Raw genomic sequence first — 83,012 nt, forward strand, 5'->3', positions numbered from 1 at the left:
CGGCTCAGAAGGTTACAGGTTTGAATCCTGTCGAGGTCACTAAAGGGGATTTTCTACAAATCGAGTGGAAATTCCCCTTTTCCATTTCCTTCAAATTCCCTGAAAATGAGGAGATTGCGCCAAAAATTTCATTGACCCGAAAAGTTTGAACTAGCTTCTTTTTGAAGTCGTACTCAATCCCGTCAGGGAATACCATATATTGTATGGCCCTTTTAGTTTCCAGATCACCTAACTCCCACAATTTAGGCAAGTTACAGGCATAATCAAGTGCCAGTTTTACGGATTTTTTGAGGTTTGAACTATTGATTCCCCCATTTTCAAGTTTTACCTCCAGCTCCCTTTGTTTTGCTTTAAGTTCCGGCATAAAAAGTTCGTACTGCGACTTTGAAATTTCGTTCAATACAACGAATCTTCTTTCCAATGTATTGATCCGTTCTTCGAGCTGACCGAGTTCTTTTGTCAATCGCTTTTGGTCGCCAAGTGCCTCTTGATTCTTATCGATCAAGGTATCGTGAATTATCTCGGTCAATGGTTCGATATACTTTTTATCGGCTATTTTAAACCTCCCCAAAAAATTTAAAAATTCTACATGGAGCTTTTTGGCACTTCTGTTTTCTTTGCTGCCTTTACGTCTATTTTTGTAATAGTAAAGGCCCTTTTTCTTTACAATAAATCCAGTATAAGGTGTTCCGCAAACCGAGGATTTGACAAACTTTTTTAAGGGTAGGTTTTCATCGTCAAAAGAATATTTCTTGGGTGTGTCACCTGAGTGAAGTAAATTATGTATTTTCAGGAAAACTTTTTTCGAAATAAGGGCCTCGTGTTTTCCCTGGATTACCTCTCCCGGAATTAAACTATTGACAATAAGTCCACAATAAAAAGGATTTCTAAAAAGGTCGGTCAGTTTTTTTGCCTTAATGCTCAGGCCTTTTTCTTCAAGACGTTTTGCGATTTCAACATGGGACATATTGGCGTTCGCCTTCCATAAAAAGGCTTGCTTGAGCAATCTCCCTTCTTCTGTGATTACGAAATTCGGAATCTTCCCTTTTCCCGGGTTTGTATTGGTATATCCAAATGGGTAGGCCCCCGTCCAGTATCCCCTTCGTAACTTTTCCTGCATGCCGGTGATGGACTTATCCCTGCGGATCTGGTTGTCGAAGTGGGAAAACATATGAAAAAGATTTTCCTGGAACGTACCGGCACTTGTGGTCACATCGATTTCCTGAGTAGCAGAAACAACGGCTATTCCCTGTTTTTTTAGCTGCCCGCTGATATAGGCTCCGTTCGCACCCGTTCTTGAAAACCTATCGTAGGAATAGACGATGATGTAGCCAATGTTCTTTCTTCTTTTGACATAGTTCAGCATCTTTTGGAATTCCCTCCGTTCATCGCTCTTAGCCGATTCGTAGGTTCCCCCGAAATACTCTATTACCTCCAGCTCTTTTCTGATCGCATATTCTTGGCAATATTTGAGTTGGGTAGTCAGACTGGCATTGTTATCGAATTGCTCTTTGCTGGAAACACGGGTGTAAATGACGGCCGTATTACTTTTGCCTATGATTCTTCCCTTTTCCTTTTTGGCAAACTGCTCGAATACCTCTAAGTCCATACTACTATCTTTTTGGACCTGTTAAGCCCTTTTTTCTTTTATTCCCGTCCTCAATACCCAAGTTGAAATTCTTCGAAAGGTTTTTTTTTTGACCTATTTCCTTTTGCATCCTTTTGATCGACGTATCATAAAAAAAGTTGACTATCGCCAACATATTGTTGTGCTTCTCGGAAGCTTTGAGCGCATCGATGTATTCTTGCCTATCTTCCTTCAAAATGATTATATGGGGATGTTTGAACTTCTCCAGAATAAAATTGGACAGCAACCGGCCTAACCTTCCATTACCATCCGGGAAGGGATGGCTGTAAATGAACATTTGGTGGAATATGGCACTCAATTCCAAAGGATGCGTTTTTTTATTTTTGATGGCATCGTCAAAACTGGCCAGAAGCCTAGGCATGTTCGCTATGGCCTTTTTGGTGTCACGGAATACGGTATCACCGGCCGCCATTTGGGTCTTGGCATATTCCCCGGGTCTATGGCCTTTATAGGGCAAGGTATTTTTGGTCAATATTCTATGTACCGTTCTAACGAAGGGTTCATTGAAGTCGGAACCCTGGTTTTTCAAAATATGATCGTACGCATTGAAATGATCCATTATTTCGAACGCTTCCAAAAGCGTCTTGTTGACAAGATTAACGGCATATCCCTTTTCCTTAAGTTCCCTGGTGTCGTCCACGCTGAAGCTATTGCCCTCGATACCACAACTATGGGCCGAAAACAGGATTTCATTGTATTTCCTGAAATCACCGGCATCAAAGGCCGATACGATTATTTCATCGTATTTTTCCTTTAGGGAGTCGTATTTTTTCCTAATGGCGACGAACGGATCTTTTCCTTCCATGGGTTATTTGATATTTAAGTCGATTGCTACTTTCTTTTGGGCCTGTCTTTCGGCTTTCCAGAACATTCTTTTGGTCCTGTTCCCATTGTCCGACCCTATTTTACTTTAGGACTTTGTCCTCGTTCTTTACCAGAAAATTAAAGGCCTTGTTGACAAGTTCGTTCAATTTCATTTTTTTTCTTTCGGCCATTATAGAAAGCTCCCTGTGGATTTCACTGGATGTGCGGATATTGAACACTCCCCTGTAGAACCTGTCCGGTTCTTTGCCAAGCTCCTTGCAGGTGTCAAGATAATCGTCGACGGACTCTTCAAAGGCCTCCTTCAGCTCTTTCACGGACCCGCCCTCATAGGTCACCAGATCGCTTATTCCGGTCACCTTTCCGTGCAGCAGGCCGTCCCTTGAACTATACTCCACGGAACCGAAATAACCATTATGTTCCAAATTGTCCGACATCGATTCGATTTTTCCTGATCCTCTTTATTACCTACTGTTTCGGTCGTTCGAGAACTTGACAAAAAGCTTTGTCATTATATCCATTACCAAAGATACTAAAATGCAACTATTATTTAGTTGCTTTATATTTTTATATGGTATGTTCATCTCCACTCCCTTTTTGGACATGGTCACAGACTATGTTGGCGAGTGCTAGAAGTTGTTCTACTATCTTTTCCGCATCTTCTTTCGAACAATCCTCAAAACCTTTATAAGTCTTAAGCCATGTACTATTGAATGTTCTGTTCTTCTGCTTTAGTTCAATGATTGCGTTGGACATTTCCTTTCAATGGCAATAGCTCCTGTGTCCTGAAGGTCACTACCGTATTTGTAAAAGCAGGCTTTAATTTACCTTTTTTATTTTATGAAATCCTTTGCGGAACCTGTATTTTATTCCATACTTATGAATACCAGTTAACAACTCTTGGTATTCTTGGCTGGACGGATTTTTTTCCTGAATATCCTGTTCACACATACGATCTTACCATTGCTTTGCTTAATTTCCAGATTTTGAAAATCATGCTGTTTCAACATATCGATGATACGTTCGCCCGTATGTATCCTTTCCAGTCCTTCGATGACATCGACCTCGCCATTTTTGATGATCAACTTAATGGATAGGAAACTTTTGTTCCGTATCATCTCCAATACTTGGATTTCGGAGAGCGACAATCCTGAAGGTTCTTGTTCGTTACTGTTTTTCATACGTTTTAATTTTAAAGATTCGATCCTTTCCTTTTTTTCTTCTTTCTTTTTGACTTTTTCCTGATATCGTCATCTATGAGTTCCAGCCTGAAAGGAGTCCATTCCGATTCTTCAATTAAAGGCCCGATTACTCCATCTCCTTCAATTTTTCCCAGATGACCTTTTGATTGCCCAGAAGGATTTTCAGGGCCTTTCGCACTTCTGTCAATTCTTGGTTCAGGCCCGATTGACGTTCCATGGTTTCTTTCATCAGTATGATGAGTTCCTCGTTCTTTTTCATTAGCCGATAGTATAACTGGACGGTCTCTTGTTTGCTCATAATCGATGTGTTTTGCTATACTGTTCCATGAAAATTTTTTACCGAGCGTACTGCCCTTATATACAACTCCCTGATATTTGAACGATATGCCCGAGACTCTTCCCGTGGTTTTGCTAATGTTGAATCTTGGCGATATATGTTGCCCCTCCAGTAACGTGATAAATTCCGTTGTATCGGTCGATTCTGAAATCGCCGAACCGATTTTGTCCTGAAGAACAAGTCTGATCGGAACATTGCCCGTTCTCAGGGTCTTCTCTATTTCTTTTTGTGTAAGCGATTTTTTGGTACTCGTGATACCTACGATTTGGGTCAGTCCGTATTTCTTTTCCAAACCGTTGAGTATTTCCCGACTTCTTCTTTTAATATTGCTGTCGTTTACCGTTCTGCCGGAATACCTGACCCTATTGGCTATAATATGGATATGCTCATGTTCGGTATCAGTATGCCGGTACATAATGAACTGGTTGTTATCGAATCCCAAGCCCATTAGGTAGTCACACCCGAACGATGCGAATTCCTTATCATCTAAATAGTCCGAGTGCGGCAGGTTCAGGGAAACATGGAGTACCGCTTTACCAAGGCTTGGACGAAGCTCCCTGATAAGATTGAATTCTCGGGTCATTTCAACGGAGCTGGAAAGCTCGATATTGGAATCTATCACGTACCCGACGCCTTCACGTACCTTTTTTTGATTGTAGGCCAGCACTCCATAAAAATCTTTTCCTATGACTATCTTACCTATCATTGTTTGTGATATTTGATTTGAGATATTGCAAAACCGTTTTTACTTCTTCTATTTGTTTATAGATGCTCAACGGGTCACGGATACCTGAGTTTACAACTTTGGCGATTTGGTTCAGGTTGTTTCCCACTCGGCTCAATTCAACAAAAAGTTTGCGGTCGGACGGACTTACCCTTTTCTTCGGCAGGGACTTTTCCGTAATTCTTCTTCGGATATATTCGGCAATGGACAGTCCGATGGTTACCGCATCGGCAGATACTTTCATATAATCGTTTACGGTCATCCTGACATTGACCTGTATTATTTTCAACGACGATAGTTCCTTTTTTGGCCTTCCCATTTCAATGTATTTGTGAGCATCACAAGGCAACCTACAAACGAAGTGCGTAAGGGTTTTTGTTAGCAAAAACACAACTTGCTTCGCGTCCTCCGATTAACATAGTCCAAACATAGCGGTATTTAGAAAATAGAAATGGGTTTGGCGTACATGGATTGATGTACACCGAATACCGTCAATTTTGAAATAATTTCGTATTGGTATTTTTCAAGGAAACAGCTATTGCCTCAATTTGAAAATATATTTCGAAATAGTATTGTAGATGTGATAGTCCCGAAAGCCAATTTCCTTTTCGATGTCCAGCTGATTTTTCGATACGCCTACCTCAAGAAACGGAGGAATCGGCATTGGTCAAAATATCTAGGTAAATCCTGGCCCTTGGGTCTTCTGAAATGGTCTCAGATTCATTTAGAGCATTATAGGTGAATAGTAATTCACGGTTGGCCAATTCCAAGGCTAGGTTATCATCATATCCATATCCGATAAACTCCTGCTGCCAATTGGAATGTATAATGTAGGCGTTGATGGCAAAATCGATTCGATACTCAATGGAACGTAAATAAGTGTTGAGATACAAATAATCGTCCAACAGGGTCAGACAAAAATGAAGGTCGGGACGGGAATTCCCACAACCTATTTGCCTTTCCCATTGAGCGATTAGCCCAGTATAGGAATTTCGGAATTCGATAACCGTTCTGGTCAATAAAAGGGATTCGTTCACTTTTTGACTCAAAGTTAAGGGGATTTCACTTTCTCGCAAGCAAAAATCAAGGTCGGTTATCAACCGTTTTTTCTTTCCCTTACCACAGAAGCCCAAAGCACCGCTTTGGGCTTTCTTTGATGCATTTGTCAACCAAAAATGTGGTCAAGGAGAAAAACACAGTTCGGGCTTTACAGGACTGGTAAAGTAATCCGAGGGTATTCAATCGTTGCGCGCTTTTCGAATTACTAAAAGCCCTATAGCTTCATATATAGATAGCCATAATCAATGTTATACCGCTACATAACTATCATCATTTCTTCATATAATCATAGCATCATATGACTATATGGGTTGCTAAACAAGGAATAGAAGGTCAAGGGCTTGCCCGTGGCAAGCTCTTGAACATCGACCGAGGAGGTCCGTGATTGCTACCAACCTTGGGAGGGAAAATTTACTTACTTCCGCAGAGGTATAGGCAAAGCATGTTCCAAAAATCAACAGTAAAGTACGAGATTCATATTGATGTTTCATTTGTAAATAATCCTCAATATTTAGGATTTATTCTCTAATGAAATATCATAGAGGTCACTAGGAGGCAACTCCATTTTAAACCAAAACCTTGCAAAATCTATGATTTGCAGGGTTTTGTCGTTTTTGGCCCATCATTTTAATTGATTTGATTTGGTTTCATTCGTCAACAAATCGGTCAACAAAATTTTAATCGTCAACAGTTGTTGACGATTGACCAAAAATTCAAACCATAGTTGATTTGGACTTACTATATTTAACTGGACGGTAAGATAAGAATCTAAAACTTTCATATTAAAAAAAGTGGTGTTGGCGGAAAAAAGGAATATTAGTATTTTTATTCGCTGTAAAAAATCCAATTAACTACTTGCTCCAAATCTTCCTCTTACCAAGAATAGTTTAATTCACATTTATAAATGGAACAAATTAATATATATTGAGCACGCCATTAATTGTAATTATTGGTCATCTACTTCATTACAACTAACTAATTTATAACATAAAGCTAGTGGCATTTGCACGTAGAAACTGGAGCGCTTTTGACATTTGGTTTTCAACGGTTTTTATTGATATCCCCATGTCAATGGCGATTTCTTTGTATTTCTTTTTTTCGAGCTTGTTTTGAATAAATATTTCCTTGCATCGAGGAGGTAACTGGTCGATTAAATGATGTAGTTTTTCCATTCTAAAATCAAATAGATTATCTTCTAAGGTTGCCTCAGAAATGACATCCCATCTGATTTTATCCAAGGTGTCAAATTCAACTTTTTGACTTCTGACATGTTGTAAAAATTGATTGTGACAAGTCTTGAAAAGATAATTCCTAAGGGAAGCACTAATCACTAGACCTTCTCTTTTATTCCATAGGTTTACGAGTGCATCTTGCACGATATCTTCCGATAGGGAGCGGTCTTGACAGAGTTTGAAAACATAATTACAAAGCCAATCATAGTATTCTGTAAATAGATATCGATAGGCATCGGCTTTGCCTTGGCGTAACCACTTGATTAGTCTTTTTTCGTCCATAATGCAAATTATTAAGGGTTAAATCTATGAAAAATAAAAAATAAATAGGGGTTTTTTATAAATAGTGCATCTATAGTGTAAAAGAAGTGGCAAATGTCTAAACACGATTTGTTGATTGAAAAGTTTATTGGCGGTACCCTATCGTCTGATGAAAGGGAGGTTTTGAAAGAATGGCTATTGGCTGATGAGTCCAATATGTCCCATTTTAAAAATCGATTAAAAGAGACAAGTCGAGAAATATCGGTAGATTTTGATGCTGAACAAGCGTATGAAAGGTTTATTTCAAGGATCAAGCCATCAACAAATCGACCTAAAACTTACTTCACCATATTAAAGTATGCTGCAATAATCACTGTCTTAATTTCAATTGGTTTTTTAACTAAGCAGCGTTTTGATGAAGTTCAAATTAATTCATTCAATAAAACTGTAGAAAAGCAAAATCAATCTTCTATCGAAAACGAGATTGTAATCAAATTTTCTGATGGATCAACCCGAAAACTATCAGAAAATGATCAAAACATTACTGCTGATGATGGTGTCGTAGTAGCTAGTAAAAAAGGAAATACTTTATCATTTGAGGTAAGCGCAGAAGAAAGGGATGCCAAAACCAAATTTCATGAGGTTTTCATTCCTAATGGGCAAACTTTTAAATTGAAACTATCAGATGGAACCCTTGTTTGGTTAAATGCCGGTTCAAAACTCCGGTTTCCTAGCCATTTTTCAAAGCGGGAAAAAGAACGGATGGTTTATTTGGAAGGGGAGGCTTTTTTCGAAGTGAGCGAAAATAAAAACCATCCTTTTATAGTAAATACCCAAGAGGTTGATATTAAAGTGCTTGGCACTAAATTTAATGTTTCGTCTTATGACACAGATGAAAACATAGCTACCACCTTGGTAGAAGGCGCTGTTAGTGTGTACGAAACCAGAACCCCTGACAATGAGATTCTGTTATCGCCCAATTTTCAAGCCAACTATCACAAATTCGGAAATAGTTTTGATAAGACCAAAGTGAATACCGATAACTATACCGCATGGATTCAAGGGCGTTTAATTATTGATAACCTCAAGTTTTCAGAAATTTTACAAAGACTAGAAAGAAGATACGCAGTTAAATTTGTGAACAATGTCATCGGTCTAGAAAATGAAATATATAAAGGTGAATTTACAGATGAAAAAATCGAATCTGTTCTCAAGACCATTTCACTGAGTACACCCTTTAAATTTGAAATAAACGAAAATATAATTACAATTTCAGAATAAAAAGAAAAGGAAGTGGCTTCAACACCTCCCTTTCTACTAAATGACCATTAGAACAATTACTAACAATCAAAGACACCCAAAATTATGAAAAAAAATGATGAGGATGACTTCCTCAAAAAGAAGCGTGTAAAAAAACTAAGGCGCAAAATGAAGTACAGTTTAGTTATTGCAACCCTTGTATTGTTTCAGTTGTCTGCCAATACGGCAATGTCACAGAAAAAAATTGTGCTTCATTACAACGACACTCCTTTAAAGCAAATACTAAGTGAAATTCGTTCTCAAACGGGTTACCGTTTTTTTTATAATGTTAAAGAAGTTGATGACAATCAAAGAATATCCATAAATGCTGAAGGGGAGAACATTCGAGAAGTGTTAAAAAGGTTGACCATTATGGTTAATCTAGACTTTAAGATGAATGAGAATCAGGTAGTTTTGACCCCTAAAAAGCAAACTTCCAACACGCCTATATTACAAATGGAAATTACGGGATTGGTAGTCGACACGAACGGAGCACCATTGCCGGGAGCCAACGTAGTAGAAAAAGGTACGACCAACGGCACCCAAACCGATTTTGATGGTAACTTTTCCATTGCGGTTGCCGATGAAAATGCTGTTCTCGAAGTGAGTTATATCGGTTTTGCATCGAAAGAAATACCGTTAAACAATCAATCCAATTTGACTATTACCTTAGAGGAAAGTGCTGCCGGTCTTGATGAGGTTGTTGTTATTGGTTATGGCACATCCTTAAAAAGTGACCTTACAGGAGCGGTAAGTTCGGTAAATATGGACGATATAGAAAAATTGCCGACGGCCTCCATAACGCAAAATCTATCGGGTAGGTCTGCAGGTGTGAATGTGAGTTCCAATTCTGGTGCTCCTGGTGCCGGTGTTACTATTAGAATTAGAGGAACCAATTCTTTACAAGGAAATAACGACCCTCTTTTTGTTGTTGATGGGGTGCCAATTGAGTCTTCCCCGGAACAAAATGGGAATTTTTCATCAGACGCTTTATCAGGAATCAATCCCGAGGATATTGAGTCAATGGAAATATTGAAAGATGCATCTGCGGTGGCCATCTACGGGTCTCGTGGAGCCAATGGTGTTGTGCTCATAACTACAAAATCAGGTAAAGCGGGAAAAGCAAGAATAACCATAAACAATTATTATGGCATACAACGTGAGATGAGGCAATATGACGTTTTAAGTGCAGGAGATTTCGCTAGGTTCAGAAATATTGCCATTACAAATGCAAATGACAGTGAAGATGGATTTGAACTTTATACTCCGGAAGAAATAGGCGCATTTGATGCCGGTACAGCGGGTACGATATGGAGGGACGAGTTGCTTAGAGAGGCTGCAATAAGGGATACGCAGCTTAGTGTCTCTGGAGGAAATGAAAATCTAACTTATTTTTTCTCGTTGGGCAATTTTAAGCAAGAAGGTGTAATAAAGGGGTCTGGTTTTGAACGTTATTCAGCTAAAATTTCGCTTAATGGAGACCTTAAGGATAAATTGCGTTTTGGGACCGATTTAACATTTAGCCAATCTGATTATGAAGGAGACTTTGGTGATAGTAGTTCAAACAGCTATGCCGGAGGTTACATCGACGCATACTCACCTCCCCCAACATTTCCTGTTCGTGACGAAGACGGCAACTATATTGTCGAAAACCCATTCTCGGCCTTTCCATTCCCAAATCCGGTTGAAAATGCTTTAGAGATTACGAGAGATCAGAGAAATTTGAATTTTTTAGGCAATGTTTTCGTAGAGTACGATATTACGGAGTCATTAAAGATCAAGCAGTTATTCGGCGTTAATTATACGTCACGAAATGTAAGGCAGTACGAACCTACCTTTACCCAAAGAAGTAATTTTATCGGCCGAGCTAGGCAAGTTCATGCACTAAATACAAACTTATTAAGTACAACTACCTTAAATTTTGACAAAAAGCTCGGGCAACATAAAATTAATGGTGTTCTAGGATACGAGGTTCAAGACAGGGAAAATCAAAGTTTCAATGGTGATGCAAGGGATTTTGCGAATGATGATACAGGTTACTATAGTTTGGGCTCGGGCACGGAACTTTTTTCTTTAGGGTCCAATTATTCGAATCAGGGCTTGCAGTCCTTTCTAGGAAGATTTAACTATATTTTTGATGGTCGATATTATGTGACCGTAACGGGCAGGTACGATGGCTCATCAAAATTTCAGGGTGACAACCAATACAGTTTTTTCCCATCTGCTGCATTGGCCTGGAGAGTTTCCAATGAAAAATTTCTTAAAGACTCAGGTTTCATAAGCAATTTAAAACTTCGGGCCAGTTATGGTCAAACTGGTAGTCAGGCTATTGATCCTTATCGTACTCTGGCTCTTATACAGGCATCGACCTTCGGTACAGTGAACGGGGTAAATACCACATTATCTTATAGCCCAAGCCGAATACCAAGTTCAAATTTAAAGTGGGAAACTACGGAGCAATATGATGGAGGGTTGGATATTGCGTTTCTGTCAAATAAAATCTCCTTGACGGTAGATTATTTTCATAAAACCACATCTGATTTGTTGTTGGATTTTCCGTTACCTATTACATCTGGTTATACAAGTGTATTGACCAATGCTGGTTCAATTAGGAATAAAGGATTCGAGTTTAGCCTTAATACGGTAAACTTTGATAGCGAAAAATTTTCTTGGGATACCAATTTTAACATTAGCTTCATTGATAATGAAATTCTTGATTTAGGAGGAAGGCCATTTGTCATAAGGGCACCTGAAATAGCAAGGCCATTTGGCACCAATTCATTCAATACGGGTATAACCAGTGTTGGCCGTCCTCTAGGAGATTTTTATGTGCTGGAAAGCGATGGGATAATTCAAAACCAAGAGGAGTTGGATGCTGCTGCGCAATATGGGACTATTGGTATCGGAACAAAAAGGTTCGTCGATCAGGATGACAATGGGGTAATTGATGCAGATGACCGCATCGTCGGTGGAAATGCACAACCAGATTTTAGTGGTGGCCTACTCAACAATTTAAAAATCAAGGATTTTGACTTAAGCTTTTTTTGGGAGTTCTCTTACGGGGGAGAGGTATTGAACGTAACGCGGTATTATCTAGAAAGACCTACCGCAGGAACGAACGTGACCCAGTCATATTACGATAATTTTTTTGGGAGTGATAATCCAAACGCTTCAGGTACCTACTTAATTCCAAATACCGGTGGGGGTCAATTATCTATAGATGATAGCTATGTAGAGGATGGATCGTATGCAAGGTTAAAAAACTTGACCTTGGGATACTCATTTCCAAGGGATTTGGTTCAAAAACTCAATCTGTCAAGATTTAGAATCTATGCCAATGCCAACAATCTATGGACAATTACGGATTATACTGGATTGGATCCCAATATTAACGTTTTTTCAGGAAACGAATATGGAGTGGGAATAGATTACAGTGCGTATCCTACTGCCACAACATTTACTCTGGGGGTTAATTTAGAATTTTAAAAAAAAAGTCATGAGAAATAATAAATATTCGTTTAAGAAAAGGCATTTAATACTACCGTTAATTCTCTTGTTGTCGCTTTCATGTGAGGATATTTTGGAAGAAGACCCAAAAGGATTACTAAGTTCAAGTAATTTTTGGAATGGGGAGGTCAATGCCATTGGCGCTGTTAATTCTGTGTATACCAGAACTATGGAAATGCCCCCTGCGGTGTTTGGGTGGAATTTCTGGTTCGAAAGTTCAGGTCACGACTTTGGGTGTAACAACAATCACGTGTCCGGTATGGCAAATGGTACCTGGTCTTCTGGCGAGGTGAGGGTTTACAACATGTGGAGAGCATGTTACGAACCTATAAGCTTGGCAAATTTTGTTCTATCGAATATAAACTCGGCAACCAACATAGATCCTGACCTGCAATCAAGAATTGAGGGGGAAGCTAGTTTTTTGCGTGCCATGCACTATTTTAATTTGGTCAGAATTTTTGGTGATGTTCCACTAATTTTAAAAGAAACCGAAGGAGATGATAATTTTTTGGTCAGCAGGACGCCGATTTCCGAAGTTTATGATGCCATAATTACCGATCTTAACGTTGCGATAAATCAGCTGCCTTTAAAAAGTGAATATGCTGCGGACGATGCGGGTAGGGCCTCAAAAGGGGCGGCCCAAGCACTACTTGCAAAAGTATATCTGACATTGGGAGACTTTGAAAAAACAGTCAACTTGACCACTGCGGTTATGGAATCAAATGAATATTATCTTGAGCCCAATTTCAAGGATATATTCAAAGCTGAGAATGACAACGGCCCTGAATGGTTATTTTCTTATGCCGTAAACGGTGAGGCTAATCAAAGCACGCATCAAGTTGCACAATTTGGATTCCCCAACAACCTAGGTAAATTTGGTTTTAGAAGGGCTTTTGGAAATATATGGTTAAAAGATCCTCTTTTGGCCCTGTACGACCAAGAGAACGATACGCGATTTATTGATATGGTGTGGAACGAGTACACAGACCCGGGCACAGGAGAAACTGTAGAATTTACCAAAGGTACCGGATATTATAGTAGAAAATACGATGATGTAGAATTTTCGAAGGATATGGCTTTCACAAGAATTAATTATCCTGTATTAAGGTATTCGGACGTGCTTTTAATGTATGCAGAAGCTTTAAATGAGGTTTCGCCTTTAAATAATGACGCTCTGGTAAAGTTAAATATGGTTAGAAATAGGGCTAATCTTGGAGATATCACACTGGCAATGGTCGCTTCGCCAGAAGACCTTACGAACATGATCTTAGATGAGAGAAGATTGGAGTTTGTAAACGAAAACCACCGTATTTTCGATTTGAAGAGAAGAGGACTATTTCTGGAAGTTGCCCAACAACAAGCATACGCTAATTTTACAGAAGAAGACATTCTTTACCCAATACCTCAGGCAGAAATAGATGCAAACCCCAATCTTGTTCAAAATCCTGGATACTGATTAATAATAGAAATGAGAGTTCCATATTGCGAATAAGATTTAGCAAAAGAAAGTTAGTTGAGTTAGTTGAGTTAGTTGAGTATCGAAACAAACATTGCAGATTCTAGATTTTTTAGGATTTGCGATGTTTCGTTACTCACAACACACTATTCCCTTTTTGAATCTTAATAGATGAATGCCCTTAAATTATAGGAATATCTTTCACTTTATATAATGTTTAAATGCATCGGCAATCCTTAATTAAATTAGCTATTATACCCTTTTTACTTTTGTTATTTAACAAAGTAAGGGCTTTAAATCAAAATCTTCCCGTGATTGATATTCGACTGGAAGATGCCCGTGTACTAACGAACGGTAATAAGCTGGTGGTATCCACAGCATATTTCAAAAGGGTTTGGCAATATACGGATCATGGTTTCATGACAGTTGCCATTACCAATCCGGAGAACAAAAAGGAGTGGATCACTCAAGACCACCCGTTTAAGACAGATTGGAGCCTTCCGGGCTTGATTGATAGCACTGTCGGCTGTAAATTAAATGGGCTTACCGCTGAAATTGGCAACGATGACGAGTACACTTCGGAACATATAGAAGTTGTGGCCGAAATGGCATATGATACCGGTGTTCTGTTGAGGTACATTATTTGGGTCTACCCGAATGCTCCCGGTATCCGTACGCAGATCCAGGTCAAGGCCATACAAGGATTGAATTTGGATCGGGCCATCGACAAAGAACCCAGATCGGATTTTTTGCCTGTAGATTGGAACGGCATCAACCGAGAAATTGCCGGGTATTATAACCAGACCCAAGAACGGAATACCGCCAATCTTAAAATTATAAAAGAAGAAACGTACACCGCTACGGTTTTGAGTACCGAGGATTATGATTGGGCCAGTGTACTTACGGTCAAGGATGATAAAGGTGGTTTAGTACTCATAAAAGAATCACATAAATGCGTTAACCAACCAGGTATCGATACCGGTAGCTTCATCGTTGACAGCGACGGTGTGAGTATTACGGGATGGGGATTAAAGGCAACGGATCTAAAGAACGAGTGGCGTTCCGCTTGGGCCAATTGGTGTATCCTTTATAGCGGCGATGACCTAAATCGTGATACGAACATCAAAATATTCGACCGATTGCGTTACCCCGTTGATAAAAATCTCGATGTTTACATATTGGCGAATACATGGGGCAGTAACAATCGCATGGCAGCGGCATCTGAAACCAATGTTTTAAAGGAAATCGAATCTCAGGCAGAACTTGGATTGGATGTGCAGCAAATCGATGATGGTTGGCAAAACCCCGATGGCATACCCGCAATGTCGACCATAAGCTGGCGGCCAGATGCATCGAAATATCCCGAGGGATGGATCAATGTCAAAGCCGCGGCCAAAGAACACAATATAAAACTGGGGCTTTGGTTTTCGTTGGGAAGCCTCAATCCGGTTTTCGCTAGGAAATATGGACAAAACTGGGCCGCTGATCTAGAAGATCTAAAGACGGCGTTCGACAATGGAGGGTTTTCTTATTACAAGTTCGATATGGTTAATCTGCACAACTATGATGAACTAGAGGCATTGATGAAGCTTACTCGCGAATTTGTGAACTATACCGATAGAATGGTCAGGGTCAATTGGGATGTAACGGAGAATGAGCCTAGGATAGGTTACTTTTTTGGTCGTGAATATGGCAATATCTTTTTGGCCAACCGCACGGTTAAGTCCAACACTACGGGCTATATACCCTATCTGATGTTGCGCGATGCCTGGCAGGTCTCAAAATATCTGAATCTTAACAAGTTTCAGATCTCGATACAGAATATCGATATGACCGATAAACAAAAAGGCAACGCCCATCTTTATAACCACAAGTATGCCGTGGCCATCGCTTTAATGGGTAGTCCGCTGTTTTTTCAGGAAACACAGTATATCTCCCAGCAAGCAAGATCCGATATCAAACAACTACTATCCATCTATAAAAAGAATAGGGAAAGAATGTATGAAGGGATCGTTTACCCTATCGGTGACGAACCCAATGATAGGAGTTGGACAGGCTTTCAAAACCATCATCAATCGGATACGGGATATTTGACGGTCTTTAGAGAATTGAACAACAAGGAGAATATGAAAAAACTTGCGTTGAATTTTTGCGCAAATAAAAAAATAAAATTTAAAAATCTAATGACCGGGGCCATGTGGACCGAAACGTGCGACAGCAAAGGACAGGTAGCGTTGAACATCGAAAATTCCGCCGATTTTTTATTCCTTTCCTATTCCCTTGTTAAGTAGCACTTCGAGTATGGGAAAAACTAGCCAAGAATAAAATTATGAAAGTAAGAACTCTATACCTTTTTGCAGTCATCTGTTTGCAATCGAGCCTTACCAACCTTGCCTTGGCGCAAGAAAGGCCCAATGTTGTTCTCATATTTTTGGATGATTCGGGATGGGCCGATTTTGAGCCTAACAACAAGAGCGTTCACTATACGCCAAATATGGGCGAGCTTGCGAAAGAAGGCGGTACATATCATAACTTTTATGTACCACAGGCCGTTTGTTCGGCTTCTAGGGCCGCCTTGCTGACTGGGTCATATCCTGGAAGGACCAAAATTTTTGGAGCCTTAAAACCAAAGGACAAGGGACTGGAAAGAACCTTTGCCACCATGGGTGAGATCTATAGGGAAAATGGATATAGAACAGCACTATTTGGGAAATGGCACTTAGGCGATTCGGATGGTACAAGACCATGGGATCGGGGTTTTGACGAGACAGCAGGTATTTTGTATTCCCATGACATGTGGAAACATCACCCTGATGACCCGGAAACATGGGGTAAATATCCATTGCAATTTTGGGAGAACGGCAAGGTGATCATCGAGGATATGGAGGAAGTGGATCAACAAAACCTTACAAACCGATTTACGGAGTATGCGCTACAGTTCATTGAAAAGAACAAGAACGATCCGTTTTTGTTGTACCTGCCCTTTAACATGCCGCATGTGCCTCTTTTTATCGGTAAGGAATTTGAAGGTAAGTCAGGCGTTGGGAAATACGGTGATGTAATCATGGAATTGGATCATTCCATAGGTCGGATCAATAAGGCATTAAAGGGTTTTGGGATCGACAATAATACGATTTTTATAGTCACTTCCGACAATGGCCCATGGCTGTCTTATGGCAACCATGCAGGAAAAACACCTTTTAGGGAGGGGAAAACCACATCGTTCGATGGCGGCATCAAATCGAGTCTGATAGTGAAGTATCCGCCACTTATCCAACCTGATTCTTTTTCGAACGATACCTTTTTCTCCATCGATCTTTTGCCGACCCTTTGTGAGCTGTCGGGAATAACTTTAAACGATAAAGATTTGGATGGCAAGAGTATGGTAAACCTGTTAAAAGGGGAAACCGATTTTAAGAATCCCCATGAATACTATGCCATCAGTAATTTGAACAATCTCGAGGCTATTATTGATGGAGACGGCCGATGGAAACTTCATATTACCCATCCGTATAAAAGTGTATTGCAACAAGGTAATGATGGTGGATCGGGTAAGTACAAGCAACAAACTTTGGAAATGTCGCTATTTGATCTGCAAAATGATCCTTTTGAACGTCACAATGTACGGGAAATGTATCCCGAGATAACCAAGAAATTATGGTCGTATTACAAGGCCCACTTTGAAAAATATTATGCGGACTGAAATATTACGATGCATCGTTTTTTTGGTCCGGTACCGGTCGAACAAAAATGTAGTTACAATAAAATACCAGTGTATTAATAATGTATTTGATTAATAGCTATAACGTATAAACTATAGATGAATGATGAAAAGGTTATCCGACAGTATGCAAAAAAACACCGTTCGATTTCTTTTTGAGGTCGAATGTTCAACCTCGTTATATGGATCAACAACCAATTCATAACTAATTCAAAGAGGAAAATGCAGGCTAACGTAATAAAAATTAAAAATAAACTTAAACACCCATTCAAATGAACATTAAAAAACAAGTATACATTTATTCAATTCTTTCCCTCATTGTAATCGCGGGTTGTAAGAACGATACGACCCCAAAGGTCGAAACCAAGGAAAATTCATTGATAAAGATCGAAGACAAATTAAATTTCGCCGAACTTGAAAATGTGGATCTGAAGGGTTGTGTGGGGCAGGAAATCAACAAAATCATAGATAAGCGGATTGCTTCGGACTTTGCCGCCAACGAAATTGCGACAGAGGCAACCAAAGCCTTTGAAATACGCATGGATGATAAATTCCATGAAGGTAGAGGGCTTTGGCAAGGAGAATTTTGGGGCAAGTGGACCTTGTCCGCCATTGCGGCATATCGCTACACGGGCGATCAAAACATCAAAAACACCATCGAAAGAGAAACCAAACGTTTGATTGCCTCACAGGATGTAAATGGATATATAGGGAGTTATGAAAACTCGGCCTTTGTAGAGGGCGATGTATGGAATGTATGGAACCGGAAATATGCCCTTTGGGGTCTTGTGGAAAGTTACGAGTTGTTAAAAAATCCCGAGATATTAAAGGCGGCAAAGGGTATGATGGACCAACTGATGGGAGAGGTCGGCCCAAATTCGGTCCCGATGGTGGACACCGGAAATTTCTATGGCCTGCCAAGTAGTTCTATCCTTACACCTTTGGTGAAATTGTATTTGGACACGGGGGAAAAAAGATATCTGGATTATGCCGAATACATTGTACAAAATTGGCATTCCGTACCGGACACCCCGCCGTCAATCGTAGAAAAAGGACTTACGGGCATACCGGTCCACGAGTGGTTTCCGGAGAAAGGAAAATGGACCAAGGCCTATGAGTTCATATCCTGTGTAGAAGGTCTTTTGGATCTGTATCAAGTCGTCGGCAACCCCGATTATCTCACCGCGGCAAAGAATATTTATACTGCCATTCAAGAGAACGAACGGGTAATTACCGGAGGCATAGGTTATCACGACAAATTGGTCGGGGCATCGCACAAACCTTCAGGGCTGAATGAACCTTGCGATGTGGTCTATTGGGAGCGTCTGTCGGCCAAATTGCTGGCCTTGACAGGCGATCAATCCTATGCTGATGAAATAGAAAGACTTACGTACAATGTATTGCTTGCATCGGCCAATATGACCGGTGATTGGGGCGTTCGTAGGCTGGGCCTCAATGAGCCCCATCTCATCTCGCCGCTCCATGCTTTTACCAATTATCACCAATGCTGTGTGGCAAATGTGCCAAGGGGGCTCTTGCAACTGGGGCAAGTGGCGGTTATGTCCGACAAAACAAATGATGACATTTATATCAATCTCTACGACGAAGGAACCTATAAAATAAAGCTATCCGATGGCAAGATGGTGACCTTGAAAATGGAGACCGATTATCCTAAAAATGGAGAGGTATCCATTAAGTTGATAACCGATGAGCCTTTTGAGGGAGGCTTGGTGTTTCGCCAACCGGAATGGTGCCAGAAATTTCAAATGGGGATCAATGGTGAGGATGAGCTAGCTGTCGACATTAATGGCAACAGCCAAATTGTTGATCGACTTTGGAAAAATGGCGATGAGATAAAGGTCGCCATGGAGGTATTTGGCAGGATAATCGAAATTCCTGATGAGAACAATTTCAAAGCGATCATGTGGGGGCCCGTAGTGCTCGCCCGTAGCAGTATTTTAGAAGGTTTTGAATCTTTGGATAACCCTATGGCCATCAATAATGATATAAAACTTTCCCAATTGCCAGATGATAAAAAAAATAGTAAGGTATGGCTAGAGTTTAAGTTGGATGCTGACGATGGAAAATCTTATCTGCTTTGTGATTATGCCTCTACTGGAAAGGAATACGAGAAACCAACAGATCCGACCGCTTGGCAAGAAATGATCAAGAATAGGGTAAATACCGATCAACGGGTTTGGCTAAAAACTGTTGAATAGTGACCTAAATGATAAGAAATATAATTGAGACAACGTAAAACAAAACTTTAGCAATTCAATCAAGGGTTCCTTGTCTCCCATTAGATTTGGCGTTGCTAATCTTACTTATTTGTATGTATAAAATGAAAAAACGTGTATGCCTTGTTTTTTTGGTACTTTCAGTAGCGCTAAGGCCCATAATTGCCCAATCATATCTTGATTCCAACATATCGACAGAACAACGTGTGAACGATTTATTGGGTAGAATGACACTGAAAGAAAAGGTTGGGCAAATGACACAATACGTGGGGTTGAAGCACATGCAGGGTCTAAGCGGGGTAAATCAACTCGACGATATTGAAAATCATCATCCTGATCGTGATTTTTATCCGGGCCTTGACATATCCTCCATAAAAACAAAAATTAGAAATGGGGAAATTGGCTCCCTTCTTCTGGTAAAAGGTCTTGACGAAGCCAATTATGTACAGCAATTGGCAACCGAATCCCGATTAAAGATACCGTTATTGATCGGTGAAGACGCCATTCATGGTCATGCCATGTATGTAGGTGCGACCGTTTTTCCGACTCCTTTGGCCATGGCGAGCAGCTTTGATACGGCCTTGGTGAAAAAAGTGGCACGAGCGACCGCTAAGGAAATGAGGCTCACGGGGTATCATTGGACATTTTCACCCAATGTAGATGTGGCCAGGGATGCCCGCTGGGGAAGAACGGGAGAAACTTTTGGCGAGGATCCTTTTTTAGTTGGAGAGATGGGTATGGCAATGGTAGCGGGCTACCAACAGAATCTTAAGGAAAATGGTGTGCTCTCCTGTCTTAAACACTTCGTGGCAGGTAGTCAACCTTTAAACGGCCTTAATTTTGCACCGATGGATGTGTCGCGCAGGACTTTAGAGGAAGTTTGGTTCCCACCATTCGAAAAATCCATTAAGGCCGGGGCAAAAACCGTAATGGCGGCCCATCAAGATCTTAACGGCGTTCCCTGTCATTTAAATGACTATTTGCTAACTGATATTCTTCGTGATCGCTGGGGCTTCGATGGTTTTGTGGTCAGTGATTGGAACGACGTTTTTAGGCTGCAGACCTTGCACAGGGTTGCAGAGGACAAGGAGGCTGCCGCAGCATTATCGGTCAATGCCGGACTGGATATGAACATGCACGGACCCGGTTTTTTTGAATCGGTCATCAAGAATGTAAAAAATGGGACTATAGAATTAAATCGGATCGATAAAGCGGTAAAGGAAATCCTGAGGATGAAATTTGAATTGGGACTGTTCGAAAAGGTTTTGGTCGATGACGACAATGAAAAAAAATTATTGGATTCTTCTTCCAAGGAGCTTGCCCTGGAGGCAGCCCTAAAATCAATGGTCCTTCTAGAGAACAAAAACAACGTGTTGCCCCTTGATACCAAAAAATACAAGAATATTTTTATAAGCGGCCCGAACGCCAACGATCAAACGTTGTTGGGCGATTGGGCCGTGAATCAACCCGATATTAATGTTGTTACCATTTTAGAAGGCGTTCAAAATGCCTTCGATGAATCGAACATTACCTACTATGAATGTGGCAATCATAAAAATATTTCAGATCAAGATCTGCAGGTGGTAAAACAAAAAGCATTGGAAGCGGATTTATCGATTATTGCGGTTGGTGATAATTCACTTAGAAGTGATATGAATAATAGGACCAATGGTGAAAACTCGGATAGAGCCGACATAAGGTTGTTTGGCCGACAGCTCGAACTCATCAAGGCCGCCCATGCTTCAGGAAAACCGGTCATTGTTGTATTGGTTATTGGCAAACCGACGGCGATACCCTGGATCAAGAATAACATAGATGGGGTATTGGTGGCATGGGAGCCTGGCCAATATGGTGGCACGGCCGTTGCTGACATTCTTTTGGGAAACTATAACCCATCAGGAAAACTTCCCGTTTCTTTTCCTCAAAGTTCAGGACAATTGCCCACCTATTATAACCATCGTCCTTCCGCCAATTTTAGAAGGTACAACGATGAGTCTACCGGGGCTCTGTACGATTTTGGCTATGGCTTGAATTATTCCAAAGTGGTCTTTGAAAATTTATCTGTCGAAGATAAAATAATGAAAGATCAACCGATACGAATAAATGTAAATGTGCGCAATGGGGGTCCGCTGCCAGTTGAACAGAGTGTACTCCTGTTTTTCAGGGATAATTATTCGTCTGTGACCACTCCCGTAAAATCACTTTTGGCGTTCCAAAAAATTATGCTCGATGTCGGTGAGACCAAAGAAGTTTCTTTTGAGATTCCCTTTGGGTCTTTGGCTTTATTGAATAAAGATATGGTAAGGACTGTTGAAAAAGGTGAATTTACATTTATGATCGAAGACCTTAAAACCAGTGCAAAATACTAACTATTTAACAGATCAAGAATGTTGGTAATGGCATAAGAATAAAGTTGTTGGTATGGATGATCAATCAACTATTTTTAAAGGGAGGATAGTCTAAAATAGATGGCACAAATTAAAAAGTATAGACTTTAAAATGTATTAAATTGAAAACAAGCATAATATACAGGGGGACCTTTTTACTCCTGCTAGGGGTTAGTTTTATGGCACAAGGCCAGAACGGCACAAAAGAACAGAACAGAACAAAAAAGCCCAACATCGTTTTTTTGCTGGCCGACGATATGGGATACGGGGAATTGGGCTCCTATGGGCAAACGACGATAAGAACCCCATTTTTGGATAGTCTGGCATCAAAGGGCATGCGATTTACCGATTTCTATTCGGGCACTTCGGTATGCTCACCGTCCCGGGCCTCTCTAATGACCGGTTTGCACACAGGGCATTTAAGCATCAGGGGCAATAAGGGTCGTATCGATGGGAAATGGGATAGGGTTCCTTTACGAAAAACAGAAAAAACCATAGGTGAAATGCTCCAATCTGTAGGATACCGTACCGCCATGATCGGTAAATGGCATTTAGGAGTGCCGGAAGACCAGTCCACTTGGGCCAAGAGCCGTGGTTTTGATTATGCAGTACAAGAGCAATGGGGACAAGATGTCAACGGACGGGAATTCGATACACGAGTGCATTGGGTAAACAATGACCAAGACTCCATTTTCTACAATTATTATAAGCATGAATGCCTGGATGAATTTCGGACGAACTTTGCGCTGGACTATCTGAATAAGGTGGAAAGGGACAAGCCATTTTTCTTATATATGTCCTATAGAACCCCACACGCCCAAGAGTTTTTTCTGCGCAAAACTGATCTATATCTTGAATATATGCAGGAGTGGCCCGAAATAGAGAGGCGCCATGCGGCCAGAATCACCATGTTGGACACTCAAATAAAACGGCTGTTCCATAAATTAAAGGACATGGGCGAACTGGAGAACACCTTGATCATTTTCACCAGTGACAACGGTCCTACCAATGAAAACAACCATAGTTACACTTTTTTTGACAGCTCCGGTGGACTGAGAGGGTTTAAACGGGATGTTTATGAAGGGGGTGTTAGGGTACCGATGATAGTGTACTGGAAGGGAAAAATAAGGGCAGGATCGGAAAGTGATCATCCGGCAACCTTTTATGACGTTCTTCCAACCTTGGCCGAAGTAAGCGATGCCGAAATTCCCAATGCAATAGATGGTATTTCCTTTTTGCCAGAGCTATTTGAAAAAAAACAGGCAAAACATGATTTTCTATATTGGGAAATTCAGCAGGGCGAGAGTGTAAAAGGTTTTAGACAGGCTATTAGAATGGATAATTGGAAAGCCGTAAGGTATGGCAACAATTATCACACGGAATTGTACGACCTATCCAAAGATATTCAAGAGAAAAACGATGTATGGAGTGAATACCCAGAACTTGTGGAAAAAGCAAATAGTATCTTGAAAAAAGAAAGTACCAAAAACGAACACTACCAATACTCTGGAGGGGTTTTTAAAAATTAAACTTAAAATGGCAAAAAATGACTAAACGACTGATATTCTCATTTATTACTTGTATTTCAACGCTTTCCTGTAGTAGTCAGAACAAAGTGAAAACTATGCAAGATAACAGTGACACTTTAACACGGCCCAATATTATTTGGCTAATGGCCGAAGATATAAGTACAGATTTAGAATGTTATGGCATGGCGAACGTTAAAACACCTTTTTTGAATAAAATGGCCGAAGAAGGGATAAAATTCAGCAACGCCTTTGTTACAAACCCCATTTGTTCCCCCAGTCGCTCTGCCATGATGCTCGGCACGCATCAACTTAAGACCAACACCCAGCACCATCGAAGCAATAGGAATATTCCCTTGTCAACGGCATACGTCCCTTTCACCGAACTGTTGCGCAATGCAGGTTATACAACGATACTTGGCCATCATTCAGTGTTACAGAAAGGGAGAAAGATCGATGTTAATTTTAAACATGAACCTATAGGACCATGGGATGGCAAAGAGCAATTTGGACTTTTTGATAAGTACGACAATTTTGAAAAGGAAGACCAGCCTTTCTTTGCCCAAATCCAGTTAAAGGTGACACACCGTGGAGATTGGTGGGATGAAATACGGAATCAATCACCGCACCCTGTCGACCCAGATAAAGTAGAATTGCCACCGTACATGGCCGACCATCCTGTTGTTCGATTGGACTGGGCCAAATACTTGGACCAAATTGAACATATGGACAGTAATGTAGGAATGATTTTCAAAGAATTGGAGGAAAAGGGTATGGCCGATAATACCATTGTCATTTTTATTGGCGATAATGGGCGTTGTAATATTAAGGGCAAAGGATATCTGTATGATCCCGGCCTACGTATTCCGTTGATTATCTATTATCCAAAAAAATTTAAAGGTGGTCAAACAAGGGACGACATCGTCATGGCGACCGATATTACGGCATCGATATTGGAATTTGCCGACATAGAAATTCCTGAATTCATGACCGGACGATCTATGTTTTCAGAAAACTTTCATCGCGATTATGTGTACGGCGCAAGGGATCTGTGGGACGAGATCAAAGAAAAATCCAGAGCAGTAGTAACAGAAGAATGGTCATACATAAGAAATGACATGCCCGAGGTTCCGTACGATGCCCATCAGGCCTATCTGGAATTTTTTAGGCCCAGTGTACATGTTATGCGAACGCTATACCAAGAATCAAATTTGAACGATTACCAAAAAGCCTTTTTCGAGCCTAGAAAACCGAAAGAAGAACTGTATAACCTAAAGCAAGATCCTTATCAATTATTTAACCTTGCGGATGATCCAAAGTATACGAAGGTGATTGAAAAGCTTAGAAAACAAACGCAAAGCTTCGATCGTATGATGTACTCGGGTCAAGACTATTACGAGCCTGTGAATTATAACGGACCCGAGATCATAAAATGGTTGAAGCAAGAAAGACCAGCGGACTATGCAAGGATGAAGGCAGGGGAAGAAATAGGGTATAAAAAATTTGTCAACTTATATAACCAGTCCTTAAAAGATAAAAATTAAGTGTTTCAAATGTATGGTATACTGCGTATGAAAAATCAAAAATCATTAAGGGTCGCTTTTATACTATTACTTGGCTTTATGCATTCGGTAAGGGGCCAGAACGCATTGAATGAGCAAGGGCAAAGACCCAATATTATTTTTATTCTGACCGACGACCAACGCTTCGATGCCTTGGGCTATGCGGGTAACACGCTCATTTCAACCCCTGAAATGGATAAATTGGCCCAAGAAGGTACCTATTTTAAAAATGCCATGGTCACCACACCGATCTGTACGGCAAGCCGGGCCAGTATATTAACAGGGCTTTACGAGCGTAAACATCGATTTAATTTTCAAACGGGCAACATTCGGGGTTCGTATATGGATGAATCGTATCCCACTATCTTAAAAAACAATGGATATACCACGGCCTTCTTTGGAAAATATGGTGTGCGATACGACCATTTGGACAAACAATTCGACGAATACGAGTCTTACGATCGTAACAATGCGTTTAAGGACAGACGGGGCTATTACTACAAGACCATTGGAAAAGATACGGTACACCTTACTCGATACACCGGCCAAAAAGCCATAGATTTTATTGCCCGGGCAAAAAGCCTCGAACCTTTTTGCCTATCGCTTAGCTTTAGTGCGCCCCATGCCCACGATTCATCGAAAGAACAATATTTCTGGCAAGCAAGCTCCAACGCCCTATTGCAGAACGATCAGATCCCAGGACCCGAATTGGCCGAGGACAAATACTTCAAGGACCAGCCCAAATTTGTTCGCAATGGGTTCAATAGATTAAGATGGACATGGCGATTCGATACCCCCGAAAAATATCAGCATAGCGTTAAAGGGTACTATCGGATGGTCTCCGGAATAGATTTTGAGATTGCAAAAATCCGTGCGGAACTAAAGAAAAAAGGACTCGATAAAAACACGGTGATCATTTTCATGGGCGATAACGGCTATTTTTTGGGTGAGCGCCAATTGGCGGGCAAATGGTTATTGTACGACAACTCCGTACGAGTACCCCTTATCATTTACGACCCACGCCAGAAGGGCCACATTGATAGCGATGCACTTGCATTGAACGTCGATGTACCCGCCACCATTATCGATATTGCCGGGATCGAAAGACCAAAAAGCTGGCATGGGAAAAGTTTAATGCCCATTGTGGCCGAAAAAACAGACAATATGGATAGGGACACGGTACTGCTCGAACATCTTTGGGAGTTTGACCGTATTCCACCCAGTGAGGGTGTCCGCACAAAAAATTGGAAATATTTGAGATATGTCAATGATAAATCCGTAGAGGAGCTTTATAACTTGGAAGCCGATCCAATAGAAACGCAAAATCTGGCCAAAGACCTAAAATATGCAACGAAGCTCAACGCGTTTAGAAAAAAAACGGATCGCCGGGCACATGAGTTGTCCGACCAATTTTCAGTAGGCCCCTATGCACTGCATGTTGATGGTATTAGAAAAAAAGAAGGGACAACTATCCGTGGCGAAAGGCCAGAATATGGTTGGATCGTTCCCGATCTTGCCATATGGCAATCGGCCTACCAGCTATTGGTGGCATCTTCCGAAGAAAACTTGGCGAACAATATCGGTGATATTTGGGATAGCGGTCAAAAAAGGGGCAATGCTTCTTTTAATGTAGCCCATGGCGGAGCGCCATTACATGCCGGGCCTACCTATTTCTGGAAAGTACGTATTTGGGATGAAGACAACCGGGTTACGGATTATTCAGAAAGACAATCCTTCCATATTGAAAACCCTACCAACGGCAATGATGCCGCTATACCGATTGATTCCTTCGACTATAGGGCAAGCGGTTTTTCCAGTTCCGATAAAGGTTTGGTGAAAATCTGGGATCTTGGCAAAAACGCCTTTAACAAGGTTGGTCCAACCAAAGATCGTAAGCAACTTGCTACCGAGCTGGATGCCTATGCCATTCAGTTGAACAGCTATGCTTTTGAACGTGCGTATGTAACGCCAAGACAGACTATTGCCTATTTCATGGAACACCCTTCACAGTATACCGAGGGACAACTTTATATGGCACTTATGATCTATGCGGATTATAGGTACACCGGTAACAGCAGGCTGATCAAAAAATATTATGAGGCCTTAAAAGCCAAAACACTGTACGAGCTTGCCGATCAGAACGGTCTCATAAGCACCTCAAAGATCACCCCTGGATTTATGCACAAACTTGGCCTTGAAGATGGGAACAAAAAAAACCTTATCGATATGGCGGAAGCGTCCGGTGATCGTTCAAAAAATCCTAAACACGGCACAGTAAAGAATGCATACTATACCTCGATCAATGCGCTCTATTATCAGAACATGAAAATCATGGCAGAGTTTGCCGAAATCATGGGAAAAACCGAGGAAGCTTGGGATTTTAATATCCGTGCTATAAAAGCGAAACAAATGCTGAACAAAAAAATGTTCGATGGGGCAAAAGGAGTATATGTCGATGGTATGGGTATGGAACAAGCGTCATTGGTTGCAAATACGTTGCCACTCCTTTTTAGGATTGTGCCCCAACAACATATTTCAGGCGTCGTAAGGCATATAAAAGGTTTTAATCTCCCAACAAGCATAGGGGCATATAACAATTTATTTGACGCCTTGTTCATGAGCGGAGAGGTCGACTTTGCGTTGTCGTTGTTGACCGATAAAGAGAATAATGCCTGGTACGATACATTTAGTTCAGAGGCTAACGATTCCTATGCAAGCAAAAAGGTCCCGGCTTATGTGCTATCACAGGATCTTTGGGGCATTCGACCAAAAACGCCCGGATTCGGTATAGTTACCATTAAACCGCAAATGGGCGACCTGAGGGAAAGCGATATTAAAGTGCCGACCATTAACGGCACGATCAAAGGAACCTACAATATCGAAACTAAAAGGACCAAAGTGTTCCATTTTGAAATTCCTGCCAATATGGTGGCCGAATTCAAAATCGCTCTTGAGCCTGGAATGGAATTAGTACATAATGGGGAAAAGATGAATCTGGCTTTTGGTTCCGTGCGGTTGGAACCAGGGAAACATCAGATTAAGCTTACGGCCTCAAATTCCTTTTAAAAAAAAAAATTGATGATGATTCTCAATAATCTTGAAAACACCCACATCAACTTAAAATCGGTTCCATGTATGTTTTTAAGTAAAGACTCCATGAAACGGACGGCCACGAATTTTTTCTGGCTACTGATAGTTATGGTAACGGTCATGTCGTGCAAGGATAAATCTGATGAACCCAAGATTGAAAAGTCCATCCCAAAAAATGACAAATATACCGTTGCGGCCTACGTATGGCCCTCGACACATCACGATGAACGTTTTGGCGATATGCTCTGGCCGGAAAAAACAGGGGAATGGGAGATTATAAAAAAGGGGAGTGCCAGATTCGAAGGACACTATCAACCCAAGATGCCCTTATGGGGCTATGAAATGGACGATGACCCTAAGGTAATGGAGAAATGGATTGAGGCAGCGTCGGACCATGGGGTGAACACATTTATTTTTGATTGGTATTGGTTTGACGAGGGCCCTTTTCTTGAAAGCAGTTTAAACAACGGGTTTCTTAAAGCCAAAAACAGGGACAAGATGAATTTTTATCTTATGTGGGCCAACCATGATGTAAAACAAAACTATTGGAACGTTCACAAGTATAAAGAAATAGATACCCTTTTATGGAACGGTGCAGTGGATGATAAAAACTTTAAAATAATTGTCGATAGGGTCATCAAGAATTATTTTGTTCAGCCAAATTATTATAAGATTGACGATAAACCAGTGTTCTCGGTATTCAGCTTAAAAAAGATGATCGAGGGACTTGGAGGCTTGGAACAGACCGAAGATGCCTTGGATTATTTTAGGGAGAAAGTAAAAACTGCCGGTTTTCCAGACCTTCATGTACAGGTGATCCAGAGCGGTATTCCAAAAGAAAATGCCATGAAGGTTATCGAGCGGTTACAGGTCAACAGCGTAACCCAATATAATTGGCCGGGAAAAAAGGAGCAGGACTATATTAAATGGGGAAGCAAGGCCATCGCTTTTAGAAATCAATGGGATGGTGAACTTTCCATACCCTTTTTTCCGAATGTTTCCATTGGATGGGACGATACCCCAAGGTTTCCGAATAAAGGGGAAAAAGATGTGATCCGATATAACAAATCCCCGGAAAGTTTTGCCACATTTCTTGAAGAAGCAAAAAATTACTGTGACCAGCATACGAAACAGCAAAAGCTTATCACGATTTTCTCTTGGAACGAATGGATAGAGGGAGGCTATTTGTTGCCCGATCGTAAATATGGGTTTCAGTATCTCGAAAAGGTACAAGAGGTAATGACGGGTTCCTACGATCCGTATCAATAAGAAATAAATGGTTGTATGCTTTTCTATTTTTCGCTACAAGTAGTTCGTGTTGTATGTCAAGGAGAATAGGGTTGATTAAACCTTCAAATATTTTTAAAATGAACAAAAAACAAAATAGAAAACACTTGGGACCATCAGGGTTAATGGTTATTATTTTATGTACGCTAATGCCTAGTCTTGGACTTGCCCAGCAAAAGAATCCCCAAAAGCCCAATATCCTGTTTATATATACCGATGATCTGGGCTATGGCGACATTGGTGTTTTTTTTCAGAACCAAAGAAAAGAAGAAGGCGATAAAGCCAAACCCTGGATGTCCACCCCAAACTTGGATAAATTGGCCAAATCAGGGGCAATGTTAACGCAACACTATGCGGCCGCGCCTGTGTGCGCGCCGTCAAGGGCATCTTTGTTGAGTGGCTTGAGCCAAGGCCATGCCAATGTACGTAACAACCAGTTCGATAAGGCATTGGCCAATAACCATACTTTGGGCAATGTACTGCAAAGAGCAGGGTATGCCACTTCGGTTTTTGGCAAATGGGGGCTTCAGGGCGATCGCCGCTGGTCGTACAACAACGGCGAATGGACCGCAAGACCTACCGATAGGGGGTTTGATTATTTTTATGGTTATATGCAGCATAGGGATGGTCATGAACACTACCCCAATGAAGGGCTTTACCGAGGGAAAAAATCGGTTTGGGAAAATAATACGGAAATCAAAGACGGTCTGGATAAATGCTATACCGGTGATTTGTGGACAGCAGCGGCGAAGCGATGGATCACCTCTAAAGCGGAGAACGGGTCACAGCCCTTTTTTATGTTCCTTTCGTATGATACCCCCCATGCCGTCCTTGAACTCCCAACGCAGGCATATCCCGAAGGAGGCGGTCTAAAGGGCGGGGTACAATGGGTAGGCAAACATGGACAAATGATCAATACGGCCAACGGAGAACCCGACAGTTATTTCCATCCGGACTATGAGCATGCAACATATGATCATGATAACGATCATAAAACAGCCGAGATACCCTGGCCCGAAACTTTTAAAAGGTATGCCACTAGTGTCCGCAGGATAGACGATGCCATTGGCGATATCATGAAGCTTCTCAAAGACCTGAAAATAGAGGATACTACTTTAGTGGTTTTCAGCTCGGATAACGGGCCTTCAAAAGAATCCTATCTGCCGGAGGGCTTTGTCGAGAACACGCCCGATTTCTTTGATAGTTTCGGACCGTTCGACGGAATAAAAAGAGATGTGCTGGAAGGTGGCATAAGGGTGCCTACCATTGCCCGTTGGCCTGGAAGCATACCGGAAAACAAAGTGGTAACGACCCCGAACATATCCTATGATTGGCTACCGACTTTTACCGATGCCGCAGGGCTTCCTTCTCCGGCCAATTCAGACGGGGTTTCACTACTGCCGTCGTTGACAGGGGTTGGTGATCAGGATCAAGGCCTTGTGTACATAGAATACTTCCAAAGGGAAAAGACCCCTGATTATGAAGAATTTTCCCTGCAAAACAGGAATAGGAGACGCAATGAAATGCAGCTCATTCTAATGGAGGATCTAATCGGACTTCGATACGATATAAAATCCGCCAATGACGATTTTGAAATTTATGACGTAAGCAAGGATACCCGTCAAGGCAAGAATCTGGCATCGCAAGATTCCCTAAATCACCTTCAACAAATGATGAAAAAAAGGGTGTTACAGATTCGAATGCCGGATACTTCGGCAGTTAGGCCGTATGATGGTGAAGCGATACCGGCCTTAAGACCGCAGCCCAGATCAAAAGGGCTTCGCTGGAAAAGTTATGGCGGCAATTTTCCCTGGCTGCCAAAAATGGACGATTTGGTAAATAACGGGAGCGGTACGGTAAAGAATCCATCAAAAATCCGCTATAACAAGATAAACAGCGACTATTTTTTGTTGGAAGGCTATATCGAAATTAAAACAAAAGGCAACTATGAGCTACGTTTCTCTTCGGTGGACAAGGCCATTGTACGTGTACACGACATAACTGTTTTTGATGCCGATTATGGATACAATCCATCGGCCGAAATGATGGAGAACATGTACTTTGAAGAGGGATTTCATCCTATCAGGATCTATTTGAAAAACTCAAAAAAAGAAAGAAATCCATTTATCCTATCCTTGAAATTGGAAGGTAGTTCCAGTACTGCCCCGGTTGAATTTTTCGTTAGAGATACGTAGATATGCTGGTCTGCTTTGAAGAGGTATTAATCGTCTCCTGCTTATTTGACAGTGAAAAATCTAGCGAAATAAATGGAACTGTTTTTAGATAATTAAACTTTACAATGGGAATATAGGCCATCAGATAAATGTTCAGTTTATATCAATTTATTAGGGCCAATAATCTGAAAGATATACAAAACCGAGTTCAATCTAATATTAAAAGAGTTTAACGTGAGAAGAATAGCGTCATTATTAAATCTACTCTACCTACCATATTGCCTACTGTTATGTCTTTCCGTCAATGCTCAATTAGGCCTTGAAAAATGTTCTTTAAAAACTTATGAAGAACTTCGTGACATGGGCTATGAGCCGGTAAGAGCGCATAATGCCGTTGGAGATGGTATTACTGATGATACCGCTGCCATCCAAGAAGCCATAAATACAGCAAATGCCAGTAGAAAAGCGGTCTATTTTCATCCAGGCACCTATTTGGTATCCAAAACGCTGATTGTTGAGCAGGATCTGTTCGTGAGTGGTTTTGGATTTACTAATGAGAACAATAATATGACCCGATACGGAAATAAGCTGGTGGGTTCGTATTGCGGAAATGAGAAACCGGTCATTAAACTTCAGGATAATCTGCAAGCAGCAAGTTCAATCAACGTGGATGATCCTTTTTCCGTTATTAAATTGTTCAGGAGAAATGCTTCAGATCCCACCAATCCGAACAGTAGGGATGACAGTAGATCATGGAATACCTCGATCCATAACTTAACGATAGATTTAGGAACAAATAACCCAGGAGCAGTTGGCATAAACCAACAAGGCGCAGAAGGTTGCTCATCCCAAGAAGTAACAATATTGGCAAATGATAGTTTTGCGGGTTTTTATAACTTAAACAGCTCAGGTGGCTATACTTACAATGTTGAAGTTATCGGAGGAAATCATGGAATTTATTTGAATAGTAGTAGAGGCGGCTCAGTACTTGTAGTAGGTCTAAAATTAAGCGGTCAAAAAGCCTCCCCTATTGCGGTAACCAATTATGTTCCTTTTGGTCTTGTTGGTTTTGACATCACATGTAATCAAGGAGGTGTTATATCCCATATAAATGGAGGAAAACTTACTTATTCAAACTCCAGTCATGATGCCGCAACTCAAATATATTTGATTGATGGAAAAATAAATATTTCTGAAGAAGGTACTGATGCCATTATCGATAACAATGACCGCTCAATTTACTTAAAAAATATCTATACGAAAGGAAGAACAAACATTCATACATATGCAACTCATATTGATAATCCGGCCCCATTGGGCAAATTAACCGCATCAAATGCATCAAATTGGTCTTTAATCAATGAATATTCTTTTACTCCTGGATTATATAAGGAAAAAGGACATCTTTTACAAGGGCTAAACACCAACAACTCTTTTTATTCAAGCGATCTTTACGATCCATCCATCGATATAAGTAACTATTTATTTTCACCCTCTGAGAATATTATAGTTTCAACTGAGGCAGACCCTCCTTCAGATTTAATTTCAATACACACCCACGATATCGGATTATTAAATCCTGAAGGAAATAATATCGTCTCGGTTATTGACTATGGGGCTAACCCAAATGATAATGTAGATGATGCCCAAAGCATACAAGAGGCAATAGACGCTGCAGGAGATAATGGAATTGTTTTTTTACCTGCGGGCGAGCTTTATGATGATAATGGAACAGAGCGCTTAGGCTACTACAAAATCAATCAAACTATTAAACTGAAAAGAAACACTATTTTATTTGGCGTATCAAGATACAATTCTGTTCTAGCTGCGAACGATTGGTCAAATCCGTCAGAAAACTCGCCTGTCATATCCTCTATAAACGATGCCAATGCGGCCCCAGTTATTGCCGATTTTAAAATTATTATACCACCTGTTGCCGCAACCGGTAATTACAATGGTATAATCCCTGAATTTGAAAACCATATTTACAGCATTTTATGGCAATCGGGTGAACATTCAATTTATAAAGATGTTTTTACCCAAAATATGTACGGCCCTCTTGGAGATAGAAAAGTACATATTATATCTGGAAATGGTGGTGGAAAATGGTACGGTATTACTCAAGCTGGATCATATCCTCCATGTGCCGTAAACCCGGGGAACTGTAATAACTCAACTGCAAACAATTCGTTTTTAGACAGCAATGGCAATTATGTGTCACATCCTGATAGCAGAAAAATGCTTGTTGAAGGCACATCGCAAAAACTAAGCTTTTATCCTTATCACTGCCAGCATGACACTCCTGTTAATGGCGCCCTATGGGAAATTAAAGATGCCTCTAATGTAAACGTATATGGAATTAAATCTGAAATGGGAAGTATTCCTGAACGTATGATGGCTATTATCAGGGACAATCCTTCCAATCTGGTTCCTGTTTGGTTATTTATAAAAAACTCAAGTAATATATCCCTTGTCGGTCATGAAGGTCTTAGTCAAACTGCCCAAGACCGAGGCTTAATTGAAATTACCGAAGATTCATATAATATAACCATAGCATCAATGGGAAGAAGAGGTGCGGGCCTGCTTCCAAACAATACAGAATTAAATCAAGATTCATGGTATTTTGTAAAAGAGACAACCCAAGAAAACTTCATAAGCAAAGTTACGGCCCAAGGTTTTCTATCTCTTTTTAAAAGCGGAAAGATAGAACCTTCGTCCAATAATGAAGATACAACGGATTCAGGCACCATTACAATAGTGCCAAACCCGGCCAAGGATTCTTTGAACATTAGTTCTGGGATCGTTGAAATTGACAGTATATCTATTTTTAATCTATCAGGTCAACAAGTGTTGACCAAAAAAGTCAACTCTTTAGAAACAACGTTAAGTTTGGCGGGAATTAGTTCTGGTATGTATGTGGTAAAAGTCTATACCAAAGATGGTTCAAAAGGATTTAAAGTTGTTAAAAAATAAATAGGGAACTTCACTAATTTAAGCTTATTCGTACTGGACACAATTTAACCTGACAGTTGTTTTAGAGAAAGTTACAAAAAGGGGAAAGCCACAAAATAATTCAAAAAAATGCGACTTTTAATTTGAAGTAACTTCAATTTTTTGAAATTATCCTAAAAATAAATTTAAAAATTCTTAGCTTTCTTAACTCGTCGTTCCTTACGAATCCTCTAAGTACTTGGTATACAGAGTTATATTTGATAGAAAACCATGTTTTCGGTGGTCTAAGATTGTTCGGGGGTGAGAACGACTTTCCACTCTTCTTCAGTTTTTTCCTCCCTTCCGTCCGGGGTAGGATTTCCGAGGTTTGTAAAACGGATGACATCCGCCCACGTCAATATGCTGTTATTGTCGCTTCTTTCCATAAAAATGTTTCGCTCAGTTTCAGGGCACAGCACCCGTAATGCATCCAGTTTACGATTAAATGTTTTCCCGATGGTTGGTCGTACGGCGGTATTTTTCAACATTACAAACATTTGGGCAAAAAGCCCCAGGCTTTTCCGTCGGCCTTAATTGATTATTTTTCCTGTTTCTTCGACCCTTTTATTGAAGGGAGAACCGACCTCTTTGTGTTCTATTTTTCATCAGGCTCAAGCCGACTTTCCCATTTGTTATCTATATAATTCCACGAGATGTTGCCATTCTTCACGTGTATCACCATAAACCCTTCCTCATCATAATGGATACCGTCGTTCCTATTGTTCTTCCTTCTCCAACTAGGTCTTCCGGCAACTGACCCCCCCGTAATAAAACGGGTCTTATTTTGAAGGTTGATGTCCTCGATCCAATGCATATGACCTTGCAGTACCAATTTCAAATCAAGATCATTGAAAAGTTTTAAGATTTCGTCACGGTTATAGATCCAAAGTTCATTGGGCACTTCTTTGACTTTGTTTTTGGGATACCGCTGGTTATAGGTTGAAATAAAGGGAATATGCGTAGACAATACTATTGGAGTTTCAGTATCCAATTGGGCCAGGTCATCTTTCAGCCATTGTTTTTGTTCATCGTCAATAAGCCCGATATAGCGCTGGTCCTTTTCTTCGATGGAACACAGTGAGATAAAATGCCATCCTTTATGATCAAAAGAATAATATCTTTTGCCCAAATAGCGCTCGTACATCCCATATTTATAGTCCGGATGATTCGTTTTGATGTCACTTTCCCTGTAAATCCCGAATAGTTCGTGGTTTCCTATGGTATTATAGACCGGTACATCAAACTTTTTGATGCTGGTGCTATAGGTGCGGAACAACGAGTCCGACCGATTAAAATTGCCTCTAAGGGCATCGTATACCAGATCACCTCCGGTAAGCACAAAATCAACATGGAGTTTGTTGACCGTATCGATCACTTTTTGAAACGCTTCCTGGGCCCCGCGTTCTGGTTGTAGGTGGATATCGGTCATAAAGACAAAGGAAAAACCTTCTTGATCTGCATAGGTAGAACCAACCAAATCTTCGCTTTGGGCCTTAATGCCCAAGCAAACGAACAACAACGCAATCCACAATACTGTTCTCATCCTTTTTTACTGTTTTTTTCTTTGCAGGTATTCGGTTTTGTCGGCTTCATAGGTCTTGACCAACTCTTTGTCATATCTTTTTTCAAAGTCCTTGGTGGGCAAAAGGGATTCGGCGGGGAGGTCCACGGCTTCCTCGAACTGCATTTCGCCACTTGTATCCTTGGTAATGGTAAATGCATCGTACACTTCGCCCAGGACGGTCTTTGCCACATACTCCAATTTATTTTCCGAAACATATATTTCCTGATACAGTTGTATCGAGGTTCCTGCGCGCTCGACCCAGTCACTGAACTGTATCGCATTTTGATACGGACCGGCCACCGACACCACATGAATCGGAAAGGCTGCATCCATGCTTCCCCTTGCATACAGATGTTCATGTCCCGTCAAGACCATCGGAACCTTGTACTTCTCCAACAGTGCCTTGATCTCGGGAAAACGGATATCGGGATTGCGGTTTCTTGCCAGCCCGGCCATGGCATGATGGAAGGTAACGAATACCCAATCGCCTTTAAATTCTTTGAGCGCCTTTTCCAACCAAACATAGGTCTCTTGCCATTGTGCTGGCGTTATTTTTGCGGAAGTGTCCAGGGAAATGACCCTGATATTATTATAATCCACAAAGTACGTTTGCTCCTCTTGTCCGTCCGGGCCATTTTTGGAAAAGCAAAAGTTAAGATTCCATAATGGTGCAATTTCCTTGGTCTCTTTCGTCTCCCATTTGTGCTCATGGTTACCTGGTGTGGCAATAATAGGTATATTTTGAAAAGCCCATCCCGCGGCCGGGAAAAATTCGTTCCAATTTTCTTTGTTCAATCCTCCTCTATGGATCAAGTCTCCTGCAAATAACATGAATTTGGCATCCGGATTGGCTAAAACGGCCTGTCTCAGCGTTCTGCTTCCCAAGGAATGGATGTAGCGTTGTACATCTCCGAAATACAAAAACTTGAAGGGTTCGTTTTGCCCGGTCGCGGTCTTAAATTCGGACCATTCGGACCATTGGTCCTTATGGCCTACCCGATAGGAGTATTGGGTATTGGGCTGTAGATCCTGAAGATTTGCCGAATGATAATACCATAAACCGTCATCCGATGTATGGGATCGGGAGGTCGCTTCTATTTTCTTTATGCGTTCTTCAAAAAAAGGGGAAGCGGTCGCTTCCACATATTCTATATAGCTTTTGGGTTCGGTTGCCCGTGTCCTCCATGAAACGGCCTGACTGTTTTCCGGGGACGTTTCCCATGAAAGTTTAATGTGATGCGGCCATTGTTCCAAAAGACTATTGTCGTACTCCTCTTTTTTCTGCCCCTGGCAATGAAAGACTAATATTGAAAAAGAGATGAATAATAACGTGTGTTTTTTCATTTTAACATAGAATTAAAAGAGGCTGTCTAAAAAGTTGGTTTTCGTCATTCCGGATTCGTTTTAAAATCCCAAATCACAGCTTTTAGAACTTTCCGGACAGCCTCCGGTGTTTTTAGAATCCCGGATTTTGGGGCATTTCCTTCTCCAAGTTCGAATCTATCACGGACTGTGGTATGGGCAGCAGTATGTCGCGTTGCGGATCAATGGTATCGGAACCACGGTTGTTGTACTTCATGGTACGTTCGGCCCACTTACCCGTTCTCAAAAGGGTATACCTTCTGGGCTCTTCGACCATGAGTTCCCTGGCGCGCTCATCCAGTATAAAATCAATATCGATATCCCCCGCCGTTATGTTGAAAGCATGACTTCTGGCCCTAAGAATGTTTATCGTGTTGGCCGCCGCCGCAGTATTCCCCAGCCTAAATTCCGCTTCTGCTTTTAGCAGGTAGGTATCCGCGGCCCGAAGGTAAATCTGGTCGTAAAACGATTCCCTGTTCCCGATGGGATCTATAGGATCGGCCCAATCGTATTTTCTGCTGAAAGGCCATTCTTCGATACCATTATGATCGTCGGTGATATCCTCGCTCCAATCCAAAAAGATCTTATCGCCGTAATTTGCCCCTTCCGGCAAATTATCGGCAGGATAGGGCGCATTCCCGGCCGCGTCCCGGTAGGTGAAGGCTTTTCGAATGGCGTATTCGGAAAATCTGTCATCATTGGGGTCGTCAAAATTATCCAAGGCCCATTTGGTCAATGAAGATCGGCCGTTTCCATATCCGCCCCTGTCGGCGGTCACGGTCAGGTCCAGGTCACCGCTTCGATATCGAGACGTATGGTGCATGGCCATAATAGGGTATTCCCCACCACCCAGGACATTATTTTTGAACTGGAATACCCATAGGGCTTCGGAGTTTCCTTCTTCGCGGTTGGTGTTCCCGGCCTTGAACATGTCCATAAAAGCAACGCCATCCTGATCCGCCTGTACGCCATAGCGTTGGGTAATCAGTGCATATGCCGGGTTGTTGACCACTTTGTCCGACCAAAACAGTGTACTATCCGGTTTGTTCAATGTCAGGTATATTTCCGCTAGGTAGTGTTGCACGGCCCCTTTGGTGATTCTACCTGTCAGGGAGCCTTCTTCGGGTATGATGGGCTCTGCAAAAAGCAGGTCTTTAACAACCTGTCGCCTTACTTCTTCCACGGGGGTCCGTTCCCAATCCGTCCTGATAATTCCGTCACTTGATGGGTTGAGGTTCAGCGGAACGTCACCCCAAAGATATGAGAGGTGACGATAGGCGAATGCCCTAGCCACTCTTGCTTCGGCGAGGATCAGGTCTTTGTTTTCCATTTCACTAAGCTCGTTTCCACTCCAATCGATATCACTTCTTTCTTCAACATTTTTGATGATTTCATTGGAGGAGTTGACGATCTCATACAACCAAAGAAAGACCCCTTCATATACATCATAATCTGGCTTGTTCCTCTCGTTCCAATCCACAGATACACGGGAAACTCCGTTGCCACTGTGGTTGGCCGCGAACATGTCGGTACCGGACATGGTCACATCCGTTATAAGGGAAGAACTGGCGTTCAATCCTTCCCGTTCATAGCGCATCAGGGAATAAAGACCATTTATTCCCGCTTCCAACCCAGATAAATCAGAATACAAATTCTCTGCATATATCACATTGGGCGGATTTTCGTCCAATAGATCATCGCTGCAACTGCTTATAAGAATTACAGTGCTAAAAAGGCATATTATTACTTTTCTCATTTTATTTTTTTTACTTAAAATCCTAGTGTTAATCCAAGGGTCAACTCTCGTTGTAGCGGAAGGATTCCCGCCTGGCTACTTGGAAGTTCCAGTTCGGGGTCTCCGGCGGTCCAATCCGTTATGGTGAGCAAATTTCTGCCGGAGGCAAACAGTTGAAGTTTATCCAGTTTTATTTTGGACAGAACTTTCTCCGGAAAATTATAGGAGAGGGTCACATCCTTCAACCTAATAAAACTGGCATCCTCATAGATGGAGCCCCCTCTTACCTCATCGTTGTTCCTAAAATATTCGTTGGTGGGGTTATCGGGTGTCCACCAGTTCTTTTTTAGTACATTCCGTCTGATTTCAGCGGCCGTATTGTCCCTCAACAGGTTGTTGTGCCTGGTCGCCCCATGCGATCCGATGAAGAATATTTCCAGGCCTAAATTCTTATATTGAAAGGCGTTGCTTAGGCCCCATGTGTACTTAGGATCTCGCTGCCCTATGATCTGACGGTCTTTGTCATCCAGCACCCCGTTATCATCCACGTCCTCTATCTTGGCATCACCGGGCACCCTATCATATACGGCGGCGGCTTCCTCTTCCCCCAATTGCCAAACCCCGATCATCTTTTGGTCAAAGTTGACACGTATGGGTTCCCCCACGAACCAGGCATTGGCCAAATCATTGATTTCTTCCCCGTCTTCCTGGAGATAACCGTATAGGGAAACTATCTTATTTTTGTTGGTGGCAAAGTTTCCCGATATCTTCCAATTGAAGTCTTGGGTCACCCAGGGGACAACGGATAGGGAAAGTTCCAGTCCACGGGTTTGTGTTTCCCCAATGTTCTGGGTCACTTGGTTTATTCCATGAACGGAAGAGATGGTCCTGTTCAACAACAAATCGGAAGTATTGGTTTCGTATAGGTTCACATCGCCAAAGATCCTGTTATTGAAAAATCCAAAATCCAATCCTAAATTATAGGTTTCACTGGACTCCCATCCCAAATCTTTGTCCCCAATGACACTTGGAACATAGCCTACCAAGGATTGTTCTCCAGACAAGGTGTTCCTGTCCCGCAACCTGGTGATCGATGAATAGGGGTCGACGGCCTGGTTTCCATTGATGCCCCACGATAACCTTAATTTTAATTGGTTTATGGTGGTCGAATTTTCCAAGAAAGGTTCCCTTGAAATGTTCCAGCCCAAGGCGACCGATGGAAAAATACCCCATTTGTTATCCGGTCCGAAACCTGAAAAACCATCCCGCCTTCCGGTCAACGTCAACAAATAGGTGTTGTTGAACGAATAGTTGAGGCGCAACATTTGTGAGATGAGCGCGGTACGTTGGTAATCGTTTTGGGACTCTATGGAAGAGGCTTGGGAAATTCCAAAATAGGTGAATTCGTCGTTGGGAAAATTGATCGCTGTGAGTTCCTCAAAATATTGCTCGTTCTCCTCATAACTATAGACCCCTGTTACGAAAACATTGTGTTTGCCAAACTCCTTGTTGTAGGTGAGGATGTTTTCAACTACATTATTTTTAAATTCCGTACTGGAAAGATATGCATAGCCCGAGTTGGCTATTCCCACCACGGTGTTGCTTCCGGCATAAGTCTTCCGTTCGGACCACCTTCTTCTTATACCTGTGTTCAATCTATAATTGAGCCCTTTCAAAAATGGGAAGGTTACATTGATATAGTTGTTCGATACGATTTGATTGGAATAATCCTCATCCTCGTAATTTTCGGCCTCCAAAGGGTTTTCATCAGGGAATTCCGGCCATGGGAATAGATTGATGTCCCCATTTTCATCAAAAGGGTTGGCCAGAAGCGGGTTGATCTCAAAAACGGCTTCGTAGTCAATATTGTATCCGCCCCGATCATCATAGGTGAACTGGCTTCGGGTTCCAAAATCCAACCAATCCGTAATCTTGGTATCGATGTTCACCCTACCGGAGATTCTTTGGTACTGGTCGGTAACGGACAGCCCCTGCACATCCAAGAAATTGCCTCCAATGTAGTATTTGGTGTTGTCGCTTCCACCGGTCATGGAAATGTTATGGGATTGGGTGTAACCGGTTCTAAGGGACAGGTCTATCCAATCCGTTTCCAGTCCAGCTTCATAATTTGCAATTTCCGTGTCCGTCAATAATTCAGCGTTTCGGGTGGATTTGAAATCATAAAATTCCCTACCTGTTAAGAAAACTGGAAGATTGATAGGTTCCTGGATCCCATACTTCCCTTGATAATTGATCTTTGTTTTTCCTTTTACGCCGGCCTTGGTCGTGACCAAAATGACACCATTGGAACCCCTGGAGCCATAAATAGCGGATGCAGAGGCATCTTTTAATACTTCCAATGAGGCGATATCGTTAACGCTGATATCGTTCAGATCGCCATAGTAGGGCACCCCGTCCAAAACAATAAGAGGATCGTTGCTGGCCAAAATGGAATTGCGGCCCCTTACTATAATCGTTTGCTCTCCCACGGCACCTGCCGTGGTTTGGCGGATGGTTACGCCGGGAAGGGCTCCTTGCAAAACTTGGGCGATGTTTCTGTTGGGAACCAGATCCAATCGTTCCTGGGCCACGGAAGTAACAGATCCCGTTACATCGCTTTTTTTCTGTGTCCCGTAGCCGACCACCACCACTTCGTCCAACTTGGCATTATCGGGCAGTAGTTTTACGTTGATAATGGTCTGGTTTCCTACTTCGATCTCCTGGGTTACATACCCAACATATGAAAATTGCAGTATTGCATCGGGGTCATCTATGGTCAGGGAATAGTTGCCATCGAAATCCGTTGTGGTGCCCTGCGTAGTTCCTTTTACGGCCACCGTAGTTCCCAAAAGAGGGGTTCCGAATTCATCCACAACTTTCCCCGTAATGGCATATTGAAGTGGTTTGGACAAAACTCTCGGCTTACCGATACTATCAAGGTCTTTTTTTTCGGTCAGGAATATCTGTCGGTCTATAATGCTATAAGCGGTCGATGTATTTCCAAACACCTTTTCCAAAACGTTTTCTATAAGTTCCTCTTTTACCTTGACCGTAACTTGACGTTCCAGGTCTACAACCTTTATTTTATAGACGAACCTAAATTCGGTACTGTTTTCAATCTTATCAATAAGCTGGTCTATGGATACGTTCTTTAAGTCCAACGTAAGTTTGGTTCGCTGTCCATAGGAAGTGTTCGCCTGCATTGTTAAAAGTGCAACGAACATGAACAGCACGCTAAGTTTCATTTTTAAATCAAATTTCAATAAGGGATAGGGGCTTCTTGTATGCTTAAGAAGTTTTTTCATACTTTTATAGTGTTAAATTGTGGTTATTCTCCTAATAATCACTGCAACTCAATCGGGAAATGTGCAACCATTTTCCGATTTTTTTATTTCTTCAATTCTCAAAAATCCGAAGAAGTAAAAGAGTGATTTTTTGTATTTGTAAGGGTTGGTTTTTATCTCATTGGCATTGTAATTTTAAGTTGTCAGTAAATAGTTATTTGGTTCTTATCTATTTTAAAATCAATGTTATAGGTAGTTTTCAAATTTTCAAGGACTTTGATAAGCGGGTCGTCTCCAAAACTGGCATTGAATTTCTCGGACGACAGTCTTTTGTTATTGTTGACAATGACCACATCGTAATGCCTTTCCAACTTTTTAAGAATGTTTTGGAATGTCATGTTCCTAAACACCAGGTCTCCATTCATCCAGGATGTATAGATGCCTGTGATCACTTCCCTGGTATCAATATTATGGGCTTTTTTGTCATAGCTTCCTTTGAACCCGGGTTTTAGTAGTACGGGTTCCTGGTTTCCCCCATCGCTGTTTAATTGTACTGAACCTTCCACCAATACAACGTCGGATGTCTCGTCTTCCGGATATGCTGTAACGTTGAACGTTGTCCCCAACACCCGTATATTCAGGTTATCCGCATTCACTATAAAAGGGTGGGCAGAATCTTTTTTGACTTCCAAAAATACCTCTCCGGTCAGGGAAATCCGTCGCTCCATACCCGGCAAAAATCGGACGGGGTATTTAAGCGAGGAGCCTGCATTTAAATGTGCTGTTGTACCATCGGACAATTGTATCCTGAACTTTTTGCCGTAAGGAACTCTGAGGGTATTGTACACCAGTTCTTCGGAATCAGCTTCATTAGGATATACCAACTGATTTCCATGCTGGTTGGCTATAATGTTTCCCTGGTTATTCTTTATTTTGATCGTGGCATCTTCCGAAATAATTTTCGTCTTTCCATTTTCCATTTCCAGGGTAATGGAATTTTCCTTTGGGATAAGCGGGGTTTCCTTACTTGAATTTATTATAGCTGTTTTAAAAAAATACCCCGCCCCCAGAAGTAAGATCCCAATGGCCGCATATTTTAGGAATTGTTTTGCCCATAATCTTCTGGTGTTCTCTTTGCTGATTTCCTTTTGGATGTTTCCTAGAATGACTCTTTTTTGGTCATCGGATACTATGGAATCGCCTCCTTCTTCCCCATCGTTTTTCTGGAAACTGTTGTAATACTTAAAAAGTATTTTTTCCTCTTCGGGAACGGTTTTGCCAGAAAGGTATTTTTCCACCAGATGTAAGAACCGTTCTTTATCCATTTTTAATGATCCGCACCTTATTTGTGTGCTTCAATAGTATAGTGTTGTCATATCCTTGCATCCCCTAGTCATAAATCCATTTTTTTTTATAAATGAATGTTAAACACCAATTGGTGGCCCATAAGAAAGGTGTCCGGAAATGTCAATAAGAAGATTTAAAAGGGCAACGCGGATATAAAAACCAAACCGAGCAGACCACCTATCGAGGTTCGTAAGACAAAAAGTGCTTTGGTGATATGGTTCTCGACCGTTTTTGGGGAGATGTTCAATCTACTCGAAATTTCCTTATGGCTCAGTTGCTCGTCCCGGCTCATTTTGTAGACTGCCCGGCATTTTTTTGGTAACTCTTCTACAACTGCATCGACCTTTTGCGCAAGTTCTTTATAAAGTATTTCACTTTCGGGATTTTCGTAGGTGCAACGCTGTTCCAGGTTTTCAAAAAGTTCCGGCCTTAAATTTTTTCGGTTTTTTCGAAACTGGTTGAAAACCTGATAGCGGACACTTGAAAAAAGATAGTTTTCCAGAGAAACCTTTATTTCAAGGTTTTTCCTATTTTTCCATATCCCGATAAAAACATCCTGTACAATCTCTTCACAGATTTTTTTGTCCTTTAAAAGATTAAAGGCGGATGTAAAAAGGGGTTGCCAGTAGGTATTGAACATTTTATTGAAAGCATGCCCATCGTCTTGCTTTAATTGCGAGACTAATAATTTGTCATCTTCAAGACTGGAATTGGCCACTTCGGTTTAAATTGGTATCCAAATCTATTCAAAGAACATGTAGTTATCTGGACTTAATTTTTAAGTAATTGTTAAGAATAGGTTCTTTTCCGGAAAATGTATTAATAAAAAAGAATTTCTTGAAAGGAACTATCCCCAAGGCAGAGCCATAGGGGTATTTCACTCGTCTCATTTTGACCCAAAGGTCAAAAATCGAAATTCTGTTATTTGGATTCCCGTTTTCGGTTCGACTTCGCTCACCGACCGTACGGAAATGACAGATTTATCGGAAACCCCGACGCAGAGCGTCGAGGAATTCTTTTCGATTAAATCAAGTGGATTCCGCTGTACCCCTCTTTTTCTTGGGTAGTCAACTATTTAGAGAAAGGCAAGTTCACACCTGTTCATGTTAGGTCATTACAGGCCAAGGTAGGAACCGGTGACAAGGTACTTTCTTCCATACTGAACATCTCCCCAAAAGATTCGTTAGTTACACCACGGATGTTTCCAAGACCAAGCTTGACACCAAGCAACACATACTAATGCTCATATCCTTACTTTAGTTTAACGTGCGATAAATTACCAATACATGGTAGTCGAACCCCGGGCAGTCTTGTCGCAAAGATGGAAAAACTATATTTCGTCAGTAAATGGCTTTTAGTGCCGAATTATAAGCTTATCTAAATAACATTTTTTTCAAGCTTTTAAAAACTCCAATTCTGAATTATTCAATTTCGATTGTCTCCTTATACAGGGTGATTTATCAATAATATTCTTAATATCCTCCTTCAAAAAGTTTGAACTCTGTCCTTTTGAGGTCACTGGGAGGAAACTCCAAATAAAGGGAAAACCTTGCAAAATCTATGATTTGCAGGGTTTTGTCGTTTTTGGACCATCCTTTTAATTGATTTGATTTGGTTTTAAATGTCAACAAATCGGTCAACAACAATTTGACTCGGTCAACAGTGTTGACCGAATGGCCAAAAACAGAAACCATAGTTGATTTGACTTTCATCTTAATGTTCAACCTTAAAAATGACAACTATGAAAACGTCACACACTTTTTCAATCCTGTTTTGGATTAATTCCTCAAGAGCAACAAAAGGCAAGGCAGAGCTATTTGCCCGGATTACCGTAAATGGTAAACGAGCTAATATTGGCCTAAAAAGAAAAGTTCCCGTCAACCAATGGGATGTTAATGCCAAAAAAGTCCTGGGCAATTCGTCCGTGGCCAAACAAATCAATACTCATATTGGTCAGGTCCAATCAAGAATTTACGATATCTATCAAGAGCTTAAATATAAAAATGAGGTCATCACCGCCCAATTGATCAAATCGATCTACAATGGTGAGGATGATAATTCAAAAACGTTGCAGGAAATTCTGAAATATCACAACAAGAAAATTGAAAACACCCTTGCACAAGGTACTATCAGAAATTTTGGAATCACCGAAAGCTACATTAACCGCTTTCTAACCAAAAAACGAAGGACAACCGATATCTACTTGAAACAACTGGACTATAAGTTTATTTCCGACTTTGAGACATACCTCTGTGGATATTACCCAAAAGGACATCCAAAGGCGATGAGCCATAATACGGTCATGAAACACCTACAAAGGCTACGTAAGATCATCACCCTGGCCTATCATTTAGAGTGGATTGATAAAGATCCGTTTATACGTTGGAAACCCACCTGGGAAAAAAGACAGCGAGAGTTCCTATCCGAAAACGAACTGTCGAACCTGGAAACGTACAACCTCCCTGTTGACCGACTGGACAGGGTCAGGGACCTGTTTGTTTTTAGCTGCTATACCGGTCTTAGCTATTCGGACATTATACGGTTGTCCCACGACCAAATCAAAAAAGGGATCGATGGCAGAGACTGGATCATCACTAAACGACAAAAGACCAAAACGCCCGTTAAGGTTCCTGTTCTATATAAGACGCAGCAATTGATCGACAAATATAAAAATCATCCCGTTACCCAGATCAGCGGAACGTTATTGCCCGTGATCACCAATGAAAAAACAAACCTTTACCTGAAGGAAATCGCAGAAGCCTGTGGTATCAATAAAAACCTGACCTTCCACATGGCCAGACATACCTTTGCAACAACAGTGACGTTAAGTAACGGTGTCCCTATAGAAACCGTTTCAAAACTGTTAGGGCATACAAAAATAGCCACCACCCAGATTTATGCAAGGGTCCTTGACAGTAAAATCAGTGAGGATATGGAGGCCCTTAGTGCTAAGTTGAATTTGAATTCGGGACAAAGGAACTTTGAAGAAAAATAGCATTAATTATATCGTTGTGGCGGCAGATCACATATCGTTATAAATAAGCAATTTTAAGCACTTCCTTCACACTGCTCTCTTTAATCCGCTATGGGTGGTATACTTTGGCCGCCCTATACAACGTGATATATCTTATTGTCTGGTAGTTATATTCGAATATATTTAGACCCGGTCTGATTTGTAGGTTTTAGTATTGCTAAATATTCACATAAAATTTGCAAATTCCTTTTTGATATCATTTCTTACCTTCTCCGGTATTTCCAATTCATTTGTAATACCTTCCCAATTGTCTATAGCCTCTTGTGTTTGCTTGATTATTCCTTTGGGATTTTTGATGGCAAAAGTGTCCGAAATGGTCAAGACATCCTCCAAGTCAATTTCTGTTCTTTTATTGTTGACGGACAATGCCCTGGATATTTTTAGATAAGTAGCATTAATATTCAATGGATACGTGATATCGTATGCCGGTGCCAAACCCCAGGAATCCGTTTCCCTGTTATATAAAAAACTGTGATTCTTTAGGTGGTCGTCTATATTCGCAAAAACAAGATTAAACACCATTCGCTTGAACAATTCCTGGATATCCTTATAAGGTACTTTAAGGTTCAAAGCCAACTTGAATACATTTTCATAACTCGCATTGTCTGTTTTTTTGAAATCCCAACCCGTCAAACCCGTTGCTGTCAATACATGTTGTTTTTCTCCGTTTTGCCTATCATAACGTAGGGTTGCAAAATGTTTATTTTCAATTAACTTTGAGGGCATCATTTGGATTCCTACCCCTAGGGCCATTAGATAATATGCATATTCTATCTTTTCTTTGTTATAGCCCCATTCTTCGTTCATGCATAACTTTACCAAATAGTGATTGTATGCGTTTGAACACTCTATATCTCCTGGGATTATTTTCCCAGTTTCCTTATGTTCTGAAATCAAAATTTTTGGGCGTGCACCACCTGCGGAGGTTCCTATTTTGAAAACATTTAAAAGTGCTGCATCATTTAATGCTACTGCGGCCGTTTCATTTTTTAAATCCAACACTTTATTCAATACACCGACCATTTCATTAATGTTGATCGTTGATGATTTGGGGATATTAGCCATAGGACGGTATTCCAATGCGCCCATACCACGATTGGAAACATAGGTCAATAGTTCCAAGGGTGTGATTTTTTTAAATTCTTTGTTTTTAGCTTCGAACCATTCCTTGAAGATAATGTTACCAAACATATCCGGTAAAGAGTCCGCAATCATGGGAGGTAAGCCCCTAAAGGTTTCTCCCTCAAATGTATTGAATACTTGTACAGCTTTTATCCGCTTAAATACAAAGGGGAAAATGTTGGTGTATTCGTTAGATTCTAAAAAATCAGGATTGTATTGAAAATAGGACGCCCTTTTGTCTACATCATAGCCCAGTTTACCTATTTCTTGTTCAAACAATATAACTTCTATGATATCATTTTTAGACATCTTTTAGTATAAGGAGTTTATATCATTAGACTTTTCAATATCCTTTAATGCTAGATATAGATTGCTTAATAAATCGAAATGATTTGCAATTTTTAATACGGTGTCCAAGGTTGCGTTTTTTCCATTCTCAAATTTTTGAATGGTATATCGAGAGATATCCAATGCTTCGGCTAATTCCTCTTGGGAGATTTCGTAACTTTGTCTTTTCTGCCTACAAAGTTCGCCTAATTGCAGTTTTACATCCTTTATTGTAACAGCATTAATCATTTTTTGTTTATTATAATACACAAATATAGCTAAATTTAGTATGATTGTGTATTATAGTACACATTTATTACAATTTTATAACTTTACTCATTTGAACAAAAGCAATTAAATTAAGGAGCTGTCTCATTTGCTAACGAACTGGCGTATGAACATTTGTTGATCGAGGTTTGAATATTAGGGATGGATATACTTGATACGAATCCGAATTTATTATTATTCATCTTATTGATAGGCCAACTACCTTTTAGTTTTCTGGAATCAGTCCTGTCAGTGAACATAATTTAATTTTATTGTATTCAATCCCAACAGGCTCATAACCCGAAGGTCACTGGTTCGAGTCCAGTTCCCGCTATTAGAGAACAAAGGGCTTCCGAAAAATCGGGAGCTTTTTTTTTCTACGGGTAAAACAAATATTGGAATAAAATAATTTTAAAAGCTTTAGATTTATTGTCTAGTATACTATCTCCCTACCAATTCACACAAAGTTTCACGCAACTTTTATGATATATGAATTCTACCAAGTTACCTTAGACTTCTTGTAAATAGTTGTAAGGTAGAAAAAAGGCAGTGTACATTAAGGAGGTTTCTAGTTTTGCCATTTTTCTTTCACTATCAACAGACAGGTACGTTATGGAATTAAATAATCTGGACGGATACCATTTTGGGATTTACATCAAGAGCTCCTTTCCCTTATATTTTGACCGATCCTTCAGTTCGTCCTTGAACCCGTTGAACATTTCCTCTTCTTTATAGCCACTACTATCCAACAGGTTGCCTAGGACCCTTCCATCGTCCGTTACATTGATCATTACGATATGGACATGACCATGCCCCCTATCGCTGTGCCTTATGACAATATAGGGCTTTCCGTAGCTCATATTTTCGAGGTACTCTTCGGAGATTTTACAGAAAGTCTTGTCGTCAAGGTATTCCCCTTGGGGAAGGTTAAGGATGATATGGGCTTAGGGATTCTTGGTGGTGTTGGGCTGTCCCTGAAAGTGCAGCACCCTCCCCAAGAACTTTGGTGATATACTTTGGGAAAGTGTGTTGCCGTAACCAAGTACTTGCATGCCCTCTTTTCCCAGGACATAATTCAACGTTCCGGCACAGGTCTCCCCGTAAATGATCCTTCCTATCATGCCGTTTCCTATTTATGATTTCCAATAGGGCAATCAGCAAATTGTTCGATTTCCGTATTTCGTTTTGTAGGCCGCTGTTGGGACTCCGTAAGTTCTTATGGTGGTCAAGTTTGACCAATTGGTGACATTATTTCCTATCCTGTTGAAATGATAGGCAAGGTTCGTGGTGTCGGGGAGCCTGTTTTTTTCTTTGGTCTCTTGTTGCAGAGCCAATCTTCTCAAGAGCGGATTTATCGTTCCCCTTTCCACAACTAATAATGTAAATACACTTCGAAGAAGTAGACAGTTTTGGGACCCGCAAAACATAACTTGCTATCCGTTGCACGGATATTTAATACAAGGAAATTTTTTAATAATATTTAATAACGAAATCTTAGATAAGACAATTCGAAACCATTTAGGACCTTTCAAAGATTCTAAATCATGTAAATATGAAGGTTTTTGGAAGAATCTAGAATTATTATGGACAGGGGAAGGAAAAGGTAAGCGGCATTTTCGCAGCTTGGGTTTTCATGATGTTCCGAGGGGGTTAAAAAACATGGAACGGAAGGCCCCAAAAGGAAACCGGGGAAGATGTTCTTTAGGGAAGGCTTCGAGTGGAAGGTTTTTTTACTTCCGCAGGGACTTAGATATACTAAATACAAGAATATTAAAGATTTTTAATTTAAAACATCAGTAATATTTCTATTTCTAGATTGCTTTTAACATCAGAATAAGAAAAGTCGTGTAATTCTTCTTGTTAAACCTTCCATAAGGATAAAGCCTTTATTGCCGGTATCGTAATACAATGACGAATAATGATTGCATCGTAAATGTGATTTGTGAAAATAAGAATAAACCAGATTTGCAATTTGACAAATGCATGCTATTAGCTCAAATGCTAATCATGGAGAATATGAACCCTTCCAGTAGACGAGAACTATACCATTGCCGTAGACCCAAGAATGCCAAGTATTTGAAATCATAGTTCAACCAATAATGAAGACCTAAGATATGATTCCCCTTCTGGAAAGTATTATGGAAAAATTTCCTTAACCATGACCCGTTATTGGAAAATAAACCTAAAAGTTATGAACGAGGCTGGTGGAGTTTTGAATGGTGAGGACATTAGCAAAGAAAATGAAGCGAACAGTTTATTTTTTGAGTTAGAATTTTAAAATAATCATTTCTATTTAAGAAACCATCCTGCACTACAGGATGATTTTTCTTTATCAAAAATTGAGAATAAAAAGAGACTCCTCTTAAATCGATAAAAAACTCTTCCCTTGCTTAATGTCCAAAACCAAATCTTGAACCTTGGTATCTTTCAGCCGTTCAACAAATTTACTTTTAGTATCACCCATCAAATCATGCAAGGGGCATGGATGTTCCGAATCACATTTGTGCAAACTTAGCATACAGCTGTTTAGACGATAATCTCCATCTATTATGTTGATAATATCGATTAAACGTTTCTCACGATTATTATCCGTTAAGTAAAAACCACCATTTGGACCACGTGTAGAGGATATGATTTGATGACGGACAAGTTCTTGCATTAACTTAGAAAGATAGGCCTGCGGCACCCCCGTGCTATTACTTAGGTCCTTGGCCAATATCTTATGCTCTTCCGATGAATTTACGGCAAGATAGAGTACTCCTATCATGGCGTACTTAGAAGAATTGGATATCATAAAATAGTTTTTGTAAAAATAGAATGATTTCTATTTATCTCCAATAAAGATTAAAAGACTTTTTTATCCTTAATATGATATTCGTCATATTTTATATGTTCTCATGCATTTATTTTTGTACCAATAATTAATAAATGACCATAAAATGAAAATTATAATCAGAAGTTTAGCGATTGTTTTTTCTACCCTACTTCTAAGTTGCGGAGGTAAAGACGAGAAAAAAAAAGATGGTTTTAGCGTAGATCGGGAGAAAACCACAGAAAAACCAATGGAAGCCGTTCCGGAATCAGATGCAGTCCCCGCTTCTCAGCGTATTACCCTAGATGAAAAAGGGGTGGGCCAAATAAAGGACATTACACTTGACCCTGAAATTAATATGGAAATGGCCACCAAGGGGGAAGCCATTTATAAGACCAATTGCACGGCTTGTCACAAGATTGACAAAAGATTTATTGGTCCCTCACCAAAAGGTATCATGGAAAGGAGAAGTCCCGAGTGGATAATGAATATGATCCTTGACCCAAAACTTATGACGGAGCAGGATCGTTGCGCCAAAGATTTGTTGATTGAATTTAACGGGGCCGCTATGGCCAATCAAAACCTCACCGTAGAAGAAACCCGGGCCATACTTGAATACTTTAGAACCTTATAAATAATCACACCTATGGAAACAACTAATTTTAAATTTCTAATTGGTTCATTCTTTCTACTAATGCTCTTTCTTAATTGTAAAAACGAAGCTAAAAATGGGGAAACGACCTCTCCTGCCGCTAGTTCAGTTTCTGCGGATAGCGAAAAACAAGGGCAAGCCTTTATAGAAGATGACGAATCCACACCAAATGTACTTCAAATTGCCATTGGGTCTCCTGATCATACAACCTTGGTAGCCGCCGTACAAGCAGCCAGTCTAGAAAATGCATTGGTGAATGCAGGTCCCTTAATGGTCTTTGCACCTACCAACGAAGCTTTTGATGCTTTGCCAGAAGGCACCGTTACCGATTTATTGAAACCAGAAAACAAAGCTGCTTTGGCAAATATCTTAAAACACCATGTTACCGCAGGCAACTATGATAAGGAGTTTTTAAAGAAGTTCAAGAAGTTAGGGCAGGCCAATGACCAGAACACTACGGTAGAAGTTAAAGGTGACGATGTATATGTTGGTGGTGCAAAAATAATTGCCAGTATTCCAGCAGGAAACGGGATAGTACATGTGGTAGATAAAGTGATTTTGCCACCATCGGAGTAAAAACAACTATAATCAATTTAAATAAATACAAATGAAAAAGTATAAGTATATAATGATGCTCTTGGGAATAACCGCTCTTATAGGAAGTTGTGGCAACCAGGGCAATGGTAATGGTTCCTCCAACGGAGCACTTTCTTCAAGTGCCGCTGAAAAAGCCTATGTAGCACCAGGAGAACACGATGAGTTTTATGCCTTTATGTCCGGTGGTTATAGTGGTAATATTACTGTTTATGGACTACCCTCCGGTAGAATGTTCAAAGAAATACCTGTGTTTTCACAGTTTCCTACCTCGGGATATGGATATTCAGAAGAAACCAAACCCATGCTGAACACCTCTTATGGTTTTGTTCCCTGGGACGATTCGCACCACCCAGATATTTCCCAAAGCAAAGGGGAGTTGGATGGCCGTTGGATTTTTATAAATGGTAATAACACCCCCCGCATAGCACGTGTTAGTTTGAGCACGTTTGAGACAGAAGAAATTATAGAACTTCCAAATAGTGCAGGGAACCATAGCTCTTCTTTTATTACGGAAAACACGGAATATGTAGTAGCAGGAACACGTTTTTCGGTCCCCGTTCCGCAACGTGATATGCCTATTAATGAATATAAAGGTAATTTTAAAGGAGCATTGTCCTTTATTAGTGTAGACCCTGAAAATGGTGGTCTGGACTTGAAATTCCAATTATTAATGCCAGGATTTAATTATGATCTTTCACATCCTGGCCGCGGAAAATCCCATGGATGGTTTTTCTTCACCACCTATAATACCGAAGAAGCAAATTCATTGATGGAAGTAAATTCTTCTCAAAACGATAAGGATTTTATCGCCGCAATTAATTGGAAAAAAATAGAAGAATATGTAAATAATGGTGGTGGCACCACAGTGCCAGCAGAATATGCACATAATGTATATGATGAGCACACTCATACAGCAACATCAACCATAAAGAAGGAAGTATTGACGGTAGATCCAACAAAAGTACCCGGTGCCGTTTTCTTTTTACCCACACCTAAATCCCCACACGGTTGCGATGTTGACCCAAGTGGACAGTATATTATTGGAAACGGTAAATTATCGGCTGACCTTACCGTTCACTCCTTTGACAATATGATTGCTGCAATCGAGGGTAAAAAATTCGATGGAGAGGCTTACGGAATTCCAATTTTAAAATTCGAAGACGTATTGGCCGGGGTAGTAAAAAGTGGTGGATTAGGCCCATTACATACCGAATTTGACGGCCAAGGAAATGCATATACGACTTTCTTCATCTCTTCAGAGGTAGTAAAATGGAAGTTGGGCACTTGGGAAGTTTTGGATAGACAACCCACTTTCTACTCCGTAGGTCACTTGATGATTCCAGGTGGAAATTCTGCCAAGCCTTTTGGCAAGTATGTGGTTGCAATGAACAAGATTACCAAGGATAGGTATTTGCCCGTGGGACCGGAAATGGAACACTCTGCCCAGATTTATGATATATCGGGGGATAAGATGGAATTAATCTATGATTTTCCAACACACGGCGAACCACACTATGCGGCCGGTATACCTGCTGATTTGTTAGCTCCTAAGGCTAAGAAGATATATCGTTTAACAGAGAACGAACATCCATACGCGGTTCTAAACCCTGCGGATGCTAGAGTAGAAAGAGATGGCAATGTGGTGCATGTATATATGTCAACCATCCGAAGTCATTTTACCCCGGATAATATTGAAGGCATCAAGGTAGGTGACAAAGTATATTTTCATATCACAAATCACGAACAAGATTTTGATGTGCCACATGGTTTTGCAATGATCGGTCAGAATACTTCTGAATTGCTAATAATGCCAGGGCAAACGAAAACTTCGCTTTGGGAACCCAAAAAACCTGGGGTGTGGCCTTTTTATTGTACCGATTTTTGTTCCGCTTTACATCAAGAAATGCAGGGATATGTAAGAGTATCTCCATCTGGTTCCGATGTACCCCTTACATATACATTGGGTGAATAAAATAAAATTAATTTTTTCAAGCAAAAAGTGGGTGGCGTTCAAAACCTGCCCACTTTTTTAAACACTAGCAGATGAAAAAAGCAGGTATCATAATGATGTTAGGCCCTCTATTTCTATTGGGATTGTTTTCCTTTCCCTTATGGAATATTACGTTGGGCGCCCCACAGTACCCGGAGCCTTTAGGAATGAACATTCACATAGACGGTATTCGAGATATGAACGAGTTCGATTTACAGAATATTGATGGGTTAAACCACTATATAGGTATGCGCACCCTGCCCAAACCAGAGGATATGTGGGAGTTCAGTATTTTCCCGGTAGTAATAGGAACAATGATTACTTTGGGGGTAATAATAGGACTTTTGGGTTATTTTAAGAAAGTGACCTACAAATGGTTCCTAGGATGGTTTGTACTTATGAGTGTTTTAGGTGTTCTTGGAATGTATGATTTTAACGCGTGGATGGTTGATTACGGCACCAATCTAGACCCCAATGCCATCATGAAACTAAGTAATCCGGACGGAACACCAATGACATATAGCCCACCCCTTTTCGGAAAGGCCGATATGTTGAATTTTAAGGTTACTTCTTTACCGGCTAAGGGAGCATGGCTTATGTTCGTTGGAATGATGCTGACGCTTGTTGCTTTTTATTTCGGTTGGAAAAATAGAACGGAGACGGTAACTGAAAAATTATCTAAACTATCCACCTCATGAAAAAAAACATCATATTTTTCGTTTTTTTCACAATTATCCTTTCATCGTGCAACAATGTACCCAAACCTATTTTATATGGCTCCGATAGTTGTCATTACTGTAGCATGACTATTGTAGATAAGCAACATGCCGCACAGTTCATGACCAAAAAAGGAAGGAGTTATTCCTTTGACGCTTCTGAGTGTATGTTAAACTATTTAAAGGAAATCGATAAAACAACAGTGGCAACTTTCCTAGTGAACGACTATAATAAACCGGGAGAAACCATCGATGCAACAAAAGCCACCTATCTAATCAGTAAAAACATTCCAAGTCCAATGGGTGCATATCTATCAGCTTTTGCCAATAAAGAAGTTGCTCAATATGTAAAAGAAAAGAATGAAGGTGAGCTATTGACTTGGGAAGAATTAAGAAACCGATTTAAATAGAAGAAATGTACGAAATAGGCAATCAGATTTCAGGTCAAAAATACGATAAGCTACAAGTCGAAATTGTAGTTGAAACTGGAAAGTTTGATATTTTGAGCATAAGTCTTGAAAAGGATGCTGTTTTTCCAAACCACAGTTCTCCTAAGGATGCACAGCTCATAGTTTTAGAAGGGACCATACTATTTCATATTGACGGTGAATCTTATACTCTATCAAAATACCAACATTTTAGCTTCCCCAAACAAACTGAGCATTGGGTGGTAGCAAAAGAAAATTCCAAATTTTTGATCATACGCTGATGTTTTATTCAGAAAGAGTCCTCGTCTTTATGTTGTTACTATGGGTCAAATGCCTCGTGGGAAATACCATTCCTATCTGTGCTAATTGTGATATACGGTCCATAAAGGAGGGTATTACGGTAGCATCTGATTTCGATACACTTTTAATTAAAAAAGGCACCTATAAAGAGTATAACCTTCTCGTAAATAAACCATTGACCTTATTAGGCGAAAACTACCCTATAGTTGATGGTGAAGATCAGGGTGAGATTATAAGAATAGTTTCCGATAATGTTACCATAGATGGTTTGTTTATAATCAATGTAGGTACAAGCTATACTACAGATTATGCCGCCATTCGTGTAGTAGAAAGCGAAAATTTTGTAATTCAAAACGTCGTGTTGGAAAAATTATTTTTTGGCATTTATCTGGAGAAATCCAAAAACGGAAAGGTCTATCACAATAAGATAATAGGTGATGCAATAGATGAGTACAACTCCGGTAACGGTATTCAACTATGGTATTCCAAAAATGTGGAGGTAGAAAAAAATATTGTCCAACATGTGCGGGATGGAATTTATCTAGAGTTCTCCGACAATATTACAATCAAGAATAATACAAGTACGGACAATCTACGCTATGGGCTTCATTTTATGTTTTCCAATGATGATGTGTATTCCAACAATACTTTTGAGAACAACGGCGCAGGTGTAGCGGTAATGTTTTCAAAACGGATAAAAATGACTGGAAATACATTCAAAAAGAACTGGGGTACTGCTGCCTTTGGAGTGCTCCTAAAGGAAATCAACGATGCAGAAATCAGTGGCAATACCTTTGAAGAAAATACCATAGGCATCAACATTGAAGGCTCTAATAGAATTAAATATATAAACAATAACTTCATCAAAAATGGCTGGGCTATAAAAGTTCTTGGAGCTTGCTATACAAATAGCTTTAGTGGAAATAATTTTCTATATAATTCTTTTGACATTTCCTATAATAGCAAGTTGAACGATAATGTTTTCGATCAAAACTACTGGAGTGAGTATACGGGTTATGATTTGGACAAGAACGGAATTGGTGATGTACCCTATCGCCCGGTAAAACTCTTTTCTTACATCGTAAATAAAACCCCGGAAACCATTGTACTACTGCGTAGTCTATTTATGGACATTATTGATTTTTCTGAAAAAGTATCGCCGGTATTTACACCAGACAATCTATTGGATGCTAACCCCCTAATGAAGCCATCAAAATGATACAAGTAGAAAATCTTTATAAAAAATTCGGGAAGAATGAAGTTCTTTCAGGTTTAGACCTATCCATTGAAGAAGGAGGAATTTTCGCAGTATTGGGACCCAATGGCTCCGGTAAAACCACGTTGATTAAAAGTATTTTGGGAATGGTCGTACCCAATAAAGGTAATATTTCAGTTGGGGGTATATCCATTAAAAAGAATTGGAAGTATCGAAAAAATATTGATTATCTGCCTCAAATCGCAAACTTTCCAGGCAATCTAAAAGTCAAAGAATTGATTCGCATGATAAAGGATCTGCGCCAAATGCCAAGTAAGGAAGAAGAACTTATCGAACTTTTTAAATTGGAACCGTTTTTAAACAAAAAACTTTCTACACTATCAGGAGGTACAAAACAGAAAGTAAATATTGTTTTGACCTTTATGTTCGATTGTCCTTTGCTCATTCTAGATGAGCCTACCACAGGTCTGGACCCCGCTTCTTTAATTCATTTAAAAAAGCTACTACAAAAAGAAAAATCGAAGGGGAAAACCATTTTGGTTACTTCCCATATTATGCAATTTGTAGCCGAGGTAGCTGATACCGTCATTTACCTTTTGGAAGGAAAAATATATTTCAAAGGAACCATTGACACCTTAATGGAAAAGACCCAACAAACTGATCTTGAACACGCCATTGCGGCCATAGCAACCACACCTAACCATGCTTAAAATCCTGAAATATAGTTTTTACGACCTCATCCGTAGCAGATGGAGCTATGTGTACTTTCTATTCTATCTTATTCTGGGATTTGTATTACTCTTCTTGAACAATGATGTCTCCAAGGCCGTGATAACACTAATGAACATAATCATCATACTGGTGCCACTTATTGGAACTATTTTTGGGGTTATGTATTACTATAACTCCAAAGAATTTACGGAACTACTATTGGCACAACCCGTAAAACGTTCCTCTATTTTCTTTGGACAGTATTTGGGCGTAGCAGGTTCGCTAACAATGAGTTTGGTATTGGGGTTAGGAATTCCATTTGTGTTGTATGGATTATTCAAAAGCGACGCTATTTTTGATTTCTCTTTACTCTTGGTCACAGGTGCTTTTTTGACCTTGATTTTTACTGCGCTATCCTTTAATATTGCACTCGCCAATGAAAATAAAATAAAGGGGTTTGGGTACGCTGTACTTATATGGTTGTTTTTGGCTGTCATCTATGATGGACTATTCCTAATGTCCTTGATTATTTTTAAAGAATACCCATTGGATAGTTTTTCTTTGGCTGCCACCATGTTCAACCCTATAGATTTATCACGGACATTGATTCTATTAAAGTTAGATATATCGGCACTTTTGGGTTATACGGGAGCGGTTTTCAAACAATTCTTCGGTACACACCAAGGACTCTTCATGTCCATGTTGATGTTGATTTTATGGACCGTTCTGCCCATATGGAGATTGGTACACAAAGCCAAACAAAAGGATTTTTGAAATGTTACGCAAACCCCTTTATTTTATTTTCGTTGTTATCCGCAGTCTTGTGATAGGTATCTCTAGTTCTTAGAGCTATATTGAACAAATTGTTGGTATCAAAATTGCAAGTATATTTCTCTTTTCGTTCAAATTACTGGTACTGCTCCACAATTGCTATAAAATTTTTATTCCTTATCAATAATCAAGACCTTTATAGAATGACAATTGCCGAAGCCAAACTAAAAGAACGTGTAAAGGAACTAACCTGTTTGTACGAGGTAACTTCCATCATCGTAAATTCAGATTACGATCAGTTAGAAACTTCTTTTAAGGCTATTGTACATTGTTTTAAAAAGGCTTGGCAATTCGAAGATATTACGGAGGTACTTCTATCTGTAGGGGAGTACCATGTGAAGACCGAAGGCTTTCGTTCTGACATGGTCAATATAAGATCGGACATTAAAGTCTTTAATAAAGTAGACGGACAAATAGTTGTTGGTTATCCCTCTGAAAAATATGCTGTTTCCGATTTTTTGAAGGAAGAAAAGACCTTACTCGACAATATTAGTCTGGCCATCGGAAACCTCATGGAACGTAAACAAATCCATGATAGCGAAGTTGCAACTCGACGACAGATGGAACGTACAGACCGCTTGCACATACTTGGGGAGATCACTGCTGGTATCGCTCATGAGCTGAATACACCATTGGCCAATATTCTTGGATTTGCCGAACTTTTGAAGGAAAAAGTAAACAAAGAAGAAAATGTGCGTGACCTTAATAAGATTATGGACAATGCCATTTTTAGTCGCGAAATCGTAAAAAAACTGATGTTCTTCGCCTGTGAAATGCCGCAGGAAATGAAACCCGTCCTATTGAAGCCCGTTATAGAAAGTGTATTAAAGTTACTTGCCCCTTCCCTACGCGAAAAAAAGATAAACCTCGCCGCCTCGTTCAGCAACGATTCCATGACACTTAGAGCAGATACCGTACAATTAACACAGGTAATGTTCAATCTTATTATGAATGCGGTCTACTATTCCCCTACAAACGGAAACATAGATCTAAACATATCCGAAAAAGAAAAGGTAATCCGTATCCGTATTTCGGACGAAGGAAAAGGGGTTGCCGTTGAAAATGAAGATAAGATATTCGAGCCCTTTTTTACGACCAAACCTATCGGAGAAGGTTCTGGATTGGGGCTTAGTGTTGTCCATGGTATCATCAATAGTCATAAAGGTAGTATTTCCTATGAATCCAATACGCCCAAAGGAGCTATCTTTACTATTGATTTTCCTAAATTGTAGGTATGAGGTTACGCAAAGAGAACATTCTTATTGTAGATGATGACATCGATATTTTGGAGCTGTTACAGCGGCATCTGAAATCGATAGACTATCATACTTACAAAGCCGTTTCCGTTAAAGAGGCACTTTTTATCCTAAAAGATACACAAATAGACTTGCTGATCACGGACATTCAAATGCCCGAAATCGACGGTCTCCAATTACTGAAATTTACGAACGAACATTATCCGGAAATGCCTAAACTTGTGGTTACCGGTTTCCCTTCGGTCGATGGTGCTTTGGAGGTCTTCAAATCTGGTGCTACTGATTATCTGACCAAACCTTTTACAAAGGAAGAACTGAAAAAAGCCGTCCAAAAAGCAATTGAACAGGTGGCAGGTCAGAGAGTTCCTAAACCTAAAAGCGCAAGTACAAAGGCGAATAGTTATTCTGATATGATCGGTGAATCAGAAGCCTTCCTCAAAGTGACCGACATTATTGAAAGGGTAAAAGATAACAAGGCTACGGTTTTGATAAAAGGCGAGAGCGGTACGGGAAAAGAACTCGTAGCACGCGCCATTCATTATTCCGGTAAGTTTTCCCGAGCACCATTTATTGCGGTCAATTGCGGTGCCATTCCCGAGAACTTGCAAGAGGCCGAACTCTTCGGGTATATAAAGGGAGCGTTTACCGGAGCGAACGAAAATCGTAACGGATTCTTTCAGTCCGCTCAAGGTGGTACATTGTTTTTAGACGAAATAGGAACCGCATCTTTGGCGGTACAAACAAAGTTGTTACGTGCCCTACAAGAAAAGGAAATAACAAAAGTCGGTTCCCGAAAGGTAGAAAAGGTAGATATTCGTATTATCGCAGCTACCAATGCTAATCTATTGGAAGAAATCAAGAACAAAGACTTTAGGGAAGATCTTTATTATCGTTTGACCGTTGTTGAAATTGATGTACCACCTTTACGAGAACGTAAATCGGATATTCCCTTATTGGTCGAAAAGTTCTTGCGAAAATATGGTGTTGAATATAAAGACCGCCTACTTCGTATCTCTCCGGAAGCATTACAAATTCTAGAGCGTTACCATTGGCCGGGCAATATTCGAGAACTTGAAAATAGCATCCAAAGGTCAATAATAATGTCTGATGGGATAATCGATATTAAAGACCTCCCCGATTTATTGAAATATCAAATCGACTTTCCTGATACAGGTTTCCTTCCCCTACGAGAAATGGAAAAAGAGTATGTAAAAAAGGTACTTAACCATACCCAAGGTAACAAGACCAAAGCGGCCGAAATTCTTCAAATAGATCGTAAGACTTTGCGCGATAAACTGGATTAGTCAACTGCGTATAATTTCCCCATTTGGTGAATTTCTCCTCAGTTCAAATAATCATCTTCACTAAAATTAAAATTATATATTACTGATTTTAAGTAAGTTATATTTTTTGGCATGCGCTCTAACCTTTAGGGGCATGCCATTTGCTTTTTATGGTACGAATATAAATGATACAAAATGTTACTGTTTATACCATCAATTCAAAATACAAGAAAATCCCTTGAAAAAAAGAGTTACTCTATTCATAAGATAAAGACCAGAAAGTATAATAATGAAGTTAAACCTGTAAAATGAAAAAGATGAAGTACGGGAGCCTTGTATTCAGCAAAGAAGATTTTGTTATGATAAAACAATATCAGCTAAAAGATTATGCCACTGAGGATTATTCACATAAGAATAATTTAGAAATCTTAGAAACGAACATGAATAATTCCATGATACTGGAACTAGACCATGTACCCGCTGACATTGCCCAATTATACGCTAAAATCACCGTGAAATGTAAATCAAAATGGCAAAAGCCCTTTCAGATAGTTCCCCCGAGCGAAGAAAATATAAAAAGGAATAAAATTTCCGTGCTAAGCAGTTTGGGAGCTTCCCTTATAGGGTTATCAGAAGGGGATAAAATCCAGTTTGGCCTTCCCGGAAGCGTTTTAACACTAACCATTAAAAAAGTAGAACAACGTAAGAAGAAAGTTAAAATAGATATCTCAGAAGATATCATCAAAGAATCCTTGCCAAAAGGATATAGTAATTCATTAACCCTAAATATATAGATATGATCAAGTATGCAATTGCCCTTTTATTTTCAGTTAGTATGTTAAATGCGCAAGTTACCCTTGACCAAAAAGCGACCGATGTTCAAGTCGGTGACGTTTTTGAAATCGGTAAACCTGAGACGAATATATACCAACACATCAAATTCCCCAGAGCGAACTTCATTATAAAAAGAGGTGGTATCGCCAATTATAAAAGAGCAGAAGGGGAAAAAGTAGTTGTGACATCCGTAAAAGAAAAAAAAGATGGTACAACTTTAGTTAAAATCAAGCGCACGGATGGGAACCGTTTCTTTGGAAGCCACACCGTAGTGTCTGCAGATTTCAAAGAAGCCCTGGAGTCCGGGGAGTTGGAGGTATTATAAAATTTTAGTTGGTTGGTTAATGAGGCCCGCCTGGTCTACCAGAGTTTGTTTTGCTCGAATAAAAGACAAGACTAGGTGGGTTTTTACCCAAAAAAAATTTGACCAAGAAATAAGATTAATAACATTTAAAATATAGAAACCATGTTTGCAAAACTCACAGTATCACAAAGAATTCAGACAGGATTTATAATGGCCATGGCATTTCTATTGGTGTTAGGTTCCAACAGGTTGGACCAAAGACATTTTTCAAACATCCAGACAACGGTCAATTCGGTCCATAAAGACCGTGTGATAGTTCAGGACTACATCTACCAATTGAGTGCTATTTTCCATAACAAAGAACTTGAATTGGTTAAAAATGACCTTCCCGACACATCGCAAAATGAAAAAGTGGGGCAACTTCTTATTGATTTTGGAAAAACGGAATTGACCCTTGATGAACAAAAACACCTTAATACATTAAATGTACAATTCGGAAAGCTGCAAGACCTAGAAAAGAGAATCATTAGTCCTTCGACCAATATAGATGCAGGGTTGGGCATCATTGCAGAGAATACACTTAACGAAATAAAACCAAGTCTAGATGCCCTTGCCAAAATACAGTTATCCGAAAGTGAGCAACTAACACAACTCTCACAAAAGTCGCTGGGAATGAACATCATGCTCTCAAAACTCGAAGTGGCCTTTATGATCATCATCGGTATTGCGATGATGGCCCTGGTCTTTTATCCGCTTAAAACATCGCAATCTGAACTAGGGAAAAATAAAAGCGAATTGCAGTCTATAAAATAGAGTAGCTATGAAAAATTATAAACGAAGTGTCTGTTCCACCTGTAGTTACGTATCGTTTTGTTCGCTAACAACGGACAAAAGCAACATCAGCTCCTGTAGCGAATATCTGCACAGATTGGACGAGGAGTATCCACAGATAACTAAAGTACCCATAGAAATATTGAGAAGTAGTGATGGGGAAAACAATAAAAATCTTGTATTAATATAAAACCAATGGTAACAAAAACACTAAAAAAGAAAAGGGTACTGAAACAGGGTATGTTGGAAAACGTCATGCGCCAGTTCAATCATGCGGCGGATAGTATTGATCTCAATCCTAACATCCGAAAAATATTAGAAATGACCAACAACGAACTTGTTGTACATTTCCCAGTGCGGATGGATAATGGCGAAGTAGAAGTGTTTACGGGCTATCGCGTTCAACATAACAATGCATTGGGACCCTACAAAGGCGGTCTACGCTATCATGCGACCGTTGACATCGATGCAGCCCGGGCTTTGGCCATGTGGATGACCTGGAAAACTTCGTTGGCGGGATTGCCGTACGGCGGGGCCAAAGGAGGGATTCAACTCAATCCTAAAAAATATTCGCATAGCGAATTGGAACGTATCACACGTAGATTCACATACGCATTAGGGGATAATATTGGTCCCGAGTTGGATATTCCGGCTCCGGATGTGAACACAAACGCTCAAACCATGGCTTGGATCTTAGATACCTACATGTCAACGAAGCCACCTGCAGAACGTTCCATGAACATGCATGTCGTTACCGGAAAACCAATAGGCGCGGGAGGTTCCGAAGGACGCGATAGGGCAACCGGATATGGTGTTTTCTTGACCATAAAATTTTGGGCCGAACAGAAGAAAGTCGATTTAAGGAATAGGAAATTTATAGTACAAGGCTTTGGAAACGTGGGCTATTGGACATCCCATTTCTTGGAAAAGGAAGGTGCTATCCTGACTGCGGTTCAGGACGCCTCTGGAACTATACTGAATGAAAAAGGTATTTCGGTGGACAGTCTTTTAGCCTATTCCGACGCCAACAACAGAAGTATTTATGGTTTTGCCGGTGCCAAATCGCTGGATAGCAGCGAATTTTTTGGATTGGACTGCGATATAATCGTTCCTGCCGCCTTGGGCAACCAGATTACAGCTGACAATGCAAAGAAAATAAAAGCATATCTGATTGCTGAAGGTGCCAATGGTCCTACGGACGTTGAGGCGGAGGAAATTCTGTTAAAAAAAGGTATAGACATCATTCCCGATATCCTTTGCAACTCCGGTGGGGTCATCGGTAGTTATTTCGAATGGCTACAGAACCGCAATGGCGAAATTTGGCAACTGGACGAGGTCATGGCCAAACTGGAGAAGAAACTGAAAGAATCGTTTTTCAAAGTCATGGAAACGGCAAAAATTCGAAATGTCGATATGCGTAGCGCCGCCTTTATCATTGCCATCGAACGCCTTGAAGAGGCTTATGTACAACGCGGAATTTTCCCGTAAACCGAACCCTTGAATTTAGAGAGTGTTATAAAAGGAATTTAAAATCATAAATAGAAGATCATGAAGTACGGAAATCTAGTAATCGAGAAAAAGGAGTATGTGCTGTTGAAGCGTTTGATGAACCTGTCCGGCTACTATAAAGACGAAACATTTCGAAAGTCCGTAAATAAACTGTTATGCGAACTAGAGACCGCCAATATCATGGATGATGCTGAAATGCCTTATGATTTGGTCCGCTTCAACTCCGTAGTCACTATAGGTTCGAAAAAGGGATGGAAGCGAACATTTCAGGTAGTACTTCCTAAGGAGAGTAATGTGAAAGAGGATAAAATTTCCATTTCAACACCCATGGGTGCCGCGGTAATGGGATATGCGGAAGGAGACAGCATTGTTTGGGAATTTCCATCGGGCGAACAACACTTGACCATAGAGAAAGTAGTTCAAGAGAAAAAACATATAAAATTAGACATTGTATTATGAGCGAACTAAAAACATTTTATGCACACGAATCGGACAACCAGATCATGATTAAAAAAGATAAGTCAGAAGTAACTGTTTGGACAGATGATCTTTCCTATGTAAACGAGGAATTGGAATACCTTTTAAGTCTTGAAGAGCAGCTAGTGCATAATTCAGAACTCTATCGACAGTTACTTACGGTGCGAAGGGAAAACACTTTACGCCTTGCTATGCTACATCGTTATGAGAGCACGCTGGGTAAAGCCATAGAATGTGATACTACGGAATGTGATGCTTACTATTTGAACCATCATGAAAAGAATAGGAATGGCTATTTAAAACATTTAAAAAATTATAGAAGTATAAAAACCAACGTGCTTTCTAAAATTTTATCAAAAGTAAAAATGGTCTGATGTGCTAGATATAACGCTTCGTTCAAATTGATGAATGTCATAATCATAAAATTAAATGTCATGCAAAAAAGGATTCTATTAGCCACCGATTTTTCAATTAGTTCTTGGAAAGCAATTCAATATGCAATAAAACTCTACGAAAATCAGGAATGCGATTTTTACATTCTGAATACCTACGGCAAGGACGTTTACGGTTTGGACAGTTATGCGCTATTGGATCCTGACGAAGCGTTCAATAAATTATCCGAAAATCAATCTAAGGAAGGTCTGGGAGATATTTTGATAAAGCTTTCAAGAAATGATAAGAACTTAAAACATTGCTTTCATTTGATATCCAGATCTGAACGATTTTTAGATGCTGTAAAAATTCTGGCCGTTAGTCTCCAAATCGATATGGTTGTTATGGGTGCAAAGGGAATCACTAATAAACGAAAAGGCAAGTATGGAGAAAATACTTTAGGTATTATTGAGAGTATCCGAAAATGTCCTGTTCTTGTAGTTCCAAAAAATGCAGTATTCGACCAGCCCGAAGAGATTGTCTTGGCCTGCAACTTTAACACGGATTTTGATATCTCAGAAGTAAAACATCTTTTCGAAATTGCCAAAATGAATAATTCAAGTGTTCGAATCTTGAGTTTGACCGATAATGAAAAAATGACCGTACAGCAGAAAAAAAACAAAGCACTAATACAAAAACATCTAAAAGGTATAGATCATGATTTCAATGTGCTTCATGATGTAAAGATGTCATCTGCCCTAAGCTGTTTTATTGAAATTAAGGACAGTAATATGATAAGCTATGTGGATAAAAAACCTTCAGTTTGGGAGACCTTGGGTTTTGGCAAAACATCTCTTGGTAAGTTGGGTTACTTCAAAGATATTCCCGTTCTCGCCCTACATGGTTAGGCTAATAGGCAACTTTTACTAACCACCAAATGGTATTCACGATTTAATATTTGGAACTGTCATCAATTGGCAGCTATTGCAGTAATGGGAAGAAGTGAACTCTTATTAATCAAGAACACATTTAATTTTTTGCTCTAAAAGAAACACAAAACAATATGAAAAAAATATTTACCAATATAAGAGGCGACCTTTTTGGCGGAATTACAGCGGGTATCGTCGCCCTACCTTTAGCATTGGCATTTGGCGTTAGTTCAGGTATGGGACCAAGCGCAGGCCTCTATGGCGCTATTTTTATAAGTTTTTTTGCAGCACTTTTTGGAGGTACGAACACCCAAATTTCGGGGCCGACTGCCCCCATGACAGCTGTTAGTATGGTGGTCATTGCTGGAATTGTAGCTGTAAACGATGGAAGTCTTGAGAAGGCATTGCCCGCCATTCTTTTGGTCTTTTTACTAGCGGGGCTAATGCAAATAGGTTTGGGGTTGGTCGGAATCGGCAAATACATTCGCTATATCCCCTATCCTGTCGTTTCAGGGTTTATGACCGCTATTGGGGTTATTATATTGGTCACCCAAATTATGCCGGCAATAGGTTACTATCCTAAAGAGGATGCTGAGTTTGTAGAACGCTTTAAACCAGAGGCTGAAGAAATCATATTAAGTAATATTCTTAAAGAGGAGACTGGAGAAAATATTTTGGTGCTGGAAGATTTTGAGGAAACCATAACTCGGGCGAATAAGATTACAGAGACCGATATCCTAAAGGAGTCCAGAACATTGGCCAACAACGAAGCATCGGGTGTTATCGGTGCTTTTCAGATGTTACCAAGGGCTTTGCAAAACATCAATTGGCTAGAATTGGCTTTGGCCTTAGCTACTATTTTTATAATCTACGGTTTCAAGAAAATCACAACCTCAATACCTAGTGCTCTGGTCGCCTTATTGGTAGTATCCGGAGTTGCATACGGCTTCAAATTGGATTACCGCCCTATAGAACAAATACCTAGTGGTTTCCCTATACCTAATTTCAGCATCTTTACGGAATTTGAATTAGGCGTGGTTACACCCTACGTTTTTACGGCATTGACTTTGGCGCTCTTGGGGGCTATAGATTCCTTATTGACTTCGGTGGTCGCCGATAATATGACCAAGACAAAACACCGACCAAACAAAGAGTTAATCGGACAGGGTATAGGAAATAGTATCGCGGCCGTTTTCGGGGGCATTCCTGGTGCAGGTGCGACCATACGCACAGTAGTCAATATCAATGCGGGTGGAAGGACTCGGTTATCTGGTATGATTGCAGGAGTTCTACTTTTGGTAGTTCTACTGGCTTTAGGCCCTGTAGCTTCACAGATACCAGCAGCCGTACTCGCTGGAATTTTGGTAACAGTAGGTATAGGTGTTATGGATTATAAAGGATTAAATGCTATTCCATTTTTACCGAAAGACGCCAAGATAGGTCCAATTAAATTTAGTATGGAAGTCGTAATCATGTTGGTGGTACTGGTATTGTCATCCGTTTGGAACTTGGTATACGCCGTTGGGGTGGGCTTGGTTATCGCTTCTTTGATGTTCATGAAAAAAATGGGGGACCTAACAGCGGAACGGTCCGATGTTAAAACCTTAAAAAGAGAAAAAGGTTGGGCAGATGAGGCAGCTTTTCCAGAGGATCTAAAAGAAATGGTTTTCATTAAACATCTTAAAGGTCCATTGTTCTTTGGATCTACCAGCGAGTTTCAATTGTTGGCCGATCAAATTCCGAGAACGGCGAACACGGTGATTGTGCGAATGGGACGAATGCAATACATGGATCAATCGGGCTTGTATACTTTGGAAGATGTCATGATAGATTTGAAAAAATCTAACATAACAGTGCTTTTTGTGGATGTCTTAAAACAACCGCGGTATATGATGGAAAGGGTTAAAATCATTCCGAACCTAATCCCTGAAAAGCATATATTCGAAAACTTCACGGTCTGTCTTTCATGGATTAAGCAAAATATGAAAAACGACACTTTCGAAAAGGAAAAGCTATATGATGGAAAACTTGACACTGCTTAATAGAACTTAACTCCATAGCATAATATGAAACTTCTTATTCCAGTCTTAATACTTCAATTGATGTTAATCTCTTGTGGGAAATGGGAGGAAAAAAATGAACCACACCACGAGGATTTTACCAATAGAATCGTTGATGCAAAAACATTGAAAGAGCTAGAGACAGGCAAATCGTATCTTTCAGTCTATTCCCGTATATACAGCCTTTCGGAGCATAAAACGCATAATCTGACGGTAACAGCCAGTATCCGAAATATGAATTTAGAGGATACCCTGTATATAACGAAGGCGAAGTATCTCGACACACGAGCAACACCGATACATACCTACTTTAGCAAACCTATATATCTTGCTCCTTTGGAAAGTGTTGAAATCGTTATAGACGAGCTTGATCAAGCCAAGGGAACAGGGGCCAATTTCATATTCGATTGGAAAATAAAACCTAATTCGACCGAGCCTTTTTTTGAAGGTGTCATGATCTCAACTTACGGTACCCAAGGCCTATCGTTTACCACACAAGGTAGAAGGATAGAATAGCTAGTAAATCGTATCTTTCCTCTGTTTTTTAATAATATTCTTATATTTCGATAATGGACAAGGGTCTACGGCGACTTCTTTACGACTATCTTTTAAAAACGGGTATGGACGAAACGGCCGTCTCTTACCTGAACCTTTTAATTCTATTGGTCGCAGGTTTCCTTCTGGCCTTTTTATTGGATTTGATTATTTGGAAAGTATTGCGTTCGGTGTCCGTAAGACTGGCGCGTAAATCAAAGACCAATTTTGATAATTTCTTAGTGGCCAACAAAGTGCCCCGTTATGCGGCGCACATCATACCATTGTTTGTTTTGTTCGAGCTTGTTCCCATTGCTTTTATCGGTTTCGAATATGGTGGTGCCATCGCATTAAAAATACTCCAAATTCTATTTGTGGTGCTGACCCTTTTTACGGTCAAAAGCATTTTTAGAAGTACAAATGATTACTTAAAGACTAAACCAAGATTTCGAGATAAACCAATGAACAGCTACATTCAGGTGTTTATGATCTTTGCTTGGTTTGTAGGTATTTTGACGATATTCGCTATAATTACAGGCGTCGAAATTTGGAAGTTTTTTACCGCGCTTGGTGCAGGTTCCGCAATAATTCTTTTGATATTCAAAGATTCCATTCTGGGTCTCGTAGCTAGTATTCAGGTCAGTATCAACGATATGGTACGTATCGGCGATTGGATAACTTTTGAAAAATACGGTGCCGATGGCGATGTCATCGAGATTACCTTGGCCACGGTAAAAGTACAGAATTTTGACAAGACCATTACCACCATTCCAACCTATGCATTGATTTCCGATTCGTTCAAAAATTGGCGAGGAATGCAAGAATCGGGAGGAAGGCGAATAAAACGGTCATTGATTATCAGTCAAAAAAGCATATGTTTCCTCACCAATGAAGATGTAGAATGTCTTGAGAAAATAGAGCTTGTACGCCCCTATCTTATCGATATAGACGAAAAAATAAATGCCCATAACGAAAAGAACAAAATTGATAAGGCCTTGGCCGTAAACGGACGCAATCTTACAAATATCGGAGTATTCAGAAAATATGTACAGGAATACTTAGGAAACCATCCTGCCGTGAACAAGGGAATGACCTTAATGGTGCGCCAATTGGCTCCTTCACCTCAGGGTATCCCATTGGAAATTTATGCTTTTAGTGCCGACAAGCGTTGGGAAAATTACGAATATATTATGGCCGATATCTTCGACCACCTTTTGGCAGCATTGCCTTATTTTAAACTTGAGGTGTTCGAACTTCCCATTTCATTCACAGGAAATTAAAACAATATAGTACCGCCACCTAGAACAAACAATGATAATCAACCACAATAGGCATATCAAGATTGCACTGACCTATTTTCTATTTGCAGCATTTTTAGGGGTTGTACTGCGATTCTTTTCCGTGACAGTAATACCAATTAACTATAAATTCCTTGTGCATACTCATTCACATATCGCTCTATTGGGGTGGGTTTATCTTGCACTTACTACGTTGCTCTATAAATTGTATTTGAGCAATTTGAGTTTAGATAAAAAGTATCGGAATATTTTTAGGTTTACCCAGGTTACCTTGATCGGTATGCTGTTGACCTTTCCTATTATGGGTTATGCGCTGTTTTCAATTATTTTTTCGACACTTTTTTTATTTGCCTCATATTGGTTCGCATGGTTCTTTTTCAATAACGTTCCTATAAGTCTCAAAAAATTATATTCTTATAGATGTATGGCCTCTGCTCTTTGGTATCTCTTAATCTCGAGTTTGGGGCCTTGGGCCTTAGGTGTGATCATGAACACCTTGGGAGTGGAATCTATCTGGTACAGATTGGCCATCTATTTTTATCTACATTTTCTTTATAATGGGTGGATGATTATGGCCCTTTTCGGTATATTTCTTTTTATTCTGGAAAGCAATCAAATCAGTCTATCCCCTAAAAACTGTAGACGTTTTATTTGGAGCATCAACCTTGGGATTGTTCTCTCCTTTTTCTTGTCCACCTTATTTGCGAATCCGCCCATGCTATTGAACTTTTTTGGAGGAATAGGTGGCGTATTGCAGTTGGCCGCATTTGGAATTTTACTAAACGAATGTACCAAGAAGAAGGAGAAAATGAATTCTGTGTTTTCCCCATTTCAAAACCGGTTATTAATGACCGTAGCCGTTTTGTTGATTGTAAAAATGCTGCTTCAATTGCTGACGGCTTTTCCTTATTTCGCAAACCTTGCCGCTACCTATCTCGATTTTACCATCGGCTATCTGCATTGGACATTTTTAGGCGTAGTGACCTTGGGTCTGTTCCTATTTTTGGATTATTTCGAATTGATAAAAATTTCAAGGAAGACATCCTTATTATATTTTATAGGATTTCTCTTGACTGAGATTCTTATTTTTTATAAGGGAATAGCCGCATGGCAAGGTCTGTCGATTTTCGATGGATATTCCAGCGTGTTGGCCGCCGCAAGTTTTTTGATTCCGTTGGCATTGTTGTTACTGGTGCAAAAGGGTAATAGCACAAGAATAGGATAGCGATCAAACGATATCGATTCCGTTAATCTCTTGCATCAACCGATGCGTCTCGGTCAGGGCGACGATGATTTTTTGGTAGTGAAGAATATCCTCAAAATCAAGGGTACGGCCACGACGGTCCTTTAGCCATTTTTGGGCGGGCTGATAGCCGCCAATATAAAATTCCCAGGCAGTCAAGGGTACATTATCGAAATATTGGGTGTCGTTAATCCAGACTTTGCCCCTTCGGCTAGGCTCAGGGTCCGTAGAAGTGTTAGGTTCAAAACCGGGACTTGAACTTGTGAGTTTTCGTTCTACACTATTATTGCCAGTTACGGGGTAGGTAGTGATGTACTCCCCTAATTTGGGCGACTCCAAAAAATGCGATTGCCGCAGTGCACCACCCAGTTGTACCAATTGCCAAAAAACGTTCTGATCGGTGGGATACGGCACCCTTGGAAAATCGATATTTATAAATTCTTTGTACTTCTCGCGATACCCGGGCGAATGCAGTACGGCATAGATATAGTCCAACAAATCGATGGGCGTAAAAGTATCTTTATAATCATTGCGGATTTCTGGGCTGTTGGCCATACAAACATTGCCGGTATCACCCTGAGCGGAGTCAAGGGGTTCGACCACAAATTTTAGACCCAAACTATCTTCAATTTTTTTGATTATCCAAACACTTGCCCAATCTTTATGCGCATGGATAATGCGGTACCAATTATGTAATTCCTCCAAATATTTTGATAAAATCACTTATTGTCATTATTAATATATCAGAACTCTATACCATTTAGGATATCGAGAACGCAATTGTCAAAACCAAACTTCGGGCTACCCTACTTCTTTGCCTCGAACTCAGGGCAGTCCAACCGAATGTCTTGCGTCACCAGTTCCTTCTCCAGTAAATTGCAATAATCCTTTCTTTTGCTTTTTTGATAGAAGGTACAGCCGTAGCACGTGCGTTGTACGGTAAGGATTCCGTTGCGGTTAAGTTTGTAAATCAATTCGCTTAATGTTTTAAAAACGATTTCCAGTTCGGTTATATTAAAATCATCGATTAGCCTTTTTAGGGGATCGGCAAAGTCATTGGTTTCGGCGACTATCTTCTTGCCTAAAGTAGATAAGTGTATGTTGTAACTTCGACTATCCGAAGATGAAAAATCTTTGAGGATCATTTCTTTCTTATCCAACACCTTGATGGCGTCGCTTACCGTGGGTTTGGTAACGTTGAATTCTTTGGCCAGAAGACTTACGTTGCAGCGTTCCGATTTGTGGAAGGCAATAAATATCAATATCTGGATCTGAATGGGACTAAGTCCTACCATTTTGGCCTTTTCCCAAAGTAACACCTTGAATACTTCCGAAATTCGTTGCAGACCGGCGACGATTTTTCTGGAAATATCCATTTGATGTTGGTCCGGATTGAAAACACTGCTGTCCATCATAAAAAAGCCTGCCGAGATTTGTCCGGCAGGCAAAGTTAGTAATCCTAATCAATTAATCGCAATTTTCCATTTCGATGATGACATAGCCGTTTATCTGTATGGCCTCCATCATTTCGTCTGATGCCCGCTCAATATGGCAAAATTGGCATTCCTTCGTAGACAATTCATGGTTTTCCACGGATTTTGTTTTCAAATATTCCTTTTCGAAACCGAATACGGTGCGTTCATCCTTCAAATCGCTTGGTACTAGAATATCGAAGTGCATATTGCGGCCGTCCCTGTGTTTTACATAGGCCCCAAACCGAAACTTTTACAATATCAACTTTTTACGTCGGACATGGAGGCTCCAAAATTGATATGCAATGCATTTCCGCCCGGGGTTACCAATGCGGGAACGGATTTGACTCCCGCAGCTTCCGCTTCGGAAATTCTTGACCTGTTCTCGCCGATGTTCACTATTTCTACATTTTCGGAACCGACCAAATTAACGATGTCATGTTCAGCGCTTACGCAAACGGGGCACCCCGCGTGATAAAAAATGGACTTTTTCATACTTCCTTGTTTTTAAGTTTTTGCAATAGTGCACTGTAAATATAGTAAGGATTCCTAACTATACAAATTATAGGGTATCATTTATTAGTATTTGCCGAAATTAAGTAGGTGAGACCGACACCCGCGCGAACGTTCTCAAATCAAATTGGCAACGATTACCGAACAGCTGAACACAATGCTTAAAATCAAAAGATTAAAAGTTGTTTTCGTTTTTAATTGGGCCAAAACCGCGCCATTGAAAGCCATACACAATAAGGTTACCAAAAAGAGTATAAAGAGATTGATGACTTGATCTACTCCCCTCATCAACAGCAGCATCACTGCGACGGAACCTAAACAGCTCTGACCAATGATGGCAATTGTTGAATAGCCCGTTTGTTGCTTTTTAAATTCGGCCAAAAGGCTTTGGTAAAACTTTAATATTGGGTACGTTCTTTTTTTAGACCCAGAATGGGTCATTGATATTGTCATTGAACTTTTCATCGGTATGAATTTTTGAAATTGCTTCTAATTGTTTTTCGGTAGCGACTTTTTGTATTTCGTTGAACAAAACCCGTTCCTCGAAACGGATGTGCTTTTCCAGTTCCTCTTCAATCAAGCTGAGGGATTTTGAGGGCGCATCTGTCTCTGCAAAAAGCCTATGAAGGCTTTTATGTTGGGATAACGCCATCTGGACCAGCTCGTTTTGATTGCCAAGGATAGGGAATATGTGCTCTTCCTCCAGTTTAAAATGCGGAATCAAATGGGTCGAATAAAACCAGTCCACATATTTTTTAATACGCCCTTCAGAGATTCCCTTTGAGAATCCTGTTCTGATCTTCCAACAGAGCAGTAGGCCGTGATGGTGTTCACGGCTTACTCCCTGTAGTGCCTTGTTGCGCTTAATGGGTCTGATTTTCATAAGTCCTTATACAACGAATTTTTGTTCCAAAATCTCGGCCTTGGGAAACAGGATGTTATTTTCCAAATGGATATGCCGGTGCAGGTCTTCCTCGAATTCCTTGAGCAACGCGAACGCTACACGGTAGGTACTGCATGCATCCGAAGGGGGGGTATAATCGTTACTTAACCCTGCAATAAGCCTAAAGCGTTCGCCCTCGTTCTCATGTTCCTGCATCATCATGGAGATGGGGTTCTTGACCGTGCCGAAATGTGGGCTGTCAAGCGGCTCGTTCTGCCGTTCTGCCTTGACCATTTTTCTCACCCACGGAAAGAGCACCAGTTCTTCTTTTTTCATGTGCATGGCCAGTTCGCCTGCCGATGCCTTGAAATGTTCGTTGATTTCGAAAAGCTCGGGGTGTCTTTCGCCATGTACCTTAAAGAGTTTGGCAAGGTATTGTTTCAGTACCGGTATTTTTCCCTCGACGTACCTGTGGTGCTTTTTCTCGATATAATCGGCCAAGAGATCTAACGGCCACGATTTAAAATCGGCATTATCGTTATTGTTCTGCAGCTGTACTTCATCTATTTCACCGAGCAGCACATTGACATCGAGATCATATTTTTCGGATACTTCTTCAATACTACGGTTGCCCTTGCAGCAAAAATCGATTTTATGGTTCTTGAAAACCTGTGCGATGCGGTAGTCGTCGGCCACCATTTGTCCGATTGTTTTTTCTAAGGTATTTTCCATGTTATTCATGATTTTTAAAGAAATTCGGATAAATTTATCCTGTTTATGTTTAAATTTTTTTTAACGTTTCAAATAGGTCGTCCCCACTTCTAGACCTTCGGTCATTTCTTGAAGACTGGCACTTTCGAGCATGTTCTTTAGATTGTCCCGAATCGCGACAAATTTATCATGTACGGGGCAGGGCTTGTTCGCATTACATTTTTTCAGTCCCAGGCCGCAGCCCACATAAACATTGTCGCCATCTATAGCATATACTATTTCACTCAGTTTGATTTTTTTGATTTGTTCTTTCTCAATTTGAAAACCACCTGCCGATCCCTTTACCGAATCGACGATTTTGTTTCTTGACAGCTGTTGAAGTATTTTAGCAGTAAACGCAACCGGCGAATCGATTTCTTCGGCTATTTCTTTTAAGCTTACCCGCTTACCCTCAAGCGATTGAAGGGCGATGTACATTGAGGCCCTTATACCGTATTCACATGCTTTAGAAAACATTTTAAATTGCTTTGAAATTGGATACAAAGATAATGATAAATTTAATTCGGACATATTTATCCGAAATAAATTTATTAAGAAGGATTTATGGTATTCTGAAATTTAATGAATAGACAAGAATAGATTTAAGGATAATATTTCTATACACTAAATGTTGCCACTTAAAATCCCTGAACCAACTCCTGAAGTTTTCTGGTTTTCGAAATACTAATCTTTTTTCTGATGTATGTATCCACCCTTTTTGTTTAAATTCGGAAATGATCCGGATACATGATTCGGCTGCAGTGCCCACAAGATTAGCCATATCTTCTCTTGATAAGTTTAATCGTAGAAATCCATCAGAATCCTCCCCAAAATTATGCTTGAAATGTAACAAGGCTGTAGTTATTCGCTGCCTTAATGTCCTATGGGACATGTTGATGATTACGTTATCGGCCTCTTTTAAATCATTGGCCATTTGCTCCAATAGTTCAAATGCAAAGTCCGGGTTTCTGTTCAAAATCACGTTAATATTAGTTTTTGGAATAAAACAGACGTTCGAATCGTCCAATGCTGTTGCACTAATATTGGCGAATTCCTTGGAAAAAACCGAAGTTTGGCCTAAGATTTTCCCTTTGGCCACCAATTTTAAAATCTGTTCCTTACCATTGGCAAGGGAAAGTACGGGAAGTTAAGCGACTGGAGACGACGGTGTCCTGATAGGAAGTCCTTGGGCACTGCCCTGTTTTTCGATGCACCGAAAAATAACCAGGGCTTCTTTTATTAAAGGACCTTAAGATTTGATAGGCGGTCAGACGGATTTGCGACCTTAGACGGCAAAGACCCTAGAAGGGTTTGCAAAGGAAGGACGTACTAAAATCCGAGTGGACGACTTCCTTTTAAATTATTTATAATTCCCCTATGTTCTTTGTTCAATTATTTCCACAAAGTCCCAAGAAGGCTTTGTGAAGGAAGACTTATAGTCAAAGTTAAAGTAAGCTTTAATTGAAGTCCTGTCACCGAACGACAAAATCTGGTCGTGACTAAATCCAGTAAGTAATATTTTATTTAACTTCACTATTCTGGCTGATGAAAAAATTGATTTTATGATTAAAAATAACTTAGTTTTAATTCTGACTTCAATTTATATTTCATCATTTGGTCAAAATATACCTCATGAGTTTTTGACCAATCAATCACAAATAGACTCCTTATCAAAAATCTCAGCATATGACGGTGCACTTCTGCCGGCATTGCAAAATTTAAAAATTGCAAAAAATGCGTCGTCACCTTTACTCATGGGCAAAGCGCAAAGTGAGGTGGCCAATATCTACTTTCACAAAGGCAATTACGATTCCGCACAGAGCTATGCCAAAAAAGCGGTTGCTTTGGGCATTGAAAACAAATTACCCGAAGTTACCACCAGTGCCTTACTTTCCATAGGAAACATACATTACTCAAAGTTTGAAGACATTGATGCGATTGAAATCTATCAGCAGGTAGACTCTATCTCTGAATACTCTGGTGAAAAAAATTCTCATGTTGTAAATGCACTTTTCAACCTTGGCAAAGTACTCTTGAGAACTTATAGTGTACAAGATACTTCGTATATAGGAAAGGCAGAAGGTTATTTTAGAAGTGCCATAAAGATGGCCTTGGAAATAAATGATAGAGACGACGAGCACTACGGCTATATAATGCTGGGAAATATTTATGGACAAAGAAGGGAATATCAAGAGGCCAAGCCCTATTTTAAGAAAAGTCTGGCTTATTTTGAACGTAACGGCTCTACAGAAGAGGCTGCTATTATTTATTGGTCTTTGGGGATTATTGAGACAGACTTAAACAATTATAATCAAGCCGATGCCTATTATAAAAAAAGGCTTACCCTTCTCTCCGAGACAGGAGATTCACATCAAATTGCAAACGCCAATCGAGTCTACGCCGGTTTCCTGCAAAGAATTAAAAGGTATAGAGAAGCCATCCCATATTTGAAAAAATCATATGATTATTTTAAACAATCCGATGCCGGTTCTAGTGGTATTTTGTTGGGAGTGACCAAAAGCCTTGCAGAATCCAACAGAAAAACTGGCGACTTTGAACAAGCAGTCAATTACTACAGCCTCTCATTAGTTCTACAAGATTCTCTAGAGGCCCGAAAGCAAAAAAGTCTGGCATTGGACCTGGAAGCCAAATATCGAACACAAAAAAGGGAACAAGAAATAGCGCTACTAAAATCACAAAATGAACTTGCCGAACAACAAAAAAGGAACCAGCGTAATCTCTTTTTGGGAGGAATAGGTTTAACATCCTTGGCAGGGTTGTTTCTCTTTGCGCTTTATAGCAACCGGCAAAAAACAAACAAAAAATTAAGAGAGCTGGATGTAGCTAAGTCAAACTTCTTTGCCAACATATCCCATGAGCTGCGTACACCATTGTCTTTAATACAGGGCCCAGTGGAACAGCAACTGGAGCATGCGGAACTAAGCCAAGAAGATAGACGAAACCTGACCATTGCCCAAAAGAACACCCAACAGCTCGCCACTTTGGTCGACCAGTTGCTGGACCTATCAAAACTGGAGTCAGGTTTTTACAAACTGAATGTCAGTGAAGCAGTATTGTCCACTTTTTTGAAATCACTGGCAGAATCGTTCTTGTTCAACGCAGAAAAAAAGTCCCAACAACTCCAAATTAAAATCTCCATAGATGAAAAACCTTATTGGTTTGATACCGATATACTACAGAAGGTGGTTGGCAATCTTTTGGGCAATGCACTAAAATACAGTCCACAAAATGCCGAGATAAATTTTGAGGCAGAAATAGCACAGGGCAACCTCTCATTATCAGTAAAAAATACGGGGGCCTCCCTTACAAAAAAAGAATTGCAGGAAATATTCAACCGCTTTCACCAAATTCATACCAATAAAAGAGGCACTGGCATTGGACTGGCGCTCACCAAAGAACTGGTCGGATTGCACAAGGGTAACATTGAGGCCAAAAGCAGTGCTAACAGCGTTTCTTTTCACATAGAAATTCCAATACTTGAAGCCCATTACTCCAGCGAAGAAAAGGTGACGGGTCCCATACCAAAAGCTTTTGAAGAAACCTATCCAGAAAATACGCATGCCATTGAGGATGATAGTAAAGTATTCATTAAGGAAAGTGATGAAAGCCGGGATATCATTTTAATCGTGGATGACAACGAGAATCTACGTACCTACGTTTCTTCTATTTTTGATACCGAATTCAATATTATTACCGCGGATAATGGAAACACCGGTTTTCAAAAAGCACGGAAGCAGGTACCAGATCTTATCATAACCGATTTAATGATGCCCGAAGAGGACGGACTGAAATTGACCGAAAACTGTAAGATCAATGACGCTACGTCCCACATTCCCATTCTAATGCTTACCGCGAAGGCCGGTGATGAAAATAGACTGACAGGATTGGAAACAGGTGCCGATGCCTATCTGACCAAACCGTTCAACAACAAAATTTTGAAGCAGACTGCAAAAAACTTATTGGAAAGCCGTAGAAAACTACAAGAGCGTTTTAGTCAAGAGGTTATTTTAACCCCAAAGGATATATCCATCAGTTCTTATGACGAACGCTTCCTGGAGTCCCTTCAAGATGTTTTGGACACTCATTTGGTGGCATCTGATTTTAATTCTAAAGCTTTTGCAAAAACATTGGGTATGAGCAGAATGCAATTGCACCGAAAGTTAAAAGCGCTCACGGGACAGACCACTACGGAATTTATTCGCAGCCAAAGGTTAAAAATGGCAGCTTCGCTACTACAAAAAAGTGATATCAATATCTCCGAAATTGGCTATCAGGTCGGATTTAATGACCATTCCTACTTTACAAAGTGTTTTAGGGAAACATATGGAACCTCGCCCTCTGAATTCAGCAAAAAACAACCTTCTTAAGTCCTTTTCGGACCAAGATTTTCCTGCCCTGTTACATATTTCATAGGCTTTGATACATAATTCATAGCCCTTGGCATCGTGTACCATTATGTTTGCTCCAGAGTTGAATGAATGCCCACAATCCATTGATTCAGCCTTACCGATTGACTAACACAAAACACTTCATAATATCATGAAGAAAAAGAGGTATGAAGGCATACTTGATGAAGTTCCTCGATATGAGATCTATTTGAACGTGAATAAATTGCAAAAGGGAAAATACAAGCTAAAGATAGTGAGTAAAAATAACGTCATCAAAAGCACACATTTCTCTAAAATATAATCCAAGGAGGAAATAAACATCAATAAGGCAAATAATAATTTAAACCTCAACCATCATTATGAAAACAAGTATTATATCTATAAAAACAACACTAGTTTTATTATTGGGAATTTTGTTGGTAAGCTGTTCTGCTGAAGATGGAATGGATGGTGCCACTGGCCCCCAAGGTGAACAAGGTCCTCCCGGTCCTCAAGGTGAACAGGGTGAAGCTAGCAATGTCAATGTTATTGCCTCCCCTTGGATTCCAGAGGAGTTTTCCAACAACTCCGTTAGCTACACAAGCTTCACGGTAACAGATGAAGCATTCACCAGTGAAGTCATAAATTCCGGTACTGTTTTGGTCTATGGCCGAGATGGCGTAAACGTAGTCCCCATACCAGTCGTTTTCAGTAACAAGACCTTTTATGCAGTATTTCCTGAAACTTTAGGAGAAATAATATTTATCGCCCGAACTGTTGATGGCACACCAACATTCTTTGGTGTCTTTACCGATTTCAGATATGTAATCATTCCCGCTAGCAATACCGTTGCAAAAGAAGGGCAAACATTAGATTTTAACAAAATGACCTACTACGAAGTAATGGATCACTTTGGCTTAGCATATTAATTTACATGTACAATCAATAAAATTAAAACACCCATGAAGCTTTTCTTTAAACCAATTATCGTTTGTTTTACCTTATGGCTGCTTGGTTGTAGCAGTGATGACAATGGAAATGGAAAAATCGTTGATGACGATGACGGTATTGGCGGTGAGACCCCTATAGAAACATTGGTAACCTTGTCTCCCGCTAACAATGAATCCCCTGTTTCCAAAACGCCTACAATGAGCTGGGAGAACTACGATAGCGATCAACCGATAACGTATTCCCTGTTGCTCGGAACTTCTGAAAGTACAATGACCGAAATAGATTCGGGACTTACCACGACCATGTATGATATTTTAGAACCCAGTTCCCTTGACTTAAATTCTGAATATTTTTGGCAAATTATTGCTTATGAAGATGGTGAAACGGTAGCGGAAAGCGAAGTTCAAACCTTTACCACCGAGCTCATTTTTCCAAGTTTAATTACTGAAGATGCTGCATATGGTGCTAGAAAAGCTACCGGGGTTGAAGTCTTTGATGATAAAATTTGGGTGATTGGAGGACGCAATGAAGCAGATATTCCCCTTACGGATATCTGGTCCAGCGATGATGGTGAAAATTGGACCTTGGAAGGTGATTTTCCCTTTGGTGGCATCTATGGACATAAATTGATTGTCTTTAACGGCAAGTTGTGGATTTATGGAGGTGTTTCCGAAGGTTTCCTCTCCACTAAAATATTTAGCTCTGAAGATGGTATCGCTTGGGAGGAAGAAACGGAGATCGCGCCCTTTGTACAATATCAATCTTCAAAGTTTGAAGTATTGGGAAATAAAATATTTAGAATTGCAGGATATTCGGGCGATATTGATGACCTATCCCCAGAACGCTACGTGTACAGCAGTATGGACGGCCTTAATTGGAATTTGGAAATAGAAAATCATGGATTTGATACAAAGTACAGTTTTCAGCTTGAAAGCTTGAATGAAAACCTATATTCCTTTGAGCCAAATCCTGAATTGGATATTGAAGAGATCAGCACAAGAACCAGTACGGATGGAGTCAACTGGTCAAGCCCAGCAGTTTCAGAAATTCGCGAGAGAGGCATAAACTCTGTAAGGACAGTAATATTGGATGGTAAAATTATATTGATGACCGCTCCTGTGGATGGTCCCAATAACAGTTCAACCTTTTATGAATCCCCTAACGGGGAAGATTGGGTTGCCACCACGACGGTTGATTCGGTTCCGATAAGAGCCATTTTCTATACATTGGTCAATCTAAATGGAGAAGTTTTTGCCATTGGGGGAACCCAACGGAGCAGTTTTTCCACAACAAACAATACTGTTTGGAAACTCAACTGAACAGAATGTATCACTTCAATTAAATAAACTTATGAAATAAATAGTTAAATTATTAGTGACTATGGTAACGGGAATTTGCACGCTACATGCCCAAAAGTTGCCCAAGCACACAAACATCACTATTTCTAATACCCCCAAAATAAATTTGAGCAACAAAATAGGTGCCAAGCCGCAAAGGATAGACGTAAAAAAAACTTGATAACCATACGATTACCAAGTTTTTGTTACTGTTTAATACTTAAATCTTAGAGCTTAAGGAAGATTGACACCTATTAATAGATAAAAGGTAACTCAATCCCAAAAGCAGAATTAATGACCATAAAAGCGGGATGGCCGCACTGCTCTTTATTACAAATAATACTGAAATATTATAACTCAAAAAACCTGAAATTACAGCAATCAAAACGAAGCCAACGGCTATTTGACGTACGGACCAAAATTCAACCTGTTTTTCCAGTTGCGTTCTACTTTCAATTTTGGACATTAATTTATCCGTAAAATCTACGTTCGTATTTACCTCACTTTTTCCTATGATGGCTTTATAATCTTCCTCTTTCATAAAAAGTATTTTATTTCGTCCCCAAGCAGAAACTCCAGTTCCCGTTTTATGTTTTTTCGTCCACGATGTAAATCCACCCTTATTTTTGAAGCACTGAATTTTGTAATGGTCTCAATTTCGCTAAGGCTCATTTCACAAAGGTAAAAGAGTCGTAACACCAAAGCCTCATCTGATTTCATTTGTTCCATTGCTTTTTGAATGTATACTTTTTGGTCTTCCAATGTAAGGGCTGAACTTTCTTTTATGGTAGTGGTTTGCTCTATTGTGTCCTGATTTTCTTTGATTGAGATGTTTTTTATCCGCCTTTTTAATTCGGTATAACAGGTGTGCCTGTTGCACAAGTTAGGAAAAAATCGGTTTTGATCATTGCCGATCCGGGGATCGATCGTAACTTGAGGTATGCAAGGAAAAAAGGACTACCAAGAAAAGC

The 83,012-nt window shown here is 40.2% G+C and carries 73 protein-coding genes and 1 tRNA gene (1 of these 74 cut by a window edge); 41 read left to right on the forward strand and 33 right to left on the reverse strand.

Annotation, left to right across the window (positions count from 1 at the left end; genetic code table 11):
• Nucleotides 1-39 (forward strand) — tRNA-Arg (locus PP182_RS17040) (it extends 35 nt beyond the left edge of the window).
• Here the strand turns inward: PP182_RS17040 and PP182_RS17045 are convergent.
• From PP182_RS17045 to PP182_RS17085, 9 genes are all read right to left on the reverse strand, one after another.
• Entirely contained in the window at nt 5-1,609 is a 1,605-nt protein-coding gene (locus PP182_RS17045) for a recombinase family protein (RefSeq protein ID WP_272652474.1), read from the reverse strand. The two genes, PP182_RS17040 and PP182_RS17045, sit on opposite strands and share 35 nt — an antisense overlap.
• 4 nt (nt 1,610-1,613) lie before the next feature.
• On the reverse strand, nt 1,614-2,453 hold the full coding sequence (locus PP182_RS17050) for a Fic family protein (RefSeq protein WP_272652475.1): 840 nt from the start codon (nt 2,451-2,453) through the stop codon (nt 1,614-1,616).
• A 100-nt stretch (nt 2,454-2,553) separates the two neighbouring features.
• Nucleotides 2,554-2,907 carry a type II toxin-antitoxin system HicB family antitoxin gene (locus tag PP182_RS17055; RefSeq protein WP_272652476.1) on the reverse strand — a complete coding sequence of 118 codons (354 nt, stop codon included), beginning with the start codon at nt 2,905-2,907 and terminating at the stop codon, nt 2,554-2,556.
• Nucleotides 2,908-3,037: 130 nt separating this feature from the next.
• On the reverse strand, nt 3,038-3,226 hold the full coding sequence (locus PP182_RS17060) for a hypothetical protein (protein ID WP_272652477.1): 189 nt from the start codon (nt 3,224-3,226) through the stop codon (nt 3,038-3,040).
• A gap of 134 nt (nt 3,227-3,360) precedes the next feature.
• Nucleotides 3,361-3,651, reverse strand: a complete 291-nt coding sequence (locus tag PP182_RS17065) for a hypothetical protein (protein ID WP_272652478.1) — start codon at nt 3,649-3,651, stop codon at nt 3,361-3,363.
• An 11-nt stretch (nt 3,652-3,662) separates the two neighbouring features.
• Nucleotides 3,663-4,715: a relaxase/mobilization nuclease domain-containing protein gene (locus PP182_RS17070; RefSeq protein WP_272652479.1), complete on the reverse strand. Its 1,053-nt coding sequence runs from the start codon at nt 4,713-4,715 to the stop codon at nt 3,663-3,665.
• Nucleotides 4,705-5,052 carry a plasmid mobilization protein gene (locus tag PP182_RS17075; protein WP_272652480.1) on the reverse strand — a complete coding sequence of 116 codons (348 nt, stop codon included), beginning with the start codon at nt 5,050-5,052 and terminating at the stop codon, nt 4,705-4,707. Before PP182_RS17075 ends, PP182_RS17070 begins: the two co-directional genes overlap by 11 nt.
• A gap of 322 nt (nt 5,053-5,374) precedes the next feature.
• Nucleotides 5,375-5,902, reverse strand: a complete 528-nt coding sequence (locus tag PP182_RS17080) for a hypothetical protein (RefSeq protein ID WP_272652481.1) — start codon at nt 5,900-5,902, stop codon at nt 5,375-5,377.
• An 870-nt stretch (nt 5,903-6,772) separates the two neighbouring features.
• A complete protein-coding gene (locus PP182_RS17085; RefSeq protein ID WP_272652482.1) occupies nt 6,773-7,306 on the reverse strand; it encodes an RNA polymerase sigma-70 factor in 534 nt (177 codons plus the stop codon).
• Nucleotides 7,307-7,399: 93 nt separating this feature from the next.
• Here PP182_RS17085 and PP182_RS17090 point away from each other — a divergent pair, with 93 nt between their 5' ends.
• The 13 genes from PP182_RS17090 (at nt 7,400) to PP182_RS17150 (ending at nt 34,504) form a co-directional block, all read left to right on the forward strand.
• Nucleotides 7,400-8,566 carry a FecR family protein gene (locus PP182_RS17090; protein ID WP_272652483.1) on the forward strand — a complete coding sequence of 389 codons (1,167 nt, stop codon included), beginning with the start codon at nt 7,400-7,402 and terminating at the stop codon, nt 8,564-8,566.
• A gap of 84 nt (nt 8,567-8,650) precedes the next feature.
• Entirely contained in the window at nt 8,651-12,070 is a 3,420-nt protein-coding gene (locus PP182_RS17095; RefSeq protein WP_272652484.1) for a TonB-dependent receptor, read from the forward strand.
• A 10-nt stretch (nt 12,071-12,080) separates the two neighbouring features.
• On the forward strand, nt 12,081-13,547 hold the full coding sequence (locus PP182_RS17100; RefSeq protein WP_272652485.1) for a RagB/SusD family nutrient uptake outer membrane protein: 1,467 nt from the start codon (nt 12,081-12,083) through the stop codon (nt 13,545-13,547).
• Between the two features lie 311 nt (nt 13,548-13,858).
• Nucleotides 13,859-15,838, forward strand: a complete 1,980-nt coding sequence (locus PP182_RS17105) for an alpha-galactosidase (protein ID WP_272652486.1) — start codon at nt 13,859-13,861, stop codon at nt 15,836-15,838.
• Between the two features lie 38 nt (nt 15,839-15,876).
• Nucleotides 15,877-17,250, forward strand: coding sequence for a sulfatase-like hydrolase/transferase (locus PP182_RS17110; protein WP_272652487.1), 1,374 nt, complete (start codon nt 15,877-15,879; stop codon nt 17,248-17,250).
• A gap of 290 nt (nt 17,251-17,540) precedes the next feature.
• A complete protein-coding gene (locus PP182_RS17115) occupies nt 17,541-19,487 on the forward strand; it encodes a beta-L-arabinofuranosidase domain-containing protein (RefSeq protein ID WP_272652488.1) in 1,947 nt (648 codons plus the stop codon).
• A gap of 122 nt (nt 19,488-19,609) precedes the next feature.
• Nucleotides 19,610-21,874: a glycoside hydrolase family 3 N-terminal domain-containing protein gene (locus tag PP182_RS17120; protein WP_272652489.1), complete on the forward strand. Its 2,265-nt coding sequence runs from the start codon at nt 19,610-19,612 to the stop codon at nt 21,872-21,874.
• A 140-nt stretch (nt 21,875-22,014) separates the two neighbouring features.
• Nucleotides 22,015-23,421, forward strand: coding sequence for an arylsulfatase (locus tag PP182_RS17125; RefSeq protein WP_272652490.1), 1,407 nt, complete (start codon nt 22,015-22,017; stop codon nt 23,419-23,421).
• Nucleotides 23,422-23,438: 17 nt separating this feature from the next.
• Nucleotides 23,439-24,962, forward strand: coding sequence for a sulfatase family protein (locus PP182_RS17130; RefSeq protein ID WP_272652491.1), 1,524 nt, complete (start codon nt 23,439-23,441; stop codon nt 24,960-24,962).
• Between the two features lie 9 nt (nt 24,963-24,971).
• Nucleotides 24,972-28,046 carry a sulfatase-like hydrolase/transferase gene (locus tag PP182_RS17135; RefSeq protein WP_272652492.1) on the forward strand — a complete coding sequence of 1,025 codons (3,075 nt, stop codon included), beginning with the start codon at nt 24,972-24,974 and terminating at the stop codon, nt 28,044-28,046.
• A gap of 12 nt (nt 28,047-28,058) precedes the next feature.
• A complete protein-coding gene (locus PP182_RS17140) occupies nt 28,059-29,339 on the forward strand; it encodes a glycosyltransferase WbsX family protein (RefSeq protein ID WP_272652493.1) in 1,281 nt (426 codons plus the stop codon).
• A 98-nt stretch (nt 29,340-29,437) separates the two neighbouring features.
• Entirely contained in the window at nt 29,438-31,552 is a 2,115-nt protein-coding gene (locus tag PP182_RS17145) for a sulfatase-like hydrolase/transferase (RefSeq protein WP_272652494.1), read from the forward strand.
• A gap of 213 nt (nt 31,553-31,765) precedes the next feature.
• Nucleotides 31,766-34,504, forward strand: coding sequence for a glycosyl hydrolase family 28-related protein (locus PP182_RS17150; protein ID WP_272652495.1), 2,739 nt, complete (start codon nt 31,766-31,768; stop codon nt 34,502-34,504).
• Between the two features lie 263 nt (nt 34,505-34,767).
• On the opposite strand, the gene PP182_RS21065 is transcribed toward PP182_RS17150, so the two are convergent.
• The 8 genes from PP182_RS21065 to PP182_RS17190 all read right to left on the reverse strand — a co-directional run bounded on the left by PP182_RS21065 (nt 34,768) and on the right by PP182_RS17190 (nt 45,526).
• Entirely contained in the window at nt 34,768-35,010 is a 243-nt protein-coding gene (locus tag PP182_RS21065; protein ID WP_419197737.1) for a hypothetical protein, read from the reverse strand.
• 107 nt (nt 35,011-35,117) lie between these two features.
• Nucleotides 35,118-36,065, reverse strand: a complete 948-nt coding sequence (locus tag PP182_RS17160) for a metallophosphoesterase family protein (RefSeq protein ID WP_272652496.1) — start codon at nt 36,063-36,065, stop codon at nt 35,118-35,120.
• Nucleotides 36,066-36,071: 6 nt separating this feature from the next.
• Nucleotides 36,072-37,430, reverse strand: coding sequence for an FN3 domain-containing metallophosphoesterase family protein (locus PP182_RS17165; protein WP_272652497.1), 1,359 nt, complete (start codon nt 37,428-37,430; stop codon nt 36,072-36,074).
• A gap of 112 nt (nt 37,431-37,542) precedes the next feature.
• Nucleotides 37,543-39,204, reverse strand: a complete 1,662-nt coding sequence (locus PP182_RS17170; protein ID WP_272652498.1) for a RagB/SusD family nutrient uptake outer membrane protein — start codon at nt 39,202-39,204, stop codon at nt 37,543-37,545.
• 14 nt (nt 39,205-39,218) lie between these two features.
• Nucleotides 39,219-42,488 carry a TonB-dependent receptor gene (locus PP182_RS17175; RefSeq protein WP_272652499.1) on the reverse strand — a complete coding sequence of 1,090 codons (3,270 nt, stop codon included), beginning with the start codon at nt 42,486-42,488 and terminating at the stop codon, nt 39,219-39,221.
• Nucleotides 42,489-42,670: 182 nt separating this feature from the next.
• The gene (locus PP182_RS17180; protein WP_272652500.1) at nt 42,671-43,792 is read right to left on the reverse strand and encodes a FecR family protein; all 1,122 of its coding nucleotides are present in this window, start codon (nt 43,790-43,792) and stop codon (nt 42,671-42,673) included.
• 155 nt (nt 43,793-43,947) lie between these two features.
• Complete coding sequence (locus tag PP182_RS17185) at nt 43,948-44,532, reverse strand: RNA polymerase sigma-70 factor (protein WP_272652501.1); 585 nt, start codon at nt 44,530-44,532, stop codon at nt 43,948-43,950.
• A gap of 754 nt (nt 44,533-45,286) precedes the next feature.
• Nucleotides 45,287-45,526: a hypothetical protein gene (locus tag PP182_RS17190; protein ID WP_272652502.1), complete on the reverse strand. Its 240-nt coding sequence runs from the start codon at nt 45,524-45,526 to the stop codon at nt 45,287-45,289.
• A gap of 29 nt (nt 45,527-45,555) precedes the next feature.
• Between PP182_RS17190 and PP182_RS17195 the strand changes: the two genes are divergently transcribed.
• Entirely contained in the window at nt 45,556-46,809 is a 1,254-nt protein-coding gene (locus PP182_RS17195) for a site-specific integrase (protein ID WP_272652503.1), read from the forward strand.
• Between the two features lie 204 nt (nt 46,810-47,013).
• Here PP182_RS17195 and PP182_RS17200 read toward each other — a convergent pair whose 3' ends face one another.
• The 5 genes from PP182_RS17200 to PP182_RS17220 all read right to left on the reverse strand — a co-directional run bounded on the left by PP182_RS17200 (nt 47,014) and on the right by PP182_RS17220 (nt 51,358).
• Complete coding sequence (locus tag PP182_RS17200; protein ID WP_272652504.1) at nt 47,014-48,279, reverse strand: type II toxin-antitoxin system HipA family toxin; 1,266 nt, start codon at nt 48,277-48,279, stop codon at nt 47,014-47,016.
• 3 nt (nt 48,280-48,282) lie between these two features.
• A complete protein-coding gene (locus tag PP182_RS17205; protein WP_272652505.1) occupies nt 48,283-48,546 on the reverse strand; it encodes a helix-turn-helix domain-containing protein in 264 nt (87 codons plus the stop codon).
• A 668-nt stretch (nt 48,547-49,214) separates the two neighbouring features.
• Entirely contained in the window at nt 49,215-49,502 is a 288-nt protein-coding gene (locus tag PP182_RS17210) for a relaxase/mobilization nuclease domain-containing protein (protein ID WP_330098005.1), read from the reverse strand.
• 6 nt (nt 49,503-49,508) lie between these two features.
• Nucleotides 49,509-49,685 carry a hypothetical protein gene (locus PP182_RS17215; RefSeq protein ID WP_272652506.1) on the reverse strand — a complete coding sequence of 59 codons (177 nt, stop codon included), beginning with the start codon at nt 49,683-49,685 and terminating at the stop codon, nt 49,509-49,511.
• A 1,241-nt stretch (nt 49,686-50,926) separates the two neighbouring features.
• Nucleotides 50,927-51,358, reverse strand: coding sequence for an RrF2 family transcriptional regulator (locus tag PP182_RS17220; protein WP_272652507.1), 432 nt, complete (start codon nt 51,356-51,358; stop codon nt 50,927-50,929).
• 145 nt (nt 51,359-51,503) lie between these two features.
• Here PP182_RS17220 and PP182_RS17225 point away from each other — a divergent pair, with 145 nt between their 5' ends.
• The 23 genes from PP182_RS17225 to PP182_RS17335 all read left to right on the forward strand — a co-directional run bounded on the left by PP182_RS17225 (nt 51,504) and on the right by PP182_RS17335 (nt 71,729).
• Entirely contained in the window at nt 51,504-52,010 is a 507-nt protein-coding gene (locus tag PP182_RS17225; RefSeq protein ID WP_272652508.1) for a c-type cytochrome, read from the forward strand.
• A gap of 12 nt (nt 52,011-52,022) precedes the next feature.
• Complete coding sequence (locus PP182_RS17230; protein WP_272652509.1) at nt 52,023-52,604, forward strand: fasciclin domain-containing protein; 582 nt, start codon at nt 52,023-52,025, stop codon at nt 52,602-52,604.
• Nucleotides 52,605-52,635: 31 nt separating this feature from the next.
• Nucleotides 52,636-54,597 (forward strand): Sec-dependent nitrous-oxide reductase, encoded by a 1,962-nt coding sequence (gene nosZ, locus PP182_RS17235; RefSeq protein WP_272652510.1) that lies wholly within the window; start codon nt 52,636-52,638, stop codon nt 54,595-54,597.
• 71 nt (nt 54,598-54,668) lie between these two features.
• Complete coding sequence (locus tag PP182_RS17240; RefSeq protein ID WP_272652511.1) at nt 54,669-55,313, forward strand: hypothetical protein; 645 nt, start codon at nt 54,669-54,671, stop codon at nt 55,311-55,313.
• The gene (locus PP182_RS17245; RefSeq protein WP_272652512.1) at nt 55,310-55,741 is read left to right on the forward strand and encodes a nitrous oxide reductase accessory protein NosL; all 432 of its coding nucleotides are present in this window, start codon (nt 55,310-55,312) and stop codon (nt 55,739-55,741) included. Before PP182_RS17240 ends, PP182_RS17245 begins: the two co-directional genes overlap by 4 nt.
• A gap of 5 nt (nt 55,742-55,746) precedes the next feature.
• A complete protein-coding gene (locus tag PP182_RS17250) occupies nt 55,747-56,040 on the forward strand; it encodes a cupin domain-containing protein (RefSeq protein ID WP_272652513.1) in 294 nt (97 codons plus the stop codon).
• 29 nt (nt 56,041-56,069) lie between these two features.
• Nucleotides 56,070-57,278: a nitrous oxide reductase family maturation protein NosD gene (locus tag PP182_RS17255; protein ID WP_272652514.1), complete on the forward strand. Its 1,209-nt coding sequence runs from the start codon at nt 56,070-56,072 to the stop codon at nt 57,276-57,278.
• Nucleotides 57,275-57,985, forward strand: coding sequence for an ABC transporter ATP-binding protein (locus PP182_RS17260; protein WP_272652515.1), 711 nt, complete (start codon nt 57,275-57,277; stop codon nt 57,983-57,985). Before PP182_RS17255 ends, PP182_RS17260 begins: the two co-directional genes overlap by 4 nt.
• A complete protein-coding gene (locus tag PP182_RS17265) occupies nt 57,978-58,760 on the forward strand; it encodes an ABC transporter permease (protein ID WP_272652516.1) in 783 nt (260 codons plus the stop codon). The genes PP182_RS17260 and PP182_RS17265 overlap by 8 nt, the downstream gene beginning before the upstream one ends.
• A 200-nt stretch (nt 58,761-58,960) precedes the next feature.
• Entirely contained in the window at nt 58,961-60,049 is a 1,089-nt protein-coding gene (locus tag PP182_RS17270) for a sensor histidine kinase (protein WP_272652517.1), read from the forward strand.
• Between the two features lie 2 nt (nt 60,050-60,051).
• Nucleotides 60,052-61,377: a sigma-54-dependent transcriptional regulator gene (locus tag PP182_RS17275; protein WP_272652518.1), complete on the forward strand. Its 1,326-nt coding sequence runs from the start codon at nt 60,052-60,054 to the stop codon at nt 61,375-61,377.
• A gap of 287 nt (nt 61,378-61,664) precedes the next feature.
• On the forward strand, nt 61,665-62,150 hold the full coding sequence (locus PP182_RS17280; RefSeq protein ID WP_272652519.1) for a GreA/GreB family elongation factor: 486 nt from the start codon (nt 61,665-61,667) through the stop codon (nt 62,148-62,150).
• Between the two features lie 2 nt (nt 62,151-62,152).
• Entirely contained in the window at nt 62,153-62,515 is a 363-nt protein-coding gene (locus PP182_RS17285) for a hypothetical protein (RefSeq protein ID WP_272652520.1), read from the forward strand.
• Nucleotides 62,516-62,656: 141 nt separating this feature from the next.
• Complete coding sequence (locus PP182_RS17290; protein ID WP_272652521.1) at nt 62,657-63,307, forward strand: hypothetical protein; 651 nt, start codon at nt 62,657-62,659, stop codon at nt 63,305-63,307.
• A gap of 7 nt (nt 63,308-63,314) precedes the next feature.
• On the forward strand, nt 63,315-63,515 hold the full coding sequence (locus PP182_RS17295; RefSeq protein ID WP_272652522.1) for a hypothetical protein: 201 nt from the start codon (nt 63,315-63,317) through the stop codon (nt 63,513-63,515).
• A gap of 5 nt (nt 63,516-63,520) precedes the next feature.
• Nucleotides 63,521-64,813 carry a Glu/Leu/Phe/Val family dehydrogenase gene (locus PP182_RS17300; protein ID WP_272652523.1) on the forward strand — a complete coding sequence of 431 codons (1,293 nt, stop codon included), beginning with the start codon at nt 63,521-63,523 and terminating at the stop codon, nt 64,811-64,813.
• 60 nt (nt 64,814-64,873) lie between these two features.
• The gene (locus tag PP182_RS17305; RefSeq protein ID WP_272652524.1) at nt 64,874-65,293 is read left to right on the forward strand and encodes a GreA/GreB family elongation factor; all 420 of its coding nucleotides are present in this window, start codon (nt 64,874-64,876) and stop codon (nt 65,291-65,293) included.
• Entirely contained in the window at nt 65,290-65,685 is a 396-nt protein-coding gene (locus PP182_RS17310; RefSeq protein WP_272652525.1) for a hypothetical protein, read from the forward strand. The genes PP182_RS17305 and PP182_RS17310 overlap by 4 nt, the downstream gene beginning before the upstream one ends.
• Before the next feature lie 60 nt (nt 65,686-65,745).
• On the forward strand, nt 65,746-66,591 hold the full coding sequence (locus tag PP182_RS17315; RefSeq protein WP_272652526.1) for a universal stress protein: 846 nt from the start codon (nt 65,746-65,748) through the stop codon (nt 66,589-66,591).
• A 155-nt stretch (nt 66,592-66,746) separates the two neighbouring features.
• Nucleotides 66,747-68,654, forward strand: a complete 1,908-nt coding sequence (locus PP182_RS17320; RefSeq protein WP_272652527.1) for a SulP family inorganic anion transporter — start codon at nt 66,747-66,749, stop codon at nt 68,652-68,654.
• Between the two features lie 24 nt (nt 68,655-68,678).
• The gene (locus tag PP182_RS17325) at nt 68,679-69,188 is read left to right on the forward strand and encodes a DUF3124 domain-containing protein (protein WP_272652528.1); all 510 of its coding nucleotides are present in this window, start codon (nt 68,679-68,681) and stop codon (nt 69,186-69,188) included.
• 53 nt (nt 69,189-69,241) lie between these two features.
• Complete coding sequence (locus PP182_RS17330) at nt 69,242-70,486, forward strand: mechanosensitive ion channel family protein (RefSeq protein WP_272652529.1); 1,245 nt, start codon at nt 69,242-69,244, stop codon at nt 70,484-70,486.
• A 31-nt stretch (nt 70,487-70,517) separates the two neighbouring features.
• Nucleotides 70,518-71,729, forward strand: coding sequence for a hypothetical protein (locus PP182_RS17335; RefSeq protein ID WP_272652530.1), 1,212 nt, complete (start codon nt 70,518-70,520; stop codon nt 71,727-71,729).
• Nucleotides 71,730-71,732: 3 nt separating this feature from the next.
• Here PP182_RS17335 and PP182_RS17340 read toward each other — a convergent pair whose 3' ends face one another.
• From PP182_RS17340 to PP182_RS17380, 9 genes are all read right to left on the reverse strand, one after another.
• Nucleotides 71,733-72,470, reverse strand: a complete 738-nt coding sequence (locus tag PP182_RS17340) for a type ISP restriction/modification enzyme (RefSeq protein WP_272652531.1) — start codon at nt 72,468-72,470, stop codon at nt 71,733-71,735.
• Between the two features lie 83 nt (nt 72,471-72,553).
• Nucleotides 72,554-73,195, reverse strand: coding sequence for a MarR family winged helix-turn-helix transcriptional regulator (locus PP182_RS17345; RefSeq protein ID WP_272652532.1), 642 nt, complete (start codon nt 73,193-73,195; stop codon nt 72,554-72,556).
• A 19-nt stretch (nt 73,196-73,214) separates the two neighbouring features.
• Nucleotides 73,215-73,427 carry a DUF2024 family protein gene (locus tag PP182_RS17350; RefSeq protein WP_272652533.1) on the reverse strand — a complete coding sequence of 71 codons (213 nt, stop codon included), beginning with the start codon at nt 73,425-73,427 and terminating at the stop codon, nt 73,215-73,217.
• Nucleotides 73,428-73,480: 53 nt separating this feature from the next.
• The gene (locus PP182_RS17355; RefSeq protein ID WP_272652534.1) at nt 73,481-73,714 is read right to left on the reverse strand and encodes a thioredoxin family protein; all 234 of its coding nucleotides are present in this window, start codon (nt 73,712-73,714) and stop codon (nt 73,481-73,483) included.
• 135 nt (nt 73,715-73,849) lie between these two features.
• A complete protein-coding gene (locus PP182_RS17360; RefSeq protein ID WP_272652535.1) occupies nt 73,850-74,197 on the reverse strand; it encodes a hypothetical protein in 348 nt (115 codons plus the stop codon).
• Nucleotides 74,154-74,615, reverse strand: a complete 462-nt coding sequence (locus tag PP182_RS17365) for a hemerythrin domain-containing protein (RefSeq protein ID WP_272652536.1) — start codon at nt 74,613-74,615, stop codon at nt 74,154-74,156. Before PP182_RS17365 ends, PP182_RS17360 begins: the two co-directional genes overlap by 44 nt.
• Before the next feature lie 6 nt (nt 74,616-74,621).
• Nucleotides 74,622-75,347 (reverse strand): iron-sulfur cluster repair di-iron protein, encoded by a 726-nt coding sequence (gene ric / locus PP182_RS17370; RefSeq protein ID WP_272652537.1) that lies wholly within the window; start codon nt 75,345-75,347, stop codon nt 74,622-74,624.
• 60 nt (nt 75,348-75,407) lie between these two features.
• Nucleotides 75,408-75,842: an RrF2 family transcriptional regulator gene (locus tag PP182_RS17375; RefSeq protein ID WP_272652538.1), complete on the reverse strand. Its 435-nt coding sequence runs from the start codon at nt 75,840-75,842 to the stop codon at nt 75,408-75,410.
• 85 nt (nt 75,843-75,927) lie between these two features.
• The gene (locus PP182_RS17380) at nt 75,928-76,464 is read right to left on the reverse strand and encodes a Crp/Fnr family transcriptional regulator (protein WP_419197738.1); all 537 of its coding nucleotides are present in this window, start codon (nt 76,462-76,464) and stop codon (nt 75,928-75,930) included.
• A gap of 463 nt (nt 76,465-76,927) precedes the next feature.
• Here PP182_RS17380 and PP182_RS17390 point away from each other — a divergent pair, with 463 nt between their 5' ends.
• The 3 genes from PP182_RS17390 to PP182_RS17400 all read left to right on the forward strand — a co-directional run bounded on the left by PP182_RS17390 (nt 76,928) and on the right by PP182_RS17400 (nt 82,023).
• On the forward strand, nt 76,928-79,753 hold the full coding sequence (locus PP182_RS17390; protein ID WP_272652539.1) for a hybrid sensor histidine kinase/response regulator transcription factor: 2,826 nt from the start codon (nt 76,928-76,930) through the stop codon (nt 79,751-79,753).
• A 380-nt stretch (nt 79,754-80,133) separates the two neighbouring features.
• Complete coding sequence (locus tag PP182_RS17395; protein ID WP_272652540.1) at nt 80,134-80,682, forward strand: hypothetical protein; 549 nt, start codon at nt 80,134-80,136, stop codon at nt 80,680-80,682.
• Nucleotides 80,683-80,715: 33 nt separating this feature from the next.
• Nucleotides 80,716-82,023, forward strand: a complete 1,308-nt coding sequence (locus tag PP182_RS17400; protein ID WP_272652541.1) for a hypothetical protein — start codon at nt 80,716-80,718, stop codon at nt 82,021-82,023.
• Nucleotides 82,024-82,261: 238 nt separating this feature from the next.
• On the opposite strand, the gene PP182_RS17405 is transcribed toward PP182_RS17400, so the two are convergent.
• Both PP182_RS17405 and PP182_RS17410 read right to left on the reverse strand, forming a co-directional pair.
• Nucleotides 82,262-82,582, reverse strand: coding sequence for a hypothetical protein (locus tag PP182_RS17405; RefSeq protein ID WP_272652542.1), 321 nt, complete (start codon nt 82,580-82,582; stop codon nt 82,262-82,264).
• Complete coding sequence (locus PP182_RS17410) at nt 82,579-82,923, reverse strand: RNA polymerase sigma factor (RefSeq protein ID WP_272652543.1); 345 nt, start codon at nt 82,921-82,923, stop codon at nt 82,579-82,581. Before PP182_RS17410 ends, PP182_RS17405 begins: the two co-directional genes overlap by 4 nt.
• Nucleotides 82,924-83,012: the final 89 nt, after the last annotated feature.

This window comes from Maribacter sp. PR1 (genome assembly GCF_028464145.1).
Classification (GTDB): Bacteria; Bacteroidota; Bacteroidia; order Flavobacteriales; family Flavobacteriaceae; genus Maribacter.

Coding starts and splice junctions, on each gene's coding strand:
- PP182_RS17045 (WP_272652474.1), bottom strand. CDS start 1,609: ATGGACTTAGAGGTATTCGAGCAGTTTGCCAAAAAGGAAAAGGGAAGA.
- PP182_RS17050 (WP_272652475.1), bottom strand. CDS start 2,453: ATGGAAGGAAAAGATCCGTTCGTCGCCATTAGGAAAAAATACGACTCC.
- PP182_RS17055 (WP_272652476.1), bottom strand. CDS start 2,907: ATGTCGGACAATTTGGAACATAATGGTTATTTCGGTTCCGTGGAGTAT.
- PP182_RS17060 (WP_272652477.1), bottom strand. CDS start 3,226: ATGTCCAACGCAATCATTGAACTAAAGCAGAAGAACAGAACATTCAAT.
- PP182_RS17065 (WP_272652478.1), bottom strand. CDS start 3,651: ATGAAAAACAGTAACGAACAAGAACCTTCAGGATTGTCGCTCTCCGAA.
- PP182_RS17070 (WP_272652479.1), bottom strand. CDS start 4,715: ATGATAGGTAAGATAGTCATAGGAAAAGATTTTTATGGAGTGCTGGCC.
- PP182_RS17075 (WP_272652480.1), bottom strand. CDS start 5,052: ATGGGAAGGCCAAAAAAGGAACTATCGTCGTTGAAAATAATACAGGTC.
- PP182_RS17085 (WP_272652482.1), bottom strand. CDS start 7,306: ATGGACGAAAAAAGACTAATCAAGTGGTTACGCCAAGGCAAAGCCGAT.
- PP182_RS17090 (WP_272652483.1), top strand. CDS start 7,400: ATGTCTAAACACGATTTGTTGATTGAAAAGTTTATTGGCGGTACCCTA.
- PP182_RS17095 (WP_272652484.1), top strand. CDS start 8,651: ATGAAAAAAAATGATGAGGATGACTTCCTCAAAAAGAAGCGTGTAAAA.
- PP182_RS17100 (WP_272652485.1), top strand. CDS start 12,081: ATGAGAAATAATAAATATTCGTTTAAGAAAAGGCATTTAATACTACCG.
- PP182_RS17110 (WP_272652487.1), top strand. CDS start 15,877: ATGAAAGTAAGAACTCTATACCTTTTTGCAGTCATCTGTTTGCAATCG.
- PP182_RS17115 (WP_272652488.1), top strand. CDS start 17,541: ATGAACATTAAAAAACAAGTATACATTTATTCAATTCTTTCCCTCATT.
- PP182_RS17120 (WP_272652489.1), top strand. CDS start 19,610: ATGAAAAAACGTGTATGCCTTGTTTTTTTGGTACTTTCAGTAGCGCTA.
- PP182_RS17130 (WP_272652491.1), top strand. CDS start 23,439: ATGACTAAACGACTGATATTCTCATTTATTACTTGTATTTCAACGCTT.
- PP182_RS17135 (WP_272652492.1), top strand. CDS start 24,972: ATGTATGGTATACTGCGTATGAAAAATCAAAAATCATTAAGGGTCGCT.
- PP182_RS17140 (WP_272652493.1), top strand. CDS start 28,059: ATGATGATTCTCAATAATCTTGAAAACACCCACATCAACTTAAAATCG.
- PP182_RS17145 (WP_272652494.1), top strand. CDS start 29,438: ATGAACAAAAAACAAAATAGAAAACACTTGGGACCATCAGGGTTAATG.
- PP182_RS21065 (WP_419197737.1), bottom strand. CDS start 35,010: ATGTTGAAAAATACCGCCGTACGACCAACCATCGGGAAAACATTTAAT.
- PP182_RS17160 (WP_272652496.1), bottom strand. CDS start 36,065: ATGAGAACAGTATTGTGGATTGCGTTGTTGTTCGTTTGCTTGGGCATT.
- PP182_RS17165 (WP_272652497.1), bottom strand. CDS start 37,430: ATGAAAAAACACACGTTATTATTCATCTCTTTTTCAATATTAGTCTTT.
- PP182_RS17170 (WP_272652498.1), bottom strand. CDS start 39,204: ATGAGAAAAGTAATAATATGCCTTTTTAGCACTGTAATTCTTATAAGC.
- PP182_RS17175 (WP_272652499.1), bottom strand. CDS start 42,488: ATGAAAAAACTTCTTAAGCATACAAGAAGCCCCTATCCCTTATTGAAA.
- PP182_RS17180 (WP_272652500.1), bottom strand. CDS start 43,792: ATGGATAAAGAACGGTTCTTACATCTGGTGGAAAAATACCTTTCTGGC.
- PP182_RS17190 (WP_272652502.1), bottom strand. CDS start 45,526: ATGAAAGTCAAATCAACTATGGTTTCTGTTTTTGGCCATTCGGTCAAC.
- PP182_RS17195 (WP_272652503.1), top strand. CDS start 45,556: ATGAAAACGTCACACACTTTTTCAATCCTGTTTTGGATTAATTCCTCA.
- PP182_RS17200 (WP_272652504.1), bottom strand. CDS start 48,279: ATGTCTAAAAATGATATCATAGAAGTTATATTGTTTGAACAAGAAATA.
- PP182_RS17205 (WP_272652505.1), bottom strand. CDS start 48,546: ATGATTAATGCTGTTACAATAAAGGATGTAAAACTGCAATTAGGCGAA.
- PP182_RS17215 (WP_272652506.1), bottom strand. CDS start 49,685: ATGATAGGAAGGATCATTTACGGGGAGACCTGTGCCGGAACGTTGAAT.
- PP182_RS17220 (WP_272652507.1), bottom strand. CDS start 51,358: ATGATATCCAATTCTTCTAAGTACGCCATGATAGGAGTACTCTATCTT.
- PP182_RS17225 (WP_272652508.1), top strand. CDS start 51,504: ATGAAAATTATAATCAGAAGTTTAGCGATTGTTTTTTCTACCCTACTT.
- PP182_RS17230 (WP_272652509.1), top strand. CDS start 52,023: ATGGAAACAACTAATTTTAAATTTCTAATTGGTTCATTCTTTCTACTA.
- nosZ (WP_272652510.1), top strand. CDS start 52,636: ATGAAAAAGTATAAGTATATAATGATGCTCTTGGGAATAACCGCTCTT.
- PP182_RS17240 (WP_272652511.1), top strand. CDS start 54,669: ATGAAAAAAGCAGGTATCATAATGATGTTAGGCCCTCTATTTCTATTG.
- PP182_RS17245 (WP_272652512.1), top strand. CDS start 55,310: ATGAAAAAAAACATCATATTTTTCGTTTTTTTCACAATTATCCTTTCA.
- PP182_RS17250 (WP_272652513.1), top strand. CDS start 55,747: ATGTACGAAATAGGCAATCAGATTTCAGGTCAAAAATACGATAAGCTA.
- PP182_RS17255 (WP_272652514.1), top strand. CDS start 56,070: ATGTTGTTACTATGGGTCAAATGCCTCGTGGGAAATACCATTCCTATC.
- PP182_RS17260 (WP_272652515.1), top strand. CDS start 57,275: ATGATACAAGTAGAAAATCTTTATAAAAAATTCGGGAAGAATGAAGTT.
- PP182_RS17265 (WP_272652516.1), top strand. CDS start 57,978: ATGCTTAAAATCCTGAAATATAGTTTTTACGACCTCATCCGTAGCAGA.
- PP182_RS17270 (WP_272652517.1), top strand. CDS start 58,961: ATGACAATTGCCGAAGCCAAACTAAAAGAACGTGTAAAGGAACTAACC.
- PP182_RS17275 (WP_272652518.1), top strand. CDS start 60,052: ATGAGGTTACGCAAAGAGAACATTCTTATTGTAGATGATGACATCGAT.
- PP182_RS17280 (WP_272652519.1), top strand. CDS start 61,665: ATGAAAAAGATGAAGTACGGGAGCCTTGTATTCAGCAAAGAAGATTTT.
- PP182_RS17285 (WP_272652520.1), top strand. CDS start 62,153: ATGATCAAGTATGCAATTGCCCTTTTATTTTCAGTTAGTATGTTAAAT.
- PP182_RS17290 (WP_272652521.1), top strand. CDS start 62,657: ATGTTTGCAAAACTCACAGTATCACAAAGAATTCAGACAGGATTTATA.
- PP182_RS17295 (WP_272652522.1), top strand. CDS start 63,315: ATGAAAAATTATAAACGAAGTGTCTGTTCCACCTGTAGTTACGTATCG.
- PP182_RS17300 (WP_272652523.1), top strand. CDS start 63,521: ATGGTAACAAAAACACTAAAAAAGAAAAGGGTACTGAAACAGGGTATG.
- PP182_RS17305 (WP_272652524.1), top strand. CDS start 64,874: ATGAAGTACGGAAATCTAGTAATCGAGAAAAAGGAGTATGTGCTGTTG.
- PP182_RS17310 (WP_272652525.1), top strand. CDS start 65,290: ATGAGCGAACTAAAAACATTTTATGCACACGAATCGGACAACCAGATC.
- PP182_RS17315 (WP_272652526.1), top strand. CDS start 65,746: ATGCAAAAAAGGATTCTATTAGCCACCGATTTTTCAATTAGTTCTTGG.
- PP182_RS17320 (WP_272652527.1), top strand. CDS start 66,747: ATGAAAAAAATATTTACCAATATAAGAGGCGACCTTTTTGGCGGAATT.
- PP182_RS17325 (WP_272652528.1), top strand. CDS start 68,679: ATGAAACTTCTTATTCCAGTCTTAATACTTCAATTGATGTTAATCTCT.
- PP182_RS17330 (WP_272652529.1), top strand. CDS start 69,242: ATGGACAAGGGTCTACGGCGACTTCTTTACGACTATCTTTTAAAAACG.
- PP182_RS17335 (WP_272652530.1), top strand. CDS start 70,518: ATGATAATCAACCACAATAGGCATATCAAGATTGCACTGACCTATTTT.
- PP182_RS17350 (WP_272652533.1), bottom strand. CDS start 73,427: ATGCACTTCGATATTCTAGTACCAAGCGATTTGAAGGATGAACGCACC.
- PP182_RS17355 (WP_272652534.1), bottom strand. CDS start 73,714: ATGAAAAAGTCCATTTTTTATCACGCGGGGTGCCCCGTTTGCGTAAGC.
- PP182_RS17360 (WP_272652535.1), bottom strand. CDS start 74,197: ATGAAAAGTTCAATGACAATATCAATGACCCATTCTGGGTCTAAAAAA.
- PP182_RS17365 (WP_272652536.1), bottom strand. CDS start 74,615: ATGAAAATCAGACCCATTAAGCGCAACAAGGCACTACAGGGAGTAAGC.
- ric (WP_272652537.1), bottom strand. CDS start 75,347: ATGGAAAATACCTTAGAAAAAACAATCGGACAAATGGTGGCCGACGAC.
- PP182_RS17375 (WP_272652538.1), bottom strand. CDS start 75,842: ATGTTTTCTAAAGCATGTGAATACGGTATAAGGGCCTCAATGTACATC.
- PP182_RS17390 (WP_272652539.1), top strand. CDS start 76,928: ATGATTAAAAATAACTTAGTTTTAATTCTGACTTCAATTTATATTTCA.
- PP182_RS17395 (WP_272652540.1), top strand. CDS start 80,134: ATGAAAACAAGTATTATATCTATAAAAACAACACTAGTTTTATTATTG.
- PP182_RS17400 (WP_272652541.1), top strand. CDS start 80,716: ATGAAGCTTTTCTTTAAACCAATTATCGTTTGTTTTACCTTATGGCTG.
- PP182_RS17405 (WP_272652542.1), bottom strand. CDS start 82,582: ATGAAAGAGGAAGATTATAAAGCCATCATAGGAAAAAGTGAGGTAAAT.